At 43.1% G+C, this 115,343-nt stretch carries 100 protein-coding genes (2 of these 100 running past the window's edge); 28 read left to right on the forward strand and 72 right to left on the reverse strand.

Annotated features, from left to right (window positions below; translation table 11 throughout):
- On the forward strand, positions 1 to 2,511 hold the 3' portion of the coding sequence (locus tag ACO05V_RS14030) for a bifunctional aconitate hydratase 2/2-methylisocitrate dehydratase (RefSeq protein ID WP_421852563.1). Its footprint begins 291 nt before the window's first position; the window shows 2,511 of its 2,802 coding nt (coding positions 292-2,802); its start codon lies off the left edge, out of view; the stop codon is at positions 2,509 to 2,511.
- 208 nt (positions 2,512 to 2,719) lie between these two features.
- On the opposite strand, the gene hpf is transcribed toward ACO05V_RS14030, so the two are convergent.
- The 6 genes from hpf to leuC form a co-directional block, all read right to left on the reverse strand.
- Positions 2,720 to 3,112, reverse strand: coding sequence for a ribosome hibernation-promoting factor, HPF/YfiA family (gene hpf, locus ACO05V_RS14035; protein ID WP_421852566.1), 393 nt, complete (start codon positions 3,110 to 3,112; stop codon positions 2,720 to 2,722).
- 305 nt (positions 3,113 to 3,417) lie between these two features.
- Positions 3,418 to 4,095 carry a YoaK family protein gene (locus ACO05V_RS14040; RefSeq protein ID WP_421852569.1) on the reverse strand — a complete coding sequence of 226 codons (678 nt, stop codon included), beginning with the start codon at positions 4,093 to 4,095 and terminating at the stop codon, positions 3,418 to 3,420.
- 161 nt (positions 4,096 to 4,256) lie between these two features.
- Entirely contained in the window at positions 4,257 to 5,375 is a 1,119-nt protein-coding gene (gene asd, locus ACO05V_RS14045; RefSeq protein ID WP_421852572.1) for an aspartate-semialdehyde dehydrogenase, read from the reverse strand.
- An 86-nt stretch (positions 5,376 to 5,461) separates the two neighbouring features.
- Complete coding sequence (gene leuB / locus ACO05V_RS14050; RefSeq protein WP_421852575.1) at positions 5,462 to 6,547, reverse strand: 3-isopropylmalate dehydrogenase; 1,086 nt, start codon at positions 6,545 to 6,547, stop codon at positions 5,462 to 5,464.
- 29 nt (positions 6,548 to 6,576) lie between these two features.
- Positions 6,577 to 7,227, reverse strand: coding sequence for a 3-isopropylmalate dehydratase small subunit (leuD, locus tag ACO05V_RS14055; RefSeq protein WP_421852578.1), 651 nt, complete (start codon positions 7,225 to 7,227; stop codon positions 6,577 to 6,579).
- 9 nt (positions 7,228 to 7,236) lie between these two features.
- On the reverse strand, positions 7,237 to 8,664 hold the full coding sequence (leuC, locus tag ACO05V_RS14060; protein WP_421852581.1) for a 3-isopropylmalate dehydratase large subunit: 1,428 nt from the start codon (positions 8,662 to 8,664) through the stop codon (positions 7,237 to 7,239).
- Between the two features lie 93 nt (positions 8,665 to 8,757).
- Here leuC and ACO05V_RS14065 point away from each other — a divergent pair, with 93 nt between their 5' ends.
- The gene (locus ACO05V_RS14065) at positions 8,758 to 9,639 is read left to right on the forward strand and encodes a LysR family transcriptional regulator (RefSeq protein ID WP_421852584.1); all 882 of its coding nucleotides are present in this window, start codon (positions 8,758 to 8,760) and stop codon (positions 9,637 to 9,639) included.
- Positions 9,640 to 9,675: 36 nt separating this feature from the next.
- Here the strand turns inward: ACO05V_RS14065 and ACO05V_RS14070 are convergent, their stop codons facing one another.
- Entirely contained in the window at positions 9,676 to 10,839 is a 1,164-nt protein-coding gene (locus tag ACO05V_RS14070) for an MFS transporter (protein WP_421852587.1), read from the reverse strand.
- 201 nt (positions 10,840 to 11,040) lie between these two features.
- On the opposite strand from ACO05V_RS14070, the gene ACO05V_RS14075 reads away from it, so the two are divergent.
- Positions 11,041 to 12,666 carry an alpha-amylase family glycosyl hydrolase gene (locus tag ACO05V_RS14075; protein ID WP_421852590.1) on the forward strand — a complete coding sequence of 542 codons (1,626 nt, stop codon included), beginning with the start codon at positions 11,041 to 11,043 and terminating at the stop codon, positions 12,664 to 12,666.
- Positions 12,667 to 12,769: 103 nt separating this feature from the next.
- On the opposite strand, the gene ACO05V_RS14080 is transcribed toward ACO05V_RS14075, so the two are convergent.
- Both ACO05V_RS14080 and ACO05V_RS14085 read right to left on the reverse strand, forming a co-directional pair.
- Entirely contained in the window at positions 12,770 to 13,831 is a 1,062-nt protein-coding gene (locus ACO05V_RS14080; RefSeq protein ID WP_421852593.1) for an AI-2E family transporter, read from the reverse strand.
- Positions 13,832 to 13,843: 12 nt separating this feature from the next.
- Positions 13,844 to 14,089: a sulfurtransferase TusA family protein gene (locus tag ACO05V_RS14085; protein ID WP_421852596.1), complete on the reverse strand. Its 246-nt coding sequence runs from the start codon at positions 14,087 to 14,089 to the stop codon at positions 13,844 to 13,846.
- A 35-nt stretch (positions 14,090 to 14,124) separates the two neighbouring features.
- Between ACO05V_RS14085 and ACO05V_RS14090 the strand changes: the two genes are divergently transcribed.
- The gene (locus tag ACO05V_RS14090; RefSeq protein ID WP_421852599.1) at positions 14,125 to 15,546 is read left to right on the forward strand and encodes a M48 family metallopeptidase; all 1,422 of its coding nucleotides are present in this window, start codon (positions 14,125 to 14,127) and stop codon (positions 15,544 to 15,546) included.
- A gap of 86 nt (positions 15,547 to 15,632) precedes the next feature.
- Here ACO05V_RS14090 and ACO05V_RS14095 read toward each other — a convergent pair whose 3' ends face one another.
- Together ACO05V_RS14095 and ACO05V_RS14100 are read right to left on the reverse strand one after the other, a co-directional pair.
- On the reverse strand, positions 15,633 to 15,905 hold the full coding sequence (locus ACO05V_RS14095) for a hypothetical protein (protein ID WP_421852602.1): 273 nt from the start codon (positions 15,903 to 15,905) through the stop codon (positions 15,633 to 15,635).
- 49 nt (positions 15,906 to 15,954) lie between these two features.
- Positions 15,955 to 16,227 (reverse strand): hypothetical protein, encoded by a 273-nt coding sequence (locus ACO05V_RS14100; RefSeq protein ID WP_421852605.1) that lies wholly within the window; start codon positions 16,225 to 16,227, stop codon positions 15,955 to 15,957.
- A 324-nt stretch (positions 16,228 to 16,551) separates the two neighbouring features.
- On the opposite strand from ACO05V_RS14100, the gene ACO05V_RS14105 reads away from it, so the two are divergent.
- Positions 16,552 to 17,799, forward strand: a complete 1,248-nt coding sequence (locus tag ACO05V_RS14105) for a tyrosine-type recombinase/integrase (protein ID WP_421852608.1) — start codon at positions 16,552 to 16,554, stop codon at positions 17,797 to 17,799.
- A gap of 51 nt (positions 17,800 to 17,850) precedes the next feature.
- Here ACO05V_RS14105 and ACO05V_RS14110 read toward each other — a convergent pair whose 3' ends face one another.
- From ACO05V_RS14110 to moaC, 3 genes are read right to left on the reverse strand one after another with little or no spacing between them, the layout of a single operon-like run.
- A complete protein-coding gene (locus ACO05V_RS14110) occupies positions 17,851 to 18,300 on the reverse strand; it encodes a molybdenum cofactor biosynthesis protein MoaE (protein WP_421852611.1) in 450 nt (149 codons plus the stop codon).
- Positions 18,301 to 18,555 carry a MoaD/ThiS family protein gene (locus ACO05V_RS14115; RefSeq protein WP_421852614.1) on the reverse strand — a complete coding sequence of 85 codons (255 nt, stop codon included), beginning with the start codon at positions 18,553 to 18,555 and terminating at the stop codon, positions 18,301 to 18,303. It lies immediately after the preceding gene.
- Positions 18,548 to 19,030, reverse strand: a complete 483-nt coding sequence (gene moaC, locus ACO05V_RS14120; RefSeq protein WP_421852617.1) for a cyclic pyranopterin monophosphate synthase MoaC — start codon at positions 19,028 to 19,030, stop codon at positions 18,548 to 18,550. Before moaC ends, ACO05V_RS14115 begins: the two co-directional genes overlap by 8 nt.
- 162 nt (positions 19,031 to 19,192) lie before the next feature.
- Here moaC and ACO05V_RS14125 point away from each other — a divergent pair, with 162 nt between their 5' ends.
- From ACO05V_RS14125 to trmJ, 3 genes are all read left to right on the forward strand, one after another.
- Positions 19,193 to 21,703 carry an EAL domain-containing protein gene (locus ACO05V_RS14125; RefSeq protein ID WP_421852620.1) on the forward strand — a complete coding sequence of 837 codons (2,511 nt, stop codon included), beginning with the start codon at positions 19,193 to 19,195 and terminating at the stop codon, positions 21,701 to 21,703.
- 63 nt (positions 21,704 to 21,766) lie between these two features.
- Positions 21,767 to 23,071 (forward strand): DnaJ domain-containing protein, encoded by a 1,305-nt coding sequence (locus ACO05V_RS14130; RefSeq protein WP_421852623.1) that lies wholly within the window; start codon positions 21,767 to 21,769, stop codon positions 23,069 to 23,071.
- A gap of 40 nt (positions 23,072 to 23,111) precedes the next feature.
- A complete protein-coding gene (gene trmJ, locus ACO05V_RS14135) occupies positions 23,112 to 23,894 on the forward strand; it encodes a tRNA (cytosine(32)/uridine(32)-2'-O)-methyltransferase TrmJ (protein WP_421852626.1) in 783 nt (260 codons plus the stop codon).
- An 83-nt stretch (positions 23,895 to 23,977) separates the two neighbouring features.
- Here the strand turns inward: trmJ and ACO05V_RS14140 are convergent, their stop codons facing one another.
- The 4 genes from ACO05V_RS14140 to ACO05V_RS14155 form a co-directional block, all read right to left on the reverse strand.
- Positions 23,978 to 25,780 carry a methyl-accepting chemotaxis protein gene (locus tag ACO05V_RS14140; RefSeq protein WP_421852629.1) on the reverse strand — a complete coding sequence of 601 codons (1,803 nt, stop codon included), beginning with the start codon at positions 25,778 to 25,780 and terminating at the stop codon, positions 23,978 to 23,980.
- Between the two features lie 387 nt (positions 25,781 to 26,167).
- The gene (gene yeiP, locus ACO05V_RS14145; RefSeq protein ID WP_421852632.1) at positions 26,168 to 26,740 is read right to left on the reverse strand and encodes an elongation factor P-like protein YeiP; all 573 of its coding nucleotides are present in this window, start codon (positions 26,738 to 26,740) and stop codon (positions 26,168 to 26,170) included.
- 147 nt (positions 26,741 to 26,887) lie between these two features.
- Positions 26,888 to 27,250 (reverse strand): nucleotide pyrophosphohydrolase, encoded by a 363-nt coding sequence (locus ACO05V_RS14150; protein ID WP_421852635.1) that lies wholly within the window; start codon positions 27,248 to 27,250, stop codon positions 26,888 to 26,890.
- A 3-nt stretch (positions 27,251 to 27,253) separates the two neighbouring features.
- Positions 27,254 to 28,408, reverse strand: a complete 1,155-nt coding sequence (locus ACO05V_RS14155) for a M14 family metallopeptidase (RefSeq protein WP_421852638.1) — start codon at positions 28,406 to 28,408, stop codon at positions 27,254 to 27,256.
- Between the two features lie 37 nt (positions 28,409 to 28,445).
- Here ACO05V_RS14155 and ACO05V_RS14160 point away from each other — a divergent pair, with 37 nt between their 5' ends.
- Positions 28,446 to 28,961, forward strand: a complete 516-nt coding sequence (locus ACO05V_RS14160) for a hypothetical protein (RefSeq protein WP_421852641.1) — start codon at positions 28,446 to 28,448, stop codon at positions 28,959 to 28,961.
- 84 nt (positions 28,962 to 29,045) lie between these two features.
- On the opposite strand, the gene ACO05V_RS14165 is transcribed toward ACO05V_RS14160, so the two are convergent.
- The 3 genes from ACO05V_RS14165 to ACO05V_RS14175 form a co-directional block, all read right to left on the reverse strand.
- Complete coding sequence (locus tag ACO05V_RS14165) at positions 29,046 to 29,657, reverse strand: MarC family protein (RefSeq protein ID WP_421852644.1); 612 nt, start codon at positions 29,655 to 29,657, stop codon at positions 29,046 to 29,048.
- Between the two features lie 97 nt (positions 29,658 to 29,754).
- Positions 29,755 to 30,219 (reverse strand): GNAT family N-acetyltransferase, encoded by a 465-nt coding sequence (locus ACO05V_RS14170; protein WP_421852647.1) that lies wholly within the window; start codon positions 30,217 to 30,219, stop codon positions 29,755 to 29,757.
- 32 nt (positions 30,220 to 30,251) lie between these two features.
- Positions 30,252 to 30,704 (reverse strand): GNAT family N-acetyltransferase, encoded by a 453-nt coding sequence (locus ACO05V_RS14175; RefSeq protein WP_421852650.1) that lies wholly within the window; start codon positions 30,702 to 30,704, stop codon positions 30,252 to 30,254.
- Between the two features lie 222 nt (positions 30,705 to 30,926).
- Here ACO05V_RS14175 and ACO05V_RS14180 point away from each other — a divergent pair, with 222 nt between their 5' ends.
- Entirely contained in the window at positions 30,927 to 32,522 is a 1,596-nt protein-coding gene (locus ACO05V_RS14180) for a hypothetical protein (protein ID WP_421852653.1), read from the forward strand.
- A 60-nt stretch (positions 32,523 to 32,582) separates the two neighbouring features.
- On the opposite strand, the gene yiaY is transcribed toward ACO05V_RS14180, so the two are convergent.
- Positions 32,583 to 33,731, reverse strand: a complete 1,149-nt coding sequence (yiaY, locus tag ACO05V_RS14185) for an L-threonine dehydrogenase (protein WP_421852656.1) — start codon at positions 33,729 to 33,731, stop codon at positions 32,583 to 32,585.
- A gap of 415 nt (positions 33,732 to 34,146) precedes the next feature.
- Here yiaY and ACO05V_RS14190 point away from each other — a divergent pair, with 415 nt between their 5' ends.
- Positions 34,147 to 34,305, forward strand: coding sequence for a hypothetical protein (locus ACO05V_RS14190; protein WP_421852659.1), 159 nt, complete (start codon positions 34,147 to 34,149; stop codon positions 34,303 to 34,305).
- A gap of 158 nt (positions 34,306 to 34,463) precedes the next feature.
- Positions 34,464 to 34,796, forward strand: a complete 333-nt coding sequence (locus tag ACO05V_RS14195) for an integrase core domain-containing protein (protein ID WP_421852662.1) — start codon at positions 34,464 to 34,466, stop codon at positions 34,794 to 34,796.
- A gap of 370 nt (positions 34,797 to 35,166) precedes the next feature.
- Here ACO05V_RS14195 and ACO05V_RS14200 read toward each other — a convergent pair whose 3' ends face one another.
- The 6 genes from ACO05V_RS14200 to ACO05V_RS14225 all read right to left on the reverse strand — a co-directional run bounded on the left by ACO05V_RS14200 (position 35,167) and on the right by ACO05V_RS14225 (position 43,212).
- A complete protein-coding gene (locus tag ACO05V_RS14200; protein WP_421852665.1) occupies positions 35,167 to 35,676 on the reverse strand; it encodes a T6SS immunity protein Tdi1 domain-containing protein in 510 nt (169 codons plus the stop codon).
- Positions 35,666 to 38,848, reverse strand: a complete 3,183-nt coding sequence (locus ACO05V_RS14205; protein ID WP_421852668.1) for a hemagglutinin repeat-containing protein — start codon at positions 38,846 to 38,848, stop codon at positions 35,666 to 35,668. Before ACO05V_RS14205 ends, ACO05V_RS14200 begins: the two co-directional genes overlap by 11 nt.
- Positions 38,849 to 39,570: 722 nt before the next feature.
- The gene (locus ACO05V_RS14210) at positions 39,571 to 40,425 is read right to left on the reverse strand and encodes a hypothetical protein (protein ID WP_421852671.1); all 855 of its coding nucleotides are present in this window, start codon (positions 40,423 to 40,425) and stop codon (positions 39,571 to 39,573) included.
- Positions 40,426 to 40,469: 44 nt separating this feature from the next.
- Positions 40,470 to 40,736, reverse strand: a complete 267-nt coding sequence (locus tag ACO05V_RS14215; protein WP_421852674.1) for a hypothetical protein — start codon at positions 40,734 to 40,736, stop codon at positions 40,470 to 40,472.
- Between the two features lie 260 nt (positions 40,737 to 40,996).
- Positions 40,997 to 41,710 (reverse strand): hypothetical protein, encoded by a 714-nt coding sequence (locus tag ACO05V_RS14220; RefSeq protein ID WP_421852677.1) that lies wholly within the window; start codon positions 41,708 to 41,710, stop codon positions 40,997 to 40,999.
- A 5-nt stretch (positions 41,711 to 41,715) separates the two neighbouring features.
- Entirely contained in the window at positions 41,716 to 43,212 is a 1,497-nt protein-coding gene (locus ACO05V_RS14225) for a VENN motif pre-toxin domain-containing protein (RefSeq protein WP_421852680.1), read from the reverse strand.
- A gap of 255 nt (positions 43,213 to 43,467) precedes the next feature.
- Between ACO05V_RS14225 and ACO05V_RS14230 the strand changes: the two genes are divergently transcribed.
- The 5 genes from ACO05V_RS14230 to ACO05V_RS14250 all read left to right on the forward strand — a co-directional run bounded on the left by ACO05V_RS14230 (position 43,468) and on the right by ACO05V_RS14250 (position 48,441).
- Positions 43,468 to 44,337, forward strand: a complete 870-nt coding sequence (locus ACO05V_RS14230) for a lipase family protein (protein WP_421852683.1) — start codon at positions 43,468 to 43,470, stop codon at positions 44,335 to 44,337.
- A 225-nt stretch (positions 44,338 to 44,562) separates the two neighbouring features.
- Positions 44,563 to 45,504, forward strand: coding sequence for an ABC transporter substrate-binding protein (locus ACO05V_RS14235; protein WP_421852686.1), 942 nt, complete (start codon positions 44,563 to 44,565; stop codon positions 45,502 to 45,504).
- A gap of 5 nt (positions 45,505 to 45,509) precedes the next feature.
- Positions 45,510 to 46,529 carry a FecCD family ABC transporter permease gene (locus tag ACO05V_RS14240; RefSeq protein WP_421852689.1) on the forward strand — a complete coding sequence of 340 codons (1,020 nt, stop codon included), beginning with the start codon at positions 45,510 to 45,512 and terminating at the stop codon, positions 46,527 to 46,529.
- Positions 46,526 to 47,611, forward strand: coding sequence for a FecCD family ABC transporter permease (locus tag ACO05V_RS14245; protein WP_421852692.1), 1,086 nt, complete (start codon positions 46,526 to 46,528; stop codon positions 47,609 to 47,611). The genes ACO05V_RS14240 and ACO05V_RS14245 overlap by 4 nt, the downstream gene beginning before the upstream one ends.
- A complete protein-coding gene (locus tag ACO05V_RS14250; protein WP_421852694.1) occupies positions 47,608 to 48,441 on the forward strand; it encodes an ABC transporter ATP-binding protein in 834 nt (277 codons plus the stop codon). The genes ACO05V_RS14245 and ACO05V_RS14250 overlap by 4 nt, the downstream gene beginning before the upstream one ends.
- A gap of 50 nt (positions 48,442 to 48,491) precedes the next feature.
- Here ACO05V_RS14250 and ACO05V_RS14255 read toward each other — a convergent pair whose 3' ends face one another.
- The 4 genes from ACO05V_RS14255 to ACO05V_RS14270 are packed head-to-tail and all read right to left on the reverse strand — an operon-like array spanning position 48,492 to position 55,558.
- On the reverse strand, positions 48,492 to 51,212 hold the full coding sequence (locus ACO05V_RS14255) for an Hsp70 family protein (RefSeq protein ID WP_421852697.1): 2,721 nt from the start codon (positions 51,210 to 51,212) through the stop codon (positions 48,492 to 48,494).
- A 2-nt stretch (positions 51,213 to 51,214) separates the two neighbouring features.
- The gene (locus ACO05V_RS14260; RefSeq protein WP_421852700.1) at positions 51,215 to 52,993 is read right to left on the reverse strand and encodes an Hsp70 family protein; all 1,779 of its coding nucleotides are present in this window, start codon (positions 52,991 to 52,993) and stop codon (positions 51,215 to 51,217) included.
- A 3-nt stretch (positions 52,994 to 52,996) separates the two neighbouring features.
- Complete coding sequence (locus ACO05V_RS14265; protein ID WP_421852703.1) at positions 52,997 to 53,605, reverse strand: DUF2760 domain-containing protein; 609 nt, start codon at positions 53,603 to 53,605, stop codon at positions 52,997 to 52,999.
- A gap of 21 nt (positions 53,606 to 53,626) precedes the next feature.
- Positions 53,627 to 55,558, reverse strand: a complete 1,932-nt coding sequence (locus ACO05V_RS14270; RefSeq protein ID WP_421852707.1) for an ATP-binding cassette domain-containing protein — start codon at positions 55,556 to 55,558, stop codon at positions 53,627 to 53,629.
- Positions 55,559 to 55,821: 263 nt separating this feature from the next.
- Here ACO05V_RS14270 and ACO05V_RS14275 point away from each other — a divergent pair, with 263 nt between their 5' ends.
- The 3 genes from ACO05V_RS14275 (at position 55,822) to ACO05V_RS14285 (ending at position 60,882) form a co-directional block, all read left to right on the forward strand.
- Positions 55,822 to 56,916, forward strand: a complete 1,095-nt coding sequence (locus tag ACO05V_RS14275; protein WP_421852710.1) for an efflux RND transporter periplasmic adaptor subunit — start codon at positions 55,822 to 55,824, stop codon at positions 56,914 to 56,916.
- 11 nt (positions 56,917 to 56,927) lie between these two features.
- Positions 56,928 to 60,074, forward strand: a complete 3,147-nt coding sequence (locus ACO05V_RS14280; protein WP_421852713.1) for an efflux RND transporter permease subunit — start codon at positions 56,928 to 56,930, stop codon at positions 60,072 to 60,074.
- A gap of 241 nt (positions 60,075 to 60,315) precedes the next feature.
- Positions 60,316 to 60,882 (forward strand): DUF3237 family protein, encoded by a 567-nt coding sequence (locus ACO05V_RS14285; RefSeq protein WP_421852716.1) that lies wholly within the window; start codon positions 60,316 to 60,318, stop codon positions 60,880 to 60,882.
- Between the two features lie 74 nt (positions 60,883 to 60,956).
- Here ACO05V_RS14285 and ACO05V_RS14290 read toward each other — a convergent pair whose 3' ends face one another.
- The 14 genes from ACO05V_RS14290 to ACO05V_RS14355 form a co-directional block, all read right to left on the reverse strand.
- Entirely contained in the window at positions 60,957 to 62,129 is a 1,173-nt protein-coding gene (locus tag ACO05V_RS14290) for an O-succinylhomoserine sulfhydrylase (protein WP_421852719.1), read from the reverse strand.
- Positions 62,130 to 62,229: 100 nt separating this feature from the next.
- The gene (gene purF, locus ACO05V_RS14295) at positions 62,230 to 63,738 is read right to left on the reverse strand and encodes an amidophosphoribosyltransferase (RefSeq protein ID WP_421852722.1); all 1,509 of its coding nucleotides are present in this window, start codon (positions 63,736 to 63,738) and stop codon (positions 62,230 to 62,232) included.
- A 77-nt stretch (positions 63,739 to 63,815) separates the two neighbouring features.
- Positions 63,816 to 64,331 (reverse strand): CvpA family protein, encoded by a 516-nt coding sequence (locus ACO05V_RS14300; protein WP_421852725.1) that lies wholly within the window; start codon positions 64,329 to 64,331, stop codon positions 63,816 to 63,818.
- A gap of 93 nt (positions 64,332 to 64,424) precedes the next feature.
- The gene (locus ACO05V_RS14305) at positions 64,425 to 65,030 is read right to left on the reverse strand and encodes an SPOR domain-containing protein (RefSeq protein WP_421852728.1); all 606 of its coding nucleotides are present in this window, start codon (positions 65,028 to 65,030) and stop codon (positions 64,425 to 64,427) included.
- 3 nt (positions 65,031 to 65,033) lie between these two features.
- Positions 65,034 to 66,290, reverse strand: coding sequence for a bifunctional tetrahydrofolate synthase/dihydrofolate synthase (gene folC, locus ACO05V_RS14310; RefSeq protein ID WP_421852731.1), 1,257 nt, complete (start codon positions 66,288 to 66,290; stop codon positions 65,034 to 65,036).
- Positions 66,291 to 66,294: 4 nt separating this feature from the next.
- Positions 66,295 to 67,161, reverse strand: coding sequence for an acetyl-CoA carboxylase, carboxyltransferase subunit beta (accD, locus tag ACO05V_RS14315; RefSeq protein WP_421852734.1), 867 nt, complete (start codon positions 67,159 to 67,161; stop codon positions 66,295 to 66,297).
- Between the two features lie 31 nt (positions 67,162 to 67,192).
- Positions 67,193 to 67,999 (reverse strand): tryptophan synthase subunit alpha, encoded by an 807-nt coding sequence (gene trpA / locus ACO05V_RS14320; protein WP_421852737.1) that lies wholly within the window; start codon positions 67,997 to 67,999, stop codon positions 67,193 to 67,195.
- Positions 67,996 to 69,219: a tryptophan synthase subunit beta gene (trpB, locus tag ACO05V_RS14325; RefSeq protein ID WP_421852740.1), complete on the reverse strand. Its 1,224-nt coding sequence runs from the start codon at positions 69,217 to 69,219 to the stop codon at positions 67,996 to 67,998. The genes trpA and trpB overlap by 4 nt, the downstream gene beginning before the upstream one ends.
- Entirely contained in the window at positions 69,200 to 69,817 is a 618-nt protein-coding gene (locus ACO05V_RS14330; RefSeq protein ID WP_421852743.1) for a phosphoribosylanthranilate isomerase, read from the reverse strand. The genes trpB and ACO05V_RS14330 overlap by 20 nt, the downstream gene beginning before the upstream one ends.
- Complete coding sequence (gene truA, locus ACO05V_RS14335; RefSeq protein ID WP_421852746.1) at positions 69,801 to 70,625, reverse strand: tRNA pseudouridine(38-40) synthase TruA; 825 nt, start codon at positions 70,623 to 70,625, stop codon at positions 69,801 to 69,803. The genes ACO05V_RS14330 and truA overlap by 17 nt, the downstream gene beginning before the upstream one ends.
- A complete protein-coding gene (locus tag ACO05V_RS14340) occupies positions 70,618 to 72,795 on the reverse strand; it encodes a FimV/HubP family polar landmark protein (RefSeq protein WP_421852749.1) in 2,178 nt (725 codons plus the stop codon). Before ACO05V_RS14340 ends, truA begins: the two co-directional genes overlap by 8 nt.
- A 439-nt stretch (positions 72,796 to 73,234) precedes the next feature.
- Complete coding sequence (gene groL / locus ACO05V_RS14345) at positions 73,235 to 74,878, reverse strand: chaperonin GroEL (RefSeq protein WP_421852752.1); 1,644 nt, start codon at positions 74,876 to 74,878, stop codon at positions 73,235 to 73,237.
- A 57-nt stretch (positions 74,879 to 74,935) separates the two neighbouring features.
- Positions 74,936 to 75,226 carry a co-chaperone GroES gene (locus ACO05V_RS14350; RefSeq protein WP_012069737.1) on the reverse strand — a complete coding sequence of 97 codons (291 nt, stop codon included), beginning with the start codon at positions 75,224 to 75,226 and terminating at the stop codon, positions 74,936 to 74,938.
- Positions 75,227 to 75,355: 129 nt separating this feature from the next.
- Positions 75,356 to 75,835 (reverse strand): FxsA family protein, encoded by a 480-nt coding sequence (locus ACO05V_RS14355; RefSeq protein ID WP_421852755.1) that lies wholly within the window; start codon positions 75,833 to 75,835, stop codon positions 75,356 to 75,358.
- A gap of 47 nt (positions 75,836 to 75,882) precedes the next feature.
- Between ACO05V_RS14355 and ACO05V_RS14360 the strand changes: the two genes are divergently transcribed.
- Positions 75,883 to 76,203 carry an MGMT family protein gene (locus tag ACO05V_RS14360; RefSeq protein WP_421852758.1) on the forward strand — a complete coding sequence of 107 codons (321 nt, stop codon included), beginning with the start codon at positions 75,883 to 75,885 and terminating at the stop codon, positions 76,201 to 76,203.
- Positions 76,204 to 76,247: 44 nt separating this feature from the next.
- Here ACO05V_RS14360 and ACO05V_RS14365 read toward each other — a convergent pair whose 3' ends face one another.
- Positions 76,248 to 76,733, reverse strand: a complete 486-nt coding sequence (locus tag ACO05V_RS14365; RefSeq protein WP_421852761.1) for a YajQ family cyclic di-GMP-binding protein — start codon at positions 76,731 to 76,733, stop codon at positions 76,248 to 76,250.
- An 83-nt stretch (positions 76,734 to 76,816) separates the two neighbouring features.
- Between ACO05V_RS14365 and ACO05V_RS14370 the strand changes: the two genes are divergently transcribed.
- Positions 76,817 to 77,764, forward strand: a complete 948-nt coding sequence (locus ACO05V_RS14370; RefSeq protein WP_421852764.1) for a ketopantoate reductase family protein — start codon at positions 76,817 to 76,819, stop codon at positions 77,762 to 77,764.
- A gap of 178 nt (positions 77,765 to 77,942) precedes the next feature.
- Here ACO05V_RS14370 and ACO05V_RS14375 read toward each other — a convergent pair whose 3' ends face one another.
- The 7 genes from ACO05V_RS14375 to ACO05V_RS14405 form a co-directional block, all read right to left on the reverse strand.
- Positions 77,943 to 78,866 (reverse strand): GGDEF domain-containing response regulator, encoded by a 924-nt coding sequence (locus ACO05V_RS14375; RefSeq protein WP_421852767.1) that lies wholly within the window; start codon positions 78,864 to 78,866, stop codon positions 77,943 to 77,945.
- On the reverse strand, positions 78,866 to 82,648 hold the full coding sequence (locus ACO05V_RS14380) for a response regulator (protein WP_421852770.1): 3,783 nt from the start codon (positions 82,646 to 82,648) through the stop codon (positions 78,866 to 78,868). The genes ACO05V_RS14375 and ACO05V_RS14380 overlap by 1 nt, the downstream gene beginning before the upstream one ends.
- A gap of 119 nt (positions 82,649 to 82,767) precedes the next feature.
- The gene (locus tag ACO05V_RS14385) at positions 82,768 to 83,019 is read right to left on the reverse strand and encodes a hypothetical protein (RefSeq protein ID WP_421852773.1); all 252 of its coding nucleotides are present in this window, start codon (positions 83,017 to 83,019) and stop codon (positions 82,768 to 82,770) included.
- Between the two features lie 195 nt (positions 83,020 to 83,214).
- A complete protein-coding gene (locus tag ACO05V_RS14390) occupies positions 83,215 to 84,603 on the reverse strand; it encodes an ABC transporter ATP-binding protein (protein WP_421852776.1) in 1,389 nt (462 codons plus the stop codon).
- A complete protein-coding gene (locus ACO05V_RS14395) occupies positions 84,600 to 85,382 on the reverse strand; it encodes an ABC transporter permease (protein WP_421852779.1) in 783 nt (260 codons plus the stop codon). The genes ACO05V_RS14390 and ACO05V_RS14395 overlap by 4 nt, the downstream gene beginning before the upstream one ends.
- A complete protein-coding gene (locus tag ACO05V_RS14400) occupies positions 85,379 to 86,314 on the reverse strand; it encodes an ABC transporter permease (protein WP_421852782.1) in 936 nt (311 codons plus the stop codon). Before ACO05V_RS14400 ends, ACO05V_RS14395 begins: the two co-directional genes overlap by 4 nt.
- On the reverse strand, positions 86,314 to 87,870 hold the full coding sequence (locus tag ACO05V_RS14405) for an ABC transporter substrate-binding protein (RefSeq protein WP_421852785.1): 1,557 nt from the start codon (positions 87,868 to 87,870) through the stop codon (positions 86,314 to 86,316). The genes ACO05V_RS14400 and ACO05V_RS14405 overlap by 1 nt, the downstream gene beginning before the upstream one ends.
- Before the next feature lie 322 nt (positions 87,871 to 88,192).
- Between ACO05V_RS14405 and ACO05V_RS14410 the strand changes: the two genes are divergently transcribed.
- Genes ACO05V_RS14410 through ACO05V_RS14420 form a run of 3 tightly spaced genes read left to right on the forward strand, consistent with a single transcriptional unit; the run spans position 88,193 to position 90,722 of the window.
- Positions 88,193 to 88,942, forward strand: coding sequence for a metal ABC transporter ATP-binding protein (locus ACO05V_RS14410; RefSeq protein ID WP_421852788.1), 750 nt, complete (start codon positions 88,193 to 88,195; stop codon positions 88,940 to 88,942).
- Positions 88,939 to 89,829 (forward strand): metal ABC transporter permease, encoded by an 891-nt coding sequence (locus tag ACO05V_RS14415; protein WP_421852791.1) that lies wholly within the window; start codon positions 88,939 to 88,941, stop codon positions 89,827 to 89,829. Before ACO05V_RS14410 ends, ACO05V_RS14415 begins: the two co-directional genes overlap by 4 nt.
- Positions 89,826 to 90,722 (forward strand): metal ABC transporter solute-binding protein, Zn/Mn family, encoded by an 897-nt coding sequence (locus ACO05V_RS14420; protein ID WP_421852794.1) that lies wholly within the window; start codon positions 89,826 to 89,828, stop codon positions 90,720 to 90,722. The genes ACO05V_RS14415 and ACO05V_RS14420 overlap by 4 nt, the downstream gene beginning before the upstream one ends.
- A gap of 110 nt (positions 90,723 to 90,832) precedes the next feature.
- On the opposite strand, the gene ACO05V_RS14425 is transcribed toward ACO05V_RS14420, so the two are convergent.
- The 10 genes from ACO05V_RS14425 to ACO05V_RS14470 all read right to left on the reverse strand — a co-directional run bounded on the left by ACO05V_RS14425 (position 90,833) and on the right by ACO05V_RS14470 (position 103,133).
- Positions 90,833 to 92,056, reverse strand: a complete 1,224-nt coding sequence (locus ACO05V_RS14425; protein WP_421852797.1) for an ABC transporter substrate-binding protein — start codon at positions 92,054 to 92,056, stop codon at positions 90,833 to 90,835.
- A gap of 115 nt (positions 92,057 to 92,171) precedes the next feature.
- Complete coding sequence (locus ACO05V_RS14430) at positions 92,172 to 94,142, reverse strand: beta-galactosidase (RefSeq protein WP_421852800.1); 1,971 nt, start codon at positions 94,140 to 94,142, stop codon at positions 92,172 to 92,174.
- 3 nt (positions 94,143 to 94,145) lie between these two features.
- Positions 94,146 to 95,024, reverse strand: a complete 879-nt coding sequence (locus ACO05V_RS14435) for an SMP-30/gluconolactonase/LRE family protein (RefSeq protein WP_421852803.1) — start codon at positions 95,022 to 95,024, stop codon at positions 94,146 to 94,148.
- A 77-nt stretch (positions 95,025 to 95,101) separates the two neighbouring features.
- A complete protein-coding gene (locus ACO05V_RS14440; protein WP_421852806.1) occupies positions 95,102 to 95,734 on the reverse strand; it encodes a 2-dehydro-3-deoxy-6-phosphogalactonate aldolase in 633 nt (210 codons plus the stop codon).
- A 4-nt stretch (positions 95,735 to 95,738) separates the two neighbouring features.
- Entirely contained in the window at positions 95,739 to 96,740 is a 1,002-nt protein-coding gene (locus ACO05V_RS14445; protein WP_421852809.1) for a 2-dehydro-3-deoxygalactonokinase, read from the reverse strand.
- Positions 96,740 to 97,513 carry an SDR family NAD(P)-dependent oxidoreductase gene (locus ACO05V_RS14450; RefSeq protein WP_421852812.1) on the reverse strand — a complete coding sequence of 258 codons (774 nt, stop codon included), beginning with the start codon at positions 97,511 to 97,513 and terminating at the stop codon, positions 96,740 to 96,742. The genes ACO05V_RS14445 and ACO05V_RS14450 overlap by 1 nt, the downstream gene beginning before the upstream one ends.
- Positions 97,513 to 99,249 (reverse strand): IlvD/Edd family dehydratase, encoded by a 1,737-nt coding sequence (locus ACO05V_RS14455; RefSeq protein ID WP_421852815.1) that lies wholly within the window; start codon positions 99,247 to 99,249, stop codon positions 97,513 to 97,515. The genes ACO05V_RS14450 and ACO05V_RS14455 overlap by 1 nt, the downstream gene beginning before the upstream one ends.
- Positions 99,250 to 101,400: an alpha-galactosidase gene (locus ACO05V_RS14460; protein WP_421852818.1), complete on the reverse strand. Its 2,151-nt coding sequence runs from the start codon at positions 101,398 to 101,400 to the stop codon at positions 99,250 to 99,252. It abuts the gene before it with no gap.
- A 6-nt stretch (positions 101,401 to 101,406) separates the two neighbouring features.
- Positions 101,407 to 102,258, reverse strand: a complete 852-nt coding sequence (locus tag ACO05V_RS14465; protein ID WP_421852820.1) for a carbohydrate ABC transporter permease — start codon at positions 102,256 to 102,258, stop codon at positions 101,407 to 101,409.
- Complete coding sequence (locus ACO05V_RS14470) at positions 102,258 to 103,133, reverse strand: carbohydrate ABC transporter permease (RefSeq protein WP_421852823.1); 876 nt, start codon at positions 103,131 to 103,133, stop codon at positions 102,258 to 102,260. The genes ACO05V_RS14465 and ACO05V_RS14470 overlap by 1 nt, the downstream gene beginning before the upstream one ends.
- Positions 103,134 to 103,336: 203 nt before the next feature.
- On the opposite strand from ACO05V_RS14470, the gene ACO05V_RS14475 reads away from it, so the two are divergent.
- Together ACO05V_RS14475 and ACO05V_RS14480 are read left to right on the forward strand one after the other, a co-directional pair.
- A complete protein-coding gene (locus ACO05V_RS14475) occupies positions 103,337 to 104,119 on the forward strand; it encodes an IclR family transcriptional regulator (protein WP_421852826.1) in 783 nt (260 codons plus the stop codon).
- 16 nt (positions 104,120 to 104,135) lie between these two features.
- A complete protein-coding gene (locus ACO05V_RS14480) occupies positions 104,136 to 105,239 on the forward strand; it encodes an ABC transporter ATP-binding protein (RefSeq protein ID WP_421852829.1) in 1,104 nt (367 codons plus the stop codon).
- An 80-nt stretch (positions 105,240 to 105,319) separates the two neighbouring features.
- Here the strand turns inward: ACO05V_RS14480 and ACO05V_RS14485 are convergent, their stop codons facing one another.
- The 5 genes from ACO05V_RS14485 to lysA form a co-directional block, all read right to left on the reverse strand.
- A complete protein-coding gene (locus tag ACO05V_RS14485; RefSeq protein ID WP_421852832.1) occupies positions 105,320 to 106,243 on the reverse strand; it encodes a LysR substrate-binding domain-containing protein in 924 nt (307 codons plus the stop codon).
- A gap of 40 nt (positions 106,244 to 106,283) precedes the next feature.
- Positions 106,284 to 107,849: an MFS transporter gene (locus ACO05V_RS14490; protein ID WP_421852835.1), complete on the reverse strand. Its 1,566-nt coding sequence runs from the start codon at positions 107,847 to 107,849 to the stop codon at positions 106,284 to 106,286.
- Positions 107,850 to 107,852: 3 nt separating this feature from the next.
- The gene (locus tag ACO05V_RS14495; RefSeq protein ID WP_421852838.1) at positions 107,853 to 108,995 is read right to left on the reverse strand and encodes an HlyD family efflux transporter periplasmic adaptor subunit; all 1,143 of its coding nucleotides are present in this window, start codon (positions 108,993 to 108,995) and stop codon (positions 107,853 to 107,855) included.
- 373 nt (positions 108,996 to 109,368) lie between these two features.
- The gene (locus tag ACO05V_RS14500) at positions 109,369 to 110,079 is read right to left on the reverse strand and encodes a dienelactone hydrolase family protein (RefSeq protein ID WP_421852841.1); all 711 of its coding nucleotides are present in this window, start codon (positions 110,077 to 110,079) and stop codon (positions 109,369 to 109,371) included.
- A gap of 133 nt (positions 110,080 to 110,212) precedes the next feature.
- Positions 110,213 to 111,460 carry a diaminopimelate decarboxylase gene (gene lysA / locus ACO05V_RS14505; protein ID WP_421852844.1) on the reverse strand — a complete coding sequence of 416 codons (1,248 nt, stop codon included), beginning with the start codon at positions 111,458 to 111,460 and terminating at the stop codon, positions 110,213 to 110,215.
- A gap of 127 nt (positions 111,461 to 111,587) precedes the next feature.
- Here lysA and ACO05V_RS14510 point away from each other — a divergent pair, with 127 nt between their 5' ends.
- Entirely contained in the window at positions 111,588 to 112,514 is a 927-nt protein-coding gene (locus ACO05V_RS14510) for a LysR family transcriptional regulator (protein ID WP_421852848.1), read from the forward strand.
- A gap of 136 nt (positions 112,515 to 112,650) precedes the next feature.
- On the opposite strand, the gene proX is transcribed toward ACO05V_RS14510, so the two are convergent.
- The 3 genes in view from proX to proV are tightly spaced (at most 43 nt apart) and all read right to left on the reverse strand, a layout consistent with a single transcriptional unit that may run on beyond the window.
- Entirely contained in the window at positions 112,651 to 113,637 is a 987-nt protein-coding gene (gene proX, locus ACO05V_RS14515; protein WP_421852851.1) for a glycine betaine/L-proline ABC transporter substrate-binding protein ProX, read from the reverse strand.
- A gap of 43 nt (positions 113,638 to 113,680) precedes the next feature.
- Positions 113,681 to 114,751, reverse strand: a complete 1,071-nt coding sequence (gene proW, locus ACO05V_RS14520) for a glycine betaine/L-proline ABC transporter permease ProW (protein WP_421852854.1) — start codon at positions 114,749 to 114,751, stop codon at positions 113,681 to 113,683.
- Positions 114,748 to 115,343, reverse strand: the end of a protein-coding gene (gene proV, locus ACO05V_RS14525) for a glycine betaine/L-proline ABC transporter ATP-binding protein ProV (protein WP_421852857.1). Its footprint extends 601 nt past the window's final position; only the last 596 of its 1,197 coding nucleotides appear in the window; its start codon lies off the right edge, out of view — the gene reads right to left on this strand; the stop codon is at positions 114,748 to 114,750. Before proV ends, proW begins: the two co-directional genes overlap by 4 nt.

Consider the following 115,343-nt stretch of genomic DNA (forward strand, 5'->3'; position numbering starts at 1 on the left):
GGCGGCCCATCAGTTGAAGTATTAATTGACCTTGCATTATCAGATGATTCTGCGATTGCGGCGCCTGCTGCTGACGTTTTAAAAACTCAAGTATTTCTATACGAAGCAGATATGGAACGCCTAGAATCAGCCTACAAAGCTGGCAACACCATTGCTAAAGACATTCTAGAGAGCTACGCCAAAGCAGAGTTTTTCACTAAGCTTCCTGACATCAGCGAAAAAATTGAAGTGGTAACTTACATTGCCGCTGAAGGCGATATCTCAACAGATTTACTATCTCCGGGCAACCAAGCTCACTCTCGCTCTGACCGTGAACTTCACGGCAAGTGCATGATCACACCTGAAGCTCAACAAGAAATCAAAGCATTACAAATCAAACACCCAACAGCGAAAGTTATGCTTATCGCTGAAAAAGGCACGATGGGCGTTGGTTCTTCGCGTATGTCTGGTGTCAATAATGTTGCGCTTTGGGCAGGTCAACAAGCAAGCCCATACATTCCATTCGTGAACTTTGCTCCAGTTGTTGCTGGCACAAACGGCATCTCCCCTATCTTCATGACGACTGTGGGTGTTACTGGCGGTATTGGCCTAGACCTGAAAAACTGGGTTAAGAAACTAGATGCCAATGGTAAACCAGTCCTTGACGCTAACGGTGACACCGTTCTTGAACAAGCCTACTCAGTAGAAACTGGCACCGTTTTAACCATTAACACCAAAGAAAAGAAACTTTACAACGGTGATAAAGAATTGGTTGATGTTTCTTCCGCTTTCACTCCTCAACAAGTTGAGTTTATGAAAGCTGGCAGCTCATACGCTGTAGTCTTTGGTAAAAAGCTGCAAACCTTTGCCGCTGAAACTTTGGGCATCCCAACACCAACTGTTTACGCTCCAGCACAAGAAATTTCAAACGATGATCAAGGCCTAACGGCTGTTGAGAAAATTTTCAACAAAAACGCAGTGGGTGTGAAATCTAAAAAAGCACTTCACGCTGGCTCTGATGTTCGCGTTAAAGTAAACATCGTCGGTTCACAAGATACGACTGGTTTGATGACGGCTCAAGAATTGGAGTCTATGGCGGCCACTGTTATTTCTCCAAGTGTTGACGGTGCCTACCAATCTGGCTGTCACACAGCGTCTGTTTGGGATTCAAAAGCACAAGCTAACATTCCAAAGCTAATGTCTTTCATGAACAAATTTGGATTAATCACAGGTCGTGATCCAAAAGGCGTTTACCCTCCAATGACAGACGTTATTCATAAAGTATTGAATGACATTACCGTTGATGACTCTGCGATCATCATTGGTGGTGACTCTCATACTCGTATGTCTAAAGGCGTTGCTTTTGGTGCCGATTCTGGAACCGTTGCGTTGGCTCTTGCTACAGGCGAAGCAACTATGCCAATCCCTGAATCTGTCAAAGTAACCTTTAAAGGCGAAATGAAAAGCTACATGGATTTCCGTGACGTTGTACATGCGACACAAGCCCAAATGCTTAAACAGTTTGGCGGCGAGAACGTATTCCAAGGTCGTGTCATCGAAGTGCACATAGGCACACTGATGGCTGACCAAGCGTTCACCTTTACTGACTGGACGGCAGAGATGAAAGCGAAAGCTTCCATCTGTATTTCTCAAGACAAGACTCTTATCCAATCCCTTGAGTTAGCAAAAAAACGCATTCAGATCATGATTGATAAAGGCATGGAAAATGAAGCACAAACTCTACATGGCTTAATCGCTCTTGCTGACAAGCGCATTGCAGGCATCACTTCTGGCGAGCAACCAGCGCTAGTACCTGATAACAATGCTAAGTACTACGCTGACGTAGTCGTTGACCTTGACGAAATCGTTGAACCAATGATTGCCGATCCAGATGTAAACAATGATGACGTATCTAAGCGTTACACTCACGATGTGATTCGCCAAGTTTCTTTCTACAAAGATAAGCCTGTTGATCTTGGTTTTGTTGGTTCTTGTATGGTTCACAAAGGTGACATGCAGATCATCGCTCAAATGCTTCGCAACCTTGAAAAACAAAATGGCAGCGTATCATTCAAAGTGCCTCTAGTTGTTGCGCCACCTACGTACAACATTGTTGATGAGTTAAAAGCTGAAGGTGACTGGGATATTCTGAAGAAATATGCTGGCTTCGAATTTGATGATGCTAAACCAAAAGGCGAAGCACGCACGAAATACGAAAACATCATGTACTTAGAACGCCCTGGATGTAACTTGTGCATGGGTAACCAAGAGAAGGCAGAACCTGGCGATACGGTTATTGCTACCTCTACTCGATTGTTCCAAGGTCGTGTTGTAGCAGATTCGAAAGAGAAAAAAGGTGAGTCTTTGCTTGGCTCCACTCCAGTCGTTGTACTTTCTACAATATTGGGTCGCTTCCCAACATTGGAAGAATACAAAGCGGCTGTTGCTGGCATTACACTTACGGACTTCGCTCCACCACTAGATGCCATGACAATGGCGCCAGTAGAGTTTATTCCTGTAAACAACATCTAAGCTCTACAGTAAGATCATATTGTTAATATGATTCAATGCTGATGTTAATCTACAAAAAGTCATATAGGCATACTTGTAGGTTACATCGGCATTTTTTATGGCACATAATTACATTCACGATACTGAAATATTTAAAGCCTACAACTGACAAAAACAAAAAAGCCCCGCTATAAGCGAGGCTTTATCTTTATTCTAAGAGGATGGTTAACTAAATAACTTCACGCTCTACAAGCTCATCAAATTCAGCTTGTAACTGACGCTCCACAGGGCTTTCTACATCCTTAGCGTTAATATGGTGCTGTCGACCAGCATGCTTCGCTTTGTGTTTAATTAACTGTTTCTCCAACTTGCCAACTAACAGGTCAAGGGCAGGTTTGAGTTGTTTGTCCGTTTGTACCATTGCAAAAAGATCATGACCAGGAATATGAACACTGGCTTCTACTATTAATTCATGAGTCCCATGCTTCTCTGTATTTAAGGTCACATTAATGGTGGTTATCTGATTGTTGATACGCGCCAAGTGATCCAATTTTTCTTTTACTACTTCTTGAACTTCTTCACCAGATTGGACGTGGTGACCGCTAATATTCAATGTATACATAGAGAATTTCCTTCTGTTTTGGTCAGGTTTTTTATTAACTTAAGTCTTGCTCCTCCTCTGTTGCCCTTATCTATAATCTAAGGATGGTATGACCGAATTTCAATGCCTATATTGTAAATACTTGTTCAAGATCATGAACGAATCAACTATTTACAAAAACGCAAAGAACCCTCTTAAAAAACTTTATATATCAATATCATAAGTCTAAAAATCTAGCAAACATTTCAAGTCTACATTACATAAAAATATGTGTTTATTATCCCTATAACTAGCATTAGCATCATCATAACAAGCTTATTTTGTGCCTAAACTGGCTCCGCATCTCGTATCAAACGACTGCTATACAGCCGATAAAGAATGGCGAGGAAAACACATAATCCAGCTGGTACAGATAAAGCATAGAAACTAAACTGATGAAATAGCCAAGCCCCTATTGAGCCACCACAAATAAAACCTGTCACTATGATAATAAACAAAAACGCCCTGCGCTTATCCAGAGGCTTTCCCTGTAACGCGCCTCCTAGCATTATGCCTAAATCAGTAAAAATACCTGTCAAATGCGTTGTTCGCACCACTGCGCCACTGTAGGTCGTTGCAAGAGCATTCTGAAGACCACAAGCAGCTGACGCAAAATAATGTCCCGATGTATGATTATTTAAGAGAAAATACATGGCAACTAATAAAAAACCAGCCTCAATAATTAATAGAACATCATACAATCGGCCTAGTTTTAACGAGGTTCCCGTCAGCACAAAACCAGAAAGTCCAGAACCAAATAAAAAGCTTAGCAGTATTCCGATAAGATGCAAAAGTGTCTCTGGAACTGGATTCAACAAAGCACTACCAATGAGTGTAGCAGTCCCCGACAAATGCGACACAGCCTGATGCTGAAAACCTAACAAAGCAACAGCGTTAACACTTCCTGCAATCAAAGCAAGCAAAAATGCACCATACTCAACCCACTTAGGCAGTCTTGATAACACACACCCTCCTAAAGCCCATATCATGGCCACGTAACCCTAAAACTAACGCATATAACAATACACTTATAGATAGCGTCATGCGCCCAACAACCAAATAAGTAAGCAAAAAAAAGCGCCAGTCACAAATAACTGGCGCTTTAATTGAAAGCTAAAAGAAGTATTTAATCATTTAGTAAAATACGCAGCATGCGACGCAATGGCTCTGCCGCACCCCACAATAGCTGATCACCAACAGAGAAAGCACTTATATACTCAGGCCCCATATTTAACTTACGAATACGACCAACAGGAATATTCAATGTTCCAGTTGCCGCGGTCGGAGTCAAACGCTCCATTGTCGCTTGCTTATCATTAGGAACCACACTCACCCAATCGTTATGCTCAGCAAGCATGCTTTCGATATCTGCAACAGGGATATCTTTGTTCAATTTGATTGTGTATGCCTGACTATGACAACGCATTGCACCGATACGAACACACAGGCCATCAACTGGAATTGGCTTACCATCGATGCCTAGAATTTTGTTCGCTTCAGCTTGCGCTTTCCACTCTTCACGGCTCTGACCGTTATCAAGCTGGCTATCGATGTAAGGAATCAAAGAACCCGCTAATGGCACACCAAACTGATCGGTAGGTAATGCACCAGAACGCATTGTTTCAGCAACCTTACGATCAATTTCTAGAATCGCACTAGCTGGATCAGCAAGCTCACTAGCAACAGAGCCCTGCAACATACCCATTTGGTTGATCAATTCACGCATGTGGCGTGCACCACCACCAGAAGCCGCTTGGTAGGTCATAGAGGTCATCCATTCAATATGACCTTTCTCAAACAACCCACCCAGCGCCAATAGCATCAAGCTAACAGTACAGTTACCACCAACAAACGTTTTGACGCCATTAGTTAAACCTTGCTTGATAACATTTAAGTTAACTGGATCAAGCACGATTATCGCGTCTTTATCCATACGCAACGAAGACGCGGCATCAATCCAGTAACCTTTCCAACCAGCATTACGCAACTGTGGGTAGATAGCCTTGGTGTAATCCCCGCCTTGACAGGTAATAATAATATCCATCTTTTTCAATGATTCGATGTCACTTGCATCTTGAAGCAATGGAATATCTTTACCAATTTCTGGACCTTTCTGCCCCGTTTGAGATGTAGTGAAAAAAACTGGATCAATATGATCAAAGTCTTTTTCTTCCATCATTCGTTGCATCAACACGGAACCGACCATTCCGCGCCATCCGACTAAACCTACAGTTTGTTTTGACATGGTTAACGTTACCTTTTTTTGTGGGGCCACTCATACCAAGAGCAGTATCCCTAATGAATGCCCAATATCATTATGATATTAAGCTTTTAGTGCTGCGCTGTTAATGCTTTAAGTACAGCATCGCCCATTGCTTGCGTACTAACAGTTTCGCATCCTTTTGATGCAATATCTGACGTTCTTAGACCTAGATCTAGAACCTTACTTACTGCCGCTTCAATAGCATCCGCCGCGTCTTTTGCGTCTAAAGAATAACGCAACATCATAGCAACTGACAAAATTGTTGCCAATGGATTAGCAATTCCTTTGCCTGCAATATCTGGCGCAGAACCGTGACATGGCTCATACATACCGCGACCTTCAGCATTGAGAGAAGCAGAAGGTAGCATACCAATAGAACCTGTCAACATGGCAGCAGCATCAGAAAGGATATCACCAAACATATTGCCAGTAACCATTACATCAAACTGTTTTGGTGCACGAACAAGCTGCATCGCAGCATTATCTACTAGCATATGAGTCAATTCGACGTCAGGATACTCTTTCGCTACTTCTTCCATGACTTCTTTCCAAAGCACCGTAACTTCTAGTACGTTAGACTTGTCGATTGAGCAAACACGTTTACCACGTTGGCGAGCCGCTTCAAAAGCAGAACGTCCAATTCGACGAATCTCTGATTCGCTATAAACATAAGTGTTAAAACCTTCTCGCTCACCATTTTCTAACGTGCGAATACCACGAGGTTGACCGAAATAAATACCGCCCGTTAATTCACGAACAATAAGAATATCCAAACCAGCAACGATTTCTGGTTTCAAGCTAGACGCATCTGCTAACTGCGGATACAAAATTGCAGGACGAAGATTCGAAAACAGCTCAAGGTTAGAGCGTAAGCCTAGTAAGCCTTTTTCAGGACGAACTGACATTTCTAACTTATCCCACTTAGGGCCACCCACCGCACCAAGCAAAATAGCGTCAGCTGCTTTCGCTTTTGCTAATGTCGATTCTGGCAACGGTGAACCCGTCTCATCATAAGCAGAACCACCAACCAAGGCACTCTCATGCTGAATATTCAATGAGAACTGTTCGTTCACCGCATCTAACACACGAACCGCTTGCGCAACGATTTCTGGACCAATACCGTCACCCGGCAATACCAATACATTTTTAGTCATTTTAAACCCTTAAAAGCTAAATCTTTTGTTTACTGACCGCGTGACAAGAAAAGCCATGGCGCATCATTCATGCGTTTTTCTTCGTAACGACGGATTGCAGAATCTTGCTGCAGCGTTAAACCGATATCATCCAAACCATTCAACAAACAATGTTTACGGAAATTATCGACATTAAACTTGAATGTCGCACCAGAAGGCGAGGTTACCGTTTGGTTTTCAAGGTCAACAATCACTTGAGCGCCTTCACGCAATGCCACTTCCGCAAACAATTGATCCACTTCTTCGGCTTGCAAAACGATAGGCAGCAAACCATTTTTGAAACAGTTATTGTAAAAAATATCCGCAAAGCTTGGCGCAATGATCGAACGGAAACCGTAATCATCTAATGCCCAAGGTGCGTGTTCACGACTAGAGCCACAACCAAAATTTTGACGAGCCAATAATACACTCGCACCTTTGTAACGATCTTGGTTTAACACAAAGTCCTTACGAATAGGACGGCCATCGCATTCTTGGTCAGGCTGACCTTCGTCTTCATAACGAAGCTCATCAAATAAATTTTTACCAAAGCCAGTACGCTTGATGGATTTCAAGAACTGCTTTGGAATGATCATATCAGTATCAACGTTTGCCAAATCCAAAGGAGCGGCTAAACCTGTATGTTTAGTAAAAGGACGCATACTCTTCTCCTAGTGTTTCACAAACTCATTAACATCAACAAAGTGGCCGGCAATCGCCGCGGCAGCAGCCATCGCAGGGCTAACCAAATGCGTACGACCACCAAAACCTTGGCGACCTTCGAAGTTACGGTTCGAGGTAGACGCACAATGTTCGCCAGCACCAAGTTTGTCAGCGTTCATCGCCAAACACATAGAACAACCTGGCTCACGCCATTCTAATCCGGCCGCTTCAAAAATTTCATGCAAGCCTTCTTTTTCAGCTTGTGCTTTTACCAAGCCAGAGCCTGGAACAACAATCGCCTGCTTAAGCGTCGATGCGACTTTACGGCCTTTAACAACTTGCGCCGCGATTCGTAAATCTTCAATGCGTGAGTTAGTACAAGAGCCGATAAAAACTCGATCAAGAATCACATCAGCCAACATGGTTTTGCCTTCTAGGCCCATGTATTTCCAAGCACGTGCATAACCTTCTTTCTTGACGGGATCTTTCTGATCTTCAGGACGAGGAATTGGCTCATCGATGGCGATAACCATTTCTGGAGACGTTCCCCAGGTTACTTGCGGCTTGATATCTTCTGCTTTGATTACTACAACTTCATCAAATTGTGCGTCTTTATCAGACACAAGGTCTTTCCAGGCTTCTACCGCCATATCCCAATGCTCGCCTTTTGGCGCATAAGGGCGACCTTTGACGTATTCAATAGTCGTATCATCTACTGCAATCAAACCAACACGTGCGCCCGCTTCAATGGCCATGTTACAGACGGTCATACGACCTTCCATCGACAATGATTGAATACCCGTTCCGCCAAACTCAATAGCGTAGCCCGTACCACCAGCCGTACCAATTGCACCAATAATTGCCAATACAACGTCTTTCGCAGAAACCCAAGGTGACAATTCACCATCAACACGAACTAACATGTTACGGCTTTTCTTTTGCACTAGACACTGAGTTGCTAATACGTGTTCTACTTCAGACGTACCGATACCATGCGCCAAAGCACCAAAGGCACCATGAGTCGATGTATGAGAATCACCACAAACAACCGTCATGCCTGGAAGCGTTGCACCTTGCTCTGGCCCAACAACGTGCACGATTCCTTGGCGAATGTCTTTCATATTGAATTCAGTAATACCAAATTCGTTACAGTTATCATCCAAAGTCGTTACTTGGATCTTAGAAACAGGATCTTCAATACCATCTACGCCAGAAATACGCTCTTTCTTGGTCGTTGGTACGTTATGGTCTGGCGTTGCCAGGCTTGAAGAAACGCGCCAAGGCTTACGCCCAGCCAATCGAAGCCCTTCAAAAGCTTGTGGTGATGTCACTTCATGAAGCAACTGTAAATCGATATAAATCAATGCACTACCGTCATCTCGTTGCTGAACAAGGTGGCTATTCCACAACTTGTCATAAAGGGTTTTACCTGACATAAGTTCTCTCCTCAGAAATCTATTGCGCTATCCTAAAACTTTGGCTTAAATTACTCAAATTCATATTTTTCATGTTTTGGATAATTTTTTGGAATGATAGACATTGCAGCGTTACTTACTTTTATAAAAGTTGCCGAAACCAGCTCTTTTTCAGCTGCTGGCGATCAACTTTTCGTTACACAACCCGCGATTAGTAAGCGTGTCGCCTCCCTTGAAAAGGGCCTTGGCGTAAAGCTTTTTGACCGAATTGGGCGCCAAGTGCAATTAACCGAAGCCGGTATTCGTCTATTACCCAAAGCACGAAAAATGGCAGAAGACCTGCAAGACATAAAACGCAGCATGACATTACAGATGCAAGACGTGAGCGGTGAATTGCGTATATCCACCAGCCATCACGTCGGCTTGCATCGTTTACCTAAATCGTTAAAACGATTTCAAGAGGATTTTCCAAGCGCGCAATTGGAAATTGAATTTGCGCAATCTGAAGAAGCCTACCAAGATGTTCTGAAAGGACGAGCAGAACTTGGGATCATTACGTTATCCAACAAAGAAAATCCGCTCATTGAGTCTCTGCCTATTTGGTCTGACCCACTCACTTGCGTCGTCAGTAAAGATCACCCGCTAGCATTTTCTAAAAATTTGAGCCTAATTGAATTAGCGCAACATGCCTGTGTCTTACCTAATAAAAACACCTTCACTCGACAAATAGCAGAACAAGCTTTTGGCAAACAAGGGCTAAAACCCCAAGTACGAATGAACACGAATAATTTAGAAACATTGGCAATGCTGGTGAACATTGGCTGGGGCTGGTCACTACTTCCTTCGACGCTAGTAGACGAAAAACTCGTCGTACTTAACTTGCCAGATTTGAACGTAGAAAGAAAACTGGGGGTTATTCATCACAAACAAAGAACGCTAAGTCGTGCCGCCATCGCTTTTATTGAATTACTTAAAACCGATGGCACAAGTTTATAGAAGATTTAGGAAATGACTCTTAAGAAAAATCAACGGCTAAGAAAACCAACGACGCTGACTAACAAGAAGAGTCGTTAGCGCTAGAGCACTCACACAAGCTGCCAATGTAAAAACCCAAGCTCCGCCCATCCACTCCCAAAGATAGCCAGTAATCACCATGCCCAATCCACCGCCTAAACCGATAGCAAACGCACTGTACATCGCTTGACCTTGACCAGCAAAACGTTCTGGAAAAAGGCGTCTAATCTGCTCAATGGACACCATATGAAACAGAGCAAACGTAATGCAATGAAACAGCTGGGTAAGAATCAGCACCCATGCAATAGAGGCAAACCAGCCTACTAATAACCAACGAATAATGCCGCAAACAAAACAAAGCGTAATAATATGAACGACATCAAAACGCTTGATTGTATTACCAAAGAATAAAAACAAGAAAATTTCTATAACGACGCCCAATGCCATCAATAAACCAATCTGCTCACCACTGTAGCCAAAGTTTGACAAGTGGACGGCAAAAAACACATTAAAAGGTGCATGTGACATAAATGCTAAAAATGCTAAACCAAAAAAAAGCAGCGATTCAGGATTTTTTACTAACGCAAAAAAAGAAGTCGTCGCCTTTTGCTGATTAACCTCATAAGCCTGCTCTTTGAGGAAAAAGGAGGTCACGACAGCCAGCGCCATAAACACGCACATAGTTGGAATAACAACAACAATCCCAAATTGACTTATTAAAAAGCCAGCTCCTGTTACCGCAAACACATAACCAATCGACCCACCCGCTCTTAAACGTGTATAAGGGACATCCAATTGGCGAATACTTCTCACCGCCAACGAATCTGTCATCGGTATCAAGGCTGAATAAAATAGCGCCATGGTGCAAGTCAGTAACCATAATGTTTCAAATTGATCACTCCAATTAAACGGGATGACCGCAATAAAGCAGCCCAAAATACCTAATTGAAGTATGCGTTTTGGCAAGCCGATTTTCGCCGTCAACCAGCCCCAAAAGTGTGGAACCAAAATACCTGATAGCGTAAATGTCGACATCAAACGCCCAATCTCAGAAGCCGTTAAGCCTATCGATTTATAATACAAAGAAATGTAAGGCATCATGACGCCAACAACGGCGCAGAAGAAAAAATAAAAGAAAAACAAAGGCCAAGCCACAGGGCGAGCTTTTTCAGAAAACATCATGTCTCCAAAGACGTAACTAGGGTTATTATCAATTAAGACAATAAAATTTTATGCATAAATTGTAATGTTTGAGTATGCTGGAAATAATGATAAAAAGCACGACAGATAATGACACGTATTCTCTACAATTCTAATCTAATACGGCACTGTCTATTTATTAAAACCTTAAAAACACATTCCCTATTTACAGCGAGAAAGATTATGACAGCAAATCAAGAATGGTGGCGTGGTGCCGTAATTTATCAGGTTTATCCTCGCAGTTTTTTCGACTCAAACAACGATGGTATTGGCGACCTTCCCGGAGTCACGGCGAAGATGAGTTATATTGCCTCATTGGGTGTTGATGCGATTTGGCTTTCTCCGTTTTTCACCTCACCAATGAAAGACTTTGGCTACGATGTGTCTGATTATTGTGACGTAGACCCTATTTTTGGAACACTGGCCGATTTCGATGAACTGATTGCGTCTGCGCATCATCATGGCCTTAAGGTGATGATTGACCAAGTACTCAATCATAGCTCAGATCAACACCCTTGGTTTGTTGAATCTCGCAGCAGTCACGACAACGATAAAGCCGATTGGTATGTTTGGGCTGATGCCAACCCAGATGGCACCGTGCCAAATAATTGGTTATCAGTTTTTGGTGGCCCAGCTTGGCATTGGGACAGTCGTCGCAGACAATATTATCTGCATAATTTCTTAGACAGTCAGCCAGACTTAAACTTCCACAACCCTGTCGTTGTCGATGCGTTACTTGAAACGGTAGAGTTTTGGTTAAAACGCGGTGTAGACGGATTCCGTTTAGATACCGCGAATTATTATTACCATGATATAGAGCTCAGAAATAATCCTCCCAAAGAAGAAGTTGTTGAAGGCAGCATTGGTGTTCGACTCGACAATCCATACGCTTATCAACTGCACCTATACGACAAATCCAGACCCGAAAACATTGCCTTTTTACAACGTTTACGCCATTTGCTCGATCAATACCCAGACACCACCACAGTAGGCGAAGTCGGCTGTGATTTTGCACTAGAAACCATGGCGGCTTATACCCGAGGTAAAGACAAATTGCACATGTGCTATTCGTTCGATCTGTTAACACATGATTCCTCTATGACTCACATTCGCAATACCATGGAAACGATAGAAGCAGGCTTAGGTGACGGCTGGCCATGTTGGTCAATCGGCAATCACGATGTAGAACGGGTAGTTACTCGCTGGGGAAAAAATCATGATCCAATCGCCAAAAGCAAAATCTACATGGCGATGCTTTTAACCTTGCGCGGTAGTGTTTGTTTATATCAAGGTGAGGAACTTGGACTACCAGAAGCTGAGCTGACATTTGATCAACTTGTTGATCCGTTTGGCATTGCGTTCTGGCCAGAATTCAAAGGAAGAGACGGCTGCAGAACCCCTATTCCGTGGAAAAATGAAACATTGGGAGGATTCACCCATTCAGCGCAACCTTGGTTACCGATTGCAGAAGACCAAAGACCATTAGCGGTTAGCGAACAGGAAGGCAACCGTCATTCTGTCTTGCATGCTTATCGTGACTTTCTTCATGTAAGACGCAGCCATCCAGAATTACGCCTTGGTGACATCAAATTTATTTACAACGATGAAACAACGCTAACATTCCTTCGTAGCTATAATGGCAAGCGACTTTATGTGGCAATCAATACCGCTAACCAAGACATCATCTTACCAGTCGAACTCAAGCTATCAGCATTGACCATGCCAGAGGCAATACACAGTGGGTACATAGACGGCAATACCGTTGTCCTTCCGCCGTTTAGCATTTTACTCGCAGCCGTTCTAGCCTAATTGATCGTCCCTTTTAAAACTGATTTTTATTACCTATACCTAAGAAAAGGCCCGCTCTTAAATTTAAGAGCGGGCCTTTTAGTTTGTTAGCTTTAAAAAAAGACTAAGAGGTTAATTGTTCCTGACTTGGCCAGGCATTAATAATGGCTTTTACTAACGTTGCCAATGGAATCGCAAAAAATATTCCCCAGAACCCCCATATGCCACCGAAGAACAAAACCGCAACAATAATTGCCAGCGGATGCAAATTCACCGCTTCGGAGAACAACAACGGTACAAGCACGTTACCATCCGACGCTTGGACAATTAAATAGGCAACGACCACATAGATGAACTCGCTCTGTGTACCATATTGATAGAAAGCCACCAAGACAACAGGAATAGTGACAGCAGCCGCGCCAATATAAGGAATCAAAACAGACAATCCAACAAGCAAAGCCAACAATTCTGCATACTTCAACCCAAATATCAGAAAGACAATATAGGTCACCACGCCAACCACAAACATCTCAATGAACTTGCCACGAATATAGTTGGCAATCTGGTCATTCATTTCATGCGCAATATTGCGCATCATTCTTCGCTCTTTAGGCAACCATGAGGTCAAATATTCCAAAATCTTTTCCTGATCCTTCAATAGAAAGAACATTACCAGTGGCACTAAGACCACATAAATCACCACAGAAAATAAAGAAGGGATACTGGATAAAGAAAAAGACACCAGCCATTGCCCCAAATTAGCTGATTCATTTGCCAAGGAATTAACCAGCTCATCAACAGCACCCTGACTAACCAAATCACTGTGCCCTTCCGCAAAATGAAGAACTTCATCCCGAATAACGGTAAACATTCTTGGCGCATCTTGAACAAGCTTAACGGCCTGACGCCAAATAATAGGCACCATCACACCAATAAAAACACTACAGGCGGTTATAAAAGTAAAAAATACAATAAAAACAGAAGGTAAATGTCCGAGTCGAAGTCGTTGCAGCCTATCAACCAAACCCTGTAATAAAAAAGCTAAGACAATCGCGATCAAAATTGGCGCTAAAATCCCGCCCCAAAAGGCTAAAACACATAAAGTAGCAATCATTAACAAAAGAAAGACAACAACTTCTTCATTAGAAAAATATCGTTTAATCAGAGTATCAACAATTTTAAACATATCGAGTCCGTTTCAGCTTTTTTGAATCACAAAGGTATACACATCATTGTCTTCACATGTTGACAATAAAGAGAACCCGACGAGTGCAACATATTGAGGAATATCTTTTAACGAACCTGCATCACATGTCGTCACACATAAGCACTCTCCAACCGCCATCTTACTTAACGCCATTTTTGCCTTTAACAATGGCATTGGGCAACGATCTTCTCTTGCATCCAAGATTACGTCATACTGATTATCTAGATTGATCGTCATTTCACAATTTACTCAATGAATACATTAGCCATATTATGAGACTATTTTCAAACGTTACAACAGGCTTAACCATCTTAGCTATTGTTTTTACAAGTACTTTATCCAGTACTAGTTTTGCCGCCATTCCTGATTTGGAAGCGAACAAAGACGAAAGGGCCTTGTCAAATCCATCCTACATACTAGGACAATATTGGTTTCGCAAACTTAATGGTAGCCGAGCATTAATCGATTTTCCTCCGGCCTACGATTACTTAAAAGATGCTCTATCGCAAATTCTTCCACAAACAAATCTTTACAACACCACCGTCGAAATGACGCTGTTGAACAGCTCCCAGAGCAATGCGTTTGTCATTCCGGGTAATCACCTTTTCATTTATTCAGACATTATGGAAATGATTACCAGCGAAGACATGCTATTTGGCTTATTGGCGCACGAAGTCGCTCACTTAGACCTTCGTCATTACGAACGCCAAAACAAGCATTCTGGTGAAGAGTTACAAAAAACATTAGTGATGCTAGGAGCCGGTATTGCTGCGGCCTTAGCTGGCGCGGGTTCTGATGCAACCACCGCCCTTTGGTTGGGCGGCATAGCGAATCAAGCCGAAAACACCCTAACCTACAGCCGTAACCAAGAACAAGAAGCCGATAGACGCGGTCGCGAATATCTTTTAAACGCGGGGTTAGCGCCAGATGGTATGACAAAACTGTTTCAAGCTTTCTTTAAGCAGGCATTAGGAAGACCAAAGCTGGAGTTTTTATCAACTCACCCTTCGCCTAATTCTAGATTATCAGACTCTTTTAGCACCGATACCAAAGAAACGATATTAAGCAACAAGGCAGCAACTGACTTTGAATTCTTTAGAGCAAGCCTATTGGCTTATAGGGCGGGAATAGAAGACAAACCACTCTCTTATTTGGATCAGAAAATTCAAAACAATGACGCGAAGAATTTTGCCAAAGGCCTTTTTTCCTACCTTATTCAGTCGCCTGATCGAGCCCTCAACTTTTTAAGTAAATTAGAGAAGCACAATCAATTTACTGATTATCTGCAAGCGCTAAGCTATGCGGCATCAGATCAAGCAGATAAAGGCTTAAATATAATCGATATGCGATTAGAACTTGAACCGAAAAACATTCTCTTTTCAATGTTGCATGCGCAGCTAACTCAATCAAAACCCATTACTACAACGTCAAAGTATCTTTATGAAAAACGTTTAATATGGCGAGCCAACATTCAATACTATCAATCTAAAAACAACATACCAATGGCGTTAAATTATCGAGCTCAACTTGATTTCAGCCAAGGAAAAGATAAAACAGCACGATATCTGATTAAACGTGCGGAAAACGATGCTCAAAATAGTGATAGAAATACCATTAAAAATACAGCGGAAAAATTTGAAATAATAAATGAAGCAGAAAAACAGGAAGATCTAGAAGAAGATAAATTAAAATAGAATAAACCATATTTTAAAGAAATAAAAAAACCAAACTGAAAGTTTGGTTTTTTTATCATCAAAGTCTTTTATTATAAAAGAGAAATTTATTCTGCAGATTGAACGTGCAAAGCATTAAATTGCGCTTGTAGTTCAGCATGTTTCTCATTGTAAAGCGCTACTTTTTGATCAAAGGTATAAGCACCGTTTAAATTTACGCTTGTATCAACATCTGCACCCATATTTTCTAGGGTAACACCAAGTGCTTCAACACTGCCTCTAGCACTTTGTAAACGCTCGGTACCAGTTTCAGCAAAAGCAGAAGTTGTCATCACAGCTGCAGCCAATAGTGCTAAAGAAGTTTTAGTAAAAGTGTTCATAATTCTAGCCTCACATGTAAAATATTGTCATTCTGATTTTTAAAAAATATTATTCAGCCGTTTGTGCACGTAGCTCATTAAACTGTTTCTGTAGTTCATCATGTTTTGCAGAATAAACCGCTGCTTTTTGTTCAAAAGTATAAGCACCATTTAAATTAACACTGGTATCTACGTTAGCACCCATATTTTCTAGGGTAACACCAAGCGCTTCAACACTGCCTCGTGCACTTTGAACTTTTTCAGAGCCAGTTTCAGCAAAAGCAGAAGTTGTCATTACTGCAGCGGTTAATAAAGCCAAAGTTGTTTTAGTAAAAGCTTTCATATTTATCTCCTCGAGAGAGTTGCTGTTAATATTTAAATCGTTTCGTGTTTCGATGTATTTATAATAGTCCTTTAATAAAAATTAAAAAGCCCAGAACATCACCTTCCATCGTTGTTCCAAATACGAACCAATAAACGTCACATTGCATAAAGATCACAAAAACAGGCAGAAATCAAAATGAATAAGGCAGAAAATTCATTAAATAAGGAACAACAAGACAAAAAATGGCAATCAACTAAGAGCCATGTACTGCATGAACACAATTCGATAGGGATAGATCGAAAAATTTGTTAATATGGATCATCTGTTTGGATATAAAAGATTATGACGCCGCTTGCTTTAATAGATAATTTAGAACATTTACCGAATCCGTTTACTCAATTTGAGAGCATTGCCTCTCACTTAGAGCACACGACACCTCATATCAATGACCCTGAGTACCGTCGAGATCTGCAACTCGCTTTATGCTTCATTTATAGCTACAACGGCTCTCAGGCAACATTTAACTCTTATCGTCGAGAAGTTGAGCGGTTACTGCTTTGGTCATGGCACATCGCCTTGTGCCCTACGACACAATTGCGACGTGACCAGATAGAAGAATTTATACATTTTTGTATAACGCCTCCAGAAAGTTGGATCGGTATTAAAAATGTCGCTCGCTTTAAACTACACATGGGACAAAGAACGGCGAACAAAGATTGGCGACCATTTGTCGCGCATGTTAGTAAACTGGAATTTAAAAATGGCGACATTCCAAAAACAAAACTGCATTCATTATCTCAATCAGCCATTAGGGCAACATTTTCAATCCTATCGTCTTATTATGGTTTTCTCATGCAAGAGGACGCTACACAACAAAACCCTGTGGCATTGATTAGACAAAAAAGTAAATTTGTAAAAAAAGAAGTCACTCGCAAACAAGTTAGACGTATTTCTAATTTGCAATGGGATTATGTAATCGAAACCGCCGAGATGTTGGCTGAAGAAGATCCAGCACATCACGAACGCACCCTCTTTATTATGAATGCCCTACTCGGCATGTATTTACGAATTTCTGAATTAGTTGCCGATGAGCGCTCCGCACCGGTTATGGGAGACTTCATAAAAGACGCCGACGGGCATTGGTGGTTTAAAGTGCTTTCGAAGGGTAACAAGGAACGACTTGTTGCGGTATCTGATGACATGTTAAATGCTCTTAAACGCTATCGACAATTTAGAGATTTACCATTACTACCAACCATTGCTGAAAACACTCCTCTCGTTCCTAAGAATCGCGGGCAAGGTGCGATGACTAGCTCAAGACAAGTCCGTAACATTGTGCAACTCTGTTTTGATAAAGCTTATGAGCGCATGTGTGAAGACGGTATGAGGGCAGATGCTGAAGACCTACGCGTCGCAACCGTCCACTGGTTAAGACACACGGGTATATCTGAAGACGTAAAAACAAGACCTAAAGAACACGTTAGAGAAGATGCAGGTCATGCCAGCATGGCGACAACAGATAAATACATTGATACCGAATATCGAGAACGTCATGCGAGTGGTCGAAAGAAAACTCTCCGCCCCCACTAATTACAAGTTTTAATAACAATCTGCGCAACTAACTCTTTATTGAGAGTTGCGCTATTTTGACCAACGTTCTAGGCTTTTTTCGTCATTAGTATTCGCTTCTACCCAATGACTTTCTGTCCCTTGAGATTCTTTCTTCCAAAACGCTGCTCGGCTTTTCAAATAATCCATAATAAAATCACACGCTTGAAAAGCTTCAGATCGATGAGAGGCACTGACACCAACAAATACAATTTGATCGTCTACCGATAAACGACCCACACGATGCACAACACACACATCCAACAAAGACCAACGAGCATTGGCTTCATCAACAATGACTTGTAAGTTCCGCTCCGTCATACCAGGATAATGCTCAAGCTCAAAGCTGCAGGTTTCTTTGGGTAAGTCTGAAAACTGACGCACTAAACCAACAAACATGGCAACAGCACCCGTTTGATTGGCTTTCAATAAGCTTTTATATAAAGCATCAACGTGAAAGTCTTCTTCTTGTACAAGAATCATTTAGCCTCCGGTGACTGGTGGGAAAAAAGCCACCTCATTTACTGATTCAGGCACAATATCTGTATCTCTAGCAAATTCAAAGTCGATGGAGGATTGAATACCTTTTTCAAGCAGCCACTGTCCGTTGTCTAATTCATTCGCCAATTGATGTTTTAATTCACTAATACTAATGGGCAATACTAATTCTGCGTCATATTCACTCTGACCAATACTTTCTTTAAGTGATGCAAAAAAAACCACTTTCACCTTAGCCATTCCCTTTACTCCAATCGCCACTTTTACCGCCCTTTTTCTCCAACAAAGACACATGTTGAATCACTATGCCCTTATCAACCGCTTTGCACATATCGTAAAGCGTCAATGCAGCAATACTAGCCCCCGTTAGCGCTTCCATTTCCACGCCTGTTTTCCCGGATAAAGAGCAGGTACATAACACTTCCAGCTCACAATTACTGATGACGTTAATGTCTACCGTAACCTTAGTTAACATCAAAGGATGACACAAAGGAATCAAATCAGACGTTTTCTTAGCCGCCTGAATTCCTGCAATGCGAGCGGTTGCCAAAACATCACCTTTTGGCAAGCCACCTTCGATGACTTTCGTTAACGTAGATGCTTGCATTGTGATAATTGCCTGAGCGGTCGCCGTGCGCTTAGTGATGTCCTTCTCTGAAACATCAACCATATGTGCATGGCCTTGATTATCCAGATGAGTAAGTTTATTGCCCATAAAAATCCTAAACAGTGTACATAGATTAAAAATGTCGCCTATATTTTAAGAAAGCCAATAGAAATGCAAGTAAAGTCTTAGAGAAGCTGCAGTTACATACTTATAATACCGTTCATCGACGGATCGTATTAATCATCATATTTTCAGTTAGGAACAGCAGGAATGGTAGTAAAGTGTTTAATTCTTTTTCTTCTTATCGCGACGCCGCTATGGGCTGAAAATACAATCATTCCAGATGAAAGTGATTCTAGGATCAACGCGCCACTTCCAACTTTCAAAGAAACACAGCCTATCTCAGCCGAAGATGTGCTATCAACAGGCCAATTTCAACAAGGTCTTTATGAAGAGTCGCAAGGCTTCTCTCAAAGCGCTTACTGGCACAAATTAAGTTTTCCTAAAATAGCGACACCCAACACAGAAAAAACAATTTACCTTGGCTTAAACTACTACGTCATCGAGCATCTTGATTTCTATTTATTTCATGGAAATCAACTTCAAGCACAATGGAAAAGAGGCGCATTAGAAAACTGGCAAGGTGATACGAAACACTACGACGGCATTTGGATGCCAATATCGCTCTCAGATCAGCAAGATACGACACTACTCATCCGTAAGCAGGGAGACAGCCCTCTATTAACACCCTTTATGCTATTTGATGATGCAACGGCTGAGGCAAAAAAAGAGGAAAAACTGATTTTCTGGACCTTTATCATCAGCAGCTTATCAATCCTGTTTGCCCATAACATTTTTGTTTTTATCTTACTCAGACAGCTGGGCTTCATTTACTACCTTGGCTTAAACATTGTTATATTTATTGCTCTATCTGTTGTCACCGGATTTGATCGGTGGATTTTTTCAGAAGAGATTTGCCAGTGGATTATTAGAAACCTATTTACCATATTCGGCATAGGCGCTTGGATACTATTCCGCTTTAGCCTGCACTTTTTAAAAGAAGTTCAAATCCCCTCACCCCAATCATTGATTAGAAAATACGGCGACCTCATTTTTATCGCTTTCTTACTATCAACCCAATTGTTTTCAGTGAAAACTGGCGCGATCCTTTTTGCTTTGGTTGAAGTATTCATGTTCGTGGCCTGTACATATTGGGGAATCAAAGCTTACCAAAAAGGCTTTCTTGCCGTTCGTTTCTATTTATTTTCTTGGCTGTTTTTAATCGCTGGCAGCATTCTAAATACATTAATTTTTTGGAAAGTATTACCAATCAACCTGATAACAGAGTCAATTCTACCTGTCTCAAGCCTTTTGCAACTATTAGGATTCTCTTTTGCGCTAGCAGATAAAGCAAAACAGATTGAAAGAACTCGCAAACAACATGCTCTAACAGATTTACCAACTGGCCTACCAAATAGGACATACTATTTTGATAAATTACCAAAACTGCTATCCAAGATGGAACAACATCCATCTCAATTTGCCCTTATTCTAGTGGACATTAGTAACTACCAAACATTAAGTGAAGCATTTGGCCCTGCCAAAGTGGATTCAGCCATGTCGGAAGCCATTCGAAACATTCATAAAAAAGTCATAAACATGAAGGGAGTTTTATCTTTTCCTTGGTTTGCCAACGACACTCAAAAGCTCGTGAGAGTAACGGCCAAAAATTTAGTCATGATTAGCACAATACCAGATCAACTTCATGAGCAAATTAAAGAAATTCAAGAAATTTTAGACGATCCTACCCTAGTCGATACAGTGAACTTTAGGCACCAATATAAAATAGGTAGCGCACTTTACCCATCTCAAGGTACTGATCTAGATAAGCTTTATCAAAACGCGCTTATCGCCAATAACTCTGTCACCTATTCATCTGGAAATTGGGCTCCATTTACCGAAAATTTAAACAGCAATCATGCACATCAACTTGGCTTAATCACACGTTTAGCAGACGATATTCAACATGAAAAACTCTACTTTCACATTCAACCGCAAATCAATTTAGTCGATCACAGCATTATAGGAGGTGAAATCCTTGTTCGTTGGCACAATGAACATTTAGGGCAAGTTTCACCCGCTGAATTTATCCCACTTGCAGAGCAAACAGGGCTTATCTACAAACTTACAGATATGCTGCTTGAAAAAGTATTTCATTGGGCTTCTGAACACCCTAAAGCCTTGATGACACAACGTCTTTCAGTCAACATATCCGCACTTGATTTGCTTCAAGAAGATTTTGCCAAACAAATAATGGAGAAGCTTCACACTCACCAGTTAACCGCACATAAGTTCACCATAGAAATCACAGAAACCAGTATTTTTCAAAACAACGACATAGTTCACAACAACGTCAAACAGCTGCATCATGCCGGATTTAAGCTTGCTCTAGACGATTTTGGCGTCGGTTATAGTTCTATGCAAAACCTCGTCGCATTAGAAACTGATGAATTAAAAATCGATCAATTCTTTGTAATGAACTTACTAAATGATCCGCAAAGCCAGACCTTATGTCACAACATGATAAACCTCTGCAAAGCACTGAATATCATAAGTGTTGCAGAAGGAATTGAATCCGAAGAAATATTACAACTGTTACAACAATGGCGTTGCCAAGTTGGGCAGGGTTACCACCTATACAGACCGATGTCACCGACTGACTACCTAGAACTTTTAGATAGAAAGGTTCCGCCTTTGTCAGCGCCAATAAATCGTGCATAATGCGTTAGGTATTAATTCACTAACTCCATTCACTATAAAAACACGGTTAATAGCTAACATCGCATGAGCCTAATAGACGATTATCAACTGCTGGAAATTCCAACTACCGCCAGCGAGCAGGAAGCAAAAACCGCGTTTAGGCGATTGGCAAGGCGCTATCATCCTGACAAAAACCCAGACAAAGATACAACGGAACTGTTTCAACGCCTTCAAGCCGCTTACGAAAATGTCACCAATGCCATTCGCCAAGGTGCACAAGTCAACGATTGGAAACCATTTACCTTTACCAAAGAAAACACACAAAGTTCCGGCGCCAAAAACCGCTATACTAATTTCTCGACTGCCACTGACAAAGAGCAAGAAGCCTTTGTCAAAGAAAGACAACGCGCCTACGAAGAGATGAAGCGCAACAACGCACACCATGAAAAAACCCGCAATGATGCCATCAAAGCTGCTCGAAATACTCTCAATGAAAAGCGCGTTAAAGCGCTCTACGAAGAAGCCTTTAAAGCATCAAAAAACTTCACTTCACAAGGCTACAGTTACACCGAGAACCAAAGCAACGAAGCTCCAGACATACCGCCTTATCAATCCTTTGTGGACGATGATGAAGAATACACACATTCCACGCAGTCGTTCTACAACGAGCCAGTTAGCCAACCGATTAGATTAGATGCCGCAAAAGCCGCTTTTCGCGCTGCAACCTACATCGCTTGCTTTGCCGCTGGTATTTACAGCACACTGTATTGGCAATCTTCCAAACAAGAAGCCACCTCCGAACAAAAAGCAGCCACTTATATCAGTGGCTTATATCCGCAGTTTCGTGTCGGGACAAGCTACACTTTAGCCGATACAACGCTGTATGCAGAGCCAGATGTCTCCAGTGCAATCTTGCAAACCATCCCGACACAATCGGACCTGCAAAGCATTAAATCACAAGGCAACTGGCTGACTGTCCGCTATAACGGTGTGAACGGGTGGGTACAGGCAAAAAACATTGGCTTTGGTAGCGTTCAGCATGCTATTCAGACTGGCTGCTTTGGACAACCCGGCGCAGCACCTCAGCATGGCGAGTTAATTGGTGTGGCGGACGGAAGCAGCCGCTTACGAATTCTCAATCAATTACCTGAGCACAGCATGCTCACCTTTGAGTCATATGACGGACTAGCCCCCTTTTCCATCTATTTGTATGGAAAACAAGCTTACGCGGCCAATTTCATCCCGAGGGGCAACTACCGGTTGGTGTTAGAGACAGGTTCCCTGTATCATCATGCCTGCAATCAATTCCTCTTTAATGACACAACCAAAGTCATCTTAGACAATGTCGATTTTGCCAGCACCGAGCAATCGCTCACGCTAAAGCCATAATCACTCTTACTGACAAACAACCCTGAGTACCTCAAGACCCATGCTAAGTAACATCCGAATCGTACTGATCAACACTTTTCATCCTGGTAACGTCGGTGCCATTGCCCGAGCCATGAAGAATATGGGACTAACCAACCTTTATCTGGTTGATCCAAATGACTACCCATCAGAAGAAGCCACCAGCCGCGCAGCAGGTGCTGTTGATCTACTTGAAAATGCCACTATCGTTCCTACCTTGGAAGAAGCCATCGCAGACTGCAGTCTTGTCATTGGCACAAGCGCGCGTCATCGCACTTTTCAACTCCCTATTATGAATGCCCGTGAATGCGCCGAAAGTGTTATTCCAGAAGCGGTTGATCATAATGTTGCCATCGTTTTTGGCCGTGAAACAACAGGCTTATTAAACGATGAGATCGCTCAATGCCATCGCCAAGTCTATATCGACGCCAACGATGAATATCCAGTATTGAATATTTCACAAGCGGTACAAATCGTCGCTTACGAAATTTGGATGGCAAACCAGAATAAAGAAAAATACAAAAAAGAAACGCCAGAATACCCACACAAGAAAGACATGGATCTTTTCTATGAACATTTAGAAGAGACGCTTTATGGTATCAACTTCATCATCCGTAGCCATCCAGGTAAGGTTTTAGACAAGCTGCATAGATTCTTCAATCGCTCTCGTCCTGAGAAGCAAGAATTAGGGATTTTACGTGGTGTTTTAGCCGCAGTTCAACGCGAAGCTGGACTGACAGAAGCAAACAATCATCCCGAGAAAAAAGCCAAAGAAGCCTTGAAAGAATCAGCTAAAAAAGATTAAACAGAAATCTTTAATTCTTGGTAACGTCCTAAAACAAAAAATGCAGCCATCGGCTGCATTTTTTGATTACTAAAAATAACTCATTACAATTTAAATTTTTGTACCTGCTCACGCAAAGACTCAGCCAACACTTTAAGGTTATGCGCTTGCTCCAAACCTTGATCCATTTCTTCTTGTAGTTCAGAAGACACATCACGTATCGCTTGAGTATTACGACCTATCTCACCAATCACGCTAGTTTGTTCTTCAGCGGCCGTCGCAATTTGCGCGGTCATATTATTGATGTGATCAATAGCCTCAGCAATTTCAACAAAACTACCGCCAGATTTTTTCGTATCATCAACACTTGTGCTGGCCAAACTATGACAGAGCTCCATCACTTTCACCGCTTTCGATGTGGTGGTTTGCAGCATGGTAATCATGCCTGTGATTTCTTCTGTCGATGAATGAGTACGCTGAGATAACACGCGAACCTCATCAGCAACCACAGCAAAACCTCGTCCTTGCTCACCCGCACGAGCGGCTTCAATCGCAGCATTCAACGCCAATAAGTTGGTTTGCTCGGCAATACCACTGATCGTCGACACAATCGTATTAATCTTATCACCTTGCTCACTCAACTCTGCAATAACTTGGCTTGCCAAAGTCACTTCTTTCGCTAGCTGATTAATAGAAGACAAACTGGTGTTTGCTAAACTTTGACCTGAGCTACTGATTTTTACTGTCTCGTTAGCTCGGTGTGCCGTTTGCTCTGCATTTGTTGCTATCTCTTGTGTCGCTGTTGTCATTTCTTCGACCGAGGCCGCAACGGACACCATTTCATTTTGTTGTACATTCAGGCGCTTTGTACTTTGCTCAACCGAGGAAGCACTTGCTTTAGATTGATCAGAAAGTACATTACTCAGTTCATCAATTCTTTTAATAATGTCTCTCAGCTTAAAGACGAAGTTATTAAAATTAGACGCTAGTTTACCAACCTCATCACGACTTCTGGTTTCAATTTTTACCGTCAAATCACCATGTCCCTGAGCAATATCCTCAAGCGCATTTGATACTCTTAATAAATCTGCTAATAAGAAGCGAATTAAAATACTTAGAACGATAATGGATAAAATAATCAAAACAACCACGGTAACAAGCTGATAAATAACTAAGCTCTGAATAGGTGCCATTAACACTTGTTTATTTCCAAGAGATACCAAAGACCAATCTGTACCAATTATTTTTACTGACGACATTAAATAATCGACATTTTTGACCTTTACGTCAGCTAAATTACCTAGAGCAATATTTGATTTAATTTGTTCTAAATTAATATTCGATTCTAATTCAGACAACGGCGTATTATTGAAACTATCATCGGGGTAAGAAATAATATTGCCAGAGTCGGAGACAATAAAAGCAAAACCATTACCTTGTACTTTTAGCGTGGCGACAACATCATTTACACCATCTAAGGATAGGTTTGCAGAAGCAACCCCAGCAAACTTACCATCCACTGTTACTTGATTGATTAGTGATACCGCTAATTTCTTAGAACTGGATGTTAGGTAAGGTTCACTAATCGCAGGACCTGAGGATTCAAGCGCTGTTTTGTACCAATCCCTTACTCTTGGGTCGTAACCTTCTTTTGTATTCTTACCATTTGTACGATAAGTATCACCCTCTTTAGTCGCATAAAGAACACTCAAGAAGTCACCAGCGGTTTGCGACTGAACCAAAGACTGTACAATCACTTCATCATTATTTGGATAAGTTTCAACAGCCTCCTTCAAGGAAAGGACAATCTGGTGTTTGCCTTCTAACCAACGAGTAATTCGACCTGCGCTGCTTTCTCCGTAACGATTCATCGCGCTTTCTAAATCGTTCAATACCTGGGATTTCATAGAAATCGTTGAAATAGCCGCTAATATACAGGCGGCAAAAACCAAAGTTGCGCAACTTGCTAATATAAGCTTCCGGTGTAATGACATTTGCAGCCTCTGTTATTTTTAAATGTGAGTACCTTGGAAACAAGCTAACTGATAATTAGCCTATTTAATTTCAGTATATCCAAAATCTTTTAAATGACATCAAAAATGCAAAATAAAAGCAAATGCTTAACACAACTTAACACAACTTAACATAATTAAATTTTAAGAAAATAAAAGTAACAATCAGATTTAAATAAATTAAAAAAACGGATATTTATTAAGTTTACAAAGACAATATAACCCATAAAAAAACGCAGCTCATGGCTGCGTTTTTTATGGAACTAAATCAACTAGAAATAATTACTTTTCTGCACGACCTGCAAACTTACGCTCTTCTACGTTAACCTTGATTCGGTCACCAGTAGAAATGTGTTCAGGTACTTGAATAATCGCACCAGTAGACAATTTAGCTGGTTTGTTACGAGAGGTAGCAGAAGCGCCCTTAATAGAAGGATCGGTTTCGACAACTTCTAACTCAACGTTAGTAGGCAATTCGATAACAACAGGCACGTCGTTAACCAAAACAACCTGAATACCCACAGTCTCTTCGTTAACAAAAAGAATCTCTTCTTCAACAGCACTCTTGTTCAAGCTGTAAGGCGTGTAGTCTTCGTTATCCATGAAAACATACTCATCGCCATCGGAATAAGAAAACATCGCTTGACGACGAACAAGATCAGCAAGGTCGATCATATCGGAATCTTTGAATGTCTCATCCAATTTACGGCCAGTTACCACGTCATACATACGCATACGATAAAGACTACCGCCAGCACGGCCCTGTGGTACAGAACGCTCAATGTCTTTTACTATGTAGGTTTTATTGTCATAGCTGATAGCAATATTCTTTTTGATCTCACTAGCCTTAGGCATTTTCTCTCATCCTAAAATAACATGTTATAAAATCGATAATGGGACTTTTATTCGTGCGTGATGCTAATCGACTTCTTGCTAGACTGCCATAGCCAAACAACAGATTTTCACCATAAAACTGCACTATTTAGATTTTCTCAGATGACTTTAATACTGATCGTATTTCTTCGCACTGCCTTTCACTTTTTCAGCAGGATAACGCTCTGTATTTTTCGCAATTTTGTCTTTTGCTGCTGTAAACAAATCGACGTTCAGTTTATCGGCCAGACGAACCGTAAAAAGCAACACATCCGCTAGCTCATCTTGCACCGCCGACATCTGCTCACTATCCAAATCATAAGATTGCTCTTCTGTCAGCCAGCGAAAGCAATCCAACAGTTCAGCCATCTCGCCCGCCAAGGCCATCGACAAGTTTTTAGGAGAATGGAATTGCTCCCATTCTCTGTCTTGGGCAAATTGACGCATGGCGAGTTTTAATAGCTCTAACGAGTCGTTATTGACAGCCGACATAAATCAATCATTTGCCTTCATATGAGCACTCATGATCACTTGATGAATTGGATACAAAACATCCGCACCCAGAATTTTGGCACGCTCTGGAGACCAACCAACCACATCATCTGGCAAGTTGTTATTATCTTTAAAGGGCATTTCTAGGGTAAAAGACAAACACTTATAGGTTTCTCCTACCCATTTGGTTGCTACTGTTAGATTCGCTTCGCCAAATTGATCTGGGGTATAGCCGATCTCAGTCTGAAAATCTGGGCTGACCGCGGTAAAAACATCTTTAAACAAGGTCTCCATCGCTTCCATACGAGCATCAAACGACGGCACGCCTTGGCAACCATCCACAAAGTTAACTGGCAAGGCTTCGTCACCATGAATGTCTAAGAATAGATCCACGCCTGTTTCAGCCATTTTCTTTTGTACTGCCAACACTTCTGGACTGAATTCTGCGGTTGGATTTTTCCATTCGCGGTTCAGGTTGACGCCTTTGGAATTCACCCGCAAATTACCGTGCACTGCGCCATCTGGATTCATATTCGGCACAATATAAAAACGACATTGCTTTAAAAGCGAGCGAGCAATCGGGTGAGATTCATCAAACAAACGTTCAAGCAAGCCTTCGATAAACCATTCCGCCATGGTTTCACCGGGATGCTGGCGAGCAATGATCCAAATATTTTTCGCAAGGCCTTGGGTTTTGCTAATCTCCAACAACGTAATATCACGACCTTCGGCTGTTTCACCCAAATGATCGGTAATACAATCTTCATTGCTGGCTGCCCAAGCAATCATATCTAAATGACGCTCGTAGCTGTAAGGTGCAAAGTACGCGTAATAGACGCTGTCTTGCTCTGGCTGATGCGTAATCACCAATTTGCCGTCTACGTATTCCGTTGGGACGCGGAACCAATACTCGCGGTCGTAAGAAGCAACGGCTTGGTAATCGACCCAACCATCTGGGTAAGCGGCATCGCTGGCGTTCTCAAAATGGATGACACATTGTTCGCCCATTCCGCCTTGTAAACGAAAATAAAACCACTGCAAAAATTTAGAGTTTGTATCATTAGGGATCTTTACTCTAATATTGTCCGGCTCCGAAGCATTAATAACGGAGATGTTACCGCCATCAAACGCACTACTGATCTTGATTCGGCTGGTCATTTATTCTTCCTTAACAATCAAACATTGGTTCTAAATTATGGCAAGTTTACCTATATTCATGACGGCTGTCGCCAATTCTTCCGACGAGCCAGCCTTTCCATTACTTTTCACCTGGTCTACTCACGAAGCGCAAGTCAAAGAAGTGCTGGTGATTCCCGACGACGAATGGTTAGAAAACCATCGTATCGAGCCTAACGCACACGACCTTGATGAACAACAGTTGTACGAATTTGGCTTTGAAGCCAGTGATATTTTAGCGGAATGGATCAATGAATTTGATACTGACGTGATTTACGCGCTTGAGCCAGAATCCCTTAGTCTTTTAGTTGAAGCCACTTACGAGATAAAAGGATTAGAGCCAAGTTTTGAAGTACAAAGTATTCACTCATGGTTTCAAGAACGTGACGTTGACCTAGACGACGCCGTAGCAGAACAAGGCCAAACAACGCCATTGCACCTATTACCACCAGATGAACTAGTCATTCTGCTTCTACAAATCGCCGTAGAACATGGACTAATCGACCCAAACGACATTCCGGCTATAGAAGATTAGACTTACTAGATTAGAAATGAAGCAAATATGTGATCAAGGTCGGCGAATAACCCACCTTGATCGCAACGCTTAAAGTACTGTCTTTTAAAGTGCTGCCAATGTATGAGTAAACAAACTACGCACACCGTTCACGAGCATCTGCACCGACATCATCAATAGCAACATGCCCATCAAACGCTCTAGCGCTGCCAAGCCTTTCTCTCTCAATATTCGATTCAACAAAGGCGCCATCGCCAGAATAATCACAGAAATTGCCCATGCCGCACCAACAGAGATCAGCAAGTCTTGCTGATCATTTGGGTAACTCTTAACCATCACTAATAATGTCGCCAGAGTGGATGGCCCAGCCAACATGGGAATAGAAATTGGCACGATAAAAGGCTCCATCACGGGACCAGCTTCTTTCGTATAAGGCGAAGGAAAAATCATCTTCAACGCAATCACGAACAACACCACGCCACCAGCAATCGAAATGGATTCCGTTTCTAAATGCAACAATGCCAAAAACTCCGCACCGAAGAACAAGAAACACACCAGAATAACCAGACCGATCAAACCATCGCGCACCACGATTTGATATTGACGCTTCTGCGGCACCCCCTTCATCACCGACAACAAAATAGGAATATTGCCGAACGGATCGATAACGAACAAAAATAATAAGGTGGCAGATAAAATAGAAAACTCAGCGTTCATTAGATACTCGCGTCAGTATATTACGGGAAAATTCGGGCGCGTAGTTTAACGTATTACAACTGATGGTGATAGCTGAAGGCACCTGTTTTACCAGTCACTAAAACCGTCTTTCCATCACGAAATTAGTCAACTCTTGACCACGCACTAATATCCTCTGCTCATTCACAACCGAAAACCCAAAATACTCAAAGAAAGGTCTAGCAGTAATACTCACATGAGAATAAAGACGAGCAACACCTCGTTCATCTGCTAAGGATAATACATGATTCATCAACGCCCTTCCCACGCCCTGTCCCTGATATTCGTGATGGCAAAAGAAATGATCAATCAAACCATCTGGCTGTAAATCACAATAACCAACAACCACACCATCCAACTCAGCAACAAAAGGTTGTAGATCCATCATTTTCTTTTGCCAAACAGTCATATCAAAAGACCCTGGTGCCCAGGCTTCGACCTGAACTTGAGAGTAATCCCGAGCATTAACAATGCGAATCGTATTGAAAAATAAATGCCAAAGAAGATCTGCATCGTTTGCTTGGTATGGACGGATTTTGATCATGACATTTTCCTATTCATTTTCCATATACTTATCTAGAGCGGCTTATGAAAGAACACACGGTTAAAGCCATCTTCTTGCTTACGAGCAATCTCGACGTACCCCAGTTTCGGATACATGGCTAAATTCTCTGTCATCGCTTCATTCGTATAGAGTTGAACCGACTGGTAACCATCGCTTATGGCAATATTCTCAACATACTTAATTAACGCCTTACCAATGCCTCGGCCACTTAACTCTGGCAACACAGCAATATTTTCCAAATGAACATGCGTATCGCCTGAGTAAAATACAACATAACCTGCAAATTGCGAGTCAAACATAGATATGCATACATGACCATCATTGATCAATTTTGCAAAGTCCGCATGCATCGGCGCAGGCTCCCGCCCTATTCGCACAACGTACTTTTCATAAGCCAGTTTGGCACAAAATTGAATGTCTGCTAAATCAGCTTGCGAAGCTAATCGAATGTCGATTGGAAGCATGTAGATTCTACCTCACTCTTTATGTTTGGTATGGGTGCTGGAATGTAGGACCAGAACAAGATATTTAGCAACCAATTATACTGGCAATAGGATTCATAAAAAAGAGTACTTTATAAATAACCCCTCTTCGGCACTACCAAGGGCATTCAATTGGCTTACTATTATTAGAAGAGTCAAGCAGGCATAATGCTGTTTTTCTATAGTTCAAAGATAAGGAACATCATGAAACATATCGTAGCTTCTCTAGCAAGTTTCGTTCTAATCGCCTGCTCACCCACAAATTCAGACGTAAAATTCACGCCCGACAAAGGTGACGAACGTCAATACCAGATTTTAAACAGAACCAAAATAACTGTAGATTCAGGTAACTCGAATCAAACCAATACGATCACAGTCCATCAATTGCAAACCTATAAAGTAACCCAAGTAACGCCAGAAAATCATTTTATAGTTGATGTTGATTACATGCGGCTTGATAACGATAAAAGCCAGGGATTCAGCAGCACTCAATCTGCAGATAAAAATCCCAGAATGCATGCCATCTTTTCAAAAGGGTTTGAATTCACAGCTGACTTAACCAAAGGAACAGTATCGAATTTTACAGCGATCAACAAAGAAGCCTGGCAAGATATCCTTAAGGATCGCGGACCAGAAGTTGAGCAAGAAATGAAGAAAATGTTTAACTCGTCAGTATTTCTAACCGCCATTCCGGCCAAAGTTGGCGCCAAAATATCCTTACCATCCTATCAAGGCAAAACCGATGCATCACTTACGGTACTTAATGTATCCGAGAAATACTTACTTGCAGAAATAGTAAGCCAACAACCAGAAACAAAAAATAGCGAACAAGCACCTGTAAAATTTTATGGTCGAATTTTAATAGAGAGAGAACATGGCTGGTTATCACAGCTCGCCTTAGTTATTAATGCCCCATTTGAACGTTACGGTTATCAAGGCATAGCTAGAAGCAGCATCATTATGTTGCCTAAAAATCGGCAATTAGGCGATATAACCAAACAGTTTGACTATGACAGAGAGTCTCCTGCTTTCGAATACACCAAACAAGATGGCCCTTCAATTGAGGAGATCAACAAACCATTAACGCAGGAACAAATATTCAAATCTGACACAGGCTACTTTAGAAGAAAAGATGATATTTTAGATATGGTTTATCAACACAACTTTCCCTACGCTCCTGAAGGTAAGTTCTCATTAACCAACATTGTTGCTAAAAATAAAGCGGGTCAAACCATTCCCATTAGTCTTAACCCTTTAGGGGGGGTCAGTTACAGTGGTGATGGCGTTACTTTTCAATCTTTACAACAATACTTGTTGACGGGTTGGGACTTCCCCGCCGAAAGACTAAAAAACGTCACTGAATTTAACGCTAAAGCACATTATAAATCCGGACAAATAGTTCCCTTTACCTTGCAGCTAAATCCAACCAAAGCAGTCAACTTTGAATATAAAGACTTAAAAGTAGAACTGTCACCAGTGCCTAATCAGCCATTGACTTACTTAGTCAGATCAATGGGTGAAACTAACTGGCTAACGTTTCGTATTGATGGTGCCGAAGGGGCCATGATGAAATTTAGCTTAACCGATATAAACGTGCCAAAATGGATAGCGCTTGGTGAAAAAGATATGTTATCTCGCGCCTCTTCCATGCAGTACAAAACCATCATGCAACTGACCTTTAAAAAACGCCCACCAAGCCTAACCTTCTATATAAACGCGATTTCTGACAAAAATGACTTTAGTAAAAACGTTCGTTTTATACCTTTAGAGCAGTATGAAAAAATAAAAAACGCCAACTAACCAATAAAAAGGCCTTGTAATTACATTACAAGGCCTTTTTATTTTCAAACTATTTCAAAACTAAAAAGCAGCTTTAAAAATAGCGACGACATCGTCATGAGTTGGCTGAATCGGATTCGTAAAACCACAAGCATCTTTCATTGCATTACTTGCCAATACAGCAAAGTCTTCTTCTTTCGCTCCCAGCTCTTTTAAACCAGCAGGAATATTCACACTTTGGGATAATGTTACGATCGCTTGGATAGCGGCATCCGCACCTTCTTTATCACTCAAAGCTTGCACTTCTACACCCAATGCTTTAGCAACATCTTTTAAGCGTGGCGCAGCAACTTGGCTGTTATAACGCTCAACATGCGGTAATAAAACGGCGTTACAAACACCGTGTGGCAAGTCATAAAAACCACCTAATTGGTGAGCCATAGCGTGAACATAACCTAAAGAAGCGTTATTAAATGCCATACCAGCTAAAAATTGTGCATAAGCCATTTGCTCGCGAGCCTTCATATCTGTGCCGTTATGAACCGCTTGGTGCAAATTATCGCGAATAATTTCAATTGCTTTAATAGCGCATGCATCAGTAATCGGATCAGCTGCGGTAGAAACGTATGCTTCAATAGCGTGGGTCAAAGCGTCCATTCCCGTTGCTGCAGTCAAACCTGCTGGCATGCCAGCCATTAACCTTGGATCATTAACAGAAAGTATCGGCGTAACATTTTGATCGACAATGGCCATTTTGATATGACGCTCTTGATCAGTGATAATACAAAAACGCGTCATCTCAGAAGCCGTACCGGCAGTGGTGTTGATGCCAATCAAAGGTAATTGTGGCTTTTTAGAAACATCCACACCCTCATAATCGCTAATATGACCACCATTTGTTGCCACTAACGCAATCCCTTTTGCGCAATCATGGGCAGAACCGCCACCTAGGGAAATAACACAATCACACTGATGAGTATGCAAAACCTCTAATCCAGCATTAACGTTTGCCACTGTTGGATTAGGTTGTACACCATCATAAACCAAACTCTGTATGCCCTGATCTTGCAACAAAGCTTTCACCTCAGCGGTGACACCCAATTTGGTCATACCAGGATCAGTCACAATCAAAGCCTGCTTAAAGCCCAAGGTTTCAATTTGTTTAATAGCATCATCAAGGGCATGTTCGCCCATAATATTTACGGCTGAAATATAAAATGTACTACTCATGACTTTCACCTCTATCCGTGCACTTAACACATAATTAATCGATGAATTCATTGTGAGCTCACTCGCCAAAAATTGATTTGATCTGTGACAAGAACAGAAGAAAAAATAACCAAAGTAAAAAATCCTCCAAAGCTCCTACGAGTCAGTCTAATGTTTGATACGTTTCAACCTATATATCCATATAATTAGAACTAGCATTACAAGTCGAATTATCCACAATATGAAACATCATATTTTGTATTAGAAAATTGCAAAAAACTCCTATTAAAACACTGTTCACGTCTGATCTTACGTCTTATTCTCACACTTTAATTTTGATGAATTTATCTAATCAAAAGAGTGAAAATACGTCGTTTGTTGGCGAGATAACCAACTTCTATGATCTGCCCATCAACAACCTAGAAGAGGATAAACCATGAAAAAATCCACCAAAATAATCATCATAAAACAAGCGATGATCAGAAAATTTAAAACAGCATTTTCTGCCTTCATGATGAAAGAAACCTTACAAGACTTGCCAACGTTAACAGTCAACGGCGTTAAAAGAATTAACTGGAGTGGCTGCGATTTATAAAACATCACCTCTTTTATTGATTGATGGAAAATTGGCCTAATGCCACTCACACTGTTTGACCGTCAAGTCATGGACTTTTTCTGACAACATTCTTTTGAATGAGGCTTGTGCTGACTATCAGTATTTGAAAGTTTGATCACCACCCCAAACCGAGGTTCTTGAAAACCGATAACGAAGCCTGTTTCAATTCAAAATTAATCCGCTTTGGGTTGTGGTTTTTGGGCATCAAAAAACAAACCACAGAGAAGCATTGCCCTTGGCAAAACGGAAGAATCGAGCGATTCTTTGGCACATTGAAACACCACCTACGACAATTACCCAGTTCATTTAAAAGCGAGGAAAAACTGCCTTATCTGCTACAAAATTTCCAGTGGTGGTATAACAATGTTCGACTGCATCAGAACCTAGATTATCAAACACCAGAATCGGCTTATCAGAATGCCTTGTTATCCATCAACCTGAAACCGGACAAGGCAAAAAAGAAAAAATAGCGAATGACTAAAAACCTAACTATCCCTTAAAAATAGGTGTCCACACGTTTGGAGAAGCAGCCACTTAATTTGAGCGGAAAACAGATTAATTATTAACCAATAATTATTTTCGATCTGATTTTTTTTGAAAATAATCGAAGGAAATGAATAAAAAAACAGACGTTTTCAGGAGAGTTTTTCTGAAAACGGCTGATTTTTAAACAATAAATGTCTATGGACAGTGTGGACAGGACAACAGTGTGGACAGGACAACAGTGTGGACAGGACAACAGTGTGGACAGGACAACAGTGTGGACAGGACAACAGTGTGGACAGGACAGTAGTGTGACTTCTTCATCGCAGTTTCCCTTGCTCTGATCGCTCACTCTACTCATTCATAAGAAATATTATTAATGACCGATCCTATCGGTAAATTATTAATTTGTTTAGCAATATTAGCCATGGCTCGAAAGTGTTTATTTGACTCCATTATTATTAAATTATTTATAGACATAGAACCACCTAATGAAATTTCAACTTTAAAAGCAAAGTGTTCATTATAATCAGGTTTACCAAGCATTTTTATAGCTGATAGATGAAAATCGTAGTTAAGGGTTGCATTGGGATCTTCCAAAATCATTTCGAAAAACTCCTCTTGAGTAGCCTCAATAGATTCCAGCTCTCCTGTTTCACTCCAAAATATAGCTACATTCCCATCTAAAAGTGTTCCATAAGCTGTTCCAAACACATCTATCGCAAATAGACTAAAATTTGGTTTTAATGAGCCATACAAATCGCCCCATTCCTGCTCCCAATTATAGCTAGAATGGTCATAAAACCGAATTGCCCCCGAATATGCTGATTTGCCATCAAATTCAGGTAAGTTAAATTTATCCACCATTATCTTTTTCCAGTTCAACTTTATTATAAACAGTCCCCAAGGGATCATTTTTTACCTGATTAAACACCTTTGGTCCTGACGACCTATTAGGTCCGATCTTTAACCATTGGCCATTACTCTTAGCACAATCAGCACCACCAACACAAAGTTCAACTATATGATCTGCATCAACTCCGTCACTTGGAGGAGAGCCTTTTTCTTCAGTTAACCTCTTTCTAAATCCTGATCCTCTTACTGTTTTAGGATCCGTTCTTACCAATTCACCTGCATCAGCCGCTTTTTGCCACACGTCAAAGACATTTGCTTTTTCTTTAGGAACAATAATAACCTTATCAGAAATAGAAGTATTATTAGCTTTCGTAGTAGCATCACTTCCAGCTGACGTTGCATTCCCATCTGCACCCTTAGCATTTCGCATGCCCTTCTTGGTCGCTAAAGCTACTACGGCCATGGTAACAGCCTGCGTTTGTTCTTTCGACCATCCGTATTGGGCCGCTAACTCATCAACAGCGGCTCCTGCAGCAAGTTCTCCAGCAAGGGTTTTGTCTTTAAGGTTTATATCACGAAATACGTTAAGAATATCATCTTCTGTTGTGCCTGTAGAAAATGCATCATACTTACCGCTTTGAAGATCTGTGATTGCTAGTCCTTGCTGTTTTGTCTCAGCTAAACAGGCATCACTAGTAGCACCGCCTGCTGCGCAGTTAGCCACCATATTTTGTACATTTTGATCACTAATCTCTTCGTATTTTTCACGAGTCTCTTGCTGACAATCACTGTCGCCCTCACAACCAATAAGTTCATTGACCAATGCACCCATTTCGAGGGTGGTAAGGTAGTTATTCTCCACGGCATTCTGACCAGCTTGCCCTGCAGCGATGGCGTTGTTGACGTTACCTGTGGTGGTGCCCACTGTGGTCGACGCGGCGCCCATGATTGAGGTAATCGTTTGTTTTTGGTTGGCGCTCAGTTTTTCAGGATCGCTTGTGCCATACAACCATTTAGCCACAGCTGGAGCGGCGGCTTCGGAGCCGGCGGCGGCGATGCCTGCGGTGGTGGCGTCATTGCCACCTGCGGAGGCGACAGCAGCGGCCAATATGCCGTGCGCTAAGACGTGGGCGGTTTCTTGCCCTGCGCTCAGTTGGCCGTTTTCATTGTCGGCGGCAAGGCCTTTGAAGTATTGGCCAATTTGGTTGGCCACGGCAGGCGAAGCCGCCGCTGCCACTTGCCCTGCAAGGCTGTCGGTTGGAACGCTGAGTCCGGCGCTGATGGTGTTCGCCAGTAAGCTGTAGTTGTCCAGCGTGGCGGTTTGTTGGTCGTACTCTGTTTGGTTAATCCTGCCGTTTTTGAGTTGGGCGTTGAGTTCGTCTTTTTGTTTGTTTATAGAGTTGGTTATTGCGCCTTTAACCTCTTGCACATTTTTACTAAAGGCTTGGGTGACTTCACGTTGGTTGTTGATCTCCTGTTCAACGTCAGCTTGGTTGAAGGTATTTTTCAGCACACCGCTGTTATCCTGTGCGGTGTCGGTGCTGGTTGTCGTTTTGATGTCGGCTAGAGTTTGACTAACACTTTGTCCGGTCAACGCCTGCTGTTTATCTGCATCCGTGATGGCTAGGTTCGCAGTGTTGATACCACTTTGAGTGGTGCTTTGTCGGCTGTCGCCCGCAGAGCCCTGCCCCATAGAGTTGGAAAAACCAAATCCACTATCACCATGGCTATCGGTATTGGAACTGATACCCACGTCAACGCCCATGCTAGAACCACTGTATACCGCGTGATTCGCTAGGTCTTTTTGGGTCAAGGTGCCAGTGCTAAAGGCATTGTTGCCGGAGGCTTCCGCCTTGTCAGTAGAGGTGATCAAGCCGCCAACGAGGTTGGTATTGCCAGCCACATTGATCTGATAGCCTTGGTCACCCGCAGTAATACTGCTTTGTTGAGTAACACTGGCGTAGTCTGAATCCGTTTCTGATTGGTTATAGCTCACCGACACAGAGTCGCTATTTGCGCTTCCCCCTAGGTTAATGCCTTTACCTTGGCTTTCACTGTGGCTGGTTGAGGTAGCTTGCTGACTAACTACGTCTAAGTTATTGGTGTTGATGACCACTTCATTACCAGACAAGTTACCGCCTTGAATGCTTAGCTGATCACTGTTGCTCTTTAACGTGCCAGCACTTAGGCTGCTGTTGCTGTATTGAGTACTTTGACTGTTACTGTTGCTTTCACTGGTATTGACGCCGACGGACCCTGAAACACCACCGCCAAGGCTGGCTGTCACACTGGCACTCGCGCCTTTTGTTTGGCTGCTTGTGGTTTCTGCATAGGTATTCTTGCCCGCTAAGATATCAATGTTCTTCGCATTGGCTTCCAGTGTGCCTTGCGCCGAAATGGCAGAACCTTCAACGGTGAGGTTGTTTTGACCATTCAGCGACGCATTATTGCCGACATTGATCGTTGAACCATTCCAGTTACTTTGCGTGGCGGTCGTCGTGTTGGTCGTTACCTGTGTACTCACGCCCGCGGTTGCCGTGAAACCTGCGGTTGCAGAACTCAGTGTGGCTGTGACACCTGCGTTAACAACCGCTAAGCTCGCCAGCTTTTCACTCTTCTTAGCGGAATCCAGTTTGTTTTCGTAGAAGTCCAAATCACTCTCAGGCAGTTTGCCTTCGGCGACTTTTTGCTTGGCTTCGTCGTACGCAGCTTTGGCATCACTAACGGCATCTTTGGCTTGGTCTAACGCCCTGACGGCAAGGTAGGTGTCGGCATAGGCATTTTTCACCCCAACAGAAATCGTGTTGGTTTTGGTGATGCTGTCGTGGGTGGTTTCTGTGGTGGCTTCTCGACCACCGACTAGGATGTTTTCGCCTGTGATGCTGGCGTTGTTTTGTACATTGATGTCACTGGCTAAGACCGCAACCTTGTTGGTAGCCTTGATCTTAAGGTTGCCAGCATGGATGTCACTGCCCGCCCAGGTGTTCGCGGTGGTCGTGGTTCGCTCTGTTTGGTCGGTCTCGGTGAGACTAGCAATTGTCGCTTCGCCTTTTTCAGAGGAGAATGACGCGCCTTTGCCTGAAACCGTTTCGTCTGTGTGGGAAGTGGTGACAACAGTTTGTTCATGCGCCGCATCAATGGTGACGTTATTGGCTTGAAGGCTAGCGGTATCCGCAACCGACACCTTCGCACCGATTAACGCGAGGTTGTTTTGTGCCTGAATAGCGAGATTGTTCGCGGCGAGCGTTGAGGTTTGCTGTTTAACCAGTCTTGGGGTCAGATCAAGAAACTAGAGATACAATGGCTAATGATGGCACTGAGTATTTAAAGAACATACATCACGGTACCACGCCAACAGGTTAGTTTTTGATCTGACCCCAAACTCCTGGCTCTTGGCATGACAAAACCTCTCTTCCATGAGAAAAAACAATACTAGTTAAATACACAGCATACTTTTAAGCCGTCAAGTTTGTGTGGGTGTCCTGTTAAATTTCTGTTAAATTCTCTGAGAACGACTGGATTTAAAGCAGGAAGTGTATATGGACAGTGTGGACAGGACAGTTTTCAAGAAAATTTTTCTGAAAACAGCTGAAATTTAAGCAGGAGATGTCTATGGACAGTGTGGACAGGACAACTGGCTAGAAACCTAACTATCCCCTAAAAATAGGTGTCCACACGTTTGGAGAAGCAGCCACATAATTTGAGCGGAAAACAGATTAATTATTAACCAACAACTATTTTCGAACTGTTTTTTTCTGAAAATAATCGTAAGAAATGAATAAACAAACAGCCGTTTTCAAGAAAATTTTTCTGAAAACGACTGGATTTTAGGCAGAAAATGTCTATGGACAGTGCGGCCTTGACGGCACCGGAGCGCCCATATATGCCCTGTTAAATTATTATGTATTAGTTCATATCCAAAACAAATTCAGGTGGGATTCTCTGCAACTCTGACATGTCTTTTTCATCTAAACTTACAATGAACTTTCTGATTAAATATGGCATCATTTTATAAAAAAGATGGTATGCATCACCTTCCATTCTAAGTTTCACATCCTCTAAGATCGGTTTTAATTCATCCCACATAACAAAAGTAATATCTTCAATTCTTTCAGCACCTTTTTTAGGAGCTAAATTTTTTCTAACAATAACCACCATATCTACTGGTGGTATTATAATCGGAATCCCGTCTTCCCATACACATGCAGTTAATACCTTACCGTCCTTTCGAAAATACATAATACTAGGAATAAATACATCATTAGAAATATTATCTTGGAGCTGATTTTTATTTTTATTCCATAACCAAACGTTTTCAACTTTTTCTGATAGCAACGTAGGGATTTCTTTATTACTTAAAAAAGAAGACTCACAAACTAAACTATTTCCACGTAACCACGCATTAATAAACTTATCTGATTGGTAGTCACCAACGCCCATACCATTCATTTGAGGATCATTGATCATAAGATTATGAGTGCCTACTAGTTCCTTTAATTCAACATTTGCTTCTTTGGAGAAATATGATGGTTTTAAATAACCAATATTAAAAGCTATTGGGTAATGTCCATCTTCATCATGTTGCAAACTCTGTTGATATTCAAAGTAAAAATTGGCACCTGTTATTTTGTTTACATACCTAGCTTGTAAACTATTCGGTTCTATAAAAATCTCATAATTTTCTCGATGCTTAAAGTAAATTTTGAACTGTTCAGCGGATAATTCACCACTTTTAGGCTTTAAAAACAAATCGTAACTCATAATCCCCCCTTACAATAAAACTTAAAAAAACCTAAAAATAGACACTACCCACCATGCCGAGACCATAATGGTTCACCAACCACAGCCTCATATTCTTCGTTCGATAATTTATTCCACTTTGTGCTTTCCACCATATCAGCAATGATAACTTTCACTGATTGGTACTTATCGAATTTATCATAAAACATTATGGCATCCTCTGATACATTCTTAAAAGCTTTGAAATATCGGGCTAAAGCAGCAGACAGTGTAACATCACCTAAATTTAAAGTTGTATTCTTGGGTAGATTTCTAGTCAAACTCACTTTCATCACGGCACCACGCCAACAGGTTAGTTTTTGATCTGACCCCAAACTCAGCTTTTGATGACCATCAAATTTAACAACTGAAGCACCATTTGGATTAGGGTTATCGTAACGTAATGCTGGAACTTGACGCTGCTGAGTAGCTACATCACTAAAAGCACCTGCAGTGCCTGATTCAAAATCACGTGCGTTTTGTATCGCAGGATTTCTTGGTTTCCCTAAATTTTCACCGACAAAAGTTAGTCCTCTATTCGGGTTGTTTGGAACTATTTATTAAAAAGCATTCTCCTCAACTCATTCTGAACTTCTGCTTCTTCACCTGCTGCTGCTTTAAAGCACTCATCCTGTACATCAAATCTAAGTACGCTTCCTAAATCGGATACATTTTCTATAGCGAGATTATCTACACCTAAATCCTTCAAAAGAGCCTTGCTCATCCACATAGTTGAACCAACACATTCAATGTACCCTTTTTTCAGCTCCCATCGCCCAGGATTCCTAGAAACATCAATTACTTCACTTTCAAGAGGAAATGGCAATCCATTACTCTTTTTTGGTAGACTCGAATGATCTCGCCCTTCGGACTCATAGTAAACAATGTCTTCCATATTTTGCCAACGGTCATATTCTCCATCATATAATCTACCCTGAACAAAAGCGGGATCTTTTACCATTTGAGAAACCCATTTTTCTGTAGACTCTTTAGTAGCAGCCAGATTTTTTATATCTAATCTAGAAAAATCCAGATCAGCAATATATGAAAACTCAACACTACCCCCATTAAGCTCAATAAAGAAGCTATCGGCCTTACTCTTGAGAAGAGTCTTAGAAACATCGGCAAAACCTAGTTCTTTGCCATTTAATCCATCAACCACCTTTTTATCTAGATATTCTGGTTCAACTTCTTTCGTAAGCTTCTTCCATAACTTATAAGCTTCAGCGAAAGCTTTACCTTTAAGAACAATTTCGATTTGTACCATGATAATTATTTACCAAATTCTTTAATGATTACTGAAATATTTCGCTGCTTACCATACTCGATTAAATGCTTCGCATCATTAAAACCACCTGGCTGAACCCTAACATCCAATATTTTAGTTGCCGGAACGTCGGAAACAGTTATGGAAGTTTTTTGTAGGTGATCGATATGGGACCTCATATCGTACTCCCAAGATGTACCACGAGTATTAACTGTTTTGAGACTAACAACATTGTTTCCTTGTTGAAAATCAATCGAAGGGGAGTTATTAGATTTAAATGGTTCGCCAGTTTTTGGGTTAATGAAATTATCGGAACGAGCCCAATCTTTATAATCAGTTTCTGTAAGGTATGACTCTATTTGTCTACCACGAACCTTCGGATCTAGATCCCATACTTCTTTGCCTAACTTGTTTGGAACAACACTCCCAGCCTGCGCTGTAACTGTATTTACTTTGGATGTCGCAGTCGCTGCATCCTCTACAATATTTTTGGCTTTACTCAAGCCAGAAATAGCCGCATTTAAACTAAACGCACCCGCTATAATATCAACATTATCAAGAGCAGGCGCGACATACTCAGTATCTATATTACTTGATACATTAAACATTAAATTACGAGTATGGTCTTGTTCAACAGCAAGTTCTTTATTTGCTATAAAACCGCCATCTTCTTTAGCTTGCTTATCATAGCTACGATAAGCCAAGCCTGCTTTGCCCATTTCATTATTACAATCATTGTTTGCAGAACCGGAGCAAGCCGCGACGTAATCTGTCTCACGCTTTTTATCAAGGTTATTAAATTGATCAATTTGTGCGCTGAGCTCATCCATTCTGGCTTGGGTACATATGCCGACACAGTGTTGTAATTCGTCTTTCAATTCCAGTTGCTTAGATTTTTTCTGATAGCTTAAATAGTTATTCTCCACCGCATTCTGTCCCGCTTGTCCTGCGGCGATGGCGTTGTTTACGTTGCCCGTGGTGGCGCCCACTGTGGTCGACGCGGCGCCCATGATTGAGGTAATCGTTTGTTTTTGGTTGGCGTTCAGTTTTTCAGGATCGCTTGTGCCATACAACCATTTAGCCACAGCTGGAGCGGCGGCTTCGGAGCCTGCGGCGGCGATGCCTGCGGTCGTGGCGTCGTTACCACCTGCGGAGGCAACGGCAGCGGCCAGTATGCCGTGGGCAAGGTCATGGGCAACTTCTTGTCCTCCAGTTAGTTGGCCATCTTGGTTGTCAGCCGCAAGACCTTTGAAGTATTGACCAATGCCATAGGCCAGTGTTGGCGATGCCGCGGCAGCCAGTTGTCCGGTAAGACTGTCGGTTGGAGCGGTTATCGCTGCGCTAATGCCCTTCACTAATAACGATTTTGTATTTAAATCATCAAGCTGTGCGCTGTATGCTTGGTACTCTTCTTTACTAATAGAAGGATCGTTTAATTGCTCTTCTAACGCTTGCTTTTGAGCGTCTAGCTTGCCAACCAGTGAACCTGAAAGCTGTTGCACATTTTTGCTAAAGGCGTTATGGCCCGATGCTTCCGAATACGCTGTTTTTTTGAACTGAATTTTTCAGCTATTATCAGCGCATCGACCAACCCAAAGAGGAAAATCCATTAAATAAAATTGCAACAAAGGCCATGCTACAAAAAGCCAGAAAAATGCAAACTCACCAAAGCTATCAACCCAGGATAAACCTCTATTAGTAACAGTCATTTTTTAGTACTCTGGACTTCCCAATTATTATGTTGTTTCTATTCCCTCATGCTAAAAAACAAGCTCATTTTACTGTGTATTCTTATTGTTATGCCTTTCCAATTGGCGTTTGCTGCACCAGACTTTGCGTCTATTAAAGCCCAAGCTAAGTTATCGGATGACACCTATCTTGAAGCGAACACACTCGAGCAACGCCTGCAAGAGCAAGGTCAAACACTAGTTCATCAATCGTTAATTCCAGCGTCTCAGGTGAGTTACTTTTTAAGCAGTGCGGATGGCGTTCAGACACTTGCCATTAGAGGCACGGCAAATTTAGAAAATGCCATGTTGGATTTGGACTTAGAGTTAAAGCCAGATACTGTACTTGATATCAAATTGCACCAAGGCTTTGGTTCTGGTGCGAAAGCGGTTTACGAGGACATCAAACCTTTCCTTAGCAAAGATCAGCCAATTCACTTAACAGGCCACAGTTTGGGTGGTGCGATTGCGGTGATACTGGCCATGTATTTGCAGAAAGAGGGTTATTCGGTAGAACAAGTGATTACCTTTGGCCAACCGAAAGTCACCAATGTGACTGGTGCAAAAAAGTTCGATAACTTACCTCTAATCAGAGTGGTTACGCCAAACGATATCGTTCCTTTGGTTCCGCCACTCAGCCCAATGCAAATCAGAGACTTAGATATTTTTTGGCACATGGGTGAAGAAGTAATTTTATTAGGCAACAAAAAGTTTACCCAAACCAATGGCATAAAAAGCATGCTAAGAGCGACTAAATTCACTACATCGATTCCGAGTGAAAAAAATCTGCAAGCCCATCAAATGGCCACTTATCTCAAGATGATTGATCAGCTACAAACATCAGCAAAAGAAATTCCCTATAAAACAGACATTAATTTCTTTGGCTTCTCTTTGGACTAAAACCCTTTCAGCTTAACTTCGAACTCGAAGCGGAACGCAATTTTCAAAACAACACGTTCCGCTTTTCGTAACATTTAAATTGAGATTCCCTGTTTAAAAACTAATAAGAAGCGTTATCATTAGCGTCGCTTATTCGCCTGCCTATGCATCCGCTTCATTTTGCTGCCTTTATAATCAAAGTAACGAGTGATGTTGTGGTAGATATATTAATTAAAGGAATCCGTTATGTTGCCTAATCGCCCCTCTTTTAAAAAACTTTTACTTTGTGCTTGTGTCACCTCTTCTTTCAGTGCTTTCGCGGGTGAAATCACTATTACAACTAAATTCGGTGATGTCCACGTTAATGACAATGTGAAACGCGTGGTAACTCTGTCAGAAGACGCGTTAGACAACACCATTGCGCTTGGTATTAAACCTTTAGGCGCGGTCGCAACTCGTGGTGGTGATACCGTTTCAGAATATCTTGAAGATCGCGCTAAAGGCGTGAGTATCGTTGGCACATCACGCCAAAGTAATCTAGAAGCTATTGCCTCAAAACGCCCTGACTTAATTCTGACTTCGGCAACCTTGTCAAAAGAGCAATACGACATTCTGTCAAAAATAGCTCCGACCGTTGCGCCAGCATCACCAGGCATCGTTCCGGGAAGTTGGATGACTATTTCACGCTCATACGCCAAAGCGCTGAATAAAAGTGAAGAGATGGAAGCTATTCTTAACCAAGTTAGAAGCCGTCAACATGAATTAAAAACAAGGGTTACTGCTAAATTACCAGAAGGAAAACGCACTTCGACGATTGCACGTTGGATGCCACAAGGCCCTATTGTTATGTCGGCAAGCTTGTTTGCGAATGATGTTATTTCCGCTACTGGCTTTGATGTTTCTGATGCAGGTCTTGTTAAGGATAATCGCCCTCATAGCAGTCCTCTTAGCTTAGAAAATCTGACAAAAATTGATAGTGACTGGTTATTCCTTGCAACATTAAATACAGAAGGCAAAGATGCGCTAGAAGCCGCAAGAAAATCCCCTGCATTTTCCCGTCTAAATGTGGTTAAACAAGATCACGTGATAACAGTAAATGGCCAGCTATGGTCGAGCTCTGCAGGACCATTAGCAGCCCAAGCCATTCTTGATGATATCGAAAATACATTAAAAACTAAGATGCAATAAGTTCAATGATTAGTTGGTTTAGTTTGCCGGCTGCTCAACGGCCTTTGTTTGCTGTATTTGTGTCAGCGCTTATTTTGCTGACGCTTTGCTGTATTTTCAGCTTATTGTTGGGAGCCGGAGGTCTGTCTCCTACCGCATCTTTTCAAACCTTATTAGGCAACGGCTCAGCCGACGCAGAATTTACCGTATTTCATTTACGCGCAACCAGAACCGTCATTGGCCTGTTTATTGGTTTAATGCTGGGCATTGCTGGCGCACTGATGCAATCTGTAGCCCGTAACCCGCTAGCAGAACCGGGATTACTGGGCGTCAGCGCTGGCAGCTCTCTTGCCGTTGCGATCACTTTGGTGCTCGGGGCCAGTACGGCAACATTAACGGTTGGTGTTGCCCAGTTTGGTGCTTTGCTAGGCTGTTTATGTGTACTTGGCGTTGCTCGCATGCAAGGACAACAAAACGACCCAATTCGATTAGTGCTTGCTGGCGCGGCGCTTTCAAGCCTGTTACTCGCTGTGACGTCTTTGTTACTGCTATTTGATCAACGAGCCGCTGACGAAATTCGCTTTTGGGTAACAGGGAGCGTCGCTGGTCGGGATACCAATACGCTTTTATCCGTTTTGCCATCCATGCTAGTAGCAGGACTTTGCGTTCTTTACGCTGCCAAACCACTAGCCTCTTTGGCGCTTGGTGAACGGGTTGCTATTGGACTTGGTCACAAGCCAAAACGAATTCGTGGCGTGGTTATTTTTGCGGTCGCCTTACTGGTTGGCGGCGCTACCGCCATTGCAGGACCTGTGGCCTTTATCGGTTTGGTTGTTCCCTTTACTGCACGTGCTTTGGTTGGGCCAGATATTCGTCGCACTTTATGGCTATGTTTACCGCTTGGCCCCATTATTGTTATTACCGCCGATGTTATTTCTCGCCTTGTTGCCCAGCCAGCAGAAATGCCTTTAGGCGTTCTAACGGCAGTTGTTGGCGCTCCAGTACTATTATTAATTGTTCGGTCTCGTAGGCTCCCCACACTATGAATAATCAAAGCCTTGTCATATCAGACTCAAAGCAAGAAATCCCCACACCGCAAGGTTATCGGCTTTTTTCCATCGGAGAACATGCTCATTTACTTATCGAGCAACAAGCTGTCATCCGTAATACATGGCTATTAATTGCGTTATTTTGCGCCAGTGTAGTTACTCTTGGTTCCGGCACCATGCCGATATCACCAACAGAAGTAATTGCCGTGTTATTTGGACATGGCGACGCCATGAGCCAATTTATCGTGCAAGATTTACGCTTACCGCGACTATTGGCTGGGTTATTTACTGGTGCGGCTTTTAGTTTGGCTGGTTGTCTGATGCAAACCATGGCCCGCAACAGACTCGCTACGCCCGGAATCATAGGAATAGATAATGCCGCCATGGCATTTGCTGTGTCTTCCATAGTTGGTACTGGGATTTCATTAGCCCCATCGGCGATGGCATTAGCTGGTGCTGCCACAGCAACGGCTTTAGCATTTGGCCTAGCTGGCGGCAGTGGTACTCGTGGGTATCGCTTCATTGTTGCGGGTATTGGCATTGGTGCGATTGCTGGTGCCGTGACGCAGTTGCTATTAAGCCAAGTCAGTATCGATGTAGCAAACAGCGCCTACCCTTGGACCGTTGGTAGTTTAAGCGCTCGCGAGCCACTTATGGTCAACTTGCTAGGCGCTAGTCTTGTCATTTGCCTTATTGCTTGTCTGTTTTTTTCTACGCAATTTGCTCTTATGCCTTTTTCTGATCAAGTGATCACAGGCCTTGGTGCGAACATCAAACACATCAGAATCATCGCCCTTACCCTTTGTATTATCTTGACCGGACTGGCTGTTGCCGTGGCAGGCCCTGTCGGCTTAGTTGCCTTGGTTGGCCCCGAGATTGCCCGCGTTCTTGCTAGATATCGTGGAATCCCATTAGTCAGCTCAGCATTAACCGGTGCTTTAGTGATGATTCTAGCGGACCTTTTTGGCCGCACTGTTTTATCTCCAATTGAATTGCCTGTTGGCATCGTTACTGCCGTAATAGGTGGGCCTTATTTAATTTGGATACTCGTTCGACGCTCTTCAAGGAATTCATTATGACGGTGACGTCTCTTCACAATGATAAAATTTCAGATCTCTCTTTCCAGTCACGTCTTGGTGCCAGCAAACTGACCCTTAAACACGGCAAAGTCAGCATTATTGAAAACCTAGACGTTTCGCTTCCCGAGGGAAAAGTAACGGCCATTGTTGGGCCAAATGGCTGTGGCAAATCAACACTATTAAATGGTTTGTCTCGTGTTCACTCGCCCGCTTTTGGAATTGTACTGTTAGACGGTAAAGACATTCATTCTCTGCCTTCCAAAGAAGTCGCAAGACGGCTTGCATTATTACCACAAGACACGCTAGCGCCAGACGGCATCACCATCGAAGAATTAATTCGTTTTGGCCGCCATCCACACCAAAGTTTGTTAAAACAATGGGCGATGGATGACCAGCAAGCGATTGACTACGCTTTAGATGCCGCGGATTTACAAGGACTGAAAGATCGACTACTAGACACGCTATCTGGCGGACAACGCCAACGTGCTTGGATCGCCATGTCAATTGCCCAAGAAACGCCTTTGCTATTGTTGGATGAGCCTACGTCTGCACTGGATTTAGGGCACCAAATTGAAGTATTTGAATTGATACAAAACCTTTCAAGACAAGGCAAAACCCTCGCCATGGTCGTTCATGACTTACCAAGCGCTTGCCGCTATTCTGATCATATTATTGCAATGAAAAAAGGTGAGATCATCACCCAAGGTAGCCCAAAAGACGTGATGACCAAAGAGCTTGTGCGCGAGCTATATGGCGTTGAATGCGACCTAATTCCAGATCCGATGACTGGCAGCCCTATTCTTATTAATATGAAACGAGTAAGAAGCTAACAAAGCAAGGATACAAACAGACCTGAAAATCAGATCTGTTTGCTACGAAGCTACAAGCGCAATCCAATCGGTAAACTCTCCCCGACTAACGCATTAAGCTCGTCGCTGTTAATCTCAATTTGGCTTTCCAAACGCTCAAGCCATTGGGCTGGGCATTTATCTTTTTTAAGTTTATTGGCCACTTTCTTGCGCAAAGCGATAAGCTTGTCTGATTCGCCGACACTGACTTGGCTCATTAGAACGGCTGCTAGCCCTGCTTGCTTACGCTTCTTCCAATCTTCTTTAAGAGTAACTTCTAGGATCGGAAGCAGTTTGTCTTCAGCAATTCTTTGCTCTTGCTTGCCAGATAATAGATGACGAGAGGCAATTCGCCCTATTGTCCACCAAGCCGTGTCCGGCTCAGAAGTCTTTTGCAAACGTTTCAATAACCAATCAATCGTGGTGACTTTGTCTTCATTCGACAAACTCTCCAACGCACCAACCAAACGAATTAAATCGTCGCTGGATTTAGTGGTCAGAGCTTTCATTTTGTCTCGTGAACGCTGTCCTGTTGGTGAATAATATTGGCTAAATTGTTTAAACAAATATGTCTGCTGTTCCGCAGATAAACCACCCGCAATACGACGATACAAGGTCCAATATTGCCCCCAAACTGGCGCCGTATCGAACTGAGCACCGGCTTTAGTGGCATTTACCACTTGCTGAACACGAGCCAAATCATCCGCCGCACCGAAACCTGGGCGCAAACAATAGCCCATCAGCTGCAACCATTGACGCTCATGTTGAGCGCTTTTGGTTCTACCCGATTTAAGACTTAAAAGCTTATCAACCAAACGTCGTGAAGTAGCAAGATTCCAATTATCTCGATTGCCAAGCAACTGATCCAAATCTTGCTTAAGGGATTTCACCAAGTCCGGATTTTGCTTTTGCCCTGCGCTAGAAAAACACTTCGCCAAATGCTCTTCCGCTTGACCCATATTCGCATGCAACAAGCCGCTTTCATCTGCTTGCTCTGACTCTTGTGATGAACTGCCATGAGTTGAAAAATCCAAACGCCATTGGTCTTTCTGATTGTTGGCGTTTAACAGCACTTGCAATACGCCGACTTCGGTCATTTGTACTGACAAGGTTACCGCCGTTTCTTGGGAATCGTTGGAACCGTCTAGCTCTGTCATCAAGGTAGAAATATAGTTCAATCCATCTTGATCACGTACCTTGCCAACCACACATTCAAAATGATCATCGGAGCGATACAAAGGAAACTGTACTTGCTGACCAAGAGTGACAAAGAACTCTTGGTCTAAACGAATAACTTCGCCTTTTAAAGTACCTTTTGGCAAGATGCCGACGAATTGATCCTCGCCAACTTTCAGATACAAACTGTGCGCCACACCACTTTCAATGCGCGTACTTTCGCCCGCTAAGGCGTTTAAATACATGGCCGCACCTTTGGCAACCGCATCATTAGGTTCGTCCGCGGTACAAGCAAGAATAGGCTCAGCAGACCAAGCATTAAGTTGTTCGAACAAACGTGATTTCAAAACTGGACTATTAAACAGACCACCGTTAAACAACACAGCATCAGGCATAGGCGAGCCTGTTGCGGCTTCAATAGCTGCTTTATGCTGTTGTAAAAACGCCGCTAGATGGCGAGTAAAAGCGGGATCAGACTCATAAGGCAAGCCCAAGGTGTGCATGGCATAATCGCTCTTTTGCACCTTTTCATCCTGATTAACCAAAGGAAAAAAACCGCTGCGTATTTGTTCCAGCAAGGCTTCTCTCGACACATCAAATTTTTGCGAGCCACCGATTAAACGACTACCACCACCAAGCACGGTAATACTTAGGGATTCCGGTGCGTCTTCGCCTAACAAGGTTTCTTTGGCTTGACGAGTTTGCTGGACTAAAGCCGCTAAGCGCGTGGCTGACAGCGCTGAAATTTGTTTAGGATCTAACTGAAACGCCAAGGCTTGATCAAGGTTATCGCCACCAAGCAACAGATGCTCACCCACGGCAATACGTTTAAGAGAAACGCTCTTCGCCATGGCTGATGTAGGCTGAATAGCAACCAGACTAAAGTCACTGGTACCACCGCCAATATCGACCACCAAGAGCATTTTTTTATCGGCCAATGTGGCAAGTTTTTCATCATTACTGATGTAGTGATAGCAAGCCGCTTGCGGCTCTTCTAGAAGATATAAATCGTTTAGACCTGCTTGTTTAGCCGCTTCCAAGGTTAATGCTCGCGCTTCTTCATCAAACGATGCTGGCAAGGTTAACGCGATGGTTTGAGATTCTAACGGTGCATCAGCAAAGCGATGATTCCAGCTCTGCTTAATGTGTAATAAGAGAATCTTACTCGCCTCAAGTGGGCTGAGCTTTTTAGGAAACTCACTCGCCCAAGGCAAGATCGCCGAGCGACGATCAACTTGACGATGGCTCAACCAGCTTTTCGCACTTTGTACCAACTGCCCAGCGCGACGCTGGCCCAACGCTAATGCCCCAACGCCAACGATTCGTTCTTTATCATGATGACGCCAAGGTAAAACTGGGTCAATTTTTCCAATTTCATCCGACGCCAAGACATAAATGGCACTCGGCAAATGCGTAAATTCCAGCACTGAACCATCTGCCATCACCTGTGGAATGGGCAGCAAAGTCGGCGTATTTGAAGTCGAATGCTCCGATATTGGAATGTAAGAGACGACACAGTTGGTCGTCCCTAAATCAATCCCAACTCGATAAGCAGAATGAAAAGCTGGCTGTGTCATGGTTACGCTTCCCTAACTTGAAACTCAATGGTCCAACTTAGGTCAGATTGGGTATCATGTGCTTGCAATAGCAACAATCCCAACTCGGTAACACGAGCGGTTAAATATATTCGCACCATGTCACCCGCTTGATAATGACCTGCATCCAAACGAACCGACAAAGGGTTCAATTCATCGAGTTGAGCAACCGAAAAAGACGCAATAACTTTACCTACAGATTGCGCTTCGCTGTTTTTTGATTGGAAAAAACGGAAGGTCACGCTTTCGCCAACGATAAGCGAAAACTCATTCGGCAGCATTTGCTCTTCAGAGCCTTCCTCCAAACCAAAAGGTGCAACACAAATAGCATCGACAGGAGGCGCCATGCCAGGAATCGCTGGCATTGGGCTAGCGACACCAATGTAATAATTGGCCGCTAAACCACTTTTAACTTTAACACCGCCTTCCGCTTGCACTTGAGCATAGTAAGTCGCGCCTTTGGCAACCGCATGATCCAAATGCGATGGCGTCAGCATGGTTAATTCTCTGCCGTTCAACGAATCAGACAACATAGCGGCTAAGCGAGTTTCTAGGGTGCTACGAATCACATTGGCGTTAAACACACCGCCATTTAACAAAATCTTCGTAGGCGTCACATCATGTTGAGCTAAGAACTCACTAATGTGGCGGGTAATCGCTGGATCACCTTCGTAATCCAAATTGATCGCACTAAAACCACTGCGTGCTGATTTTTGAGCTTGCTCACCTAACTTTGCTTGTGGGAAGAAACCATCAATCAAAAGCTGCTGCACATCCTTTTGCGTCAAGGTCGCTTTAATGCTGTTATTAAACAAACTACGGCCGCGACTTGGAACGACAACGCTCACCTCCTCTAGATCAACATTGGATAGCAAACGCTCTTTTGCTTCTCGGCACGCCTGCGTTAAACCGCTAATTTGCCAAGGCTCAAGGTTGGTGCCATTTTGTGCTAATTGAGCCGCCAAATGATAGGTCAGCGTCAAATCCATGTTATCGCCACCAAGCAAGATATGACGACCCACCGCCACCCGTTCTAAACCAAGGGCGCCCTCTTTTTCGACGGCTTGGATTAACGACAAATCCGTCGTGCCGCCACCAACGTCGATCACTAAAATATGTTCATTAACGTCTAGGCTATCAGCCCAGTTTTGCTGATCGCTCAACCATGCGTAAAACGCCGCTAATGGCTCTTCGATTAAACGCGCACGTAAGCCAACTTTTTCCGCTGCTTGCTCGGTGATAGCGCGAGCTGCGGGATCAAATGAGGCAGGCACTGTGATGACTACGGTTTGCTCAGCAATCGGCGCATTCGGAAATTGGTTTGTCCACGCACTGACTAAATGCGCTAGCAAGGTTTCCGCAACTTGCGCTGGAGACACTTTTTCCACTTCATCCAGCGCATCCACCGGCAAAACCGCTTCATCAGCACTGACGCGAGAATGGCACAACCAGCTCTTAGCGCTTTGCACCAATCGACCAGAAGATTTTGCGCCCAATTCACGAGCCAGCTGACCCACAATCGAAGGCGCTTTGCCCCAAGGCAATTGCAGATCGCTTTCTAAGAATTCGGTATTGTGGGGAAAATACACAAACGAGGGTAACAAAGGACGAGCATCAACTTGGCCTGCCGCAATAAACTGCGGAATGGCCAATTGTTGAATACTCCCTACTTGATTCGTTTCTGCTTCAGCTTGATTAGATGGCGAATAATAGACAGCCGAATGCGTGGTACCTAAATCGATACCGATGAAATATTGACTCATGAGTTATACCTCGATTTCAGCTGGCGCTAGAATATTCAGGCTTTCAGTATTGGTTACTTTTGGCAGACGCGTTTCTGTCACTTTCCAACCGGGATGAATCAGCGTGCCAGAATATGGGCCATCGCCTTCCACTCGACCTTCTAGCTTGATCTGTTTTGCATCGTAACCAGATGGTACTTCTACACGGCTATTTTCCGTGGCGGTGTTCACTACGGCGCTAGACACCACATCAATAGTAAAGTGTTGTTTTAATACTTTCGCACAACCCGCGTGGATTTGGCGAGAGGCTGCACCCACGTCGGCATCGCTGTAATCATCGATGCTTTCTTGGATGAAGTCGATAAAGCGGGCTTCTTGTTGCAACAGTTGCAGTAACTGATGTGCACCGTCAGCGTTAACTGTGTCCAACACTGGCGCAGCGACTTCGATTTCACGAATCACTTCAACTTCTTCTGTGATAACTTTCGGTTCAACTTCAAAGGCAAATTGCTCGCCTTGACCAACAGTTTGGCAGCGAGCGGCGTAATCGCCGCTCGCCATGTATTTAAAAAACTGACCAAATGCGCCAAAAAAGCGCGGTACAAATGAAACTGGTTTTACTTTATTCGTCATAATTTACCCGTTTTGCGCAGTTTATCCGTTTTGCATCTCTTCAAGCTCTAACCAACGCTCCATGGTTGTTTCAAGCTCTTCTTCTTTATGCGCTAGCTTTGCCAAGGTTTTTTGAACTTTATCCGCATCACCAGCATAAAATTCTGGTGCGCTGGTTGTTACATGTAAAGCCGCAATTTCTTCTTCCAACTTCGCAATGGTCGCTGGCATATCATCAAATTCACGCTGAATTTTGTAGCTTAATTTGGCCTTCGGTTTGGCTTGCACAGTAGATTTCTGGCTAACCTCTTCCGCTTTTTTCGCTTCTGCTTTGGCTTTTTCTTTTTTGCTTGGCGCGTCGTCAGTTTGAGAAGTAGATTCCGTTGGGAATTTACCACCTTGACGAATCCAATCTTGATAGCCGCCCACGTATTCTTTCACTCGACCTTCGCCTTCAAAAGCAATCACGCTGGTCACGACGTTATCGAGGAAAGCACGGTCATGACTTACCAATAACAAGGTGCCATCGTAGTTCATTAGTAGCTCTTCAAGCAGTTCCAATGTTTCTACATCGAGGTCGTTGGTTGGCTCATCCATGATCAAAAGGTTGGCTGGGCGAGTAAACAATTTCGCCAGTAATACACGATTTCGCTCACCACCAGACAAAGCTTTTACTGGAGTACGAGCACGCTCAGGTGGGAAAAGAAAATCGCCAAGATAGCCAATAACGTGTTTGTTCTGACCATTGATTTCGATAACGTCTTTGCCTTCGCCAACGTTTTCAGCAACGGTTTGTTCTGGGTCAAGTTGTTCACGTAGCTGATCGAAATACGCAACATTCAGCTTCGTACCTTGACGAACAGAACCTGTCTCTGGCTCCAGATCTCCCAAAAGAATTTTAAGGAAGGTACTTTTACCACAACCATTTGGACCAATCAGACCAATTCGGTCGCCGCGATTCACTACAAAATCCATTGGTTGCAGGATCACCTTGTCTTCAAAAGAGTGACCGACTTGTGTAAATTCCGCCACCAGCTTGCCAGACTTATCTTTGGTCTCAATCGCCATTTTAGCATTGCCTTGGCGATTAATACGTTCAGAACGTTCTTCACGTAAGGCTTTCAAAGCACGAACTCGGCCTTCATTACGGGTACGACGGGCTTTAATGCCCTGACGAATCCACACTTCCTCTTCAGCCAAACGTTTGTCGAACAAGGCGTTTGCGCGCTCCTCTTCTTCAAGCATTTTTTCTTTGAAGGCAAGGAAAGCGGTAATGTTACCGCTAAAGGAAATCAAATTACCGCGATCTAATTCGATGATGCGGTTGGCCAATTTTTCTAAGAAACGACGGTCATGGGTAATAAACAAGATCAAACCACGGAATTGCTGAAGCTGTTGTTCCATCCATTCGATGGTTGGAACGTCCAAATGGTTAGTCGGCTCATCTAGTAACAAGACATCTGGGTTGGAAATTAGCGCTTGCGCCAAAATAACACGACGACGCCAACCACCAGAAAGCTCGGACATCAATTTGTCAGCTGGCAAAGCCAAACGCTGAATCATGTGATTTACGCGTTGTTCTAGATCCCAACCTTGTATTCGATCTAATTCGGTCTGAATGTCACCTAATTCATTTGAATGGTCATTCTCGAAATCTTCTAATAGCTTAAAGTAACGCGACATTAGTGAATGCGCTTCACCAGCACCTTCACTTACGACCTCACGAACGGTTTTCTCATTCGCATCCGGCAGTTCTTGTGGTAACTGTCCAATGGTCATGCCACCTTCTAGACGAACCATGCCTTCATCGGCAACTTGCTCACCTGAAATAACTTTTAACAGTGTCGACTTACCCGCACCATTACGACCGATTATTGCAACACGTTCTCCAGCTTCTGCTGAAAAACTGATTTTTGACAGCAGTGGATTATGCCCAAAAGCAACACTGATCTGTTCTAACGACAATAGACTCATATCTATCCATATAAAGTAAAAATTTTGTGGCGGTATAGTATCATCCTTCTAAGCGAAGGTTCAGCAAATAGACGTGACTAGACATCAAAAAAGAAACGAATTTTTCTCTACAAGAAACATTTTCAGCAACTTTGGTCACAAAATAGCGATTTTATCTTGCTATTGTGTGCACAATCTTTAATCAAAAACACTTTCTCCCTTATTATATTACGAATATACTAACCCCAACATAACGATAATTTTTATATTTCTCGGAGTCTCGAATGGAGCTTAAAAGCAAGGTAGGGCCAATTACAGCTGTGGTCGTTGCCATCGCAACCGTAACCTGGATGTTTGCAGGAGGTAATGGCGTTACGGTTAGCCCAACAGGCAAAAAAACCAATGAGAATACCGTTTCCTCACAAACAACGGAAAGCAAACTAGCTTATCCAGTACAAGCCAAAACCTTAATTACTAAAACCATTGAAATGCACTTACCATTAAGTGGAAAGACCTTAGCGGATGAAACCCTGCAGCTTGTAAATAGTTACCCCGGACGTATTACAAAACTACCAATAGAAAAAGGCCGTTTTGTTAAAAAAGGCAGTTCCATTCTACAAATAGACACTCGGACACTAAAAGCACAAATAGAACAAGCAGGCTTATTGGTTAAACAAAAGCAGCTTGAACTCGATGGTATCAGAAAATTGAATGCCGGCAATTTGACATCAAAAGTCAATCTAGCCCAAGCAGAAACGGATCTTGCTTCAGCGAAAGCAGCCGAAAAAGCATTACAAGTTGATTTAGAAAATGCGAACTTAACCGCTCCCTTCTCTGGTATTTTGAACACATTAGATGTTCAAGAAGGGCAAGTATTAGCGGCTGGCGCTGTTGTTGGCAATTTGGTTTCTGTGAATCCAATAAAAGTGAATGTAAATATTCCGCAGAATAAAATTCAGCTCATCAAACTTGGCACCCAAGGTAATATTAAGCTCGAATCTGGCTATGAGGCAGAAGGCTTTGTTTCTTATATCAGCACAACCGCTAACGAATCCAGCCGAACTATTAGTGTCGAAATGCAGGTAGATAATCCAGATAATGCCATCCCTGCTGGGTTAACGGCTGCTGTTGACTTTGTGTTAGATAAACAAAGAGCTCACGCTTTTTCTCCAGCACTTCTCACCTTAGATGACTCAGGCAGAACCGCTATAAAAACCATCAGCATAGACAACACTGTCGTTGTATCACCGGTTGACATTATCAAATCAGAACGCGATCAAGTTTGGGTGCTCGGCCTTCCCGATAATGTGAACATTATTACCGTCGGACAAGGTTTTGTGTCTGCAGGCGATAAAGTTGAAGCTCACTACCAAAACTAAGGAGGCTCAATATGCAAACATTGATTGAGGCGGCCTTAGCTCGCTCTCGTACCGTAATGATGTTTTTCGTACTCATACTGATAATGGGGACGGTTTCTTATATCGAAATCGCCAAAGAAAGCGACCCTGACATCACTATTCCGATGGCTTATGTTTCTGTTTCACTGAAAGGTATCTCGCCAGAAGATGCAGACAGTTTATTAGTTCATCCTCTAGAAAAAGAGCTTAAAGGGCTAGAAGGTTTAAAAGAACTTAAATCGACCGCCTCTGAAGGTCATGCCTCTATCATGCTGGAATTTGAGTCTGGCGTAGATATTGATCAGGCTATTAGTGATGCCAAAGATAAAGTAGACCGAGCAAAGAGTGAATTACCTGACGATGCCGACGAACCCACCGTCACAGAAATTAACCTCTCGACCTTCCCTGTTTTGCGAGTCAATTTATCAGGCAATGTCAGTTTCGCTACTCTTAGTCGCACGGCAAAAAACCTACAGGATTCTATTGAAGCAGTTGATGGTGTTTTAGAAGCAAAAATAAGTGGCGACCGAGATCAACAAGCGCAGATCATCATTCGTCCTGAACAGTTAGAGTCGTACAATCTTTCTTTGGTCGATGTTGCTAACTTTGTCTCTGGCAACAATCGATTGGTTGCAGCAGGTAATTTAGATACAGGCGCTGGGCGTTTTTCATTGAAAGTTCCAGGGCTGCTCAAAACCAAAGAAGACATTCTTAATCTCCCAATTAAAGCCGATGGCGATCAAGTTGTTTTATTAGGTGATATCGCAACAGGCGAACTAACCTTCGAAGACCCAACGAGTTACGCACGTGTAGAAGGCAAGCGCAGCATTACACTTGCCGTTTCCAAACGTGTCGGCGTGAATATTATCAACACCATTGAAGCCGTTAAAGCCGTTGTGAAAAGCGAGAGTGAACAATGGCCAGATGGCATCGAATACAACCTAACTGGCGACAAATCAACCGACATTGAAACCTCTCTAAACGACCTATTCAATAACGTTTTAGCGGCAACCTTGTTGGTAATGATAGTCATCGTCTGGGCTCTTGGAGTACGAAGTGCTTTCTTAGTCGGCTTAGCTATTCCCGGAGCCTTCCTGTCAGGGATTTTAATTCTCGATTTGCAAGGCTACACCATCAACATGGTGGTGCTATTCGCTTTGATACTCAGTGTCGGCATGCTGGTAGACGGAGCGATCGTTGTGACTGAATATGCCGATCGAAAATTAGCGGAAGGCGCGTCGAAGCGGCAAGCTTACAGTGAAGCCGCAAAACGCATGGCGTGGCCAATTACCGCCTCTACCGCTACGACGTTAGCGGTTTTCATGCCCTTGTTATTTTGGCCCGACATAGTCGGAGAATTCATGCAATTCATGCCTATTACCATCATAGCCACACTGGCTTCATCTTTGGTGATGGCATTAATTGTATTGCCAACCATCGGCTCTATTATTGGCAAAAAAGGCGCCTACACAGACAAAACCATGCGCGCGCTGCGCATCACAGAAACTGGCGATCTCAGCGAACTTACTGGTCCTACAGGTTTCTATGGACGAGTACTAACTCGTTTAGTCGAGTACCCTGTTTGGGTTTTACTGTTCACAATAATTCTACTTTTCAGCATTTTTGCTAGTTATGGCAAATTCGGCAAAGGTGTTGAGTTTTTTCCTGATATTGAACCAGAGTCGGCGAATCTAGATATACGCGCCCGTGGAGACCTATCTCTGGAAGAAAAAGACGCATTAGTAAGACAAGTAGAGCAACAGATCATCGGCACACCTGCACTAAAAAGCGTTGTGGCAACCACTTATGCAACACCCGGCAATAATGCAGCACCAGACAGTATTGGTTCGATAAGTATGGAATTTATTGACTGGTACAAACGCGACTCCGCTGGCGTCATTTTGGATCAAATAAGAGAAAGAACCAAACAAATCCCTGGCATTGAGATCAGTGCCGAAAAAGAGCAAGGCGGCCCACAATCAGGCGCCGACATCCAGCTACAACTTAGCTCAAACTACTCTGAAGCACTAAATATTGCCGCTGATGAAATCAGCAAACAACTTTTATTGCGAGACGAAATTATAACCGTGAGCGATGACAGATCTCTTGCAGGTATTGAATGGCGTATCGATATTAATCGCGAAGAAGCCAGCCGATACGGCGTCGACGTAAACAGTCTTGGCAATGTAATAAAACTGGTCACTACTGGGATAACATTGAGCGACTTTTTACCAGATGGTGCGGATGACAAAATTGATATCGTTTTACGCTATCCCGTCAATCAACGCAGCCTAGATCAATTGGATCAACTACAGATTTCAACGAATCAAGGCAGTATTCCAGCCAGCAATTTTATTCATCGCTACGCAGCACCAAAGCAAGGTGTGATAAACAGAACCGATGGCAAGAAAACCATTAAAATTGATGCTGACGTTAAAGATGGATTAGTGGTTGATGAAGTCATCAAAGCCATTAAAGTGAAACTGGACGCTGCTGGTATAGACAAATCCGTTAGTTATGAATTTAGAGGTAATACAGAAGACCAACAAAAATCCATGGTCTTTTTGATCAAGGCCTTCGGTGTCGCTTTCTTTATCATGGCGATCATTCTGGTGACTCAGTTTAATAACTTCTTCCAGTGTCTATTGATTTTAAGTGCTGTAATATTTTCGACCATGGGCGTATTCATTGGCCTAATGGTAAAAGGGCAGCCATTTGGCATTGTAATGAGCGGGGTTGGCGTTATCGCCTTGGCTGGCATTGTTGTAAACAATAATATCGTTCTAATCGACACCTTCAATGGCTTACGTAAACAAGGCATGATGGTGCGTGAAGCTGCGATCAGAACAGGCGTTCAGCGTCTAAGACCGGTTATGCTAACCACCATTACGACCATTCTTGGCTTGGTGCCGATGGTGTTTCAATTTAATATTGATCTGATTCACCAATCCTTCAGTATCGGTGCTCCATCGGCTCAGTGGTGGACACAATTATCCACTGCCATTGCTGGTGGCCTCACCTTTGCAACGCCATTAACACTTATTCTAACGCCTTGTTTATTGGTTTTAGGCTATCGCCGTAAAGAACGAAAGCAGCGAGCAGAACTCGAAGAAACAACAGAGCAAATAGCTGCAGAATAAGAAAGTCTATCTAAAACAAAGCTAAACTAATCAAAAAAAACCACAGAGGTAACATTTGCTTCTGTGGTTTTTTAACCCTTTAATTTCTTTTTACAAACCGCCATTACTAACACACCTACTCCGCATAGACACGAGACAAACCAAATTGGCATATCCTATTTGGGAGATGTATCAAACAATATAATTGATACATTAAAAGGCTAACTAAAAAAATAATCACAAAGGAAACGAGGAACATAAAATGAAAAAATTCACCAGAATAACTAAAGTCGCAGTCGCAATGTTATTAACTTGTTCGGCGATCTCTGTTGTAGCAGCAGAAGTTGTCAGACCTGAACTTGGATCATGGCCCCCAAAAATCACCGTGCCAACCAATAAGTTAGTATTAGAAGGGATTGTCGATTTAGATAAATACGTTGAAATTGGTAAGTCTGACAAAGGCTACCGAGGCATTGCTCCCATTACTGGCGGTGAATTTCATGGTAAAAACGGATTTAAAGCAACCGTTCGTGCAGGAGGTGCTGATTGGCAATTAGAGCGCCATGATGGTGTATGGGAACTGTTTGCGCTTTATTCCATTACCACAGATGACGGAACAAACATTGTTGTCGACAATCGCGGTATAGCCATGGATCCAGCTGGTGGTGGAACACCAGTGCAAGATTGGTACATTGCTACCAATCCAACTTTCCAAGCCCCGATTGGTAAATACGATTGGCTAAATAAAAGCCAATTTGTAGGAACGGTTGATGCAGCACCCGACGAAAGCTACGTTATCGTCCGCGTCTACGAAGTCCTGACTAAATAGTAATAAAGCCAGCGCAGATGAAATGTGCGCTGGCTTTATTTAGCAAATACTAGAGATGAAAGTGCTGTAAAAAACTACAGAGCGGCTAGCGCCTGCTCAATATCAGCAATGATATCGTCAATGTCTTCTAACCCAACAGATACACGAATTAAACCTTCCGTAATGCCCGCTTTGGCTTTTTCATCGTCTGTTAATCGACCATGAGTCGTAGTAGCTGGATGAGTAACCAAGGTCTTGGTATCTCCCAAGTTACCAGTAATAGACATCAATTTCGTGGCATTAATAACAGCCCAAGCAGCCTTGCGACCACCTTCCACTTCAAACGACAACAAACCACCAAAGTCTTTTTGCTGCTGTTTTGCCAGTTCATGATATTTATGGCTTGGTAATCCACCGTAATTTACTTTAAGCACTTTAGAATGCGTTTCTAAAAATGTCGCCAGCTTCATGGCATTAGCCGAATGCGCCGTCATACGTAAAGACAAAGTCTCAAGGCCATTCAATAACACCCAGGCATTAAATGGGCTCATGCATGGACCAGCACTGCGCATAAAGGCAGTGAAAACATCGACGATGTCTTGGCTGGCAATTAAAGCCCCACCCAAACAACGACCTTGACCATCAATAAACTTAGTCGCTGACTGCATAACAATGTCAGCGCCTTGCGTCAAAGGATTCTGCAACGCTGGCGTAGCCAAAACGGTATCGACACACAGCAGAGCTCCTTTAGCGTGAGCCAATGCTGCCACACGAGCGACATCAACCACTTCATAAAGTGGATTAGACGGCGTTTCGAAATAACAAAAACGCGTATTTTCGTTAATCGCCTCTTCCCAAGCAGCGTAATCTGTCGCATCGACATAAAGTACTTCGACACCAAACTTGGTTGTATAAGTATTAAAGAATTTAACTGTAGAACCAAAGATATTGCGTGAACAAACAACACGATCACCAGCACTTAACAAACTGTATGCCAGCGTCATTAACGCCGCCATACCAGAACTTGTCGCGATAGCCGCTTCACCTTTCTCTAAGGTTGCTAAGCGCTTTTCGAACAACTCAACCGTTGGATTGGTAAAACGAGAATAAACATTGCCTTCCTCTTCGCCAGAAAACTTTCCTGCCGCCTCTTCTGCACTGCCATACGCAAAGCTCGAGGTCATAAAAATGGCTTCGCTGTTTTCTTGCTCTTGCGTTTGACGAATACCTGCACGAATCGCATTCGTTGCGTCTTTATAATCAGCCATTACTTCACTCCAAGCCATTCTTCAAAAAATCATTTCCCAAAAACAACTAAGCCAGGCGTGACCTGGCTTAGTTTTATCCGTCACGAGATAAATGCAAATATTACATAGGGTGCATCATATCGCTAGCTTCTTGGTCTTCAATCGCCGCTTTATTTAAATCATTACGCGCGCCTTCAATGCCTGCTAAGTAAGCCGCATCAATATTGCCTGTAATGTACTTTGCATCAAACACAGACGTATCGAATTCACGCACATCTGAATGCTTTTCATCGATACATGCATCGATCAAATCTTGCAAATCTTGGAAGATCAATTTATCCGCACCAATTAACTCGCAGATTTCATCGACATTACGACCATGCGCAATAAGCTCTTTTGCCGCCGGCATGTCAATTCCATAAACATTCGGGTAACGAACTTCTGGCGCAGCGGATGCGATGTATACTTTCTTTGCGCCCGCTTCTCTTGCCATTTCGATAATTTCTTTACTCGTCGTACCACGAACAATGGAGTCATCAACAAGTAATACCGTTTTATCTTTAAACTCAAAAGGCACAGGGTTTAGTTTCTGACGTACAGATTTTTTACGCACAGCCTGACCCGGCATGATAAATGTACGGCCGATATAACGGTTTTTGACCAAACCTTCACGGAACGGAATATTTAATGCTTGTGCAATTTGCAATGCCGCTGTTCGGCTGGTATCTGGAATTGGGATAACCACATCTATATCGTGATCTTTCCATTCCCGCTGGATTTTTGCTGCAAGACGATCACCCATGTTGATACGTGCTTTGTATACAGAGATGCTGTCAATAACCGTATCTGGACGAGCAAAGTACACATATTCAAACAAACAAGGACGCGCTACTTTTTTCGGTGTGCATTGACGCACATGAACGTTATGGTTTAGGTCAAAAAAGATGGCTTCGCCTGGCTTAATATCGCGCTCTATTTTGAAACCGGCCGCATCAAGCGCCACACTTTCAGAAGCGACCATATATTCAACGCCCCCATCTGTTTGACGAGAACCATAAATCAATGGACGGATACCATCTGGATCACGGAAAGCCAAAATTCCATAACCAGTGATCAAGGTAACCACCGCATAACCACCTTCAATACGCTTATAAACGCGTTCAAGCGCATTAAAGATATCTTCAGGTGTTGGCACAAACTTACCTTCTTGATGAAGTTCGTGAGCCAATACGTTCACCAACACTTCCGAGTCAGAAGTTGTATTGATATGACGTAGGTCAGACTCAAAGACTTCTTGTTTCAGTTTAGCGGTATTCGTTAAGTTACCATTGTGTGCAAGTGAAATGCCGTAGGGAGAGTTAACATAGAAAGGCTGAGCTTCTGCTGAACTAGAAGTTCCTGCCGTTGGATAACGGACATGTCCGATACCTATGTTACCGTGTAGTTTTTTCATATGACGAGTGCGAAATACTTCACTCACCGGACCATTGTCTTTGCGTAAACATAATCGCCCGTTATGGCTTGTCACCATACCCGCAGCATCTTGCCCACGATGCTGAAGAAGGGTTAACGCATCAAAAATTGCTTGGTTAACCACAGACGTGCCTACGACACCAACGATACCACACATGTTCTAGATCCTCGTGTTGGGGAATTGCGACAAACGTCGCAAAGGTTCTTTATCTATTTGGCTGCTACATTGAGCAACTAATTTCCAAGGGCGCGGTCAATGAGAGTCGAATCCATAAGATTCGAGCTCTTGCCTAACATATCACGCGTCCAGTCATTCAACTGACCCAATTGAGGGATCAATTGAGAAGTTTTCCAAAACTCGGTTTTTTCTATCGCTGGACTCAAGCTTAATAATGAAACAAAAGCCACCACAATCAAGCTGCCACGAGCAAAGCCGAATAGCATGCCTAATACTCTATCAGTACTAGATAAGCCAGTTACTTGAATCAGAGAACCCAGCAAAAAACTAACCAGCGCTCCGACCACTAACGTTGCTATAAATAGAGAAACGAAAGAAACGATATAGCGAATTTGGTCATTTTGGACCTGATCAAGAAGCAATGCTTGCATTTGATCAGAAAACTTAACGGATACCACAAAAGCAATCACCCAAGTTAGCAGTGATAACACCTCTTTAACGAAGCCCCTTTTCAAACTCAAAAGAGTAGAAAGAATCACGACTGCAATAATCAACCAATCAATTGTCGACATTGAACTTACTTGCTCCATTGATACCTCTAAAATTCGCCGCGAAGTTTAACAGATGCCTGATATTTTCCAAATACCGAGACATCAAACCTCGAACTAATTCACTGAATATTTAACAACAATTCCATTTAAGCTAAATTTTTTCTTAATCTCATCACGCATTTTTTCAGAGGTTTCTCGTTTAAACTCAGGACCAACATACACTTTATAAAGCGAATTGGTCGTCAAACTATAGGCATCGTAATTTGCCTTTTTAAGCCTCTCGACCAAGCGAATAGCATTTTCTTTGCTTTTAAAGGTCGCAATCTGTAGCACCCAACGGTCAGCAACTGGCACTGATGCCGCTTTTTCAACAGATTCTTTGACGATAGGCTTTACTTCTGATTTAACTTCAGGTTTAGCAGAAACAGTAGATTCTGTTTTACTAATGCTTGAAACATCCTTCGCAGATTGAGGAATAGGAATCAAACGAATATCTTCTACTGCCTTATCATCTCCAATTGACTGTGTAACAGGTAAACTATCAACTGGCTGAACCGGAGCGATTTCAACAGCTGGAAACGCAGGAGGTGTAGTGACTTGAACTTGAACATCCAGTTCTGTTGGACGTTCACCATCTAAAATCAAAGGCAATATTATTGCCGCCGATAACACCATAATACCGGCACCAATAAGTCTGTATGTAATGGTTCTATCTATCATAAATCACTCTTTTGATTGATTAAGCGCCAAAAAATCCGAGACAGTGACAAAGGAACCGAAAACAACCACTGAACGCTGCTCCTCTTGAGCTTTCGCTAAGGCAGCACCAAAAGCATCATTAACAGACTGAAAAGCATTTGTGCTTGAAACGAGACCTGGCGAGCTATTTAAAATATGCTTAACAAGCTCATCGGCCTTTGCTCCCCTTGGTCCAGCTAAATCACTGCAAAACCAAGCAGAAAAGCTACCTGCAAGATTCGTCATGACACTCGCAATGTCTTTGTCTTTCAACATACCACAAACTGCAATTGGCTTATGTGGTAAACGGCTTATACGATGAGCCAGCTCAATAGCCGCTTCAGGATTATGTGCAACATCAATATAAACATCTGGAGACGTTGCCACTTGCTGAAAACGGCCCATTAGTTGCGCACGGCTGAATAAAGCAACCAGATTTGCATGTGTAGGAGAAAGGCCCATATACACTAACACAGCAATAACAGTCGCCGCGTTTTGTAGAGGTAAAGATGGAACAGGCAAGTTTTCAAACTGAACATCATTCCCAGACCATGACCAGGAATTTTGATCTAACTCAAAATGAAAATCATGACCTTTTTGACGTAAATGCGCCCCCACCTCTAATGCTGTGCTCGCAATGGTAGCAGGAGGATTAACAACACCACTAATGAAAAGCTTATCTTTTCTCGCAATACCAGATTTTTCTCGAGCAATAATATCTAAGTTATCACCTAGCCAATCAATGTGATCTAAAGAAATAGAGGTAACAACAGCGACGTCGGTATCAATCATATTCACCGAATCCAACCGACCGCCCAATCCGACCTCAAGCACCCAATAATCCAACTCCGATTGATCAAATATCCACAAAGCGGCAAGCGTACTGAATTCGAAATACGTTAACTTTATATCTTCTCGCGCCGCTTCAACGACTTCGAAAGCACGACAAATAAGATCATCCTTGCAAGGAGAGTCGTTCAATGCGATACGTTCGTTAAAAGCAAGAAAATGAGGAGAGGTATAGGTACCAACAGAATAGTTTTGCGAACACAAATACTGGGTCAACATGGCACAGGTTGAGCCTTTACCATTTGTTCCTGCTACTGTGATCACTTTGTACTTAGGTCTAGATAAATTCAGACGAGCTAAAACCGTATTCCCTCTTTCTAGACCTAACTCTATTTCAGAAGGATGCTGACTCTCAATATATGAGAGCCAGCTATCTAATGACGTGTGCGTCATTTAATTAAGCAACCTTATTTTCAGTGAGCAAGGACAGAATATTGAAAAGGCGATTACGCATTTCATCACGTTTGATAATCATATCTAACGCGCCTTTATCCAACAAAAACTCACTACGCTGGAAGCCTTCCGGCAATTTTTCACGAACAGTTTGCTCAATAACACGTGGGCCAGCAAAACCGATCAAAGCATTTGGCTCAGCAACGTTCAAGTCACCCAACATCGCCAAAGAAGCTGAGACGCCACCGAAAACTGGATCAGTCATAACAGAAATATAAGGAATACCTTCTTGCTTCATGCGCTCCAAACCAGCGCTGGTTTTTGCCATTTGCATCAAAGAAATAAGCGCTTCTTGCATACGAGCGCCACCACTAGCAGAAAAACACACAAGAGGAATACGCTTTTCTAAGCAAACATTAACTGCCTGAATAAAACGCTCACCTACAATTGCGCCCATAGAACCGCCCAAAAAGCTAAATTCAAACGCTACCGCAACAACAGGCATACCATTCAAAACACCCTGCATTGCAACCAAGGCGTCTTTTTCACCGGTTGCTTTTTGAGCGTCTGCAAGACGATCTTTATAACGTTTTGAGTCTTTGAATTTTAATTTATCTTCAGGCTCAAGGTGAGCACCGATTTCGTGGCGACCTTCTTTGTCCAAGAAAATATCCAAACGACGACGAGCACCAACACGAAGGTGATGGTTACATTTTGGACAAACGTCTAAGTTTTTTTCTAATTCTGGACGGTATAGAACATTTTCACATTTTGGACACTTCTTCCAGAGGCCTTCAGGCACTGAACCTGTACTACGCTTTGATTCACTGCGCACAATGGAAGGGACAAATTTATCTAACCAGCTACTCATTTACTTCTCCATATTTCTCGTTTGCTGCCGCTTAGGCGTCCATTTCATTACGCATGGGAGACAAAATAACTCCTAAAGCGTCAGCTATATATTCTTTTTGACGATCTTTATTTTCAGCAATTGCGTTCACCAATACACTACAAACAATAACACCATCAGCACATTTGCTCACTGCCGCTGCGGTGTTTGCATCTCGTATACCAAAACCAACGCCAATTGGTAAAGCGGTGATTGCACGCAATGAATCCACATGTTTCTTAACACTATCGACATCCAGTTCTGCAGAACCAGTAACACCTTTTACAGAAACGTAGTACACATAGCCTGATGCTAAATCACAAATTTTCTTTGCACGATCCGGTGTTGTCGTAGGTGAAAGCAAGTAAATAAGATCTAAATCGTTCTCTCGGAAGCATTCTACTACATCTACTGCCTCTTCAGGAGTCAGATCAACTAATAAAATGCCATCCACACCTGCTTCTTTTGCGGCATTTGAAAAAACTTGATACCCAAAGAACTCAATTGGGTTCAAATAGCCCATCAAAACAACAGGCGTTTGCTTATTGCCTTGTCTAAATTCTGTAATAATCTGCAGTACTTTCTTGACACTGGTACCTGCAGCTAAGCTGCGTTCACAGGCCAATTGAATAACAGGACCATCTGCCATAGGATCTGAAAAAGGCATACCAATTTCAATAATATCCGCCCCAGCATCAACCAGAGCATTCATCAAGGTCACTGTATAATCTGGACTAGGATCGCCTGCGGTAATATACGGAATGAGCGCCTTTTTACCAGATTTTTTTAAATTCTCAAAACATTGTTTAATGCGACTCATACTTCAATCCCATCCAATTCTGCAACGGTAAGAATATCTTTATCGCCACGACCAGAAAGATTGATTACAACAATCTTATCCTTTTCCATAGTCGCCGCTAATTTCATACCGTAAGCAACAGCATGACTTGACTCAAGCGCAGGCATTATTCCTTCCAATCGGGTTAAATCACGGAAACCATCCATTGCTTCATCATCATTAATAGCCACGTAGTTAGCACGCCCAATATCTTTTAACCAAGCATGTTCAGGCCCAACACCCGGATAATCCAAACCTGCCGAAATAGAATGCGTACCAATAATTTGACCATCATCGTCAGCCATAACATAAGTACGATTACCGTGAAGCACACCAGGACGTCCAGCACTTAATGGAGCCGCATGACGGCCAGTTTCAATACCATCACCGCCAGCCTCAACACCATACATTGCAACCCCTTCATCTTTTATAAAGGGATGGAACATGCCAATTGCATTTGACCCACCACCAACACACGCCACTAAAGCATCGGGCAAACGCCCTTCTTGAGCCAGACACTGCGCCTTAGTTTCGCGTCCGATAACAGATTGAAAATCTCGAACTAATTTAGGATAAGGATGAGGGCCTGCAGCAGTCCCGATAATATAAAAAGTATCGTCTACATTTCCGACCCAATAACGCATCGCTTCATTTAGAGCATCTTTTAATGTCTTAGTACCCGACTCAACGGAAATCACTTCAGCACCTAAGAGCTTCATACGATAAACATTAAGTGATTGGCGACGAATATCCTCCGCCCCCATAAAGACCTTACACTTCAACCCCAATCGAGCAGCAACTGTCGCAGAAGCAACGCCATGTTGGCCAGCTCCTGTTTCTGCAATAATGTTTGGCTTGCCCATGTGCTTAGCAAGCAGAGCCTGTCCAATGGTATTATTTATTTTATGAGCGCCAGTGTGATTCAAATCCTCACGTTTCAGATATATCTTCGCACCACCTGCTTTTTTCGTTAACCGCTCAGCAAAATATAGCGGCGATGGACGACCAACGTAATGTGCCAAATCATAATCAAAGGCGGCTTGGAAATCGCTGTCTTTAGACAAACGTTCATACATTTCAGCCAAGTCTTCCAAAGCTGACATCAGAGTCTCAGAAACAAAAATGCCGCCATAAGGACCAAAGCGACCATGAGAGTCTGGTAAATCTAGATTAATATCTTTGCTATCCACATTTTGCTCCATTAATAAACTCTTGAACCTTAGGCTCACTCTTAATGCCTTTTGATAACTCTACACCACCACTAACATCTACAGCGTAAGGCTTGACTTGTTTTATCGCTTGCTCGACATTACTTGGAGTTAGACCACCCGCTAGCACAATCGGTTTAGACAAACTATCTGGTATTAAAGACCAGTCAAACACTTCACCCGTTCCACCGGGAACGCCGGCTTTATATGCATCCAGCAACATAGCATCAGCACTTGGATATTGATCTACTAGAGCGGCAACATTCTCTCCTTGCTGTATCCTTAAAGCCTTCATATAAGGACGCTGATAAAAAACACACTCAGACTCCGACTCCTCGCCGTGAAACTGAATCATCCAGCGAGAACTTCCTTGTATAACAGAACCAATGAGACACGCCTCAGCATCTACAAATAAAGCGACAGGAGTTACAAAGGGTGGCAACTTAGACACGATAGAATTAGCCACTGCTGGCGTAACATATCTTGGGCTTTTTTCGTAAAAAACAAACCCCAAGGCATCCGCGCCATGTCGACACGCCATAAGCGCGTCTTCTAAATTTGTGATTCCGCAGATTTTAACTCGGCAATTCATAACTAGGCTCGTCTACATAAGGTAAAAAATGAGGACCTAAAGGTCGTTTAGGCACATTAAAGACATCAGGATATTGAGCATCAACAAAATACAATCCTGTTGGCGGCGCCGTAATTCCACCCTTAGTACGATCCTTAGCCTCTAAAGTTTGCTTTGCCCAAGACACAGGTTTCTCACCCGCGCCAATAGACATCAAGACACCCGCGAAATTTCGGATCATATGATGCAAAAAAGCGTTAGCTCTAACATCCAAGACAATGTATTGCCCCAACTGCTGTACATCAAAGTTTAGAATCGTACGGATAGGCGTATTGGCTTGACAGCCAATCGCACGAAAAGAAGAGAAATCATGAGTGCCCAAAAATACTTTTGCAGCTTCTTTCATAGCCTCAACATCAAGTGTTTTATAGGTCCAAGTCACACCCTTAGCCAATATAGCAGGGCAAAATGCAGACGAATAAATAACATATCGATAACGACGACTTAGCGCACTAAAGCGCGCATGAAAGTCATCGGTGACATTACGAGCAGCAACCACTGTAATATCCGTTGGCAGATAAGTATTAACACCTATCGTCCATGCTCGTTCATTACGCTCCACCTTTGTCTCAAAATGAACTACTTGAGCACTCGCATGGACGCCTGAATCGGTTCGCCCTGCACAAACCACCTTAACAGGGTGATTTGCAATAACAGCCAATGCTTTTTCTAAATTTTCCTGAACACTTGGAACACCAAATTTTTGCGCTTGCCAACCTTTATACTCAGAACCATTATATTCAACAACTAATACTACTTTTTTAGCCACTTGGGAACATTCGCTCCATCATATTCTGTGCTTCAGCTATTTGCTGCTCATTACCTGATTCAAGAACATCATCCAAAATAACTCGAGCACCCTCTTCATCACCCATATCCATATAAGCTCTTGCCAAATCTAGCTTGGTGGCAACTTCATCACCACTAGCGTCAAAGAAATCAAACTCTTCTTCTTCGTCACTACCTTCTTCATCTTCTGCCGCTTCTGCTTCCCCAAATGAAGGCACTTCAAGCTCGTCTTCTTGTTGAGCTTCTGCTAACGTTTCTTCTATTGAGTTAGCCAAGGAATCATTTGGAGCGCCATTAAAAATAGACGACTCATCGACATCATCTTGATCCGCATCATTTAACAAACTAGAAACAAAAGACTCTTCTTCGCTTTCAACTTCATCATCAACATCGGCATCAGATTCAACTGAATCTGGTGTCATGGTAGGAATATCTTCTTCAACAAATTCCTCCAATTCATCAAGGTCGTCTTCATCCAAATCCAAAACAGGATCTGGTAAATCCCCTGATTCATCAAAAGACGCGAACATGTCATCTTCATCGTCTTCTAAAGCATTTTCAAATTCAACTTCAGGCTCTTCCTCTAAATCTTCAGATACTATCTGTTCACCAAAAGCATCAAACTCGTCAAGGTCGTCGTCTTCTTCTTTTTGCATGCCGAAATCAAAAGCAAACGGATCTTCCTCATCTATATCATCTGACTCGTCTTTCTCCTCTGCAGCACCATCCATTGTATACTCAGCAGCCGCTACAGCGGCTACGGGTGCCGCTACCGCCACAGGAGAAATATCAAATTCATCCTTTTTTAATGATTCTTGCTCCTCTTGTTTTTTCCCGGCTCTACGCATAACTAAACCGATCAAGAAGCCAAGCAATAGCAATACAACAGCACCGATTGATACAACAATTGGGTTGCCAAATATCTTATTAACAAGAGAGTCTGCTTCAGCCTGTTCTTTTTCTCTACGTATCTGATCAGCCTCTAAAAGTTGATCAACAGTGTTTTTTTGCTCCTGAAGTGCTTGTTGAGCACTAGCAAATTGCTGCTGAAGATCAGCCATTTGCTTATCTTTTAAACTAATCAGTTTTTCTAATGTTTCTAGCTGTTTATTCAAATCATCTAATTGATTTGATAGCTCACCTTTTTCGCGCTGCTCTTTGTCTAGCATTTCCTGTGATGCAGACAATTCACCCTGCAAAGCGTTTAATGCTGCATTTTTATCATTACCCGCATTTGAACTGGCTGCGTTTTCGGGCAATAGGCTTTGTCCAGACGCCAAAGTTAACTTATCACCACCAGTAACAGGTGAATTCGCCGCACCTTTAGCTTTCGCCTGAGTATTCAATTGAGCCTGTTCTACAGCACCACTACCTTTGGTACCCTTTAGAGCCATCCAAGCCTCGTGTTGACGCTGGAACTCTTCTTTTGAAATAGATTTATTAAAAAGAGCAATTTGATCCTGCGTAGGCAAACGCAAGATAGAGCCTTCTTTCAAAAGATTAATATTATCTGAATAGAATGCATCTTTATTGAGGGCTTGAATCGCCATCATTGTTTGATAGATAGTTAGTTGATTTGTTGGGCGATTTTGACCAGCGATAGACCAAAGAGTGTTTCCTTTTACGACATTCATCTGACCTTTCGCGGTCATTTTTTCCGCAGCAATGGTCGCTTGACGGAAAACAGATTGATTGGATGTTGCCGAAACAGATTTAATCGGAGTGGACTGAACCGCTTCTTTTTTAGATTTATTAACCAGTGCAGATTGATTTAATGGCGTCTGATATTCACGAACAAGCTGACCACTCGGCCAGCGGGCAGCTAATACAAAATGCAGTTCGTCTACTCGCAAGGGTTGATCAGATGATACAGCTACAAAAAGATTGCCATTTTCACGAGCAACATCAAATTTCAACTGAGAAAGGACTCTTGTCGGCGCAAAGCCCGCTTGACGAAATTCACTTTCACTGCCCAAACGAATCAATATATCGTCATTCGTCAAAGACCCAACATCAGAAAGTTCAATTTTTCCACGATAGGGCTCGCCCAAATTTGATTGAGAGGTCAACTCACCCAGTTCCAATGCGTAACTGTTAGACACATATAATGCGGCTGACACAGCAATACTAACGAGGGTTTTTCTGAGCATAAGCTTCCCTTTATTTACAAATTATGGACATAAATATCTTAACAAGTATCTTACACAGGTGAGCATTTATCAATAGCTTTAGAATCAATGGTTTGCACTTAACGCAAGAGAAAGATAAAAAACACAAAAGCAATGCATTTTTTACACTTAATGACTCAAAAAAACCAACTCAATCCTCACACTTCTCAGGACAAGTCAACTTATCAGCGCCATAAGAAAAACTTATCATTTTTGATAAAAACACCTTAAATTAATATCTAATCCCTTTCCTAGAGCAAACCCATCCAACTAAATCCATTCTACTAACTACAATAAAGTAACAGATAAGGTAGGTCTAAAGACACATACGCTATTCGACATAAGATTAAATATCTCAACAATAAAAAAGCCCCGCTAAACAGCGAGGCTTTCTATTTAAGCTAAGTAGCTTAGGGGTGATTTACATCATTCCGCCCATGCCACCCATTCCGCCCATGCCACCCATATCAGGCATGCCAGCGTCTTCTTTCGGCAAATCAGCAATCATTGCTTCAGTCGTGATCATAAGGCCCGCTACAGAAGCCGCTGCTTGAAGCGCAGAGCGAGTTACTTTAGCTGGATCTAGGATACCCATTTCCAACATATCACCGTATTCACCAGTCGCTGCGTTGTAACCAAAGTTACCTTCGCCTTTTTTCACTTTATCTACAACAACAGAGGCTTCAGCACCTGCGTTGATTACGATTTGACGCATTGGCGCTTCCATCGCACGTAGAGCAAGAGTGATGCCCACGCTTTGATCTTCGTTATCACCTTTAAGATCAACAATTTTAGTAAGTGCACGAACCAGAGCAACACCACCGCCAGCAACAACACCTTCTTCAACCGCTGCACGAGTTGCATGAAGAGCATCATCTACACGCGCTTTCTTCTCTTTCATTGCCAATTCAGTTGCAGCGCCGATTTTGATGACAGCTACGCCGCCAGCCAATTTAGCCACACGCTCTTGAAGTTTTTCTTTGTCGTAGTCAGAAGAAGAATTGGCAATTTCAGCACGAATTTGCTCAACACGGCTGGTGATATTTGCTGCATTACCAGCACCATCAACAATCGTTGTGCTTTCTTTTGTCAAGGTAACGCGTTTTGCTGTACCTAGCTGCTCAAGCGTCGCTGTTTCTAGACTCAAGCCTACTTCTTCAGAAATAACGGTGGCACCAGAAAGAACGGCGATATCTTCAAGCATTGCTTTACGACGATCACCAAAGCCTGGCGCTTTAGCAGCGGCAACTTTTACGATGCCGCGCATAGTGTTCACAACCAACGTTGCCAAGGCTTCGCCTTCAACATCTTCGGCAATAATCAACAATGGACGAGATGCTTTTGCAACGCCTTCCAATACTGGTAGCAAATCACGGATGTTAGAGATTTTCTTGTCGACAAGAAGAATGAATGGGTTCTCAAGTTCCGCACTCATAGTTTCTTGATTATTGATGAAGTAAGGAGATAAGTAGCCACGATCAAACTGCATACCTTCAACCACAGCTAGCTCATCTTCAAAACCTGAACCTTCTTCAACTGTGATAACACCTTCTTTACCAACACGCTCCATTGCTTCTGCAATAATTTTACCGACAGAAGAATCAGAGTTAGCAGAAATAGTACCAACTTGCTCAATAGCGCGAGTATCAGTACATGGCGTAGATTGCGCAGCGATCTCTTTTACAACCGCAGCAGCAGCTTGATCAATACCACGCTTCAGATCCATTGGGTTGCGACCCGCAGCAACGGCTTTAAGACCTTCAGCAACAATCGCTTGCGCAAGAACGGTTGCTGTTGTTGTACCGTCACCAGCAACATCATTGGCTTGAGAAGCAACTTCTTTCACCATTTGTGCACCCATGTTTTCGAACTTGTTTTCAAGTTCAATTTCTTTCGCTACTGTCACGCCATCTTTAGTAACAAGCGGCGCACCGAAAGATTTTTCAATAATAACGTTACGGCCTTTTGGCCCCAATGTTACTTTCACTGCATCTGCAAGAACGTTCACACCCTTCAGCATTTGCTGACGAGCGCTATCTCCAAATTTAACTTCTTTAGCTGCCATTTTCTTATACCTTAACTGTTGTAAATGCTATGAATCGTAATAGAGCTGAGAGGAGACTTAGGCTTCAACAATGCCGTAAATTTCGTCTTCCTTCATGATAAGTAGCTCATCACCTTCGATTTTAACGGTTTGACCGGAGTATTGGCCAAACAACACAGTATCACCAACTTTAACGGCTAAAGCTTGCACATCGCCATTTGATTGAATACGGCCAGTGCCAACAGCCAAAACCTCACCTTGAGTAGGCTTTTCTTTAGCAGATCCGGGCAGGACGATACCAGATGCAGTTGTTGTTTCTTCTTCTTTACGTCGAACAACGACACGATCGTGCAAAGGACGAATATTCATTGATCAATCTCTCCAATTAAAAACGATACCAGGACTCCCCTGGCTGGATAACCCTACCGATACATAGTAGGAATCTTTAACAAGGTTCTATATACGGCTATACAAGCCAATTTCAACCCTGAAAATGAATTATTTTTTATCTAATAAGTCATTGTCATCTTTAGGTTCTTTCGAGTACTCGCCGTCAATAGTTTCACCCTGAGACTGAGCACCATAAGATCCATTTGGAGCCCATTTAGACCCCTTTTTCACCATAGATGCAACGAAATTCACCAAAAGCCCTGCTGCAAATAATTTACGTAGTGGTGGAACCAATAATAAACCACCAATAATATCTGTCACAAAGCCAGGCATTAACAAACATAAACCTGCGAAAATTAACATAACACCTTCAGCAACTTCGGAAGCAGGCAATTCACCACGACGCATTTTCTCCTGTGCCTTAAGTGACGTTTCTAAGCCTTGCTTACGAATTAAAGTCACGCCTAAAATAGCAGTCAAGAAAACCAAACCAACCGTTGCTAGCGCACCAATTTGACTACCAACTTTTATTAATACTGATAGCTCAATAACGGGAATGAGTATGAAAAGCAAAAGTGCAAATCTCATATTTACCTTCTTTGTTTTAAATGTAGTTATTTATTTAAGGGCTAAATGTGACGAATCAACCGATAGATAGATTTAAATCTCAAGTGTTTCATATTTTAAGTGAAATCCCCAAGGGCGAATGCATTGCTTATGGAGAACTTGCAAAACTAGCGGGCTTTCCAGGTTATGCGAGACAAGTTGGCAGTTTAATGAAAAATCTACCTAAAGACACCAAACTACCGTGGCATAGAGTAATAAATGCTCAGCGCCGCATTAGTTTCGCTGAAAACACAGACGGCTATTTAAGACAAAAAGAAAAGTTAGAAAATGAAGGTTGGGTCATTGTGGGTAACAAATTAACCATAAATGAGAACTCAATAAAGAAATAAAAAAGCCACTGCTTTATAACAAACAATGGCTCCACAAATGAGAGTTAATCTCTGAAATTGGTAAATTGAACAGGCTGCGCCAAATCAGCACCGCGCAACAATGCCATTACTTGCTGAAGGTCATCGCGCTTTTTACCCGTAACGCGAAGTTGATCGCCTTGAATCTGTGCTTGAACTTTCGCTTTGCTATCTTTGATCATTTTCACGATCTTTTTTGCTTCGTCTGTTTCAAGACCTTCTTTCATTTTCACGGCTTGAGAAGCGCGCATATTCCCTTTGATAACATCTTCTTTTTCTAAACTTTTTAAATCAATACCACGACTAACCAATTTTTGGTTTAAAATATCAGACATCTGACGAAGTTGAGGTTCTGCTTCAGCTTCCATGACGACACTTTTTTTATCTTTAATTTCATAGTGCGCTTTTACGCCTTTAAAGTCGTAACGTGTTGTAATTTCTCTGTTTGCCTGATCGACGGCGTTAGTGACTTCGTGCCAATCTAGCTCAGATACTACGTCAAATGATGGCATTTTCTGCTCCTTTGCATTTCCAATAATGTATTTTAGGGCGATAATAACAGGGATTGAAATAAAACACCTAATGGAAACCTATTATGAAGAACACGCCTTGGTTAGTCATCGGTGCTGGCGCTATCGGCCTTTTTTGGGCCTGTAAGCTAGAAAAACTCGGCAATAAAGTCCATCTAGTGTATCGCTCGGAGAGTCCAGGTAAGAAAATCACCCTAGAATCTCTTACTGACGAAGAAGGGCAACAGCAAGTCAGTGTCTCTACGCATAAAATCAAAAGTTTCAAAGCAGAAGAATTAACCGCTCAATACGATAAAGTGCTGTTATGCACAAAATCATTTGATCTAAAACATGCCTTCTCTCAAATTGCGAACCAGGTAACTGATGATGCAGATATTGCTTGCCTGTGCAATGGCATTGGAGCCCAGGAAGATCTTCAAAGTATTTTATTAGACACTCAAACTCTCTGGGCTGGAACAACCAGTGAAGGTGTTTTGAAAATAGAAGCAAATCACATTAAACACACTGGCTTAGGCGATTTCTATTTTGGTCAATGGCATGTCACTTCTCCCGCCAAAGAATTCCCCATTGAAAACATGACGGTAACGAATATTCACCAAAGAATGATTGAAAAGCTTGCCGTCAACGCAGTCATTAACCCTATAACGGCCATTTTCAACATTCATAACGGTGACATTCTAAACGATGAATTTAAGCCCTTAATCGACGCAACACTCTCTGAATTATCAAGTGTGTTTACCCATCCAAAATTCAGCTATTCTCAAGAAAGCCAACACCTTACTCAAGAAAACTTAAAGAACCGAGTTCATACTATTGCCCAGCTGACTCGTTTAAACCGCTCCTCAATGCACGAAGACATTCGATTACAACGCCAAACCGAAAACAGTTTCATTTCAGGTTTTTTACTTGATAACAGCCCCATTGAACTGCCAGTACAGCGATTACTTTTCGATGGCGTTGCTCATTCAGAACAACGTGAAGAGGTGAAAAAGAAACTGCTAAGCCTTCATTAGAAAAAACACAGCGAAGGCCACATTCTTATGGCTTTCGCTGTTATTGGAATTGGGAGAGGTTCATCCCGCAGAAAACAATATGTTACTCGGCAATCCCTTAGTATCCACTCATTATTTATTGCGAATCAACACTAATCATAAAATCAAAATACATACGTTCAAAAAACGCTATCAGTCGTTAAGAGCAATAGACCACTTTATTTCGACCCGTATTTTTCGCTTCATACAAAGATTCGTCTGCGCGCTTTAATACTGCAGCTTTATCTTCTAATTTACCTGTATACATAGCCACACCAATACTGGCTGTAATCGGTATTTCAACCCCTTCATATAATACTGGACGTTCAGCAACGATAAAGCGATATCGTTCAAATATAGCCAACACTTCGCTCTCCTGTATGTTAGGCAAAACAATACCGAATTCTTCACCTCCCAAACGGCCTATGACATCGCCCTCTCTTAAGATGCCTTTAATACGATTTACCACTTCAACCAATACAGCATCGCCCGCATCATGACCGAAGGTGTCATTGACCGTTTTGAATTTATCAAGATCAAACATGGCGCATGCCATAGGCACGCCATAACGACGCGTAAACGACATCTCTCTGTCTAGCATCAATTCAAAAGATCGGCGATTGGCGACACCCGTTAAATGATCCGTTGACGCCAACTCTTCAAGAACAAGATTAGATTCAACAAGTCGGCGTCTCATATCGGCAATACGTTGCATAGCCAACATCTTTGCCGACAAGACTTTTTGACTAATGGGCTTGATAAGATAATCATCACCGCCCGCTAATATACCATCCTCAACATCATCGTCTTCGGCACTTGCGCTGAGAAATATGACAGGCAACCATTCTTGTTTTTGTTGTTCTTGTATTTTACGAATCGACCTAACCGCATCGAAACCATTCATATAAGGCATTTGAACATCCATCAAAATAAGATCCAAATCTTGCGAATGCTCTAAAAATTGATCTATTGCTTCCTGCCCGTTACTGGCTTCAATAGATCTGTAACCTAGCTTTGATAAATGCAGCTTAAGTAACAAACGATCCGTGTTGGTATCATCAACAATTAATACTTTCATCGGCATTACAGCATACCCTGCAAGGTATTTTTCACACCCTGATACATTGCTAGAATTTCTCGCAGTTTGGCATTTAACTCCGGCACATCACCCTGACGACTTTCTTGTTCAAGTTGTGCTGCCATTGAAGACATTGTCATTGCACCGACATTTTGACTTACTGATTTTAAGCTATGAGCAAGCCGAGAAATAGATTCACAATCCACCTCACTTCCCTCGTTAAGCATTTGCTCAAATGAAGCCGTGATACTATCTCCGTCAGCAAAAAAAGCCTCTATCAATAATACAAAGTCATCTCCCAGCAATGCTTTTAAATCATTCAATACAGATTCATCAATCACAATATCTGATTGAATATCAAATACAGAACCCGCGGATAATTGATGCTTATCTGAAGCGTCATTCTGTGATGGTTTGTTATTTGGCAACCACTCATCCAACATACTAATAAACTCCTTCTGCTTAAAAGGTTTTGGCACTAAGCCATCACCACCAGCACGAAATACTTCCGACCGTGTTTCCAACATAATATCAGCGGTCAACGCAATGATAGGGACACGCTCATTAAGCCTACTTTTTTCAGCTTGTCTAATACGACGCATTGCTGATAATCCATCCAAAACAGGCATATGTAAGTCCATAAAAATTAGGTCTGGCTGATAAGTCGCCCACATTTCTATGCCAATTTCACCATTTTCAGCACCAATAACATCAAAACCCATTCTAGCAAGAATGCCTTGTGCCACTGCCATATTGGCTTTCATATCTTCTACAACCAAAATCAGGCCTTTTTTCTCGCCGCCATCATGGCTCACCTCAGCGTCTTCGGCCTCACTTATTTCTAAATAAGGAAGCTGATGGCCCAACAAACTCGAAGACAGCGCAGCCACAAGACCTTTCTTTAAAGCCAAGGCACTCATGGGTTTGACAATGCACATATTAACGCCAGCAGCAGATAATTCATTTTGAGATAAAAGCCCTGCCGAAGACGTCATTAAAATAATAGGTTGATACAGAGATCCACTACTTTCTCGAATAAGCTTTGCTAACATCAAACCATCTAATTCTGGCATTAGATAATCTGAAACAATAATCTGATATGGCTCACCTTTATCTATCGACTGCTGAATGCGTGACAAAGCATCGACAGGACTTATTTCCGTATCGGCATAAATATCACAAGATCTCAGCTGGTTTTTTAGTATGGTTAAATTTGTTTCATTATCATCTATGACTAAGGTTTTTTTACCAAGCAGCAAACACTCATCGGCGACTGTTTCGAGATGCGACATAGCATGGCTCTCTGGCAATGCAAATGTCACAGTAAAAGTAGAGCCAACATTTAACTTACTCGATAGAGATATCGAGCCATTCATCAAACTAATCAACTGCTTCGTAATAGCAAGCCCTAAGCCCGTTCCGCCAAACTTACGTGTCGTTGAACTATCCGCCTGCACAAAGGCATTAAACAAATATGGCTGAACCTTGTCGTCTATGCCGACTCCAGTGTCAGTAACACTCATAGTGATAGACACTATTCCTTGTTGGTCGACCATACCTTTTAGCGAAACTAATACGTGACCAACGCTAGTGAATTTGATCGCATTACTGATCAAATTGGTCAATATTTGTTTAATTCGAAAAACATCACCCACTAGAAACCTAGGACACGATTCATCATATTCCACTAATAAATCAATGTGTTTATCGTCCGCTTTCACCATCAACAAACGAACAACGTCATAAATCGCTTTCTCTAAATTGAAATCTACACGCTCAATAGAAAGATGTCCGGCTTCTATTTTAGAAAAATCCAGTAAATCATTAATCAAGCTTAACAGCCCTTCACCAGATTCTTTTAGCACATCTAACTGAGTGGTTTGTTCTGGGTTCAGTTTGGTACCTGAAAGCAATTCAGCCATACCTAACACACCATTCAAAGGCGTTCTAATTTCATGACTCATTGTGGCAAGGAAGTCACTTTTTGCCTTGCTGGCCGCAATCGCTTGATCGCTTGCTTCCCGTAAAAGCACTTCTGTTTCTTTTCTAGCAGTAATATCCATATTTACACCGATCAGGTGTGATGCTGAGCCTTTTTTATCAAATATTATGGCTGCGTTAGATTTCAAATAACGTATTTGCCCATCTTTACGTTTAATCCTAAAATCAAAATCTAACTCTTCTGAAATATGCGACGCATCTTCTTTCGATGTAAAAAACGCACCACTCTTTTCTAGGCTAGAAAATACTTCTACCAGTCTATTTTTATCTTCTGTATAAACACAATCATCCCAGACCTGAAGAGGCGATATACGCTCATCTTCAGCAAAACCATAGAGCCGATACATCCAATCGTCCCACTGTAAAGTTTCGTCCTGCAGATCAAACTCCCAAACACCAATTCCAGCCGCGTCCGCAGCGATAGACAATCTCAAATTGGTATCTATCATTTCCTGTTCAGCTTCTAGGCGCTCTGTTACATCACGAATATGGGCGATATAACCACCGAGACTACCATCCGCATTTCGAATCTTGCTACCAATCGTTTCCGTATGAAAAACGTTGCCCTGTTTGTTTTTGTAGCTAACACGATAGCGATTTAAAACATCTTTCATATCTGAATTATAAGCTTGCCCCCTCCTTATAAACTCACTTTCTTCAGCATAGAGTACTTGAGTTGTTTTTCCTTCTAAGTCATCAAGGCTATAACCAAATAGATCTGTAAATGCCGGGTTCAGCATCTTGATTTCACGGTTTGCTCCAACATGAATAATCGCTTCTGGCGCATTATCAAAAAGTGACTCAAAAAGTATTTTTTGCTCACGCAGCTCATTATCATAATGAACTTGTAAAGATCTATCATGGAAAAGAGTCATCTCATTACCAACCCACTGGGCAAGCAATTTCATCACTTCATAATCATCTTCACTAAAAGGCTGATTTTTAGGGTGTGGACTGGAAAAATTAAGTGTGCCCCAGCGTTTACGTGCGACATTAATAACAATGCCGATATAGGCTTCTAAGCCAAAGTTCTGATAACAGGGATGCTCTTTAATATCGCTGATGGCAGTATGAAAATAAGAAGTTGGTAAATCACTGCCAAGAGTATGCACACAATAGGTGTTACCTAACTCAAACTTAGCACCGGGAAGCACTTCCCCATTTGGCGTATGGCTGTATTCCACTTTATAAATGTCGCCATCAATTGAGCTGATAAGCCCAATAGGCAAGGAAAACTGATCCGCTCCAACTTTTAGAATCTTTTGCATTTTTTCATCTAATGACAAATCTGAATTGGCCGTTACTTCATGCAATTTTTTTAACGTCTGCAATGTACGTGTTTGCGCAGTCGCCCCATCACCAATTGACGTAAGTTTTCCATCTATATACGACAGTGAAGATAACTGCGTTTGAGATGAGGCCATTAACGTTGAAAACAAACCTACTAAAGAATCAATATGCTCTGTCAGCAGTTCTTCATTGATCAAACAAGGAGTATTACTTAAAAAAAACAACCGCGCGCCATTAATGGTTAAAGGCTCAATAATGCAACTAGCAAGGACAGGCAAATCTGAAAACAACGCGTGGTTAGGCGAGGTAATTTTAAAATCAAGATATCGAGAGGAAGGAAGAGTCTGTAAATAAGAAAGCAGAGGTAAAAGCTCTTTTTGCTGAAGACCGCCTATTTTACCAGAAAAAATGATCGTGCCATCTTTAAAAAGCAAACCAGCACAAGGCATTCCTAAAAGAGACCTGGCTACTTTTAAAGCAGCCTCTAATTGAACCATTCACATCCCCTTGACTAGCGAGTCTTTAAAAAGACTATTAGAAAATTTTATAAAGTATTTTTCCTCTTTATAAAACATAACAGAAAACGAGAAATCTGCTAGCCAAATAAGCAAGATGGTTATGGAAGTAATTTATCGATCAACACACAATCCTTCGTGTCATTGCGGCTTGCTTTAACCTTGTCCAAGATTTTTTGTGCTACGTCTTTTTGTCGTTGTGCAACGTATTTAGATTCAACTGTCTTCTGAACGTTACCTAAGTAAGCGTTTAGCTTAGGCGTACAATAATCATCAAATGCCAAGGCACTAGTGGAAGTAAAGGATGCAGCCGCGCTAAGCAAAGCAACAGAAAGTGAAGATTTGAACGACATAATTTTTCCTAAAGGAGCAATATAATTAAGAAAAATTAGACCATAGACGAAGGTAAAGTGAAACCATAAGCTGAGTTCAAGACACTCATTTACATGTTTAAATCATGAAGCGGTTATATAAAAACACCTTGATACGAACATTGAGAAAAAGAGCTAACTAGCTCCCATCTCAATGCCGCAGCAAGATAATCGTCTTTATATTGAAATAACCTGATGGCACGTTTTCTTAACTAACGCCGCATCATGACTGACCAACAATACAGCGCAACCCGCTTCACTGGCCAATTTAACCAACAAGACAGTCACCTCTTTGGCAGTGATTGGATCAAGCCGAGAAGTAGGCTCATCAGCGAACAAAAACACAGGATCCAACAGTAAGGCTCGTAATATAGCAAAACGCTGTAATTCACCACCAGAAACCGCTAGGCAATTGCGTTCAAGAATCCCTTGCGGCAAGCTCAAACGCGCCATTAACGGTGCAATACGAGCTTTATCGATACCGTGCAACAGCACCAAATCTTCCAACAACTGACCGAGCGACACACTAGACGAAAACGCCGACGGTGGATCTTGATACAGTTTCAGCCATTGGTGAGGCTTGGCTATCTGGTTCGAACGAACAATACTGCCAGCAGAAACCGGTAGAAGATTCAGTAATGCATCCCCAAGCGACGATTTACCGCAGCCACTGTCGCCGACAATACCAACCACTTCACCTTGCTTAATAGTAAAAGACAGCCCATCAAACAAAACTCGTCCACCTCGTTCTAACGCTAGCTTGTCAGCAACAAGAATACACTCAGCGCTGTCTTGCCTAGATGTCGGTGCCATGTCAGACCAAGCACTAGGCTCGGCGGCAATCAACTCTCGCGTGTAATCGTCTGTTGGATAATCAAGCACTTGAGTCGCCTCACCTTGCTCAACCAATCGCCCTTCTTTCATCACCAATAGCAAACCACCCAACTGACGAGCAACCGCTACGTCGTGCGTAATCGTCAGTAAGCTGCCCAAATTCGAACGAGCCTGCAGCAACTCTACAATGCCGTCCCGACGCGATACATCCAGCCCTTTGGTTGGTTCATCCGCCAAGATAACATGCGCGCCACCCGCTGTAGCGGCGGTAATAGCAAGACGTTGTGCCATACCGCCAGACAGCTCGTCAGGTCGTTTATGTCCGCTGCCTGCCAAGCCAACTTGACGTAAATCATCTTCAGCACTGGAAAGAGACTCTTGCGCACTCTTCTCTCGTACGAATTGATACACCTCTTTTACCTGATCAACCCCCTTCATTAAAGGATCTAGAGAATGCCAAGGCTCCTGTGGCAACATGACCAACTCTCGGCCCCACAAAGCCTGACGATCTTCAATCGTCATAACTTTGCCAAACACTTCCACGTCACCAGACATACTTAAATCGTCTGATAATAATCCCATAATCGCTTGTGCCAACAAGCTCTTACCAGAACCGGTCTGACCCAATATTGTGAGTGGCTCACCTTGTTTTAATTCCAAAGAAATAGGCTCTAACAGACACGTCTCACCCACATAAACCGCTACATTGGTCAATTTCAGCAATACACTCATGCTCGTTTCCCTGCCAATAAATGAAATGCAAACACCATCAAGGCAATGACCACCAGAGGCTGAGCCATCAACCATGGTGCGTCGCTGTAATACGGGAACAACTCAACTGTCATTAAGCCAAGCTCCGCCAGCGGCGGCTGAATGCCCACAGAAACAAAGCCTAACGACGCCATGGTTAAAACTGCATTCGCGCCGCCAAAGGCCGCCAGTGTAAAAACCGAGGGCGAAATAGCAGGCCAAATATGACGCTTAAACTGATACCAGCGGCCAAATCCCATCATTTCAGAAGATTGCCTTGCTGGGCTTTGAATCACGCCTTGAGTAATCGCTCGTACGACACGAAAATACTCCACCCATTGCACCAAAGAAATTGCCAAATACAGCATCAAAAAAGAACCTGGTACGATAGCCGCAAATAACAGCACCACCACCAAACCGGGTAAGGCGAGTAAAATATTCACCACAATACCTAAGGCCGCATCGATCTTTTTTCCGCCCCAAACGGCCCACACGCCAAAGGCGGTTCCCAACAAAGACGACGTCAGCATACACAAGAGACTTAACGAAAAAGACAAGCCCACCGCATGCGCCATACGCGTCAGCATACTTCGACCAAAATGATCTGTACCAAGCCAATGGGCCGCAGAAGGCGGTTCCATAATGGCATTTAAATCTTGCTGCGAAATGCTATAAGGCGAAAACACAATACCCAACAACGAGAACGTCAACAATGCCAATAAAATAAACAGGCCAACCCATTGAGATTTATTTAACTTCATTGTGTTTTCGCCCCTCTTGGATCAATCCACAAGCAGATAACATCCACCAAGGTATTCAGCAACACGAACAGAATGCCCATCACCAAGGCAGAACCTTGGATCACAGGAATATCACGAGCAAAAATTGAATGGGCCAAACCATGGCCAATTCCCGGCCACGAAAACAACGATTCGATCATCACAATCCCTTCGATCATACTGACTAATTGGATACCGAAAAATGCCACTACTGGCACCGCAATATTACGCACACCATGCTGTCGAAACGTCTGCCACGCAGATAACCCCTTCACTCTGGAAAACTGGTAAAACGCAGCCTGAAAAGTTCGCTTAGCCGAGTCTCTTACCACTCGATTAGATACCGCCGCCAAACTTAACGCCAAAGTAATAGCAGGCAACACCAAATGCGCAGGCGTACCAAAACCCGCAACCGGAAACCAATTCCAATGCAAGGCAAAAAGCAAAATAAATAACACGCCCAAGACAAACACCGGCATAGCACGGATCACACTGGACAACCCCATCAAAGCAGAATCTAAAGGATTACCACGCCATGCACTTAACAACCCCAACGGCACCGCGATCAAAACCGACAGTAGCAGTCCAACAAGGGCCAACAAAAAGGAATGGCCTAACATGTGTTCAACCGTATCTATCACAGGCAAGCCGCTCACCAAGGAATTGCCTAACTTCAATTGCAGAAGGTCCGCTAACCAATGCCAATAAGCCGTTAAAGCCCCTTGATCTAAGTTCAACTCCTCACGCACCAAAGCAGCAGCCTGAGAATCAACGTTGTCCTGACCGTAGCGACTGGCAGCAATTCGATAGGCCATATCTCCAGGCAGAGAACGCATCAAGATAAAAGTTAAGGTGCCTACACCCCAAACCACTGTCATCAATTGAAGCGCTCTTTTTAAAAGCATTGTCTTCATTATTTTATGAACTCCATGTCATTCAAAAAGTAGCTACGTTCAAAAGGATCAAAATGAAAACCTTTCACACGCTTATTAACAGAGGTTTGTTGAACATAAGAAGACACTGGGATCATTGGGCGTTCATCGAAGATGCTTTGAGCGCTACGTTGCGCAATTTTTTTGTATGTCACAGGATCAGATGTTTCTTCCAGAGTCATCAAATCCGCGCTTAATTTTTCATTATTCCAATTCATCGCCCCCCAATCGCCGCCGCCATTGGAACCAAAATCAGACAACATGACACCTAACGGATCAGCGATAAAACCATAGTTACGTGCAATCAACGCCACTTCTAACGAACCATCTTGATGACCCATTGGAATAGCACTGGAATTGGTCACTTGGACCTTAGTGTCGATACCAATGGCTTGCCATTGCGCTTGAATCGCCGTCGCCACCGTAGTTAGTTCTGGTCTATCTGCATAAGTAATAATGGTCAGATGAAACTGTTCACCGTCTCTTTCAAGCATGCCTTCGGAATTTTTCTTCCACCCCAAAGAGGCTAACAGAGATTCAGGCGTCCCCGCTTCGGCTTCTGCTTTACTGGTCACATTATTTAAGTGCCAATTAGACATAGAAGCTGGCAAGATTTGATCCGCTTCTGAGCCTGGAATACGTAAAATCCCTTTCGCAATACCTTGTCGATTAATCGCTAAGCTCAAAGCTTTGCGCGCTTTGACATCCTTCATAAAGGGATGGCCACTGTTTAGCTTCAATACGATAGTTCTTGGGATAGGGTTAGAATGAACTTCCAAGCTAGGCAAACGCTTTAAGGAAGGCAAACTGGCAGGATCCAAACCAAACACAATATCGGCTTGACCACTTCGCGCCTGCAAAACACGGCTTTCCGTACGGTGACCCGTTAAGTAACTTGCGTAAGGAATACTGGCTTTCTTACCCCAGTAATCATCAAACTTCTCTACCACTAACTTATGCGGAGGTGAAAACTGATACAGCTGGTAAGGGCCCGTTGCCGACAACGCAAGCACATCGCCGTCTTTGCCGTAAGCATCTGGAGACAAAATGCCATTGGCGTAGTTCGCCAACACCGCACCTAATAATGTGTAAGGATGAGACAGGGTAATTTTTACTTTGTTATTTCCTTCGGCACGAATGCTATCAATTGGGGCATTCTTTAACGCGCCATGTTTAGATTGTGCAATGGTCAAGCTGTTAACCACCGCATCGGCACTCATTAAGCTGCCATCATGAAAATGTACGTCATCACGCAAATCAAATGTCCAAGTTTTAGCATCCTCACTCACTTGCCAGCTTTTAGCCAAGGCAGGAAGCAGTAAACCGTTTTCATCCACATCAACCAAGGTTTCTAACACCTGCATACGACTATAGACAAAACCATTTTTTGATGGATCTAAGCTTGTAAATTCAAAAGCAGCACTGATGGACAAGGTATTGGATTGCGTTGGTTGCGCCACCGCCACATTAGAAGAAACCACAATAGACAGAAGCAATAACTGCGTCACCAAACGCAGAGGCTGAAAAAAGGTTTTCATAAAAATTAGATCCTTAATTTTTAAACAATGAGGATATTCACGACAATGCGACATCCATGAGATAAGAAATACTACTGCGAACAGTTTTGTTATGATACAACATTTTTATATTTTCAAACAAGCCCCAACCTTCCTATAAATAAGCACTTACGCGGACTTTTCTGACGTGAGTAAAGGCACAATCATGAGATTTAGAACATGAGATTTAGAACATGAGATTTAAAAAAAGTGTATTAAGCCAATCGGCCTTACAACGAATCGTATTGACCAGTTTTTTAGTTCTCGCCCTTTGGATGCTTATTATTTGGGCGGTGGCCTTACCATGAGCACATTAATTCTGGACGACGTGTGTATTTCATATGGCAGAGTACATGCCGTTTGCCATTTGACTGGGCAATTTGCAGCAGGCAGCTTAACGGCAATTGCTGGCGCGAATGGAGCAGGAAAATCCACTTTGGTGAAAGCCATCATGGGAGAACTTTCCCTCACCAATAGCCACATCAACCGAGGAAAACTAACACCACAAGATATTGCCTATCTTCCTCAAACCGCCGAAATAGACTGCCACTTTCCCTTAAACCTTGAAGACTTGGTGAGCTTAGGATCATGGCGAAAAAATGGTGCGTTTCGAGGCTTATCAAACGCTTGTTTAGAAGAGGCAAAAGACGCCTTGCAGCAAGTGGGCTTGGCTGGCATGGAAAAGCGTCAAATAGGTTCTCTTTCCTCTGGGCAATTTCAGCGAGCCTTGTTCGCACGACTGCTCTTACAAGACGCCCGAGTGGTGATTTTAGATGAGCCATTCAACGCAGTGGACGAGCAAACAACCCACGATCTACTCGCTTTAATTCTTCAGTGGAACAAAGAGGGTCGTACCGTTCTCGCCATTCTTCATGACTTAGAACAAATCGAACAACACTTTCCAAATACCTTATTGCTGGCTCGCGAAGCCGTTTATTGGGGCGACACTCGACAAGCGCTGTCAGTACAAAACAAACAACGGGCAAAAAGCTTAATTCATTACTGGGATAACCCGCAGAGCCAACCCCCTACTCCACTTAAGGAATCCGCATGATCCTTTACGAACTCGCCATTGCACCTTTCCAGGATTATGGCTTTATGCGACGTGCTCTGATTGCATCGGTTGCACTGGGTCTAAGCTCTGGTCCGATTGGCGTATTACTTATGCTGCGCCGCATGAGCCTAATTGGTGATGCTATGAGCCACGCCGTGCTTCCTGGCGCCGCCATTGGTTTTATGATTGCAGGCACGCTTTCTTTACCCATCATGGGCTTAGGTGCATTGATTGCTGGACTCACCGTGGCGATATTGTCTGGCATCGTCAGTCGCAACACTAATCTAAAAGAAGACGCTTCTTTCGCCAGTTTTTACCTTGCGTCCTTGGCATTAGGCGTTTTACTGATTTCCATTAAAGGCTCGAACATTGACTTATTGCATGTACTGTTTGGTTCTATTTTAGCCATTGACGCTGAAGCGCTATATCTCATCGGTGGCATCGCCAGCTTCTCATTAATTCTGCTTACCTTGATTTATCGTCCCTTGGTTGTCGAATGCTTTGATCCACGATTTTTACGTTCCGTCGGCGGCAAGGGCGTTCTCTACCACGGAATTTTCCTGCTGATGGTGGTACTGAACTTAGTCGCGGGATTTCAAACCCTCGGCACGTTAATGGCAGTCGGCATGATGATGCTGCCAGCGGTTATCTCTCAACTGTGGGCAAAAACCTTACCGAAAATGATCGCCATTGCCACTTTATCAGCAACTTTATCGGGCTATTTAGGCTTGATCATTTCCTTCCAACTTAATTTTGCTTCTGGACCTACCATCATACTGACGGCAACAAGCCTTTATGTCTTGTCCTTGCTGTTCGCCCCTGCTGGTATCTTCTATAAGCATTTGCGTAGAAAAACACACTCAACCCCAATGGAGATTCAACAATGAATAAAATACCTTTCGCGTTAACGCTACTTTCCACTTTAACGCTGGGCACAACCCTTGCTCATGCGTCACCGGAAAAACCTGTTCCTGTGGTTGCCAGCTTTAGTATTCTTGCCGATGTAGTAAAACAAGTGGGCGGTGATTTGGTTGATGTGACGAGTCTAATTCCAGCCAATGGTGATCCTCATGAGTTCTCACCTTCTCCGAAAGATGCAAAAGCCATCAAAAACGCTTCTGCAACTTTTATTAGCGGCGAAGGCTTAGAATCTTGGTTTACTAAAATGGTCAAAGCGTCAGGTTCTAACAAACCAGCGACGGTTGTATCGGAAGGAATCAACACGCACACCTTCGTAGAAGACGGGGAAGAAGTGACCGATCCACACGTATGGAACAGTATTCCTAACGTAATTATATGGGTAAACAATATCGAGAAAACGCTAGAAAACATTGACCCAGAATACGCGTCAACTTATCAAGACAATGCTCAAAAATACACTCAGCAACTAACCCAATTAAACAAGAAAATCCACGCTGAAATTGACACCATTCCGGTTAGTAAACGCCAAGTATTAACCAGCCATGATGCCTTTGGTTATTATGCAAAAGAATACAAGGTGAAATTCCTAGCGCCGCTTGGTTTGTCGACTGAAACAGAAGCAACCGCCGCGGATGTCGCCAGCCTTATCGACCAAATCAAACAAGAGCAGATCAAAACCTACTTCATTGAAAATTCAAATGATGCACGTCTAGTTAAACAAATTGCGAATGCAACAGGCGCAAAACCAGGCGGCGAGCTATATCCAGAATCTCTTTCTGAAACAAATGGCCCTGCTTCCTCTTACTTGAAATTGATGAATTACAACACTCACCAAATTGTTTCTGCTCTGACTAAGTAAGCAGAATAGCTAAGCAATAAATAAGTCCAGCAACAAAAAAGCCAGTCAACTTTCTGAAGTAACCTCAAAAAGTTGAACTGGCTTTTCGCTGCATTAAGACAAATTAAAGCTTATTTAAAAACGCGTTTTCTCACACCTTCTAAACGTTTCAAAATCGCATCAAGACGCTCAGGTTTTACCATGAACTCTTGGAAACCTTTCATGCCTTCCTGCGCCATGCTTGGATCCGTATCACGGTCATAGAATTGCGCCGTTCCAGAAGCCTCGTTTAACATTGCCACCCCTTTATTCAAAAAGAAGTCATCAGGCGCACTTGCTTTCTTATGAGGTGGAATTTGCAACAAAGCCGCGTTAACCAAAGTTTGGTTATCTGGACGAGCCATAAATTCTAGGAATTTACGCGCATCTACTTTGTTCGCTGCTTTCGAAGGAATATGAACGGTGTCCATTGGTGCGTCTTCCGCCATGCCTACTTTGTTGTTTATTTGTGGAAATTGGAAGAAACCCATTTTACCGTCTAGCTCTTTCGGGAAATTCGGCACGATAAAGTTACCAATCAAATACATCGCCGCTTTACCGTTATACATAAACGGCTGAGCTTCTTGCCATGAATAAGACGCATGATTTTCTAGGAAATAGCCTTTATCAACCAACTCTTTCCAATGTTCGAAAGTTTTACGAACGCGAGGATCAGTGTAAGGAATTTTGCCATCCATCAAATCGATGTGGAAATCCAAACCGTTAGTTCTCATGTTCAAATAATCAAACCAGCCAGCGGCAGTCCAAAGGTATTTGGTACCAATGGCAATCGGTGCAATATCATTAGCTTTTAGCTTCGCGTTTACCGCTAAGAATTCATCCCACGTTTTTGGCTCAGACAATCCTAATTTATCAAAGATGTCTTTGCGGTAATAAATCCCCCACTGATAATAAGTATAAGGTACGCCCCATTGTTTACCTTTAATCGTCATCGCTGAAGCGGCAGATGGCATATTGGCTTTGAGGTCTTGTTTTTTCCAGATGTCACTCACGTCTTCGAACAAGCCGCGATCAACAAAGGCTTTCATACGGTTACCCGCGTACCAGAAAACGATATCAGGAGGTGTCGTCGACAACCAATTTCGAATGGCGGTTTTATAACCTTCTTTGTCGTATAAGTTGTACTTCACTGTCACGTCAGGGTTTTCTTTCTCAAACTTCTGTACGATTTCAGTAAACGCTTTTTTCGGCGCAGGATCGGCTTGATCGGAGTTGATCACCAAAGTACCCGCGTTGGCGATAGAGACAGCACCGAGCGTCATTGCCCCTACCAATAAGGATTGTAATTTCTTCATGTAAATAAGCCCTCTTTTTCTTTTTATTAAATGGAACCAAGTTTCAGTATTGATCAATAAGTACAAAAAATCAACAAACGAAACTAAGTTCCGGTTTATTTATTTCAAATTTTATTTAGTTCTTTTTCCAGATTGCCACACCAGCGGCTTCTAGCGTTTTACTACCTAAAATCAACTCCGCGTTATCAGGCTCAAACACCACCGCTTGCGAAGCATAATTAAAGACAAATATCACATTGCCACGCTCACGAATTCGTACGCCTTCTGGCAGGTAACGAGTCTGTAGCACTGCAATATCAGCTAATTTGGCCAAGCTTGCTTTTAACAAACTACTGTCTAAGCAAGAGCCAAGGTAAAAATGTCGATCAGCGCCCATCAAGACAGGATTTCCGCCATTGTCACGTAACAAACAAGGCAACTCTGTTTTGATCTGCTCATGCCAATGCTTCAATTTACCTGCGCCCCAACGACCAGCAACAGCTGGCTGAGTATGCTCAGGCAAAGCATCAACGCGCTCTACTGTTAAAGGCAACAAGCTAGCCAATGGACCCGGCGCAAGATTTTCTGGAATCTGATAACTGTCGGTTTTACTGCCAGTTCTTGGCCCGGCAAGCAACACACCTTTGTAAGCATTCAGTCTTTCTTGCAGTTGCGGAGTAATATGCGCCTGCGCTGGAAGCACCAGTAGCTCATACATATCCAAAGACCCATCACTTGGAATGATATCCACGGAAAGGCCTATTTCACGCATGGCTTCATACACGCGATAACACCAGAATAAATAGCGGTAAGCGCGTGATTGAGGTTGAATGTCTAAGGACCAGCAAGCGTCATAATCAAACATCAAAGCCACTTTCCCTGCACTAGGCAAAGACATTAATTCTTCTGCATCCAACCCAAGTGAATCGGCTAAGACTTTTACTTCATTGGCAACCTGAGACGCTTCTTTTGCAGCTTCTGCTTCTTCTGCATCAGGGCGTAACAAACCAGCGTGCATTTGCTCTTGACCAAATGGCGCCTGTCGCCAGCGGAAATACGACACCAATTCCGCGCCATGGGAAAACGCTTCCCAGGTCCATAAACGCACAGCGCCATCGGCAGGCGTAGGATTATGAGGTGCCCAGTTTACCGGCCCCGGCTGTTGCTCCATGATCCACAAACGACCTTTGCCACAGCCACGGTATAAATCGTGATGAAAAGCGCCAAAATCAGGATGGCCAACGCGTAAATACTGATGTTTTTCTTCTGCGGTATAAATCGCTTCTTGATCCAAAAAGCCCAGCGGATAAGTATCCCAACTCGCCACATCCAGATCTTGACCCACTTTATGGTGATCAAATGCGGTAAAGAATCCCATGTAGTTATGAACCAAATCACGTCCAGCAGAATGCTCACGTAAAATATCCACTTGCAGTTTGTTAAAAGCCACCACTTGGTCTGAACAGCAACGTTGAAAGTCCAAACGATGGGAAGGGTTCGCTTCGGTTACCGTTAAATTTGGCAATTCCACTTCATCGAAAGAGCGATAATCCATGCTCCAAAACACGTTGCCCCAGGCTTTATTCAAGGCTTCAACTGTGGTGTATTTCTCTTCTAACCAAATACGAAACGCGGACAAATCCGCTTCGGCATAACTTAAAATTGTATTGTGGCAACCGTACTCATTGTCGGTCTGCCAAGAAGCCACCGCAGGATGTTGACCATAGCGTTCCGCCATTAAGGTAACGATACGACGACATTCTTCACGGTACTCGAGGCTGGCAAAAGTATAATGACGGCGTGAACCAAAATTACGCACACGGCCATGCTCGTCTTTAGCAAGCATAGAAGGATAACGATCCACCAACCACTTCGGAGGCGTTGCGGTTGGCGTACCCAAAATCACTTTCAAGCCATGAGAATGCAAAATATCCAGCGATTCATCTAACCATTCCCAATGCAATTCCCCCGGAGTCGGTTCAATTGTGCTCCAACTAAATTCTCCAATTCGTACGTATTCAATACCAATACGTTGCATATGTTGAGCGTCTTCAAGCCATCTTGTTTTTGGCCAATGCTCTGGGTAATAACACACACCTAACTTCATATTTTATGCTCCAGCAAACGGCTGACTTGGCGCACCAGCGACATCAAGATCCAATGCCGTTTTCAAATCAATAGCGATAACATGTCCAGACAAGGGCTTGTCTGCCAATTCTTCGTCAGTGGTATCCACACTGGCAGAAGTAATAAACAAGGTTTTCCCATCAACGCCGCCAAACACACAACATGTTGGTTTCGCAAACGGCAATTCAATGGTTTGCAATACTTCGCCTTCTGGGTTGTAACGCACAATACGTGACCCATTCCAATTGGCGTTCCAAATACAACCCTCTAAATCAATACAAGATCCATCCGCACCAATGCCCTCTTTTACTTCAAAAAATGGCTTTTGGCTGCGCACGTCATAAAATTCAGGATAAGGAAAAGCGTGAACCTTGCGGGTCATGGAGTCGCCAAAATAAAAGCGGCCGCGAGATTCATCCCATGCCAAGGTATTAGAAATTCCCACGTTTTCTAGCATTAAGGTTCTTTTACCTTCAGCAGTGACTTTCCATAAACGGCCCGATGAAACATTTTCTGCATCGTCCATGGTTCCGACCCAAAGATTGCCCTTCGGATCACACTTAGCGTCATTACTGCGGTTACCCGGTATATCTGTGTCTAACTCACACAAATATTCCAGTTCGCCCGTGGCTCGATCTAAATACGCCACACCGTCGGCCATAGTGACCAACAAACGCGCACTTTGTGTGGTGAATACCGCGGATACTTTTTTCGGTAAGGTCCAATGCTGATAGTCATTGGAAGCTTGATGCCAGCGCCACACCTGACAAGCGGGAATATCAACCCAATACAAAGCTTGCTCTGATTGGCTCCAAAATGGCCCTTCGGCTAATTGGTGGCGTTGAGTACTAATCTGCTGCATTATTTTTATTCTCCGAAGTGAAGTTCTTTGCTTGATGCATTGCGATAACTCACCACACCAAGCAAGAGACTTGATCATTATTTATATGCTTTCCACGCCGCCATGAATGCCTCTGCATTAGTTTTGGTCGTTTCGACGGATTGGCCTTTTTTGTACAAACCAGAGCCTAAACCAAAACCACGCGCGCCAACATCAAGATAATCGGCCACGTTATTTGGTGTCACGCCGCCCACAGGACACAACCATGCTTCAGCAGGAATAACAGCACCCAAGGCTTTTACTACATTGATAGAAGGCAAGGCTTCGGCTGGAAACAGTTTCACCGCGTCGGCACCGGCATGCAAGGCAGCAAACGCTTCGCTAGCGGTAAAAAATCCCGGCATAGTGTAAAGCCCAGCGACTTTTGCGGCTTTAATTAGCTCCACATCGGTATGTGGACAAACCATTAATTTTGCGCCTGTATCCACTAACTCGGTCAACTGAGCCATAGTCAAAACCGTACCAGCACCAATTAACGCTTGCTCGCCGTAGGCTTCTTGTAGCATGCGGATACTCGTAAACGCATCAGGCGAATTCAATGGTACTTCGATCATACGGAAACCCGCTTCAATCAACACCCGAGTATGCTCCATCACTTCATCTGATTTAATTCCACGAAGAATGGCAACCATTGGAAATTCTTGCATCAATGCATCAAAAGAATGTTTCATGTAATTACGCTCCTTTTGCCGGATTCATTTCCGACCAAGCCTGACGATTCGCCAAGCGTTTTAAGCCACGAATGCTTGCTTCGTTAGCCGCTAAAAATTCGCAAGTAAGATTCCGAGACGACAAAGCAAGCGCATAACGCTCACTCAGCGCCTCACTGCCAATCATCACAACGGGGCTGGTCTGCGCTTCTAACGCCACCATAGTTAAAGCTTCTAACGTGTCATTCACGTCATGACCAATCACCACACCAGAAAGATAATCTCGCACTTCGTCGGCAGCCAATTCACCACACACAAAACGACTACGAGCACTGAATAAATGATGCAAAATCCCGCCCGTCTGCTGACTAGCCAACACACCTTTTTTGAACGCTTCTTCGTTAAGCTGATCCGATTTAGGCAAGCCTTTTACCAAACTGGATTCATCATTTAAACGCGCAAATAACTCTCCTGTAATAGAAGTCGAAAATTGCATGACCTTGCCTTCTGTAACTTTTACCCATTTACAATGGGTTCCCGGCAAGCAAAATACCGGTGATTCATCACCACGGCCTTGTTCTTCCAACCAATCAAGCGCGCCCAGTAATTGCGTTTCTTCACCACGCATGACATCAAGCAAGCCTGCGACCCCCGTACCTCGTAAGCCAGGTACAATTGCCACCTTGTTTGGCAACGACGTCGTCAGCCAAAAAAGATGCTCAGACAAATCATCTAATTTAATCGGACATTGCTGGTAAGGCACTTCTTGCCAACCACCGCGACTGCCCACCATGCCCGCCATGTAAATGGGTAGATCCGGCGTAAGCCAATCTCCCAACAAATCAGACAAGACACTTTCAAATTCAGCCGAACCGAGTTTTAACATGCCTCGATCACTGTCGCGCTGTGCTTGAATATGACCATCCTGATTCATCAAAAAGGCACGTAAATTGGTGGTTCCCCAATCAACGGCAATAAAGCTCGCTTGGTCACCAGCAGGTTGTGAAACAGGATTTAATGAGGTCATTACAAGCGCCCTCCATCCACAACCAAGCTTTGTCCAGAAATCATGCGGCTATCATCAGCGCCTAAAAACAACACCAAATCCGCCACATCTTCAGGTTCGATTTTTTCTTTCAGCGCTTGCTGTGTCATTAATTCGGCTTCAGCTTCTGGCGTAAGCCATAAACGCTTTTGTTTTTCCGTCATCACCCAGCCGGGCAATACCGTATTAACACGAATTTTCTGACCGCCAAGCTCACGAGCCAAGCCTTTGGTTAAGCCTGAAATGCCCGCTTTTGCCGTTACATAACCCGGATATCCAGCCAGTCCCAACATCCAAGAGTTGGAACTCATATTAATAATACTACCGCCACCGGCTTCCGCCATGGCAGGCGCGACGGTTTGAGCGGCAAAGAAATGATGTTTTAAATTGACCGAGATACATTTATCAAATGCGTCTGACGTCATGTCTTGTAGCGTATGACGATGATCGTTGGCTGCGTTGTTTACCAGAATACGAATCGCACCCCATTCGGCCATACGCTCAGTAATCACTTTTTGAAGCGTGTCTATTTCAGTCAAATCAACCAAATTAAAATGCGCTTTCAAGCCTTGATCGTTTAGCTCTTTTGCAAGGTTATCACCTGCTGCTTGATCAATATCGAAAAAGCTCACCAAGCAACCTTGCTGAGCTAACGCTCGAACCAAGGCTTCACCAATACCAGACGCGCCCCCGCTCACAAGAGCGTGACGTCCAGCCAAACTAGGAAAAATCGTTTTGTTTTTATTATTTGTCATTAATGAGACTCCCTGCTCACTTTCGACCCACTGTTGCCAACAAGGAAATCCAAGTCAGCACCTTGATCGGCTTGCATTACATGGTCGATATACAACTTGGCATAACCGCGATGATAATCACTTTCTTCAGGTTGCCATGCAGCTTTACGAGTTGCCATTTCTTCATCAGAAATATGCAAATGCAAGCCACGGCCTTCCACATCAAGGGTGATTTCGTCGCCATTTTTCACCAAGGCTAATGGTCCACCAACTGTGGATTCCGGTGCAACATGCAGCACCACTGTACCAAACGCCGTGCCGCTCATACGCGCATCACTGATGCGAACCATGTCGGTAATGCCTTGTTCTAACAACTTACTTGGCAACGCCATGTTGCCCACTTCTGGCATACCCGGATAACCTTTTGGACCACAGCCTTTCAGCACCAAAATCGAATCTTTGTCGACGTCTAGCTCTGGCGTATCGATACGAGCTTTGTAATCTTCGATGTTTTCAAACACCACAGCTTTGCCTGTGTGCTGCAACAAAGCAGGCGTTGCCGCGCTCGGCTTAATAATCGCACCCTGCGGCGACAAGTTACCGCGTAACACAGCAATGCCCGCTTTCGCACGCAAAGGTTTATCAATAGGACGTATAACCTCTTCATTGAAACACTCAGCGCCTTCGGTAATCTCACCCAAGCTTGCACCACAAACCGTATTGGCAGTCATATCAAAGAGATGACTCAAACGCTGAATTAACGCTGGGAAACCGCCCGCGTAATGGAAGTCTTCCATCAAGAATCGACCGGAAGGCATCAAGTCGACAAGACAAGGAATTTCCGCACCAATGCGGTCCCAATCCTCTAGGGTCAAATCCACACCCACTCGACCCGCAATTGCCAATAAATGCACGACCGCATTGGTTGATCCACCAATGGCGGCATTGGCACGAATGGCATTTTCAAAAGCTGTCTTGGTCAAAATATCAGACGGTTTTAGATCTTCTTTCACCATCTCAACAATACGAGCGCCCGTCATATGAGCCAACGCCTGACGTCGAGCATCGACCGCTGGCAAGGTGCCGTTTTCTGGTAAAGACATACCCAAAGCTTCCACCAAACAAGACATGGTCGATGCTGTGCCCATGGTCATACAAGTTCCACGGGAACGAGACATACCAGACTCTGCACGCATAAAAGCATCAAGGCTCATTTTACCGCCGCGTACCGCTTCACTAAATTTCCAAACGTCTGTACCTGAACCTATATCTTTACCGCGATATTTACCGTTTAGCATTGGACCAGATGACACAACAATCGTCGGTAAATCCACCGAACACGCGCCCATCAATTGGGCTGGCGTGGTTTTGTCACAACCGCCCAATAACACAACACCGTCCATTCCGTAAGCACGCATGGATTCTTCTACATCCATGCTCATCAAATTACGAAATAACATGGCCGTCGGCTTCATTTGGGTTTCACCCAACGACATCACTGGAAACTCTAGTGGCACACCACCCGCTTCCCAAACGCCGCGTTTTACGTATTCGGCTAATTCACGAAGATGCGAATTACAAGGAGTTAATTCGCTCCATGAGTTACAAATACCAATAATTGGTCGGCCATCAAAGCTGTGATCTGGCAAACCTTGGTTTTTCATCCAGCTACGGTGAATAAAGCCGTCTTTGTCTAATTTGCCGTACCATTGCTGACTGCGTAATGGTTTTTTATCTTTGTTATTGTTGTCACTCATTCAATATTTCTCCGTTTCAGGTACGGCTTTAATTGCTATCAACACTAGAGATTCAGGGTCAAAAATAGGCAATGTCAGCCCAATTTGACTCAAGCTCGCACCGTTTAATATAAGGTCTTTTTTCCACCACACAGGTAAGGCTTTCATAAGATGTCCAGGCAATGGGCTGTGTTCCAGAACGTTTATTTGATAGAGCTGATCTGGCAATAAGTTTGGTAAACGAATCGGCAAGGTTTGAGCTTGCTTGGGCATTGCTAATTGACTGTAAATCGCCAACCCTTGCATTTGGTCTTGGCTCAATGCCCATTGGGTTTGCGCTCGTCCATCGGCACTTGGCAAGCGCCAGTTATTACCTTCATGCAAAACGCTTCGATACTGTTTGTAATGAGAAAGCCAATTAGCAATGGTGGCTTTCTGCTCTGCATTGGCGTCCAACAAGTTCCATTCAATACCTAAATGCCCAAGCATGGCGGTTCCCGCGCGGAACGCCACATCATGAATACGGCTCGTGGTATGGCTTTTATCTGGGCCAATGTGAGAACCCATCACTTCAGGCGGCAAGAAATAGCTAAAACCACGCTGAATAGCTTGTCGCTCTAAAGCATCGTTACAATCAGATGCCCAAAAACGCTTAGTAAAATTCAAGATACCGAAGTCCACGCGCGCACCGCCAGAAGAACAGCTTTCGATCTCCATAGCTGGAAATACTTGATTGAGCTCGCTCAATAATCGGTACAAAGCGTCTACTTGGGCGTGGGCTTGTGGCGCAATATCACCACTTGGCTGAGTGTAATCTCGGTTCATATCCCATTTCACATAATCAATAGGATATTCGGTAAACAGAGCAAACAAACGCTCGCGGATGTATTGGTAAGCTTCTGGCTTAGCCAAGTTCAACACTAACTGATTGCGCGCCAAAGCAGGCTCGTACTGGGGTAATTGCAATGCCCAATCAGGGTGAGCGCGAAATAAATCAGAATCTGGGTTGACCATTTCAGGCTCAAACCACAAACCAAACTCCATGGCTAAATCGTCTTTCACATAACGGATTAATGGCATTAAACCATCAGGGTATTTGCTTTCATCAACGAACCAGTCACCCAGCGCGGCTTTATCATTATCACGACCCCGGAACCAACCATCATCGAGGATATAACGTTCAACGCCCACTTCCGCAGCCGCTTTCGCCAGCGCTTTCAGCTTGGTCATATCGTGATCAAAGTAAAAGGCTTCCCAAGTATTCAGATGCACAGGACGAGGCTTAGTGAGTTTCAAGCGGTGACGAGCCTCTTTATGGAATTGCTGGCTCATGGCATTTAAACCAGCAGCGCTGTGTGCGGCTAATAATTCTGGCGTCGTAACAGACTCACCCTTAGGCAGAACAATCTCACCCGGCAAATACAAGACTTCAGCTTGTAAGTAACGATGACCTTCCGCGGTGTAATCCGCTTTTAATCTGTGATTTCCGCTCCACGCCAAATGCGCGCCGACCAGCTCGCCTTGTTGCTCGCCAAAGCCTTGTTCGCCAACAATCACCGCTGGAAAGTTTGCCTGAGAATTACGGCCATTACGGTTTTCTTGCAACCAGGTCGCTTGCCAATCGCTACGCTCTTGCTGAAACTCCTGGCACCAGCGGCCATAGAATCCCATTCGTTCAGTAAACTGACTGGCAACAGGCAAAGTACAAGCTAAGCGTTGTACGCTGACGTCAAACTCGCCTTGGTTGGTCAATGTTAATTGCTGACGTAAAACACCAGACGGCAACAAGCCAATATCCAGCACAACCGACAACTGAGCGACCTTGTCTTCTAAATGAATCACAAAGCCATTTTTCTGCTCATCCACAGCGACCAAAGACCAGCACGCCGCCCATGTAGGGCGATCTTCTGCACTGGCTTCGACCGCTGGCGTTTGCAACCATCCTCGACCCGCTTCAGGAATCAAGGACATCGGCGTGGGGTTATCCATCATGCCTTGCGGTATTGCCGCTTGTTGCGACAAATACACACTGGCTAAATCTGTCGTTTTGGGTAAAGCATCGCCAAAATACAACAATTCTGGTGCGCCTTGTGTCGGGCAAGCAATTACCAAAGTCTTGCTTTGATCTTTTGAGTCTTGTCGATAAAAAGACACATTTTTCACTTCAGACATGATCTATTACCCTTTTGTAGCACCCAAGGTTAAACCCGCAATAAAGTGACGCTGCATGGCGAAAAACAAAATAACCGGAGGCAAAGCCGCAACAATAGAACCGGCGGCAATCAACTGCCAAGACGCCATCCACTGACCTTTCAACGCACTGATGCCCGCAGTAATTGGACGTACTTCATCACTCTGAACTAATACCAACGCCCAGAAGTAATCGTTCCAAATAAAGGTAAAAATCAGCACCGACAAGGCCGCTAAAGCAGGACGAACCAAAGGTAAAACCACATGCCAGAAAATTTGCCATTCGCTGACGCCTTCCACACGAGCGGCCTCAATCAGTTCATCTGGCAAACCGACAATAAAGTTACGCATAAACAAGGTACAAAAGCCGGTTTGAAAAGCGATATGGAACAGAATCAAGCCCGACGCCGTGTCGTACAATCCCATGCTGATGGTCAAATCACGCACTGGAATCATCAGAATTTGAAAAGGTACAAAGTTACCCGCAATAAAAGCAGCAAACAGCGCGATGTTGCCACGAAATTTAAACTTCGCCAGTGCATAACCCGCCAAAGTAGACAAGGCCACTGCACCAAAAACCGCAGGTAAAGTGATAATTAATGAGTTGATCAAATAACGCAACATCGGTGTTTCGGTAAACACAGTGGTGTAGTTTTCGAACAACATCCATTCAGAAGGAATGCCCCAATAATTCCCCGCGTTAATATCTGCACTCGAACGTGCTGACGTTAGCATGACCGCCACGAGCGGTAACAGCCAAAGTGCAAGAGAGATCCAAACGGCAACGCGATAGCTTACGTTAAAAGGTAATGATCTTTTTTCTATAGGAGTTGGAAACATTAGGCTTTCTCACTCTTCAGCATACGCCACAAGAAATAGGCGATGTAAATATCCATAATCAAGAACAACACAGTCGCAATCGCAGCACCGTAACCGGCGCGGTAGTTAAAGATCGACTGTTCGTACATGAAGTAAGCAAGGACACTGGATGAGCCGAATGGACCACCGCTGGTCATGGTTGCGACAAGGTCGAAGCTTCGTAACGCGCCAATCACAGTGACCACCACAGCAATAAAAGTCGCAGGTCGTAACTGAGGCAAAATGACGTGGCGCAGCATTTTCCAACCATGAGCACCATCTAAACGTGCCGCTTCAATTTGATCTGGATTAAGATTATTTAAACCTGTGAGATACAAGATCATGCAATAAGCAATTTGTGGCCAAAGTCCTGCCACGATAATGCCGAAGGTTACCCAGTTTTCATCAGACAAGATCGCAATCGGTTCCATACCGAACAAGCCAATGGCCTTATTAAACAAGCCAAAAGACGGATCGTAGAACCAAGAGAAAACCAAGCCAACAACCACTTGCGAGATAACAAAAGGAAAGAAAAACATAGACTTAACTAAACGTATGCCCATGATTTTTTGATTTAGAAACAACGCAATGCCCAAACCAATTGGCGGCGCCAACATGAAGAAGACCATCCAATACAGGTTGTTTTTTAACGCTACCCAGAACTGATAATCATCAAAGAGTTCATAGTAATTACTTAAGCCTACGAAAGTCTTCTCACCGATTCCGTCCCACTCATAAAAGCTCAACCAGATACTCTGGAGAATAGGAAAGATAACGTAGACCACAAACAAAATGACTGCTGGCGCTAAGAATAAAACCGGCATCCATTGCTGTTGCTTGCTATGCAACTTCTGCATGGCGCACATACCTCTTATTTTTATAGTTTATATAATTGTCCCACTTGCTACCTGAATTCAACTTCGGATAACTCGCCTAATAAAATAATGGAATAAAGTTCCATTTTTTGCAATACTCAATTTAGAACATTTTTTCAGGCCTCTTTTTTGAGGCTAAATTAACCTTAGAAAATTATAAAAATAGAGATTAAGGAAACCTAACCATGACTGAGCAAGAAACTAAGAGCGGAGGCTCATCGTTAGACAAAGCACTTAGCCTATTGCAAGAAGTTTGCATGACGCCAGTGCCACTACGCTTTGCCGAATTGGTTGAGAAAACAGACCTACCAAAAGCAACAGCGCATCGGACTCTGACGTCGCTGACAGAGAAAGGCTTGGTTCGCTTTGATGAAGTTAGTCAGCTTTATCATCCTGGTTATGGGCTACTGGAATTGGCTCATCAAGCCTGGTCAAAAATTGATGTGCGTGACATAGCCGCGGATCAAATGAAACATTTGTGGGACGAAACCGGTGAAACTATTCACCTTGCGGTACTCGATCGTGGCGATGTTATCTACATCGACAAGCTAGAAAGCCAAAAAAGCTTGCGTTTATTTTCGGCCGTTGGCAAAAAAGGCCCAGCCTATTGCACTGGTGTCGGTAAAGCCATGATGGCGTTTCTCAGTGAAGATCAATTAGCCGCCGCCATCAAAGAACAAAGCTTTATCAAGCACACTGACACCACGCTGATTAACGAAGCAATGTTAAGAAATGATCTTATCAAGATTCGTGAAAGCAAGATTTCCTTGGATTTAGAAGAACACGAAGAAGGCATTCAATGTGCCGCATCGGTGATTTTAAACCACAGAAACGAACCCATTGCCGCGCTGAGTATTACTGCACCTAAATTTCGTGTAGACGAGGCGCGCTTCCAACACTTTCAAACATTGGTCAAAGACGCCTGTAAGAAAGTATCCACCCGAATGGGGGCTATGGCCTCTAACTAGCATAGGAAAGTCCATTATGGCGACGATAAAACTAACAAACGTCATCAAACGGTTTCATGATATTGAGACAATTCATGGCGTCAATTTAGATCTGCAAGACGGTGAGTTTGTGGTCTTTGTAGGCCCATCTGGTTGTGGTAAATCCACCCTACTGCGCTTAATTGCAGGACTAGAAGACATTACCGATGGCATGCTGGAAATCAATGGTACCAACATGAATAACGTGGCGCCCGCAGACCGTGGCGTTGCTATGGTTTTCCAATCCTATGCCTTGTATCCGCACATGACAGTGGAAGAAAACATGAGCTTTGGTTTGCGTATGAACGGCGTGGCGCCAGAGAAAATCAAGGCGCAAGTCAGCAACGCCGCCAACATTCTGCAACTGAATGAACTGCTGGATCGTAAACCTAAACAATTATCTGGTGGCCAACGTCAACGTGTTGCTATTGGCCGTGCGATTGTTCGCCAACCAGAAGTCTTCCTATTTGACGAACCGCTTTCCAACCTAGACGCCGAACTTCGTGTCGACATGCGCATTCAGATCGCACAGCTGCACAACAAGCTAAAAGCCACTATGGTCTACGTGACACATGATCAGGTTGAAGCCATGACCTTGGCCGATAAAATCGTTGTATTACGCGCTGGTAACGTAGAGCAAGTCGGCTCTCCGCTAGAGCCATACCACAATCCAGCCAACGAATTTGTGGCGGGCTTTATTGGTTCACCACGGATGAACTTTTTAGAAGGCAAAGTGGTGGGTATCGACAATAAAGATGTGGCTGTGATTGATATCGCCAATCAGCGTATCGAGATGGAAGTTGATGGCACCAAGATCTCTGTCAACGAAACCGTCAAGCTCGGCATCCGCCCTGAGCATATCAAAGAAAACACCGAAGACGCCGATCTTACTATTGATCTAGATATTGACGTGGCAGAGCATTTAGGTGGTCTTACTTATCTTTACGGCCAATTTGAAGGCAGCAAACTTACCATTGAAGTCAGCGGTTCAAACCTAACGCGCAATGGCGAGAAAGTCACAGTAGGCATCAAAAAAGAAGATTGCTACTTATTTAACCGCGATGGCGAAGCCTTAGTGGATCGTCCAGTGCCTGCTCGCTAAAAAAAAGCGCCCAATAAAAGCCGTTAACAAAAGGCGCAGCAAAAACAAAATAGCCCTCAAAGCGAGGGCTATTTTCGTATTCAAACAGCACGATTGCTGTTCGCTACTTCTGCAAAATAATGAATCAAACTATCTAAAAACACTCGCACCGCTGGTGTCATGCTTTTTCGATTTGAATAAACCGCTTGTACAATGCTGACTTTTGTCGTCCAGTCCGGTAGCACATGCACTAAACTCCCTTTCACCAAATCTTCACTGGCAACAATCTCTGGAATAAGACCCACACCAACACCTTGCACGGCGGATTTTAACTGCAACAAACGATTCAAACACACCAACCTTGGATGATGCTGAACCGAGCATACAGCTCCGTCGGGGCCGAGCAATTCCCATTGATGCAAAGTGCTTTCTTGTTTACCAAACATCTCGGTCAAAGTAGGCATTTTAGAAAGCTGACTCGGATGTGTTGGCATACCAAATTCGCCAATAAATTGCGGACTTGCCACTAAAATCATCTTACTGGTGGCCAGCTTTTTCGCCACCATACCCGCTTCGTCTGCCAAGGCTCCACGAGTTCGTAACGCAATATCGACACGCTCTTCTAGGATCTGTACATCACGATCCGTGGCGTCCAAATGGACCGAAACCTTAGGAAATTTCTTCATAAACTCGGGCAAGAAAATCGAGAAATGATGCTGCGCCAACAGAACAGGACAACTCACGCGCACCACGCCAGAAGGAACCGACTGCAATAATGCCACCGACTCATAAGCCGACTGACCTTCCGCGACCATGTTTACGGCACCTTCGTATAATTGCAGCCCAGCATCCGTCAGGGAAAACTGGCGACTATTACGATGAATCAATTGAATGCCTAAGCGTTCTTCCAGCTGAGCCACTCGGCGACTTAATAAAGATTTAGTAATACCCGAAACACGCTCGGCGGCAGTATAACCGCCATTCTCAGCAGTCAGATAAAAGTAATAGATGTCATTAAAATCCATAAATCGATCAATGGCCTTAGCAAGAAAACAAAAAGAAACCTCAGTTTAGGCTTTTTTGACGAGCCATCACAATCGCTCCCACTATTCCGACAACCAAAAGCAGAGAAAAATAATCGATGCCAGACAACAACACCGCGTTTTGTTGGACTTGTTGAACGATCCACGCCATTCCGGCTTTATTGGCGACGTCCGTACTGACCTGAGGCCCATAAGCACTAACAATCTGTTGAAGCGTTGAAACAAACACCGGATCATGACTTGCCACATGTTGATTCAACACACTGTAGTGAACCGTGCTTCGCCATTGCAGCCCAATACTGGCTAAAGAAATCCCCAACGCCATACTTAATTGCGACAACATATTCTTCACTTGCTGAGCATGAGAAAACACCGTCTCATCATGTTGCAACTCGTTAAACGCTTTCGCAGCCACCGTCCCCTGCACCGCCACGGTAAAAAACATAAAGACACACAAAGCAGGAACAATATAAGTTTGCACACTGGTATTAGGCGACAACCTTGTCATCAAAAAGCCATACAAAGCCAATAAAAGAAAGCCAAACACGTAGAATTTTTTACCATGGGGCTTTTTCGGAAAAACCAACATCACCAAGGTTAACGCGACAACGGAAAAAGCTTGGCCGAGAGCATACCAATTGCCAATTGTGCCCCAACCTAAACCAAGCCCTTTTGATAAAATTTGTGGAATCAAATAACCATTGGACCCCATGATCAAATAACACACAAAAAACAACAACACACCTTTTCGATACAACGGACTGCCGAAGATCGACTTCATCGACAGCAGCGGATTATTATCATGATGGCGAACCATGCTACGTAGACAATAATACAAACTGCTCAAGCCCAACAATAAGAAGACACATACCAACAAGGTGTTACTGAAAAAAGCGTAATTGCCATGTTGAAAACCGTATAAGAGTAAAAACGAGCCAGCGGCTAGCGCCATTAAAAAATACGGATGGCTTTGACTGCGGGTTTCACTTTTAGGTGGCACGCCAGGCAAACAAAAAGACGCTGTAATAGCTGCCAATAAAGCCACCAGCAACAACACAATAAACAGCCCATGCCACGAGCTGGCTAAAAATAAATGTGCCGCCAAAAATGGCGCTAACGACATACCTATGGTTAAACCGTAGGCGTAAGCTTTAATGCCGGTTAACCGCAACGGGCTTGGCGGAAATAAGTTAATAATTAACCGAGCGCCCGTCATAAAAGACGCGCCGCAAAATCCCATAATCACATACGCCGTTAAGAAGCCATCAAAGCTAGAACAGTTGTAACCCACAAGACAACCAATACAGAAGACCAATATTGAGCCAAGCATGTAGTATTTCCAGCCCAATCGCTCAACCAGCCAACGCTGCTTGGAAATCGTCACCACCGCCACACACGCGTAAGCCGCTGTAACCAAACTGTATTCCTGAGGCGAAACCCCAAGCTCACCCATTAATGGCACAGCAGCAAACACCACCATTCCAGTCTGCAAAAAGTTCAGCAACATAAGCAAAAATATCGTCGCCAACATCAACCATTCATGGGAAGGCGCTGGAACATACTTATGACGGCTAATTCGGCTAATCATTTGCTACATACTTTCTTTGATGATTTTCTGGATAATCACATCGACTTTGTCATCGTTATGATCAAAAACCGCTGTTCGCCATGGCGCTTGCGTACCTGAAAGCGGTGTTAAGGTTGGTTTACCGGCGTTATGAGTATCGACTTCCACACTCATAGAAAGTCCGGGACGCAAAGGATGTTCCGCCAGAGCAAGAGGATCTAACACAATCCGTACAGGCACTCTTTGCACTACTTTGATCCAATTCCCTGTGGCATTCGACGCAGGCAATAAAGAAAACGCGCTGCCGGTTCCCGGCTCGATGCCTTTGACTGTGCCTTGATAAGTGACACTTGAGCCATACACATCGGATGTTAATATCGCGGTTTGTCCAGCACGCAGATTACCAAGCTGTGTTTCTTTAAAATTCGCCGTGACCCAAACATTTTTTAAGGGAATGACCGACATCAAGGTTGTTCCCGCTGAAACATGCTGCCCTACTTGAACACTGCGTTGTGCAATATAGCCGTCGGCTGGAGATAAAATCTTAGTGCGATTCAGCGTAAGCCACGCGGCTTTTAACGCTGACATGGCTTTTAGAACATCGGGATGAGTCAACACTGTGGTGTTATCGACCTTAGTTTTGCTGGCTTCGTAAGATTTCTGCGCCACATTGAAAGATGCTTTAGCACTGGTTAAGGTGCTTTCGTAATGGCTCAAATCTTCATTTGAAATCAGATTATTCTTCTTTAAATTCACTCGACGTTTGAAGTCTTTCTGAGCTTTCTCAAGAGCAATTTTTGCCAAATCGACACTGGCTTTTTGTTGATCTAATGACGCGAAATCATTTCGAACAGAGCGAATAGTACTGGCAAGATTGGCTTCGGCTTGTTCTAGCGCCAGTTCCGCATTCACTGGACTAACCTGCACCAACACATCCGCTTCCTGTACCGAACTGGTATTATCAGCCATGATATCAGTCACGGTTCCTGACACCTGAGACATCACATTAATCACATTACCAGACACATAGGCATCTTCTGTTTTTTCATAGAACTGTCCTATATTTGTCCACCATATATAAACTCCGAGACAAGCAAGAATGACGCTTATGCTCAAAATAACAACGGTGTTTTTCTTCTTTTGGAAATGTGGATCTAACTCTGACATATCGTTGCCTTTTTACTCTTAAACATTATCAAGTGAAGTGTTGAAGTGCGTTAGAATAAGGCGATAAAACGACAAGAACAATAATGAAATATAGGACTTATCATCCTAAAAATAAGACAACGGCAACTCGTCAAGTTTTCCTTATTTCTTACCTTAAAAAGGATCAAAAGCGTAATTATTTGCACTGAAAAGCGGTTGCAAATATAAATTTTTGTTATTTTACAGAAAAGATTTTTTTGAAAATTTCACAAGCAACAAGGCCTCTTTAGAAACAAAGCCTAGCAATAGATCGACAAAGAAGGGAAAAGCGCAAAAGGAAGAAAACGGCGCAAGCGAAGAAAAACATGTCTTAAGTAACTTACGCCATTATGATTTAGACAAACTCTTCTAAAAAATTGGCCAAATAACCATAAGCGCGCTGGGCCGTAAGCGGATTATATTGGCTACCATGCTCTGGATTATTCGCACTCGGCAACATAAACGAATGCATGGTATTGCTAAAATCAACAAACTGGAAATCCATCCCTAAACCTGTCCAATAACGTTTAGCTTCTTGAGCATCCTCTTCAGTGACCAATGGATCTTGATGTCCGTTAAGCACTAGAATTTTCGCTTTAGTATTGGCTTTTTCTTCCGACTGGGCGCGGAAAAAACTCATCAATCCATGGAGACTGACCGCCCCGGCACTGTCTGCAAGATGCAACCCTGCTTCCAAAGCCAAACGACCACCAAGACAAAAACCGACATGGACAATAGTTTTGCCATGAATGGCATCACAAGCAGATTGTGTCAGATCATTCAACAACTCATGTAAAGGCTCAGCTTCTGCAACCAAAGCGCCCATTTTGGCACGTTTTTGATCCATCTCGACGGGATTGTTGTCTATACCGTATAAATCAACTGCAGTCGCAGAAAAACCCATTGATACAACTTTATCGGCAATGCCTTTTTCAAAATCACTCAACCCGGAAAATGTTGGCCAAATAATTACCTGAATGTGGCTCTTACTCGAACTCAGCCCATCAACTTGATAATGCATACGCTTGATATCTTGTTTAAATAACGATTCAAATGTCTGGCTCACTGGCAACCTCTTAAAATTCACATAGAAAACTAGTTTGTTCATTCAGTGTAACCAGCAAAATGGAATGAAATCAATCTGCCATCTTACAGATTCCTTGCTTGGTCTCATTCCAACATATAAATCCTCTCTTAAATTAGCAGGCTTCAAGTGCCAACAGGTCACTTATTCGTTGTCTTTTTCTAATAAGACGATATTGCCCTTCATCAATCAAAACTTCAGGTGCCAGTGGTCGACTGTTGTAATTTGAAGACATAGAAGCACCGTATGCACTAGTGTCATTAAACACCAACAAATCACCAACCTTAGGATTGTCTAATATTTGATGACAAATCACGCCACTGGCATCTTGCGTGAAAACATCACCAGACTCGCACAAAGGCCCAGCCACCGCGTATTCAAGCGCATTAGACGATGGGTTTGTTAGTAGCTGACTTGCTGCCTGATGAAGCACTTCTATTTTGTGATAACTGCCATACATGCTGGGTCGTAAAAGATCATTAAAGCCTGCATCTACCAAAACAAAACGATGCTGCGCTGTCGACTTCAAACAATGGATTTCAGACAGCAAAACACCCGCGTTTGCGACTAAAAATCGCCCCGGCTCTACTTCTAGTTTAATAACATGGCCTAAATGATTTTCTATCTCTTTGCGTGCTCCATCCCATAATCGGAAAAAACTATGGGTATCTAATTCTGCATCATTTTCTGTATAAGGCGCAGGAAGCCCGCCTCCGGTAGAAATAGCCCGAATATCCACATTAGCGAATTTCACAGCCTCAACCATGGCTTGGCAAGCCTGAGACAAGTGCTGTAAATCTGAACCCGAGCCGATGTGCATGTGAATCCCAATTAAATCCAAGCCATATTGGTTAACTAGAGTAATGGCCTGCGGCAAATCTTCTAACGAAATACAATGCTTACTATTTGGCCCACCGGTATTGGTTTTTTCACTATGCCCATGGCCAAAGCCTGGATTCACTCGAATCCAAACAGGATGATGAGGCGCCGCTGTTGCGATTCGATGCAACATATCGATCGAGCCAACATTGACAGGAATATGGTGCTGAACAACCAATTCAACCGTTTCCTGATCAATTATATCTGCGGTAAAAACAATGCTTTCAGGATTGTCGCTATTGCTGTAACCCGCGGCCAAACTTCTTTCAATTTCTCCAGCAGAAACAGCATCGACCATCACACCTTCTTTTCGCATCAAGCGTAAAATATGGGTATTCGAACAAGCTTTTTGCGCATAACGAATAACATCAAATCCACCCAATAGTTGGATTTTATTGCGAATGGCCGCCGCATCGTACACCCAAATAGGCGTACCGAAGTGCTGTGTTATTTCACTTAAAGTACTGGAATTAAAAATCGTCATTTAGTCTTGCTCCTATAAATTGATCGAATCAATTTTTTAGTTATTGAAAGTGAATCAATCATAGCGCTTAGACAAAAATACAAATAATATCAATATATTCAACTTCTATTCATTTCTGATATAACTTATGAAACTAACATTCCGACAAATTGAAATATTCAATGCTTTGATGACTGCGGAAAGCGTCACCAGCGCCGCAGACATGCTGCACACCTCACAACCGACCATTAGCCGAGAGTTAGCAAGACTTGAGCAAGTATTGGGGTTCAGCTTATTTGAACGAGTCCGAGGCCGACTCAAGCCCAGCAACGCGGCTTACACACTTTTTGAAGAAGTAAAACGTTCGTATATCGGCTTAGAAAGGATTTGGTCAACCGTTGAAGATTTACGCACCGATCAGGTCGGAAGACTTTCAATACTCACATTGCCAGCTTTTTCCCAATCACTGTTGCCGGGAGCTTGTCTAAAGTTTTTAGACAACAACCCAAATGTCGGCATCTCTATCGCTGTGCAAGAACCGCCCTTTTTAGAACAAAGCTTAACGTACCAACAATATGATCTGGGTTTGACCGAAAACAATTACTCACCTTCAGGCACCACACTTAAACCTTTGTTAAGCATCGATGAAGTCTGTATTTTGCCAAATAATCATCCATTATTAGCAAAAGACATCATTGATCTTCGTGATTTCGAAGGCCAATCTTTTGTTAACTTATCCCCCACTGATCCCTATCGCATAAAATTGGATGAAGAGCTTTATCGGCTTGAAATTAATCGTAAAACAGTGATAGAAACACCCACAGCGGCGTCGGTATGCCAACTGGTCAGCAAAGGCGCAGGAATTGCCATCATCAATCCGCTAACCGCCTTGGACTTCATTGGCCATGGCTTACACATTCGACAATTGAGTGTTTCTTATCCTTTTACAATTAATATCCTTTTACCTCTGCACCGCCCCTTTAACCCTCACTTAGACGACTTCATTACAGCACTGGAAGCAGAGGCAAAGGAAATAAAAGCGCAGATCAACCAATACTCAAACTATTCTAGGTAAACATGCCGTTGAAATGAAATAAGCATAAAAATGAAAAAAGGACACGGTATAAAATACCGCGTCCTTTTAAAATTGCTTTCATCATAATACCAACCTTCAATTGCGCTAAAAGGTCAGTGTTATTAGCAAAGTGCTTTTATTTAGCCGCTTTCTTGGCCTCAGAGATCCAGCCATCAAAAGTCGCTTGGTTAGCACTGATCCAATTATCAGCATGGATAGCAATATCACGCTGGGAATCTTCACCATCAGCAATCAGCATATTCTCAGCACTCACTGCGTTAATCGGTAGCTTCATGATTTCGAATAATTTTTTAGCGGCTGGATTCGCTTCAGCAAATGCTTTATTTGCAACAATTCGTTCACTGTTGATGTCAAAACCGTAGTTTTTGCCATTCGGTAACGCCGTGTCAGTATTGTTTGGGTTCGAAGAATAAGGCACTTCTAGCCATACAACGTCACGACCTGGAACCAGCTTGCCTGAAACCCAGTATGGCGTCCAAGTGTAATAAAAAATCGACTCACCTTCATTGAAACGCGCAATGGTGTCAGAAATAATCGCAGCGTATTGGCCTTGATTATGAGTAATCTTGTCACGTAAACCGAACGCATCTAGTTGATGTTCAATAACACCTTCACAACCCCAACCTGCCTGACAGCCAGTCAAGTCTGCTTTACCATCGCCATTCGTATCAAATAAAGCAGCAATTTCTGGTTTTTTGAAATCAGCGATATTGGTAATATTGTATTTATCAGCGGTTTTTTTATCAATTAGGTAACCTTGTGCAGCGCCTTCAATATAGAAACCAGAACGATAAAATTTGTCGTCACCACCGGCATTTTTATACATAGTGTTATGAAGTGGGTACCAGTTCACCGCAAGATACTGCGCATCACCATTAGCAACAGACGTATAACCGGCACTGTAATCCACTTCTTTAATCGGCTGTACATCGTAGCCTAATTTTTCTAGCGCTTTATTAACAACAACCGTCTGAAACGTTTCTTCTGCGATTGTGCTTTGTACTGCTGTGACTTTTATACCTTCGCCAGGCAAGTGCCCATCGGCTAAGACAGCACCACTAAATACAGCGGCAAGTGAGGTTAGTGCAATTACCTTTTTCATTGGAACATCTCCTTTGAATGAGTTTTTGTAACCGTTTTGATTTTCATTTTTTAAGCGCAAGCAATAAGCCAATTGGTCCGGTTTCATACCAATGACGAGTACCACGCTGACGAGCATCTTGACCAAGAGACTGCGTCATGCGATCCAAGATAACAGCTAGGATAACAATGCCTATGCCGCCAATAGTTGCGAGGCCAATGTCTAACCGACCAATGCCTCGCAACACCATCAAACCTAGTCCACCGACCGAGATCATCGATGCAATAACCACCATAGACAGACCCAACATTAAGGTTTGGTTAACACCTGCCATAATTGTCGGCATGGCAAGTGGCAATTGAACTTTGAACAACATCTGTTTTTTATCCGCGCCAAACGAATTGGCCGCTTCAATTAAGTCGCTGGGCACTTGTCGAATTCCGAGGTTCGTTAAACGAATAACAGGCGCAACAGCAAAAATAATGGTTACGATGACACCCGGCACATTACCAATACCGAAGAGCATGACGATTGGAACCAGATACACGAAGGCAGGTGTCGTTTGCATAATATCCAAAATCGGGCGAATCACTTTCGCAGCGCGATCACTACGCGCCATAGCAATACCAGTCGGAATACCCAGAACAATACAAAACAATACCGACGTTATGACCAACGCCAAGGTCGTCATAGACTCTTGCCATGCGCCGATAGCACCAAGCACAAACAAACCGATGACAGAACCGATTGCCAAACGTCGTCCAGATAATTGCCAAGCAATCAAACCAAACAACACAATAACGAGAAGCGGGGGTGCGGCATTAAATGTGTTATCAATCGCCGTCAAAGTAGCGTCTACAGGGGCTTTGACTGCGGTAAAGAATGGACGAAAGTTCGTCACCACCCAATCAACACCTGTTTCGATCCATTGATCAAGCGGGATCCAGACCTCTTGAAAAGGATGAAGTAGACTAAAATCAGTCTGCTCAACGGGCGTGCTACTGGCCGACATAGCGGCAGCATCCGAAGCTTGCGTCGACGCAGCCCCACCCCAAGGATTACTGGCTGCGGCTGCCGATTCTGCTACGCCCGCCTCGTCTGACGGGGTTGCCCAAGGATTTGAATCAGTACTCATACAGAAGCCTCCCTATCCAGTGTTTCTAATAAACGCGCTTTACTGATCACTCCAACATACTTCTGCTGATCATCAATAACGGGGACAGCACATGGAGAATGAGCAACGATTGAAATGATATCTCTAATAGAGGTGTCAGCAGAAATCGCTTGAATCTCATCGATAACGGCTTCGGTAAGCGTTTGTTTATTCTTAATCACATCGTGCAATGAGCTCGTAGACACAACACCTAAAAAGCGATTACTTTTGTCGACTACATAACCAAAGTCTCGTTCATGCTCATTTAACAACTGCAAACCACTGCGTAAGCCTTCGCTCGAATCTTTCTTAATAAGCGTAAGTCTAGATTTAGAGGCAATATCTCTGGCACAAAAAACGTTACTAACATCAACGCCTTTGAAAAAGGAACGAACATAATCGTTTGCTGGATTATGCAAAATATCGTCTGGCGTCCCGACCTGCACAACCTCACCGCCTTGCATGATGGCAATTCGATCACCTATACGCATGGCTTCATCAAGGTCATGCGAAATAAACACTACGGTACGTTGATGTTCAGACTGCAAGCGTACTAATTCATCCTGCATTTCCG

Origin of the sequence: Marinomonas sp., from assembly GCF_965225885.1 — a bacterium.
Classification (GTDB): Bacteria; Pseudomonadota; Gammaproteobacteria; order Pseudomonadales; family Marinomonadaceae; genus Marinomonas.

Coding starts and splice junctions, on each gene's coding strand:
- leuC (WP_421852581.1), bottom strand. CDS start 8,664: ATGTCAGGTAAAACCCTTTATGACAAGTTGTGGAATAGCCACCTTGTT.
- ACO05V_RS14100 (WP_421852605.1), bottom strand. CDS start 16,227: ATGAAAGCTTTTACTAAAACAACTTTGGCTTTATTAACCGCTGCAGTA.
- ACO05V_RS14405 (WP_421852785.1), bottom strand. CDS start 87,870: ATGAAAACCTTTTTTCAGCCTCTGCGTTTGGTGACGCAGTTATTGCTT.
- lysA (WP_421852844.1), bottom strand. CDS start 111,460: ATGACGATTTTTAATTCCAGTACTTTAAGTGAAATAACACAGCACTTC.
- ACO05V_RS14490 (WP_421852835.1), bottom strand. CDS start 107,849: ATGATTAGCCGAATTAGCCGTCATAAGTATGTTCCAGCGCCTTCCCAT.
- ACO05V_RS14270 (WP_421852707.1), bottom strand. CDS start 55,558: ATGAGTCTATTGTCGTTAGAACAGATCAGTGTTGCTTTTGGGCATAAT.
- leuB (WP_421852575.1), bottom strand. CDS start 6,547: ATGACTAAAAATGTATTGGTATTGCCGGGTGACGGTATTGGTCCAGAA.
- ACO05V_RS14460 (WP_421852818.1), bottom strand. CDS start 101,400: ATGTCTGAAGTGAAAAATGTGTCTTTTTATCGACAAGACTCAAAAGAT.
- ACO05V_RS14370 (WP_421852764.1), top strand. CDS start 76,817: ATGAAGAACACGCCTTGGTTAGTCATCGGTGCTGGCGCTATCGGCCTT.
- ACO05V_RS14280 (WP_421852713.1), top strand. CDS start 56,928: ATGCAAACATTGATTGAGGCGGCCTTAGCTCGCTCTCGTACCGTAATG.
- ACO05V_RS14480 (WP_421852829.1), top strand. CDS start 104,136: ATGGCGACGATAAAACTAACAAACGTCATCAAACGGTTTCATGATATT.
- ACO05V_RS14230 (WP_421852683.1), top strand. CDS start 43,468: ATGCTAAAAAACAAGCTCATTTTACTGTGTATTCTTATTGTTATGCCT.
- ACO05V_RS14450 (WP_421852812.1), bottom strand. CDS start 97,513: ATGACAAATAATAAAAACAAAACGATTTTTCCTAGTTTGGCTGGACGT.
- ACO05V_RS14115 (WP_421852614.1), bottom strand. CDS start 18,555: ATGGCTAAGGTGAAAGTGGTTTTTTTTGCATCACTTAAAGAAAGTATT.
- yeiP (WP_421852632.1), bottom strand. CDS start 26,740: ATGCCTAAGGCTAGTGAGATCAAAAAGAATATTGCTATCAGCTATGAC.
- ACO05V_RS14385 (WP_421852773.1), bottom strand. CDS start 83,019: ATGTCGTTCAAATCTTCACTTTCTGTTGCTTTGCTTAGCGCGGCTGCA.
- ACO05V_RS14095 (WP_421852602.1), bottom strand. CDS start 15,905: ATGAACACTTTTACTAAAACTTCTTTAGCACTATTGGCTGCAGCTGTG.
- yiaY (WP_421852656.1), bottom strand. CDS start 33,731: ATGAGTAGTACATTTTATATTTCAGCCGTAAATATTATGGGCGAACAT.
- ACO05V_RS14375 (WP_421852767.1), bottom strand. CDS start 78,866: ATGCCGATGAAAGTATTAATTGTTGATGATACCAACACGGATCGTTTG.
- ACO05V_RS14110 (WP_421852611.1), bottom strand. CDS start 18,300: ATGATTCTTGTACAAGAAGAAGACTTTCACGTTGATGCTTTATATAAA.
- ACO05V_RS14285 (WP_421852716.1), top strand. CDS start 60,316: ATGAAAAAATTCACCAGAATAACTAAAGTCGCAGTCGCAATGTTATTA.
- ACO05V_RS14380 (WP_421852770.1), bottom strand. CDS start 82,648: ATGGTTCAATTAGAGGCTGCTTTAAAAGTAGCCAGGTCTCTTTTAGGA.
- ACO05V_RS14165 (WP_421852644.1), bottom strand. CDS start 29,657: ATGAACGCTGAGTTTTCTATTTTATCTGCCACCTTATTATTTTTGTTC.
- proX (WP_421852851.1), bottom strand. CDS start 113,637: ATGAAAAAGGTAATTGCACTAACCTCACTTGCCGCTGTATTTAGTGGT.
- ACO05V_RS14425 (WP_421852797.1), bottom strand. CDS start 92,056: ATGAAGAAATTACAATCCTTATTGGTAGGGGCAATGACGCTCGGTGCT.
- ACO05V_RS14080 (WP_421852593.1), bottom strand. CDS start 13,831: ATGTTTAAAATTGTTGATACTCTGATTAAACGATATTTTTCTAATGAA.
- ACO05V_RS14150 (WP_421852635.1), bottom strand. CDS start 27,250: ATGTCGGCTGTCAATAACGACTCGTTAGAGCTATTAAAACTCGCCATG.
- ACO05V_RS14090 (WP_421852599.1), top strand. CDS start 14,125: ATGAGACTATTTTCAAACGTTACAACAGGCTTAACCATCTTAGCTATT.
- ACO05V_RS14140 (WP_421852629.1), bottom strand. CDS start 25,780: ATGAAATCCCAGGTATTGAACGATTTAGAAAGCGCGATGAATCGTTAC.
- ACO05V_RS14390 (WP_421852776.1), bottom strand. CDS start 84,603: ATGAGTGTATTGCTGAAATTGACCAATGTAGCGGTTTATGTGGGTGAG.
- moaC (WP_421852617.1), bottom strand. CDS start 19,030: ATGGGCAATAAACTTACTCATCTGGATAATCAAGGCCATGCACATATG.
- ACO05V_RS14155 (WP_421852638.1), bottom strand. CDS start 28,408: ATGACCAGCCGAATCAAGATCAGTAGTGCGTTTGATGGCGGTAACATC.
- ACO05V_RS14215 (WP_421852674.1), bottom strand. CDS start 40,736: ATGAAAGTGAGTTTGACTAGAAATCTACCCAAGAATACAACTTTAAAT.
- ACO05V_RS14190 (WP_421852659.1), top strand. CDS start 34,147: ATGAAAAAATCCACCAAAATAATCATCATAAAACAAGCGATGATCAGA.
- ACO05V_RS14130 (WP_421852623.1), top strand. CDS start 21,767: ATGAGCCTAATAGACGATTATCAACTGCTGGAAATTCCAACTACCGCC.
- ACO05V_RS14260 (WP_421852700.1), bottom strand. CDS start 52,993: ATGAGTCAATATTTCATCGGTATCGATTTAGGTACCACGCATTCGGCT.
- ACO05V_RS14210 (WP_421852671.1), bottom strand. CDS start 40,425: ATGAGTTACGATTTGTTTTTAAAGCCTAAAAGTGGTGAATTATCCGCT.
- ACO05V_RS14455 (WP_421852815.1), bottom strand. CDS start 99,249: ATGAGTGACAACAATAACAAAGATAAAAAACCATTACGCAGTCAGCAA.
- ACO05V_RS14125 (WP_421852620.1), top strand. CDS start 19,193: ATGGTAGTAAAGTGTTTAATTCTTTTTCTTCTTATCGCGACGCCGCTA.
- asd (WP_421852572.1), bottom strand. CDS start 5,375: ATGTCAAAACAAACTGTAGGTTTAGTCGGATGGCGCGGAATGGTCGGT.
- ACO05V_RS14340 (WP_421852749.1), bottom strand. CDS start 72,795: ATGCTCAGAAAAACCCTCGTTAGTATTGCTGTGTCAGCCGCATTATAT.
- trpA (WP_421852737.1), bottom strand. CDS start 67,999: ATGAGTCGCATTAAACAATGTTTTGAGAATTTAAAAAAATCTGGTAAA.
- hpf (WP_421852566.1), bottom strand. CDS start 3,112: ATGTATACATTGAATATTAGCGGTCACCACGTCCAATCTGGTGAAGAA.
- ACO05V_RS14475 (WP_421852826.1), top strand. CDS start 103,337: ATGACTGAGCAAGAAACTAAGAGCGGAGGCTCATCGTTAGACAAAGCA.
- ACO05V_RS14395 (WP_421852779.1), bottom strand. CDS start 85,382: ATGAAGTTAAATAAATCTCAATGGGTTGGCCTGTTTATTTTATTGGCA.
- ACO05V_RS14170 (WP_421852647.1), bottom strand. CDS start 30,219: ATGATCAAAATCCGTCCATACCAAGCAAACGATGCAGATCTTCTTTGG.
- ACO05V_RS14420 (WP_421852794.1), top strand. CDS start 89,826: ATGAATAAAATACCTTTCGCGTTAACGCTACTTTCCACTTTAACGCTG.
- ACO05V_RS14275 (WP_421852710.1), top strand. CDS start 55,822: ATGGAGCTTAAAAGCAAGGTAGGGCCAATTACAGCTGTGGTCGTTGCC.
- ACO05V_RS14180 (WP_421852653.1), top strand. CDS start 30,927: ATGAAACATATCGTAGCTTCTCTAGCAAGTTTCGTTCTAATCGCCTGC.
- ACO05V_RS14510 (WP_421852848.1), top strand. CDS start 111,588: ATGAAACTAACATTCCGACAAATTGAAATATTCAATGCTTTGATGACT.
- ACO05V_RS14175 (WP_421852650.1), bottom strand. CDS start 30,704: ATGCTTCCAATCGACATTCGATTAGCTTCGCAAGCTGATTTAGCAGAC.
- ACO05V_RS14070 (WP_421852587.1), bottom strand. CDS start 10,839: ATGATGTTTTCTGAAAAAGCTCGCCCTGTGGCTTGGCCTTTGTTTTTC.
- ACO05V_RS14495 (WP_421852838.1), bottom strand. CDS start 108,995: ATGTCAGAGTTAGATCCACATTTCCAAAAGAAGAAAAACACCGTTGTT.
- ACO05V_RS14470 (WP_421852823.1), bottom strand. CDS start 103,133: ATGCAGAAGTTGCATAGCAAGCAACAGCAATGGATGCCGGTTTTATTC.
- accD (WP_421852734.1), bottom strand. CDS start 67,161: ATGAGTAGCTGGTTAGATAAATTTGTCCCTTCCATTGTGCGCAGTGAA.
- ACO05V_RS14435 (WP_421852803.1), bottom strand. CDS start 95,024: ATGCAGCAGATTAGTACTCAACGCCACCAATTAGCCGAAGGGCCATTT.
- ACO05V_RS14250 (WP_421852694.1), top strand. CDS start 47,608: ATGACGGTGACGTCTCTTCACAATGATAAAATTTCAGATCTCTCTTTC.
- ACO05V_RS14255 (WP_421852697.1), bottom strand. CDS start 51,212: ATGACACAGCCAGCTTTTCATTCTGCTTATCGAGTTGGGATTGATTTA.
- ACO05V_RS14265 (WP_421852703.1), bottom strand. CDS start 53,605: ATGACGAATAAAGTAAAACCAGTTTCATTTGTACCGCGCTTTTTTGGC.
- purF (WP_421852722.1), bottom strand. CDS start 63,738: ATGTGTGGTATCGTTGGTGTCGTAGGCACGTCTGTGGTTAACCAAGCA.
- ACO05V_RS14415 (WP_421852791.1), top strand. CDS start 88,939: ATGATCCTTTACGAACTCGCCATTGCACCTTTCCAGGATTATGGCTTT.
- ACO05V_RS14085 (WP_421852596.1), bottom strand. CDS start 14,089: ATGACGATCAATCTAGATAATCAGTATGACGTAATCTTGGATGCAAGA.
- ACO05V_RS14065 (WP_421852584.1), top strand. CDS start 8,758: ATGATAGACATTGCAGCGTTACTTACTTTTATAAAAGTTGCCGAAACC.
- ACO05V_RS14290 (WP_421852719.1), bottom strand. CDS start 62,129: ATGGCTGATTATAAAGACGCAACGAATGCGATTCGTGCAGGTATTCGT.
- ACO05V_RS14305 (WP_421852728.1), bottom strand. CDS start 65,030: ATGATAGATAGAACCATTACATACAGACTTATTGGTGCCGGTATTATG.
- ACO05V_RS14365 (WP_421852761.1), bottom strand. CDS start 76,733: ATGCCATCATTTGACGTAGTATCTGAGCTAGATTGGCACGAAGTCACT.
- ACO05V_RS14245 (WP_421852692.1), top strand. CDS start 46,526: ATGAATAATCAAAGCCTTGTCATATCAGACTCAAAGCAAGAAATCCCC.
- ACO05V_RS14240 (WP_421852689.1), top strand. CDS start 45,510: ATGATTAGTTGGTTTAGTTTGCCGGCTGCTCAACGGCCTTTGTTTGCT.
- ACO05V_RS14105 (WP_421852608.1), top strand. CDS start 16,552: ATGACGCCGCTTGCTTTAATAGATAATTTAGAACATTTACCGAATCCG.
- ACO05V_RS14410 (WP_421852788.1), top strand. CDS start 88,193: ATGAGCACATTAATTCTGGACGACGTGTGTATTTCATATGGCAGAGTA.
- ACO05V_RS14300 (WP_421852725.1), bottom strand. CDS start 64,331: ATGTCGACAATTGATTGGTTGATTATTGCAGTCGTGATTCTTTCTACT.
- trmJ (WP_421852626.1), top strand. CDS start 23,112: ATGCTAAGTAACATCCGAATCGTACTGATCAACACTTTTCATCCTGGT.
- ACO05V_RS14465 (WP_421852820.1), bottom strand. CDS start 102,258: ATGTTTCCAACTCCTATAGAAAAAAGATCATTACCTTTTAACGTAAGC.
- leuD (WP_421852578.1), bottom strand. CDS start 7,227: ATGCGTCCTTTTACTAAACATACAGGTTTAGCCGCTCCTTTGGATTTG.
- ACO05V_RS14200 (WP_421852665.1), bottom strand. CDS start 35,676: ATGGTGGATAAATTTAACTTACCTGAATTTGATGGCAAATCAGCATAT.
- ACO05V_RS14485 (WP_421852832.1), bottom strand. CDS start 106,243: ATGGATTTTAATGACATCTATTACTTTTATCTGACTGCTGAGAATGGC.
- ACO05V_RS14160 (WP_421852641.1), top strand. CDS start 28,446: ATGGCAAGTTTACCTATATTCATGACGGCTGTCGCCAATTCTTCCGAC.
- folC (WP_421852731.1), bottom strand. CDS start 66,290: ATGACGCACACGTCATTAGATAGCTGGCTCTCATATATTGAGAGTCAG.
- ACO05V_RS14075 (WP_421852590.1), top strand. CDS start 11,041: ATGACAGCAAATCAAGAATGGTGGCGTGGTGCCGTAATTTATCAGGTT.
- groL (WP_421852752.1), bottom strand. CDS start 74,878: ATGGCAGCTAAAGAAGTTAAATTTGGAGATAGCGCTCGTCAGCAAATG.
- ACO05V_RS14440 (WP_421852806.1), bottom strand. CDS start 95,734: ATGAAACATTCTTTTGATGCATTGATGCAAGAATTTCCAATGGTTGCC.
- ACO05V_RS14430 (WP_421852800.1), bottom strand. CDS start 94,142: ATGAAGTTAGGTGTGTGTTATTACCCAGAGCATTGGCCAAAAACAAGA.
- ACO05V_RS14445 (WP_421852809.1), bottom strand. CDS start 96,740: ATGACCTCATTAAATCCTGTTTCACAACCTGCTGGTGACCAAGCGAGC.
- trpB (WP_421852740.1), bottom strand. CDS start 69,219: ATGGAGCAAAATGTGGATAGCAAAGATATTAATCTAGATTTACCAGAC.
- ACO05V_RS14235 (WP_421852686.1), top strand. CDS start 44,563: ATGTTGCCTAATCGCCCCTCTTTTAAAAAACTTTTACTTTGTGCTTGT.
- ACO05V_RS14330 (WP_421852743.1), bottom strand. CDS start 69,817: ATGAATTGCCGAGTTAAAATCTGCGGAATCACAAATTTAGAAGACGCG.
- ACO05V_RS14220 (WP_421852677.1), bottom strand. CDS start 41,710: ATGGTACAAATCGAAATTGTTCTTAAAGGTAAAGCTTTCGCTGAAGCT.
- ACO05V_RS14350 (WP_012069737.1), bottom strand. CDS start 75,226: ATGAATATTCGTCCTTTGCACGATCGTGTCGTTGTTCGACGTAAAGAA.
- proW (WP_421852854.1), bottom strand. CDS start 114,751: ATGAGTACTGATTCAAATCCTTGGGCAACCCCGTCAGACGAGGCGGGC.
- ACO05V_RS14400 (WP_421852782.1), bottom strand. CDS start 86,314: ATGAAGACAATGCTTTTAAAAAGAGCGCTTCAATTGATGACAGTGGTT.
- ACO05V_RS14355 (WP_421852755.1), bottom strand. CDS start 75,835: ATGAGATTTGCACTTTTGCTTTTCATACTCATTCCCGTTATTGAGCTA.